At 72.1% G+C, this 115343-nt stretch carries 95 protein-coding genes and 1 tRNA gene; 34 read left to right on the top strand and 62 right to left on the bottom strand.

Features of this window, described 5'->3' with window-relative positions; translation table 11 throughout:
- Positions 1 to 67 precede the first annotated feature (67 nt).
- Together AB0G32_RS09925 and rpsA are read right to left on the bottom strand one after the other, a co-directional pair.
- The gene (locus tag AB0G32_RS09925) at positions 68 to 1684 is read right to left on the bottom strand and encodes a flavin monoamine oxidase family protein (protein WP_361160823.1); all 1617 of its coding nucleotides are present in this window, start codon (positions 1682 to 1684) and stop codon (positions 68 to 70) included.
- 287 nt (positions 1685 to 1971) lie between these two features.
- Complete coding sequence (rpsA, locus tag AB0G32_RS09920; RefSeq protein ID WP_361160821.1) at positions 1972 to 3480, bottom strand: 30S ribosomal protein S1; 1509 nt, start codon at positions 3478 to 3480, stop codon at positions 1972 to 1974.
- Positions 3481 to 3626: 146 nt separating this feature from the next.
- Here rpsA and AB0G32_RS09915 point away from each other — a divergent pair, with 146 nt between their 5' ends.
- Both AB0G32_RS09915 and AB0G32_RS09910 read left to right on the top strand, forming a co-directional pair.
- Positions 3627 to 4667 carry a class I SAM-dependent methyltransferase gene (locus tag AB0G32_RS09915; RefSeq protein WP_361160818.1) on the top strand — a complete coding sequence of 347 codons (1041 nt, stop codon included), beginning with the start codon at positions 3627 to 3629 and terminating at the stop codon, positions 4665 to 4667.
- 4 nt (positions 4668 to 4671) lie between these two features.
- On the top strand, positions 4672 to 7434 hold the full coding sequence (locus AB0G32_RS09910) for an ATP-dependent helicase C-terminal domain-containing protein (protein WP_361160816.1): 2763 nt from the start codon (positions 4672 to 4674) through the stop codon (positions 7432 to 7434).
- A gap of 51 nt (positions 7435 to 7485) precedes the next feature.
- Here the strand turns inward: AB0G32_RS09910 and AB0G32_RS09905 are convergent, their stop codons facing one another.
- From AB0G32_RS09905 to polA, 3 genes are all read right to left on the bottom strand, one after another.
- The gene (locus tag AB0G32_RS09905; protein WP_361160813.1) at positions 7486 to 9282 is read right to left on the bottom strand and encodes a lytic murein transglycosylase; all 1797 of its coding nucleotides are present in this window, start codon (positions 9280 to 9282) and stop codon (positions 7486 to 7488) included.
- A gap of 291 nt (positions 9283 to 9573) precedes the next feature.
- Entirely contained in the window at positions 9574 to 9993 is a 420-nt protein-coding gene (locus tag AB0G32_RS09900; RefSeq protein ID WP_361160811.1) for a hypothetical protein, read from the bottom strand.
- A gap of 298 nt (positions 9994 to 10291) precedes the next feature.
- On the bottom strand, positions 10292 to 13018 hold the full coding sequence (gene polA / locus AB0G32_RS09895) for a DNA polymerase I (protein ID WP_361160808.1): 2727 nt from the start codon (positions 13016 to 13018) through the stop codon (positions 10292 to 10294).
- A gap of 577 nt (positions 13019 to 13595) precedes the next feature.
- Between polA and AB0G32_RS09890 the strand changes: the two genes are divergently transcribed.
- From AB0G32_RS09890 to AB0G32_RS09855, 8 genes are all read left to right on the top strand, one after another.
- A complete protein-coding gene (locus AB0G32_RS09890) occupies positions 13596 to 15875 on the top strand; it encodes an FdhF/YdeP family oxidoreductase (protein WP_361160805.1) in 2280 nt (759 codons plus the stop codon).
- A gap of 71 nt (positions 15876 to 15946) precedes the next feature.
- Positions 15947 to 16435: a hotdog fold thioesterase gene (locus AB0G32_RS09885; RefSeq protein WP_361160802.1), complete on the top strand. Its 489-nt coding sequence runs from the start codon at positions 15947 to 15949 to the stop codon at positions 16433 to 16435.
- 282 nt (positions 16436 to 16717) lie between these two features.
- Complete coding sequence (locus tag AB0G32_RS09880) at positions 16718 to 17329, top strand: Tat pathway signal sequence domain protein (protein ID WP_361160799.1); 612 nt, start codon at positions 16718 to 16720, stop codon at positions 17327 to 17329.
- A 287-nt stretch (positions 17330 to 17616) separates the two neighbouring features.
- Complete coding sequence (locus tag AB0G32_RS09875; RefSeq protein ID WP_361160797.1) at positions 17617 to 18846, top strand: branched-chain amino acid ABC transporter substrate-binding protein; 1230 nt, start codon at positions 17617 to 17619, stop codon at positions 18844 to 18846.
- Positions 18847 to 18957: 111 nt separating this feature from the next.
- The gene (locus AB0G32_RS09870; RefSeq protein ID WP_361160794.1) at positions 18958 to 19890 is read left to right on the top strand and encodes a branched-chain amino acid ABC transporter permease; all 933 of its coding nucleotides are present in this window, start codon (positions 18958 to 18960) and stop codon (positions 19888 to 19890) included.
- A 5-nt stretch (positions 19891 to 19895) separates the two neighbouring features.
- Positions 19896 to 21722, top strand: coding sequence for a branched-chain amino acid ABC transporter permease (locus AB0G32_RS09865; protein ID WP_361160791.1), 1827 nt, complete (start codon positions 19896 to 19898; stop codon positions 21720 to 21722).
- A gap of 5 nt (positions 21723 to 21727) precedes the next feature.
- Entirely contained in the window at positions 21728 to 22591 is an 864-nt protein-coding gene (locus AB0G32_RS09860) for an ABC transporter ATP-binding protein (RefSeq protein WP_361160788.1), read from the top strand.
- Entirely contained in the window at positions 22588 to 23304 is a 717-nt protein-coding gene (locus AB0G32_RS09855; RefSeq protein ID WP_361160785.1) for an ABC transporter ATP-binding protein, read from the top strand. The genes AB0G32_RS09860 and AB0G32_RS09855 overlap by 4 nt, the downstream gene beginning before the upstream one ends.
- A gap of 74 nt (positions 23305 to 23378) precedes the next feature.
- Here the strand turns inward: AB0G32_RS09855 and AB0G32_RS09850 are convergent, their stop codons facing one another.
- Positions 23379 to 24041: a response regulator gene (locus AB0G32_RS09850; RefSeq protein ID WP_361160782.1), complete on the bottom strand. Its 663-nt coding sequence runs from the start codon at positions 24039 to 24041 to the stop codon at positions 23379 to 23381.
- Between the two features lie 103 nt (positions 24042 to 24144).
- Here AB0G32_RS09850 and AB0G32_RS09845 point away from each other — a divergent pair.
- A tRNA-Leu gene (locus AB0G32_RS09845) sits at positions 24145 to 24228 on the top strand.
- Between the two features lie 84 nt (positions 24229 to 24312).
- Positions 24313 to 25101 carry a helix-turn-helix domain-containing protein gene (locus AB0G32_RS09840; RefSeq protein WP_361160779.1) on the top strand — a complete coding sequence of 263 codons (789 nt, stop codon included), beginning with the start codon at positions 24313 to 24315 and terminating at the stop codon, positions 25099 to 25101.
- A 9-nt stretch (positions 25102 to 25110) separates the two neighbouring features.
- Here AB0G32_RS09840 and pyk read toward each other — a convergent pair whose 3' ends face one another.
- Together pyk and AB0G32_RS09830 are read right to left on the bottom strand one after the other, a co-directional pair.
- On the bottom strand, positions 25111 to 26535 hold the full coding sequence (gene pyk, locus AB0G32_RS09835) for a pyruvate kinase (protein ID WP_361160776.1): 1425 nt from the start codon (positions 26533 to 26535) through the stop codon (positions 25111 to 25113).
- A gap of 154 nt (positions 26536 to 26689) precedes the next feature.
- Entirely contained in the window at positions 26690 to 27379 is a 690-nt protein-coding gene (locus tag AB0G32_RS09830) for an SIMPL domain-containing protein (RefSeq protein WP_361160773.1), read from the bottom strand.
- 150 nt (positions 27380 to 27529) lie between these two features.
- Here AB0G32_RS09830 and AB0G32_RS09825 point away from each other — a divergent pair, with 150 nt between their 5' ends.
- A complete protein-coding gene (locus AB0G32_RS09825; RefSeq protein ID WP_361160770.1) occupies positions 27530 to 29335 on the top strand; it encodes a 5'-nucleotidase C-terminal domain-containing protein in 1806 nt (601 codons plus the stop codon).
- A gap of 26 nt (positions 29336 to 29361) precedes the next feature.
- On the opposite strand, the gene AB0G32_RS09820 is transcribed toward AB0G32_RS09825, so the two are convergent.
- From AB0G32_RS09820 to AB0G32_RS09800, 5 genes are all read right to left on the bottom strand, one after another.
- A complete protein-coding gene (locus tag AB0G32_RS09820) occupies positions 29362 to 30768 on the bottom strand; it encodes a SidA/IucD/PvdA family monooxygenase (protein ID WP_361160767.1) in 1407 nt (468 codons plus the stop codon).
- Entirely contained in the window at positions 30765 to 32126 is a 1362-nt protein-coding gene (locus AB0G32_RS09815; RefSeq protein ID WP_361160764.1) for an aminotransferase class V-fold PLP-dependent enzyme, read from the bottom strand. Before AB0G32_RS09815 ends, AB0G32_RS09820 begins: the two co-directional genes overlap by 4 nt.
- A gap of 251 nt (positions 32127 to 32377) precedes the next feature.
- Positions 32378 to 34888 carry an aminopeptidase N gene (gene pepN / locus AB0G32_RS09810; RefSeq protein ID WP_361160761.1) on the bottom strand — a complete coding sequence of 837 codons (2511 nt, stop codon included), beginning with the start codon at positions 34886 to 34888 and terminating at the stop codon, positions 32378 to 32380.
- Between the two features lie 47 nt (positions 34889 to 34935).
- Entirely contained in the window at positions 34936 to 35538 is a 603-nt protein-coding gene (locus AB0G32_RS09805; protein WP_361160758.1) for a response regulator, read from the bottom strand.
- Positions 35539 to 35701: 163 nt separating this feature from the next.
- Positions 35702 to 36052, bottom strand: a complete 351-nt coding sequence (locus AB0G32_RS09800) for a chorismate mutase (protein ID WP_361160755.1) — start codon at positions 36050 to 36052, stop codon at positions 35702 to 35704.
- Between the two features lie 142 nt (positions 36053 to 36194).
- Between AB0G32_RS09800 and AB0G32_RS09795 the strand changes: the two genes are divergently transcribed.
- Positions 36195 to 37091 carry a hypothetical protein gene (locus AB0G32_RS09795; protein WP_361160752.1) on the top strand — a complete coding sequence of 299 codons (897 nt, stop codon included), beginning with the start codon at positions 36195 to 36197 and terminating at the stop codon, positions 37089 to 37091.
- Between the two features lie 69 nt (positions 37092 to 37160).
- Here the strand turns inward: AB0G32_RS09795 and AB0G32_RS09790 are convergent, their stop codons facing one another.
- Both AB0G32_RS09790 and AB0G32_RS09785 read right to left on the bottom strand, forming a co-directional pair.
- Positions 37161 to 38771: a ubiquinol-cytochrome c reductase cytochrome b subunit gene (locus AB0G32_RS09790; protein ID WP_361160749.1), complete on the bottom strand. Its 1611-nt coding sequence runs from the start codon at positions 38769 to 38771 to the stop codon at positions 37161 to 37163.
- 69 nt (positions 38772 to 38840) lie between these two features.
- Entirely contained in the window at positions 38841 to 39560 is a 720-nt protein-coding gene (locus tag AB0G32_RS09785) for a VWA domain-containing protein (RefSeq protein ID WP_361160746.1), read from the bottom strand.
- Positions 39561 to 39696: 136 nt separating this feature from the next.
- Here AB0G32_RS09785 and AB0G32_RS09780 point away from each other — a divergent pair, with 136 nt between their 5' ends.
- Together AB0G32_RS09780 and AB0G32_RS09775 are read left to right on the top strand one after the other, a co-directional pair.
- Positions 39697 to 40662: a rhomboid family intramembrane serine protease gene (locus AB0G32_RS09780; RefSeq protein ID WP_361160743.1), complete on the top strand. Its 966-nt coding sequence runs from the start codon at positions 39697 to 39699 to the stop codon at positions 40660 to 40662.
- Positions 40663 to 40936: 274 nt separating this feature from the next.
- Positions 40937 to 41836, top strand: coding sequence for a chitosanase (locus AB0G32_RS09775; protein ID WP_361160740.1), 900 nt, complete (start codon positions 40937 to 40939; stop codon positions 41834 to 41836).
- A gap of 113 nt (positions 41837 to 41949) precedes the next feature.
- Here the strand turns inward: AB0G32_RS09775 and AB0G32_RS09770 are convergent, their stop codons facing one another.
- From AB0G32_RS09770 to AB0G32_RS09760, 3 genes are all read right to left on the bottom strand, one after another.
- A complete protein-coding gene (locus tag AB0G32_RS09770) occupies positions 41950 to 43413 on the bottom strand; it encodes a glutamate synthase subunit beta (protein ID WP_361160737.1) in 1464 nt (487 codons plus the stop codon).
- A complete protein-coding gene (gene gltB / locus AB0G32_RS09765; RefSeq protein ID WP_361160734.1) occupies positions 43406 to 47917 on the bottom strand; it encodes a glutamate synthase large subunit in 4512 nt (1503 codons plus the stop codon). Before gltB ends, AB0G32_RS09770 begins: the two co-directional genes overlap by 8 nt.
- A gap of 477 nt (positions 47918 to 48394) precedes the next feature.
- The gene (locus AB0G32_RS09760; RefSeq protein ID WP_361160731.1) at positions 48395 to 49126 is read right to left on the bottom strand and encodes a VIT1/CCC1 transporter family protein; all 732 of its coding nucleotides are present in this window, start codon (positions 49124 to 49126) and stop codon (positions 48395 to 48397) included.
- Positions 49127 to 49373: 247 nt separating this feature from the next.
- Here AB0G32_RS09760 and AB0G32_RS09755 point away from each other — a divergent pair, with 247 nt between their 5' ends.
- From AB0G32_RS09755 to AB0G32_RS09730, 6 genes are read left to right on the top strand one after another with little or no spacing between them, the layout of a single operon-like run.
- Positions 49374 to 50420 carry an ADP-ribosylglycohydrolase family protein gene (locus AB0G32_RS09755; protein ID WP_361160729.1) on the top strand — a complete coding sequence of 349 codons (1047 nt, stop codon included), beginning with the start codon at positions 49374 to 49376 and terminating at the stop codon, positions 50418 to 50420.
- Entirely contained in the window at positions 50417 to 51661 is a 1245-nt protein-coding gene (locus AB0G32_RS09750; protein ID WP_361160726.1) for an ADP-ribosylglycohydrolase family protein, read from the top strand. Before AB0G32_RS09755 ends, AB0G32_RS09750 begins: the two co-directional genes overlap by 4 nt.
- On the top strand, positions 51658 to 52821 hold the full coding sequence (locus tag AB0G32_RS09745; RefSeq protein ID WP_361160723.1) for an ADP-ribosylglycohydrolase family protein: 1164 nt from the start codon (positions 51658 to 51660) through the stop codon (positions 52819 to 52821). Before AB0G32_RS09750 ends, AB0G32_RS09745 begins: the two co-directional genes overlap by 4 nt.
- The gene (locus AB0G32_RS09740) at positions 52809 to 54170 is read left to right on the top strand and encodes an ADP-ribosylglycohydrolase family protein (RefSeq protein ID WP_361160720.1); all 1362 of its coding nucleotides are present in this window, start codon (positions 52809 to 52811) and stop codon (positions 54168 to 54170) included. The genes AB0G32_RS09745 and AB0G32_RS09740 overlap by 13 nt, the downstream gene beginning before the upstream one ends.
- Entirely contained in the window at positions 54167 to 55363 is a 1197-nt protein-coding gene (locus AB0G32_RS09735) for a CoA transferase (protein WP_361160717.1), read from the top strand. Before AB0G32_RS09740 ends, AB0G32_RS09735 begins: the two co-directional genes overlap by 4 nt.
- Positions 55360 to 56175: a CoA ester lyase gene (locus AB0G32_RS09730; protein WP_361160714.1), complete on the top strand. Its 816-nt coding sequence runs from the start codon at positions 55360 to 55362 to the stop codon at positions 56173 to 56175. The genes AB0G32_RS09735 and AB0G32_RS09730 overlap by 4 nt, the downstream gene beginning before the upstream one ends.
- A 59-nt stretch (positions 56176 to 56234) precedes the next feature.
- Here the strand turns inward: AB0G32_RS09730 and lgt are convergent, their stop codons facing one another.
- The 11 genes from lgt to hisI all read right to left on the bottom strand — a co-directional run bounded on the left by lgt (position 56235) and on the right by hisI (position 65112).
- The gene (gene lgt / locus AB0G32_RS09725; protein WP_361160711.1) at positions 56235 to 57230 is read right to left on the bottom strand and encodes a prolipoprotein diacylglyceryl transferase; all 996 of its coding nucleotides are present in this window, start codon (positions 57228 to 57230) and stop codon (positions 56235 to 56237) included.
- An 84-nt stretch (positions 57231 to 57314) separates the two neighbouring features.
- Positions 57315 to 58085, bottom strand: coding sequence for a thioredoxin domain-containing protein (locus AB0G32_RS09720; protein ID WP_361160708.1), 771 nt, complete (start codon positions 58083 to 58085; stop codon positions 57315 to 57317).
- A gap of 63 nt (positions 58086 to 58148) precedes the next feature.
- Positions 58149 to 58964 carry a tryptophan synthase subunit alpha gene (gene trpA / locus AB0G32_RS09715; protein ID WP_361160705.1) on the bottom strand — a complete coding sequence of 272 codons (816 nt, stop codon included), beginning with the start codon at positions 58962 to 58964 and terminating at the stop codon, positions 58149 to 58151.
- Complete coding sequence (gene trpB / locus AB0G32_RS09710; protein WP_361160702.1) at positions 58961 to 60244, bottom strand: tryptophan synthase subunit beta; 1284 nt, start codon at positions 60242 to 60244, stop codon at positions 58961 to 58963. Before trpB ends, trpA begins: the two co-directional genes overlap by 4 nt.
- Before the next feature lie 56 nt (positions 60245 to 60300).
- Positions 60301 to 60525, bottom strand: coding sequence for a hypothetical protein (locus AB0G32_RS09705; RefSeq protein WP_361160699.1), 225 nt, complete (start codon positions 60523 to 60525; stop codon positions 60301 to 60303).
- Positions 60526 to 60547: 22 nt separating this feature from the next.
- Positions 60548 to 61357, bottom strand: a complete 810-nt coding sequence (gene trpC / locus AB0G32_RS09700; protein ID WP_361160696.1) for an indole-3-glycerol phosphate synthase TrpC — start codon at positions 61355 to 61357, stop codon at positions 60548 to 60550.
- A gap of 141 nt (positions 61358 to 61498) precedes the next feature.
- The gene (locus AB0G32_RS09695; protein WP_361160693.1) at positions 61499 to 61954 is read right to left on the bottom strand and encodes a DUF2752 domain-containing protein; all 456 of its coding nucleotides are present in this window, start codon (positions 61952 to 61954) and stop codon (positions 61499 to 61501) included.
- 116 nt (positions 61955 to 62070) lie between these two features.
- Positions 62071 to 62328 (bottom strand): HGxxPAAW family protein, encoded by a 258-nt coding sequence (locus AB0G32_RS09690; RefSeq protein ID WP_361160690.1) that lies wholly within the window; start codon positions 62326 to 62328, stop codon positions 62071 to 62073.
- Between the two features lie 199 nt (positions 62329 to 62527).
- Positions 62528 to 63172, bottom strand: a complete 645-nt coding sequence (locus tag AB0G32_RS09685; RefSeq protein ID WP_361160687.1) for a TIGR02234 family membrane protein — start codon at positions 63170 to 63172, stop codon at positions 62528 to 62530.
- Between the two features lie 36 nt (positions 63173 to 63208).
- Complete coding sequence (locus AB0G32_RS09680) at positions 63209 to 64702, bottom strand: anthranilate synthase component I (RefSeq protein WP_361160684.1); 1494 nt, start codon at positions 64700 to 64702, stop codon at positions 63209 to 63211.
- Positions 64703 to 64713: 11 nt separating this feature from the next.
- Positions 64714 to 65112, bottom strand: a complete 399-nt coding sequence (gene hisI, locus AB0G32_RS09675; protein WP_361160681.1) for a phosphoribosyl-AMP cyclohydrolase — start codon at positions 65110 to 65112, stop codon at positions 64714 to 64716.
- A gap of 82 nt (positions 65113 to 65194) precedes the next feature.
- Here hisI and AB0G32_RS09670 point away from each other — a divergent pair, with 82 nt between their 5' ends.
- Entirely contained in the window at positions 65195 to 65830 is a 636-nt protein-coding gene (locus AB0G32_RS09670; protein ID WP_361160678.1) for a TIGR03085 family metal-binding protein, read from the top strand.
- A gap of 100 nt (positions 65831 to 65930) precedes the next feature.
- Here AB0G32_RS09670 and hisF read toward each other — a convergent pair whose 3' ends face one another.
- Genes hisF through hisD form a run of 8 tightly spaced genes read right to left on the bottom strand, consistent with a single transcriptional unit; the run spans position 65931 to position 71649 of the window.
- Complete coding sequence (hisF, locus tag AB0G32_RS09665) at positions 65931 to 66686, bottom strand: imidazole glycerol phosphate synthase subunit HisF (RefSeq protein WP_361160675.1); 756 nt, start codon at positions 66684 to 66686, stop codon at positions 65931 to 65933.
- Positions 66683 to 67096, bottom strand: coding sequence for a RidA family protein (locus AB0G32_RS09660; RefSeq protein WP_361160672.1), 414 nt, complete (start codon positions 67094 to 67096; stop codon positions 66683 to 66685). Before AB0G32_RS09660 ends, hisF begins: the two co-directional genes overlap by 4 nt.
- On the bottom strand, positions 67093 to 67818 hold the full coding sequence (gene priA, locus AB0G32_RS09655) for a bifunctional 1-(5-phosphoribosyl)-5-((5-phosphoribosylamino)methylideneamino)imidazole-4-carboxamide isomerase/phosphoribosylanthranilate isomerase PriA (RefSeq protein ID WP_361160669.1): 726 nt from the start codon (positions 67816 to 67818) through the stop codon (positions 67093 to 67095). The genes AB0G32_RS09660 and priA overlap by 4 nt, the downstream gene beginning before the upstream one ends.
- A gap of 4 nt (positions 67819 to 67822) precedes the next feature.
- Positions 67823 to 68473 (bottom strand): imidazole glycerol phosphate synthase subunit HisH, encoded by a 651-nt coding sequence (gene hisH, locus AB0G32_RS09650; RefSeq protein WP_361160666.1) that lies wholly within the window; start codon positions 68471 to 68473, stop codon positions 67823 to 67825.
- Positions 68464 to 68628 (bottom strand): hypothetical protein, encoded by a 165-nt coding sequence (locus AB0G32_RS09645; RefSeq protein ID WP_361160663.1) that lies wholly within the window; start codon positions 68626 to 68628, stop codon positions 68464 to 68466. Before AB0G32_RS09645 ends, hisH begins: the two co-directional genes overlap by 10 nt.
- Positions 68625 to 69218 carry an imidazoleglycerol-phosphate dehydratase HisB gene (gene hisB / locus AB0G32_RS09640; protein ID WP_215167901.1) on the bottom strand — a complete coding sequence of 198 codons (594 nt, stop codon included), beginning with the start codon at positions 69216 to 69218 and terminating at the stop codon, positions 68625 to 68627. The genes AB0G32_RS09645 and hisB overlap by 4 nt, the downstream gene beginning before the upstream one ends.
- Complete coding sequence (locus AB0G32_RS09635; RefSeq protein ID WP_361160659.1) at positions 69215 to 70327, bottom strand: histidinol-phosphate transaminase; 1113 nt, start codon at positions 70325 to 70327, stop codon at positions 69215 to 69217. Before AB0G32_RS09635 ends, hisB begins: the two co-directional genes overlap by 4 nt.
- Positions 70324 to 71649 carry a histidinol dehydrogenase gene (gene hisD, locus AB0G32_RS09630; RefSeq protein ID WP_361160656.1) on the bottom strand — a complete coding sequence of 442 codons (1326 nt, stop codon included), beginning with the start codon at positions 71647 to 71649 and terminating at the stop codon, positions 70324 to 70326. The genes AB0G32_RS09635 and hisD overlap by 4 nt, the downstream gene beginning before the upstream one ends.
- Before the next feature lie 189 nt (positions 71650 to 71838).
- Between hisD and AB0G32_RS09625 the strand changes: the two genes are divergently transcribed.
- The 4 genes from AB0G32_RS09625 (at position 71839) to ybaK (ending at position 75873) form a co-directional block, all read left to right on the top strand.
- Entirely contained in the window at positions 71839 to 73419 is a 1581-nt protein-coding gene (locus AB0G32_RS09625) for an oxidoreductase (protein WP_361160653.1), read from the top strand.
- A gap of 123 nt (positions 73420 to 73542) precedes the next feature.
- Positions 73543 to 74595, top strand: a complete 1053-nt coding sequence (locus tag AB0G32_RS09620) for a hypothetical protein (RefSeq protein ID WP_361160650.1) — start codon at positions 73543 to 73545, stop codon at positions 74593 to 74595.
- An 11-nt stretch (positions 74596 to 74606) separates the two neighbouring features.
- Positions 74607 to 75347, top strand: coding sequence for an LON peptidase substrate-binding domain-containing protein (locus AB0G32_RS09615; RefSeq protein ID WP_361160647.1), 741 nt, complete (start codon positions 74607 to 74609; stop codon positions 75345 to 75347).
- A gap of 25 nt (positions 75348 to 75372) precedes the next feature.
- Positions 75373 to 75873, top strand: a complete 501-nt coding sequence (ybaK, locus tag AB0G32_RS09610; protein WP_361160644.1) for a Cys-tRNA(Pro) deacylase — start codon at positions 75373 to 75375, stop codon at positions 75871 to 75873.
- Between the two features lie 153 nt (positions 75874 to 76026).
- Here ybaK and AB0G32_RS09605 read toward each other — a convergent pair whose 3' ends face one another.
- The 4 genes from AB0G32_RS09605 to AB0G32_RS09590 form a co-directional block, all read right to left on the bottom strand.
- Positions 76027 to 76677: an AAA family ATPase gene (locus AB0G32_RS09605; protein WP_361160641.1), complete on the bottom strand. Its 651-nt coding sequence runs from the start codon at positions 76675 to 76677 to the stop codon at positions 76027 to 76029.
- 34 nt (positions 76678 to 76711) lie between these two features.
- Positions 76712 to 77533 carry an ABC transporter permease gene (locus AB0G32_RS09600; RefSeq protein ID WP_361161138.1) on the bottom strand — a complete coding sequence of 274 codons (822 nt, stop codon included), beginning with the start codon at positions 77531 to 77533 and terminating at the stop codon, positions 76712 to 76714.
- A 107-nt stretch (positions 77534 to 77640) separates the two neighbouring features.
- Positions 77641 to 78615 (bottom strand): ABC transporter ATP-binding protein, encoded by a 975-nt coding sequence (locus AB0G32_RS09595; protein WP_361160638.1) that lies wholly within the window; start codon positions 78613 to 78615, stop codon positions 77641 to 77643.
- A 120-nt stretch (positions 78616 to 78735) separates the two neighbouring features.
- Entirely contained in the window at positions 78736 to 79956 is a 1221-nt protein-coding gene (locus AB0G32_RS09590) for an NYN domain-containing protein (protein WP_361160636.1), read from the bottom strand.
- Between the two features lie 150 nt (positions 79957 to 80106).
- On the opposite strand from AB0G32_RS09590, the gene AB0G32_RS09585 reads away from it, so the two are divergent.
- The gene (locus tag AB0G32_RS09585; protein ID WP_361160633.1) at positions 80107 to 80349 is read left to right on the top strand and encodes a hypothetical protein; all 243 of its coding nucleotides are present in this window, start codon (positions 80107 to 80109) and stop codon (positions 80347 to 80349) included.
- Positions 80350 to 80431: 82 nt separating this feature from the next.
- Here AB0G32_RS09585 and dnaE read toward each other — a convergent pair whose 3' ends face one another.
- Complete coding sequence (gene dnaE / locus AB0G32_RS09580; RefSeq protein ID WP_361160630.1) at positions 80432 to 83971, bottom strand: DNA polymerase III subunit alpha; 3540 nt, start codon at positions 83969 to 83971, stop codon at positions 80432 to 80434.
- A 235-nt stretch (positions 83972 to 84206) separates the two neighbouring features.
- Here dnaE and AB0G32_RS09575 point away from each other — a divergent pair, with 235 nt between their 5' ends.
- From AB0G32_RS09575 to AB0G32_RS09560, 4 genes are all read left to right on the top strand, one after another.
- Positions 84207 to 85544 carry a DUF2252 domain-containing protein gene (locus AB0G32_RS09575; protein WP_361160627.1) on the top strand — a complete coding sequence of 446 codons (1338 nt, stop codon included), beginning with the start codon at positions 84207 to 84209 and terminating at the stop codon, positions 85542 to 85544.
- A gap of 56 nt (positions 85545 to 85600) precedes the next feature.
- Positions 85601 to 86305: a hypothetical protein gene (locus AB0G32_RS09570; protein WP_361160624.1), complete on the top strand. Its 705-nt coding sequence runs from the start codon at positions 85601 to 85603 to the stop codon at positions 86303 to 86305.
- Between the two features lie 83 nt (positions 86306 to 86388).
- Positions 86389 to 87234: a DsbA family protein gene (locus AB0G32_RS09565; protein ID WP_361160621.1), complete on the top strand. Its 846-nt coding sequence runs from the start codon at positions 86389 to 86391 to the stop codon at positions 87232 to 87234.
- An 84-nt stretch (positions 87235 to 87318) separates the two neighbouring features.
- Positions 87319 to 88968 (top strand): alkaline phosphatase D family protein, encoded by a 1650-nt coding sequence (locus tag AB0G32_RS09560; RefSeq protein WP_361160618.1) that lies wholly within the window; start codon positions 87319 to 87321, stop codon positions 88966 to 88968.
- Here the strand turns inward: AB0G32_RS09560 and AB0G32_RS09555 are convergent.
- Positions 88953 to 89549 (bottom strand): dienelactone hydrolase family protein, encoded by a 597-nt coding sequence (locus AB0G32_RS09555; protein ID WP_361160615.1) that lies wholly within the window; start codon positions 89547 to 89549, stop codon positions 88953 to 88955. The two genes, AB0G32_RS09560 and AB0G32_RS09555, sit on opposite strands and share 16 nt — an antisense overlap.
- A 90-nt stretch (positions 89550 to 89639) precedes the next feature.
- Between AB0G32_RS09555 and AB0G32_RS09550 the strand changes: the two genes are divergently transcribed.
- Positions 89640 to 90764, top strand: a complete 1125-nt coding sequence (locus AB0G32_RS09550) for a mechanosensitive ion channel domain-containing protein (RefSeq protein ID WP_361160613.1) — start codon at positions 89640 to 89642, stop codon at positions 90762 to 90764.
- A 131-nt stretch (positions 90765 to 90895) separates the two neighbouring features.
- On the opposite strand, the gene AB0G32_RS09545 is transcribed toward AB0G32_RS09550, so the two are convergent.
- From AB0G32_RS09545 to AB0G32_RS09525, 5 genes are all read right to left on the bottom strand, one after another.
- Positions 90896 to 92482 (bottom strand): Na+/H+ antiporter, encoded by a 1587-nt coding sequence (locus AB0G32_RS09545; protein WP_361160610.1) that lies wholly within the window; start codon positions 92480 to 92482, stop codon positions 90896 to 90898.
- A 90-nt stretch (positions 92483 to 92572) separates the two neighbouring features.
- On the bottom strand, positions 92573 to 93040 hold the full coding sequence (locus tag AB0G32_RS09540) for a GNAT family N-acetyltransferase (protein ID WP_361160607.1): 468 nt from the start codon (positions 93038 to 93040) through the stop codon (positions 92573 to 92575).
- Positions 93037 to 93981, bottom strand: coding sequence for an RluA family pseudouridine synthase (locus AB0G32_RS09535; RefSeq protein WP_361160604.1), 945 nt, complete (start codon positions 93979 to 93981; stop codon positions 93037 to 93039). The genes AB0G32_RS09540 and AB0G32_RS09535 overlap by 4 nt, the downstream gene beginning before the upstream one ends.
- Positions 93982 to 94023: 42 nt before the next feature.
- Positions 94024 to 94602, bottom strand: a complete 579-nt coding sequence (gene lspA / locus AB0G32_RS09530; RefSeq protein ID WP_361160601.1) for a signal peptidase II — start codon at positions 94600 to 94602, stop codon at positions 94024 to 94026.
- Between the two features lie 49 nt (positions 94603 to 94651).
- The gene (locus tag AB0G32_RS09525) at positions 94652 to 95317 is read right to left on the bottom strand and encodes a TraR/DksA C4-type zinc finger protein (protein ID WP_361160598.1); all 666 of its coding nucleotides are present in this window, start codon (positions 95315 to 95317) and stop codon (positions 94652 to 94654) included.
- A 457-nt stretch (positions 95318 to 95774) separates the two neighbouring features.
- Here AB0G32_RS09525 and ileS point away from each other — a divergent pair, with 457 nt between their 5' ends.
- On the top strand, positions 95775 to 98915 hold the full coding sequence (gene ileS, locus AB0G32_RS09520) for an isoleucine--tRNA ligase (protein ID WP_361160595.1): 3141 nt from the start codon (positions 95775 to 95777) through the stop codon (positions 98913 to 98915).
- Between the two features lie 161 nt (positions 98916 to 99076).
- On the opposite strand, the gene AB0G32_RS09515 is transcribed toward ileS, so the two are convergent.
- The 14 genes from AB0G32_RS09515 to AB0G32_RS09450 all read right to left on the bottom strand — a co-directional run.
- Positions 99077 to 100342, bottom strand: coding sequence for a DivIVA domain-containing protein (locus AB0G32_RS09515; protein ID WP_361160592.1), 1266 nt, complete (start codon positions 100340 to 100342; stop codon positions 99077 to 99079).
- A gap of 55 nt (positions 100343 to 100397) precedes the next feature.
- A complete protein-coding gene (locus AB0G32_RS09510; RefSeq protein WP_007448661.1) occupies positions 100398 to 100682 on the bottom strand; it encodes a YggT family protein in 285 nt (94 codons plus the stop codon).
- A 46-nt stretch (positions 100683 to 100728) separates the two neighbouring features.
- Entirely contained in the window at positions 100729 to 101370 is a 642-nt protein-coding gene (sepF, locus tag AB0G32_RS09505; RefSeq protein WP_361160589.1) for a cell division protein SepF, read from the bottom strand.
- A gap of 129 nt (positions 101371 to 101499) precedes the next feature.
- The gene (locus tag AB0G32_RS09500; protein WP_361160586.1) at positions 101500 to 102219 is read right to left on the bottom strand and encodes a YggS family pyridoxal phosphate-dependent enzyme; all 720 of its coding nucleotides are present in this window, start codon (positions 102217 to 102219) and stop codon (positions 101500 to 101502) included.
- A 6-nt stretch (positions 102220 to 102225) separates the two neighbouring features.
- Positions 102226 to 102963, bottom strand: a complete 738-nt coding sequence (pgeF, locus tag AB0G32_RS09495) for a peptidoglycan editing factor PgeF (protein ID WP_361160583.1) — start codon at positions 102961 to 102963, stop codon at positions 102226 to 102228.
- Entirely contained in the window at positions 102960 to 104162 is a 1203-nt protein-coding gene (ftsZ, locus tag AB0G32_RS09490; RefSeq protein ID WP_361160580.1) for a cell division protein FtsZ, read from the bottom strand. The genes pgeF and ftsZ overlap by 4 nt, the downstream gene beginning before the upstream one ends.
- A 287-nt stretch (positions 104163 to 104449) precedes the next feature.
- Positions 104450 to 105244, bottom strand: coding sequence for an FtsQ-type POTRA domain-containing protein (locus AB0G32_RS09485; protein ID WP_361160578.1), 795 nt, complete (start codon positions 105242 to 105244; stop codon positions 104450 to 104452).
- A gap of 24 nt (positions 105245 to 105268) precedes the next feature.
- Complete coding sequence (gene murG, locus AB0G32_RS09480; protein WP_361160575.1) at positions 105269 to 106366, bottom strand: undecaprenyldiphospho-muramoylpentapeptide beta-N-acetylglucosaminyltransferase; 1098 nt, start codon at positions 106364 to 106366, stop codon at positions 105269 to 105271.
- Between the two features lie 6 nt (positions 106367 to 106372).
- Positions 106373 to 107749, bottom strand: coding sequence for a putative lipid II flippase FtsW (gene ftsW, locus AB0G32_RS09475; protein WP_361160572.1), 1377 nt, complete (start codon positions 107747 to 107749; stop codon positions 106373 to 106375).
- A 74-nt stretch (positions 107750 to 107823) separates the two neighbouring features.
- The gene (murD, locus tag AB0G32_RS09470) at positions 107824 to 109248 is read right to left on the bottom strand and encodes a UDP-N-acetylmuramoyl-L-alanine--D-glutamate ligase (protein ID WP_361160569.1); all 1425 of its coding nucleotides are present in this window, start codon (positions 109246 to 109248) and stop codon (positions 107824 to 107826) included.
- Positions 109233 to 110321, bottom strand: coding sequence for a phospho-N-acetylmuramoyl-pentapeptide-transferase (gene mraY / locus AB0G32_RS09465; protein ID WP_361161135.1), 1089 nt, complete (start codon positions 110319 to 110321; stop codon positions 109233 to 109235). The genes murD and mraY overlap by 16 nt, the downstream gene beginning before the upstream one ends.
- A complete protein-coding gene (murF, locus tag AB0G32_RS09460) occupies positions 110321 to 111742 on the bottom strand; it encodes a UDP-N-acetylmuramoyl-tripeptide--D-alanyl-D-alanine ligase (protein ID WP_361160562.1) in 1422 nt (473 codons plus the stop codon). The genes mraY and murF overlap by 1 nt, the downstream gene beginning before the upstream one ends.
- A 28-nt stretch (positions 111743 to 111770) precedes the next feature.
- Positions 111771 to 113306, bottom strand: a complete 1536-nt coding sequence (locus tag AB0G32_RS09455; RefSeq protein WP_361161132.1) for a UDP-N-acetylmuramoyl-L-alanyl-D-glutamate--2,6-diaminopimelate ligase — start codon at positions 113304 to 113306, stop codon at positions 111771 to 111773.
- A gap of 175 nt (positions 113307 to 113481) precedes the next feature.
- On the bottom strand, positions 113482 to 115343 hold a 1862-nt coding region (locus AB0G32_RS09450; RefSeq protein WP_361160559.1), incomplete at its 5' end, for a penicillin-binding protein 2.

Raw genomic sequence — 115343 nt, 5'->3', positions numbered from 1 at the left:
TCGAACGTCCGCGGGGGTCCGGGCATTCCCGCCCGGACCCCGGGGGACGCAGAACCTCACCGGGTTCTCAGGAAGCGAGCACGCGCGTGTGTAGTTCCGTCACCACCTTGCGGGCGGACGCGATCGCGCCGTGCTGCCAGGCGTCGAGGTAACTGAGGTAGTCACCGGCGAAGTAGACATGTCCCTGGGCCTGGTTGAGGGGTGCGTAGGCGGGGGCGTCGGGACCGCCGGGCATGGAGTGCCAGGCGCCTTCGAGGTACGGGGTGAGCTTCCACTGGTGGGAGAAGGCGGCGGCCAGTTCGGTCCGGTACTTCTCACCGTGGATCCTGACCCCTTGGGCTACGGCGCGCGCCTGGCGTTCGGCGGGGGTGAGCGCCGAGTAGGTCTCGGAGGCGGTGCCGGTGTTGTAGTAGCCGATGAGCAGGCCGCGTTCGCCGAGGTGGCCGTAGGACGGGTACCAGATGTGGGCGAGGTCGAGGTCGGTCTCGGTGATGCCGCCGAATATCTTGAAGTCGGTCTCCCACCAGCGGCTCCGGTACTCCAGGCCGATCTTCGACGCCTGGGAGGGCCGCACGGCCTCCAGGGCGGTCTGTACGGCGGAGCCGAGGTTGTGGGAGGTCTTGGCCAGGAGGTGCGGGGCGAGGGTGGCGACGCAGTAGTCGGCCGTCATGGTGCGCGTTCGGCCGTTGTGCCGGTAGGTCACGACGACGCCGTCGCTGGTGTCGCGGACGTCGGTGACGGGGGCGCCGGTGCGGATCCGGTCGTGGCCGATGGCGCGGGCGAACGCCTTGGGTATCGCGTCCATGCCGCCGACCGGCTGGAACATCAGCATCGCCTGGTCGTAGCCGAACTCGAAGGAGAAGTACCGGCCGACGTTGGAGGCGAAGACATCGCTCAAGGAGGGCACGCCGCCGAGTTGCTCGCCGGGGGTGCCGGTGGCGCCCGGGTCGGCGGTGAAGCCCCGGTGCTCGGTGCCGGTGTACTTGTAGTCGGCGCCGAGGGAGCCGTAGCTCTTGAGGAAGGTCCGCAGCCTCTCCTTGTCGTCGGCGGTGAGGGCGGCGTCCAGGGCGCCGGAGTCGGTGGCCTTGGCGAGCAGTTCGGAGACGTAGCCGTAGACGTCGGCCTTGGCGGTGCGGTACTGGACCGGGGCCGTCATGCCGCTGCTCTCGTTGTAGATGAGCGCGCTGGCGTTGCTGTTGGTGAACACCTCGACGTCGACGCCGAGTTCGCGGCAGTAGTCGAGGGTGACCATCCACTGGGCGAGGCGGCCGGGGCCGCAGTTCATGTACTGGCCCGCGCTGAACTCCGCCGTCTGGCGGTGTCCGGCGAGGTCGACGGTGGTGTCGCCGCCGCGGACGGTGAAGTTGCGGCCGCCGACGCGGTCGCGGGCCTCCAGGACGGTGCAGTCGTAGCCGGCCTTGCCGAGTTCGTAGGCGGTGGTGAGGCCGGCGATGCCGCCGCCGATGACGGCCACCTTGGCGGGCTTGCCGGACCGGCCCTGGAGGTGGAAGTCGCCGCTGCGGGGTGCCTGGAAGGGCGGCTCCTTCTCGGCCGCGTAGGCGGCGGTGGGGGCGAGGCCGAGGGCCCCCATGGTGGCGAACATGGCGCCGGCGCCGCCGGTGACGCCGACGCTGCGCAGAAAGCCGCGGCGGCTGGTTCCCGTTCCCGCTTGAGGTTCTGCCATGCGGCGGATCCCCTTTCCCTTGGGTCCCGTCAAATGTCCCTGGGGATCACCGCCGTACCCGCCGGCGGTGATCTTGGAGTCGGGAGGGATCCTCACAGCGCCGTGTTACACGCCGACACACTTCGCCATCTCGCACGGATTTCCGATTGTTACGGCTGCGAGGGTGTCCGGGCTGCGAGGGCAGGGGCCAGGGCCGGGGACGCGGAAGACCCCGCCCCCTCGCGAAGAGGGAACGGGGTCTTCCGTACAGCTACTACACAGCTACTACCGGTGTACCGGGGTGAGCGTCAGCTCTGGCCGCCGGCCAGCTTCTCGCGCAGCGCGGCCAGCGCCTCGTCCGACGCCAGCGCGCCGGAGTTGTCGCCGCCCTCGGACGAGTACGAGCCGCCGCCACCACCACCGGAGGCGGCCGGAGCCGCACCCGCGACGTCGGTGCCCTCGGCAGCGGCCTTCTCGTCCGCCTCGCGGGACTTGATGACCTGCGCCTGGTGCTGCTCGAAGCGCTGCTGCGCCTCGGCGTACTGGGTCTCCCACGCCTCGCGCTGGGTCTCGTAGCCCTCGAGCCAGTCGTTGGTCTCGGGGTCGAAGCCCTCGGGGTAGATGTAGTTGCCCTGGTCGTCGTAGGACGCGGCCATGCCGTACAGGGTCGGGTCGAACTCGACCGTCGACGGGTCGGCGCCGAAGGCCTCGTTGGCCTGCTTCAGCGAGAGGCTGATGCGACGGCGCTCGAGGTCGATGTCGATGACCTTGACGAAGATCTCGTCGTTGACCTGGACGACCTGCTCCGGGATCTCCACGTGGCGCTCGGCCAGCTCGGAGATGTGGACCAGACCCTCGATGCCCTCGTCCACGCGGACGAACGCACCGAACGGAACCAGCTTCGTGACCTTGCCGGGCACGACCTGGCCGATCTGGTGGGTGCGGGCGAACTGCTGCCACGGGTCTTCCTGGGTCGCCTTCAGCGACAGGGAGACGCGCTCGCGGTCCATGTCCACGTCGAGCACCTCGACGGTGACTTCCTGGCCGACCTCGACAACCTCGGAGGGGTGGTCGATGTGCTTCCAGGACAGCTCGGACACGTGGACCAGACCGTCGACGCCACCCAGGTCCACGAAGGCACCGAAGTTGACGATCGAGGAGACGACGCCGGACCGCACCTGGCCCTTCTGGAGGGTGGTGAGGAAGGTCTGGCGGACCTCGGACTGGGTCTGCTCCAGCCAGGCACGGCGGGACAGGACCACGTTGTTGCGGTTCTTGTCCAGCTCGATGATCTTGGCCTCGAGCTCCTTGCCCACGTAGGGCTGGAGGTCACGGACGCGGCGCATCTCGACCAGGGAGGCCGGGAGGAAGCCACGGAGGCCGATGTCGAGGATGAGACCACCCTTGACGACCTCGATGACGGTACCGGTGACGATCCCGTCCTCTTCCTTGATCTTCTCGATGGTGCCCCAGGCACGCTCGTACTGGGCGCGCTTCTTCGAGAGGATCAGGCGGCCTTCCTTGTCCTCCTTCTGGAGAACAAGGGCTTCGATCTCGTCACCGACGGCGACGACCTCATTGGGGTCGACGTCATGCTTGATCGAGAGCTCGCGGCTCGGGATAACGCCTTCGGTCTTGTAACCGATGTCGAGCAGGACCTCGTCCCGGTCGACCTTCACGATGACGCCGTCGACGATGTCGCCGTCGTTGAAGTACTTGATCGTCTCGTCGATCGCGGCGAGGAAGGCTTCCTCGTTACCGATGTCGTTGACCGCTACCTGCGGGGTGGTGGCGGTGGTCTCGGTGCTGCTCGTCATGTGGGAAAGGGCTCCGGTACGGACATTGAAGTCGTAGGTACTGCTACGCCGGAGCCCGTTTCGCCCTGTAGAAGCCGGACAGCCAAGGAAGCGCCCCACCGGATGACCGGTGATGCGCCTCGACAACCGAGGGGACATACATACAGATGCGAGCGCAGCCTGCTACGTCTGAGGTGCGCAAGCCCGCAGCGCAACTTGTAGCATACGGGGGCAGCCGGGCAGGGTCAATGCGCGAAGCCGCACACCCGGGGCGGATCGCCGCATACCCGGCACAAATCGTGTCTCCCGAGGCCACGCGGGCCCTGCGGCGCCCCCTTGTGACACCCGTGGGACACGGTCGTACGGAGGAGCCGCAGATTAGTACGAGGGAGCCCGTCATCCAAGAGCCCGAAGGTCCCGAACCCGAGGCCACCCGGCGTGCGGCAGGCGTCACCGAGAGCGCCCGCGCCAACCGTGGCTGGTGGGACCGCAACGCGGACGAGTACCAGGTCGAGCACGGCACCTTCCTCGGCGACGACCGCTTCGTGTGGTGTCCCGAGGGACTCGACGAGGTGGAGGCCGAGCTGCTCGGCCCGCCGGAGGAGCTGAAGGGCCGGGACGTCCTGGAGATCGGCGCCGGCGCGGCCCAGTGCGCGCGCTGGCTGGCCGCCCAGGGGGCCCGCCCGGTCGCCCTGGACCTCTCGCACCGCCAGCTCCAGCACGCCCTGCGGATCGGCAGTCCGTTCCCCCTGGTGTGCGCCGACGCGGGCGCGCTGCCGTTCGCCGACGCCTCCTTCGACCTGGCCTGCTCGGCGTACGGGGCGCTGCCCTTCGTCGCCGATCCGCGGCTGGTGCTGTCGGAGGTGCGGCGGGTGCTGCGCCCCGGCGGGCGGTTCGTGTTCTCCGTGACGCATCCGGTCCGCTGGGCCTTTCCGGACGAGCCGGGCCCGGAAGGGCTGAGCGTCGCGTCGTCCTACTTCGACCGCACGCCCTACGTCGAGCAGGACGACGACGGCCGCGCGGTGTACGTCGAGCACCACCGCACGCTCGGCGACCGGGTCCGGGACGTCGTCGCCTCGGGCCTGACCCTGGTCGACCTGGTCGAGCCGGAGTGGCCCGCGTGGAACACCTCCGAGTGGGGCGGCTGGTCCCCGCTGCGCGGGAACCTGATCCCGGGGACGGCGATCTTCGTGTGCGTACGAGACTGAGTGCGTGATCCGTTACGACGCCCTGGACGCCCTTCCCGTACGCGCCGCCCTTCCCGGTCTGGGCGACGCCCTGGCGGCACACGGCACCGCCGTGCTGGTCGCGCCGCCCGGCACCGGCAAGACGACGCTGGTGCCGCTGGTGCTGGCCGGGCTGGTCGGCGCGGGTGCCCCCGCGCGGGTGCTCGTGGCGGAGCCGCGGCGGATCGCGGCCCGCGCGGCGGCCCGGCGGATGGCCTGGCTGCTGGGCGAGAAGCCCGGCGAGAGCGTCGGGTTCACGGTGCGCGGGGAGCGGGTCGTGGGGCGGCACACGCGCGTGGAGGTCGTCACGACGGGGGTGCTGCTCCAGCGGCTCCAGCGCGACCAGGAGCTGACCGGCGTCGACGTGGTGATCCTCGACGAGTGTCATGAGCGGCATCTGGACGCGGACACGGCGGCGGCGTTCCTGTGGGACGTGCGCGAGACGCTCCGCCCCGAGCTGCGGCTGGTGGCCGCGTCGGCGACGACGGACGCGGAGGGCTGGGCGGCGCTGCTGGGCGGGGCGCCGGTGGTCGCGGCGGCGGGTGCCTCGTACGCGGTGCAGACGGTGTGGGCGCCGCCGGCCCGGCCGGTCCGGCCGCCGCACGGGATGCGGGTGGATCCCGCGCTGCTGACGCACGTGGCGTCGGTGGTGCGGCGGGCGCTGGCCGAGCGGGACGGGGACGTGCTGTGCTTCCTGCCCGGCGTGGGCGAGATCGCGCGGGTCGCGGGGCAGCTCGGCGGGCTGGACGGCGTGGACGTCCTCCAGGTGCACGGGCGGGCGCCGGCCGCCGCGCAGGACGCGGTACTGGCGCCCGGGCGGCGGCGCCGGGTGGTGCTGGCGACATCGGTCGCGGAGTCGTCGCTGACGGTCCCCGGCGTGCGGGTGGTCGTCGACTCGGGGCTGGCCCGGGAGCCGCGGGTGGACCACGCGCGCGGGCTGAGCGCGCTGGCCACGGTACGGGCCTCGCAGGCCGCCGCGCGGCAGCGGGCGGGGCGGGCCGGGCGGGAGGCGCCGGGCGCGGTCTACCGGTGCTGGACGGAGGCGGAGCACGGCCGGCTGCCGCGGTTCCCGGCGCCGGAGATCAAGGTGGCCGACCTGACGGCGTTCGCTCTCCAGGCGGCGTGCTGGGGCGATCCGGACGCGTCCGGCCTGGCGCTCCTGGATCCGCCGCCGGGCGGGGCGATGGCGGCGGCGCGGTCGGTACTGACGGCCGTGGGCGCGGTCGACGCCACCGGCCACGCCACCGCGCGGGGCGCCCGGCTGTCCCGGCTGGGGGTGCATCCGCGGCTGGGGCGGGCGCTGTTGGACACGGCGGGTTCCGGTGGGGCGGCCGGGGCTCCGGACGCCGCGGTGGAGGTCGTCGCGCTGCTCAGTGAGGAGGCGCCCCGGGAGTACGGAGACGACCTGGCCGGCGCCGTACGGGCCGCCCGGCACCGGGGTGACGCCTACGGCACACGGTGGCGGGCGGAGACGAGGCGATTGCGGGACGGCACCCGGGAGGCGCCCGGCCGGGCGACGGGCGGGTCCGGCGAGGGGCGGCGCAGGGGCACGGTCGGGGGCGGCGGGACCGAGGGCGCCTCCAGATCCGGCCGGGCGACGGGAGGAGCCGACGAAGGGCGGCGGAGGAACACGGACGGGGACAGCGGGACCGAAGACGCCTCCAGATCCGGCCGGGCGACGGGAGGAGCCGACGAAGGGCGGCGCAGGAACACGGCCGGGGACAGCGGGACCGAGGGCGCTTCCCGGTCCGGTCGGGCGGACGAAGGTGCCGTCGAGCGGGTGGCCGGGCTCGTCGCCGCGCTGGCCTTTCCCGAGCGGGTCGCCAAGGCGGACGGGGGGTCGTATCTCATGGTCTCCGGGACCCGGGCCGAGCTCGCCGAGGGGTCGGCGCTGCGCGGGGCGGCCTGGATCGCCGTCGCCGTGGCCGACCGGCCGGTGGGACGGCGGCACGCGCGCGTGCAGCTCGGTGCGGCCGTCGACGAGGACGTCGCCCGGCGCGCGGCCGGCGCCCTGCTGGCGCGGCGGGACGAGGTGCGCTGGGCCGACGGCGACGTCGTGGCCCGGCGGGTCGAGCGGCTCGGGGCGGTCGAGCTGACGGCGCGTCCGCTGCGCGACCCGGACCCCGGCCTGGTACGGGAGGCCCTGCTGGAAGGGCTGCGGCAGGAAGGGTTCGGGCTGTTGCGCCGGTGGGCGGAGGCGGACGCGCTGCGGCAGCGGCTCGCCTTCCTCCACCGGCACCTGGGCGCGCCGTGGCCCGAGGTGTCCGACCAGGCGCTGCACGCGCGCGTGGCGGAGTGGCTGGAGCCGGAGCTCGGCCGGGCCCGGCGGCGCGCGGACCTCGCGCGGATCGACGCGGGACAGGCGCTGACGCGGCTGCTGCCCTGGGCCACCGGCGAGGCGGCCCGGCTCGACGACCTGGCCCCGGAGCGGATCACCGTCCCCAGCGGGTCCCGGGTCCGGGTCGACTACGGCGATCCGGAGCGGCCGGTGCTGGCGGTGAAGCTCCAGGAGATGTTCGGGCTCCAGCGCACCCCCGAGGTCGCCGGGGTGCCGCTCCTGGTCCACCTGCTCTCCCCCGCGGGCCGCCCGGCGGCGGTCACCGCCGATCTCGCCTCCTTCTGGCGCGACGGTTACCAGGGCGTCCGGGCGGAGCTGCGCGGCCGGTATCCGAAGCATCCGTGGCCCCAGGACCCGGCCGGCGCCGAACCCACCCGGCACACCAACGCCCGGCTCGCCCGGGAGGGCTGAGCCGGGCGTACCCGGGGCACGGGTCGTGCGGGTCGTGCGGGCCTACGGGGATCAGGCGGAGGGGGTGGCGGAGGCGCTCGCGCTCGCCGAGGAGGTCTCGGACGGGCTGGGCGAGGCCGAGGCCGCCGCCTCGACCGTCAGCTCGACGTCGACGGACGCGCCGCCCGCGGTGGTGATGCGCAGCAGGAACTTCCCCTCGGTGTCGTCCGCGTACAGCGTCGGCAGCTTCACCAGGCCCTTGGCGTCGGTCTCCAGGCCCGTCAGGGTGCGCACCGTCTTGCCGTCGGCGTCCTTGAAGTAGGGGCCCTTGTCGTTCTCGGTGGCGTCGGTGGCCGAGGTGATGAGCGCGGCGCTGACGGCGACCTGGTCGGCGACGGCGTCCTTGTAGGTGGCCTTCACCTCCACCTGGTCGGCGAACGTGCCGCCCGCGGCGCAGGTGAACTCGGTGTCGGCGGCAAGGACGACGGTGTCGGCGACGCGCTGGGTGACGGTGGCCGCGTAGTCGGGGCCGGCGACCGAGCGGCCGACGACCGTGGCGCGGACCAGGAAGCCGCCGGTCTTCGCACCGGCCCGCAGCGCGGGCGCGGTGGCCACGCCGGAGCTGTCGGTGAGGACCGTGGCGACCTGCTCGCCGGTGCTGAACTCGGCGTCGGTGTCGCCGATGACGGTGAAGCGGACCCGCACCTTGCCGACGGCCTTGCCCGAGCTGGTCTCCGCGCGGGTGCTGATCCGCTCGGTGAACGCGTCGCCCGCCATCGCGCTGAGCTTGCCGGTGCCGGCGTTCTCCAGGCGGGCCACGGTGTCGGTGGGGGTCTGCGGGGTCTCGCCGGGCGACGGTGTTTCGGAGGCGGGCGGACTGGGCGTCGACTCCTCGGGATCCGGGGACTCGGTGGACGGTGACGTGGTCCCGTCCGAATCCTTAGACGACCCGTTCGAGCCACCCGAACCGGTGCCGGCGCCGGTGCTGGGCGACGTGCTGGGCGACGTGCTGGGCGTGGCCGGGGTGGTGGCGTCGTCGCTGCGGCCGACGGGCAGGGTGCCGGTGCCGTCCGGGACCTCGTAGGTGCCCTTGCGGTAGTACTCCAGCCAGGACAGGACGGTGTTCAGGTACTCCGTCGAGTTGTTGTAGCTGAGGATGGCCGAGTCGAGGTCGTCCTGCTGGGACAGGTCCCAGCTGTTGCGGCACAGGTAGTGGCCGGCGGCGAGGGCGGCGTCGTAGATGTTGTTCGGGTCGGACTTGCCGTCGCCGTTGCCGTCGCGTCCGGCCCACGCCCAGGTGGACGGGATGAACTGCATGGGGCCGACGGCCTGGTCGTACTCGCTGTTGCCGTCGTACGCGCCGTTGTCCGTGTCCTTGATGAGCGCGAAGCCGTTGCCGTCGAGCTCCGGGCCGAGGATCGGGCTGGTGGTGGTGCCGTCGGCGGTCACGGCGCCGCCGCGGGCCTGTCCCGACTCCACCTTGCCGATGGCGGCGAGGAGTTGCCAGGGCAGGTTGCAGCCCGGCTTGGAGGCGCGCAGCGACGCCTCGGCCTTCTTGTAGGCGTCCAGGACGGTGGCGGGGATGCCCGACTCGGCCGAACCCTGGGTGACGGACGTGCCGGTGGTCGACGAGGGCGAGGGGACGGGGCTGTCGAGCGGCGGAAGGTCGGTGTAGTACCGGGAGTTGCCGGTGGCGGTGTCGTCGGCGCCGGAGGCGGACGCGGAGTCGGCGGTGCTCTGTCTGCCGTTGCCGTCGGTGCCGGCCGTGACGTCGGGCGCCTGGGACGCGGACAGGGCCGCGACCGCGACCGCCGCGACGGTGGTGGTCATCGCGCTCTTGCGCAGCCGCCTGCCGAAATGCGCCGCCATAGAGTGAACCCCTCCCATGGACGCCTGGGCGTCCCTCTCCGTCACGTGCTCGCTCTGGTGTGACGGATCGGCCGACGCCGCGGGTTGTACCCCGCGTCGCCGCTGATCATCGCGGAAAACCGTGTGCGCTTGTTCGACCGGTACGGTGACGCTGGCGACCCTACGACAACTTCCTTTGCTCGGGCACCCGTTCGTGCCCGATTTTCCCCGGTTGGCCGCGCCGTGTCGCCCGCCTGGTCCTTGTTCGCCATGCGGAGTCCGGCCACTGTTCATTCCCGGCCGCGCGGCTGGTCATCTTTTCCTACGGCTTTCCCTGCGGCTCTTCCTACGGCGCCGGCGCCTGCGGGGTGCCGAGCCGGCCGGGTGCGCGCCGACCGGGTCGGCGGTCGCGATGAACAGGGTCATCCTGCGGTCGGGACGGGGCCGGGGCAGCAGCGTGAGCGCCAGCGCCAGGTAGCTGCGGGTCAGATCGGCCCAGCGACGCCAGGGGGCCGCCGCTTCGGCGCTGCCCGGCGCGGCGAGGCTCCGGGGGGCGAGTCTGCGCCCCAGGTCGTCGCGTACGTGGCAGACGGCCGAGGTGAGGGTGGCGGGGACCCGGGCGGTACTCGCGCCCAGGGCGAGGGCCGGGACCGGCGGGAGTGGCACGCAGGCCGGCTCGCCGACGCCGGGCCGCGGCGGTGCCGTCCGGTGGTGGAGCATGCGTATACCCATGCCCGCATCCTCACGGGCGCCGGGGGCGGGGGCGTTTTCGCGGGGGCCACCTGAGTGACGGGCGCGGGGGCGGGCGGGGCGGGCAGGGGCGGCGGGCGGGACGAGGCGAAGGCCACTGTCGCCCCGACCCGGCGGGCGGGAACAGGGCCGACGCCGTGGCCGCCCCGAGCCGGCGGGCGGGAGCAGGACGAACGCCGTGGCCGCCCCGACCCGGCAGACAGGAGCAGGACGAACACCGTGGCCGCCCCGTCCTGCCCGGGGCGGGCTCTGTCCGGGAGCAGGGCGTCCGGGGACGGAGCTAGTGCGCCGCCGACTCCCAGTCCGCCCCCGCGCCCACCGAGACGCCCAGGGGGACCCGGAGGGACACCGCGTCGGCCATCTCGCGGCGGATCAGTTCCTCCGCCGTCGCGCGCTCGCCGGGGGCGATCTCCAGCACGATTTCGTCGTGCACCTGGAGCAGCATGCGGGACTTGAGGCCGGCCTCGGTCAGCGCCTTGTCCACGTTGAGCATGGCGATCTTGACGATGTCGGCCGCCGTGCCCTGGATGGGGGCGTTGAGCGCCATGCGCTCGGCGGCCTCGCGGCGCTGCCGGTTGTCGCTGTTGAGGTCGGGCAGGTAGCGGCGACGGCCGAACAGCGTCGCCGTGTAGCCCGTCGCCCGCGCCTCGTCGACGACCCGGCGCAGATAGTCCCGTACGCCGCCGAAGCGGTCGAAGTAGGCGTCCATCAGCATGCGGGCCTCGGCCGCCTCGATGTTCAGCTGCTGGGACAGGCCGAAGGCCGACAGCCCGTACGCCAGTCCGTACGACATCGCCTTGATCTTGCGGCGCATCTCCGCGTCGACCGCGTCCTGGCCGACGGAGAAGACCTGCGCGGCGGCGGTGGTGTGCAGGTCCTCGCCGGAGGTGAACGCCTCGATCAGGCCGGCGTCCTCGGAGAGGTGGGCCATGACGCGCAGCTCGATCTGGCTGTAGTCCGCCGTCATCAGGGACTCGAAGCCCTCGCCGACCACGAAGCCGCGGCGGATCGCCCGGCCCTCGTCGGTGCGCACCGGGATGTTCTGGAGGTTCGGGTCGGTGGAGGAGAGGCGGCCGGTCGCCGCGACCGTCTGGTTGAACGTGGTGTGGATGCGGCCGTCCGTCGCGATGGTCTTGATCAGGCCCTCGACGGTGACGCGCAGCTTGGCCTGCTCGCGGTGCCGGAGCATGATCACCGGCAGTTCGTTGTCCGTCTGCGTCGCGAGCCAGGCCAGGGCGTCGGCGTCCGTGGTGTAACCGGTCTTGGTCTTCTTGGTCTTCGGCAGGTTCAGCTCGCCGAAGAGGACCTCCTGGAGCTGCTTGGGCGAGCCGAGGTTGAACTCCCGGCCGGCCGCCGCGTGCGCCTCCTTCACCGCCTGCTGCACCGCGCCGGCGAACATCTGCTCCATCGCCTGGAGGTGCTCCCGGTCGGCCGCGATGCCGTGCCGCTCCATGCGGGCCAGCAGCGCGGAGGTGGGCAGCTCCATGTCGCGCAGCAGATCCGCCGCGCCGACCTCCTGGAGCCGGCCTCCGAACGCCTCGCCCAGGTCGAGGACGGCCCGGGCCTGGACCATCAGCGCCTCGGCCTCGGCGGCGTCGTCCGCGCCGAACGCCAGCTGGCCGTCGGCCGCCGCGGCCGGGGCCAGCTCGCGGTGCAGGTACTCCAGGGACAGCGCGTCCAGGTCGAAGGAGCGGCGGCCGGGCTTGACCAGATAGGCGGCGAGCGCGGTGTCCATCGAGACGCCCGCGATGTCCCAGCCGTGCTCGGCGAAGACCCGCATCGCGCCCTTGGCGTTGTGGAAGACCTTGGTGCGGTCCGGGTCGGCCAGCCAGGACGTCCAGGCCGTCTCGTCGGCCTCGTCCAGCTGGGACGGGTCGAACCAGGCCGCCTTGCCGTCGGCGGCGGCGAGGGCCACCTCGGCGACCGAGCCGGTGCCCAGCGCCCAGGTGTCGACGGTGGCTACGCCGAGCGGCTCGGTGCCGTGCCCGGTGAGCCAGCCGGCCAGTTCGCCGGTGCCGAGCACCGTGCCGTCCAGCTCCACGCCGTCCGCGACGACCGGGGTGGCCTCGGCCTCCTCGGCGCCCGGGTCGACGGCGTAGAGCCGCTCGCGCAGCGAGGGGTTGCGGATCTCCAGGGTGTCCAGGATCATCGCGACGCCCTTGCGGTCGTAGGCGGCGCGCTCCAGGTCGGTGACGGTCTTCGGCAGCTCGACCTGGCGCTCCAGCTCGGTGAGACGGCGGTTGAGCTTGACCGACTCCAGGTGGTCGCGGAGGTTCTGCCCGGCCTTGCCCTTGACCTCGTCGACGCGCTCGACCAGTTCGGCGAAGGAGCCGAACTGGTTGATCCACTTCGCGGCCGTCTTCTCGCCGACGCCGGGGATGCCGGGGAGGTTGTCGGAGGGGTCGCCGCGCAGGGCGGCGAAGTCGGGATACTGGGCGGGGGTCAGGCCGTACTTCTCGACGACCTTCTCCGGGGTGAAGCGGGTCAGCTCGGAGACGCCCTTGGTGGGGTAGAGCACCGTGGTGTGGTCGCTGACCAGCTGGAAGGAGTCGCGGTCGCCGGTGACGATCAGTACGTCGAAGCCCTCGGCCTCGGCCTGCGTGGCGAGGGTGGCGATGACGTCGTCGGCCTCGAAGCCGGTGACGGCGAACCGCTCCACGCGCATCGCGTCGAGCAGCTCGCCGATCAGCTCGACCTGGCCCTTGAACTCGTCCGGGGTCTTGGAGCGGTTCGCCTTGTACTCGGTGAACTCCTCGCTGCGCCAGGTCTTGCGGGAGACGTCGAACGCCACCGCGAAGTGCGTGGGCGCCTCGTCACGCAGCGTGTTGGCCAGCATCGAGGCGAACCCGTAGATGGCGTTGGTCGGCTGGCCGGTCGCGGTGGTGAAGTTCTCCGCGGGCAGCGCGAAGAACGCGCGGTACGCCAGCGAGTGCCCGTCCATGAGCATCAGGCGTGGGCGGCTGCCGCCGGTGGGGGTCTGGGTCTTCTTCGATGCTGTGTCTGCCACGTCCACGATCCTGCCACGTGCCACTGACAGTCGGCTCCGCGTCGGTGCGGGTGGCGTCCTTATGAGGGGGTCGCTGTTCGGCTGCGGATGCGTCGTGGCTGGGCGCGCAGTTCCCCGCGCCCCTCAGGGCGATGTTCCCGCCGGCGGAACAAGAGGGCGCCGTGCCCGTCGGCGTCCCGCGCGGCCGCCGTCTCACCGCGCGGGCGCGTCGTGGCCGGGCGCGCAGTTCCCCGCGCCCCTCAGGGCGATGTCCTCCCCGGCGGAACAAGAGGGCGCCGTGTCCGTCGGCGTCCCGCGCGGCCGCCGTCCTCACTGCGCGGGCGCGTCGTGGCTGGGCGCGCAGTTCCCCGCGCCCCTCAGGGCGATGTTCCCGCCGGCGGGGACGAGGGGGCGCCGTGCCCGCCGTCTCCCCGCGCGGGTGCGTCGTGGCCGGGCGCGCAGTTCCCCGCGCCCCTTGGGGGCGCGGGGGCGTCGCAAGCATTGTTGCCGTCGCCGTTCCTGACCGGGCCGCGGCGGTGTCGGTGGTGCGTGCGAGGATCGGAGACGTACCTCACACGTGCATGCGAAGGAGCGCGCGATGGCCACCAAGCCGCCCAAGAGTGACCCGGTCCAGGACGCGCCGCGGGTCACCGGGCCGAAGCACGCGGCGGCGGGCGTCCCGGCCATCGGCCACACCCTGCGCATCGCCCAGCGGCAGATGGGCGTGAAGCGCACCGCCCTGACCCTGCTGAGCGTGAACCAGAAGAACGGCTTCGACTGCCCGGGCTGCGCCTGGCCGGAGCCGGAGCACCGGCACACCGCGGAGTTCTGCGAGAACGGCGCGAAGGCGGTGGCCGAGGAGGCCACCCTGCGCCGGGTCACCCCGGAGTTCTTCGCCGCGCACCCGGTCGCCGACCTCGCCGGCCGCAGCGGGTACTGGCTGGGCCAGCAGGGCCGCCTCACCCACCCCATGTACCTCCCGGAGGGCGGCACGCACTACGAGCCGGTCACCTGGGAGCGCGCCTTCGACATCATCGCGGCGGAGATCGGCGGTCTCGGCTCCCCCGACGAGGCCGTTTTCTACACCTCCGGGCGCACCAGCAACGAGGCCGCGTTCCTCTACCAGCTCTTCGCCCGCGAGCTGGGCACCAACAACCTGCCCGACTGCTCCAACATGTGCCACGAGTCGTCCGGCTCGGCGCTCAGCGAGACCATCGGCATCGGCAAGGGCAGCGTCCTGCTGGAGGACCTGTACAAGGCCGACCTGATCGTCGTCGCCGGGCAGAACCCGGGTACGAACCATCCGCGCATGCTGTCCGCCCTGGAGCAGGCCAAGGCCAACGGCGCGCAGATCATCAGCGTCAACCCGCTGCCCGAAGCCGGGCTGGAGCGGTTCAAGAACCCGCAGACGCCGAAGGGGCTCGCCGCCGGCGCCGCGCTCACCGACCTGTTCCTGCAGATCCGCATCGGCGGCGACCAGGCCCTGTTCCGGCTGCTCAACAAGCTGATCATCGAGACGCGGGGCGCCGTCGACGAGGCGTTCGTACGCGAGCACACCCACGGGTACGAGGAGTTCGTCGACGCCGCCCGGGCCGCCGACTGGGACGAGACGCTGGCCGCCACCGGCCTCACCCGCGCGGAGATCGAGGAAGCCCTGGCCATGGTGCTGGCCTCCGAGCGGACCATCGTGTGCTGGGCCATGGGACTCACCCAGCACAAGCACTCCGTGCCCACCATCCGCGAGGTCGTCAACTTCCTCCTGCTGCGCGGCAACATCGGCCGCGAGGGCGCGGGCGTCTGCCCGGTGCGCGGCCACTCCAACGTGCAGGGCGACCGCACTATGGGCATCTTCGAACGCCCGGCGCCCGCCTTCCTGGACGCCCTGGAGAAGGAGTTCGGCTTCGCCCCGCCGCGCGAGCACGGCTTCGACGTGGTCCGGGCCATCCGCGCCCTGCGCGACGGCGCGGCGAAGGTCTTCTTCGCCATGGGCGGCAACTTCGTCGCCGCCTCCCCCGACACCGAGGTCACCGAGGCGGCCATGCGCCGCGCCCGGCTCACCGTGCACGTGTCGACGAAGCTGAACCGCAGCCACGCGGTCACCGGCGCCCGCGCCCTGATCCTGCCGACCCTGGGCCGCACCGAGCGCGACCTCCAGGGCGGCGGCGAGCAGTTCGTGACGGTCGAGGACTCCATGGGCATGGTGCACGCCTCGCGCGGCCGCCTGGAGCCGGCGAGCCGGCACCTGCTGTCCGAACCGGCCATCGTGTGCCGGCTGGCCCGCCGGGTGCTGGGCGCGGACAGCGCCACGCCCTGGGAGGAGTTCGAGAAGGACTACGCCACGGTCCGCGACCGCATCGCCCGGGTGATCCCCGGCTTCGAGGACTTCAACGCCCGCGTGGCCCGCCCCGGCGGCTTCGCCCTGCCGCACGCCCCACGCGACGAGCGGCGTTTCCCGACCGCCACCGGCAAGGCCAACTTCACCGCCGCCGCGGTGGAGTTCCCCGAACTGCCGAAGGGCCGGCTGCTCCTTCAGACACTGCGCTCGCACGACCAGTACAACACCACGATCTACGGCCTCGACGACCGCTACCGGGGGATCAGGAACGGCCGCCGGGTGGTCCTGGTCAACCCCGAGGACGCCCGCGAGCTGGGCGCCCGGGACGGCTCCTACGTGGACCTGGTCGGCGAGTGGAAGGACGGTACGGAGCGCCGGGCGCCCGGTTTCCGCGTCGTGCACTACCCGACCGCCCGGGGCTGCGCGGCGGCGTACTACCCGGAGACCAACGTCCTGGTGCCGCTGGACGCCACCGCGGACACCAGCAACACCCCGGCCAGCAAGTCCGTCATCGTCCGTCTGGAACAATCGGCCACCGGCTGAGCGCCCGCTCAGCCGACGGCGGACAGCCACCGGAAGAACCACCAGGACGTACGAACGAACGGAGCCGGCCCATGGGCGAGCAGCAGCACGTGAAGTTCCCGCAGGAGGTCATCGACGAGTACGCCGCGCTCGGCGTCGACCTGCCCGCCCTGTTCTCCGCCGGGCACCTCGGCACCCGGATGGGCGTCCAGATCCTGGAGGCGTCGGCGGAGAAGGTCGTCGGCACCATGCCGGTGGAGGGCAACACCCAGCCGTACGGGCTGCTGCACGGCGGCGCCTCCGCGGTGCTGGCCGAGACACTGGGCTCGGTCGGCTCGATGCTGCACGGCGGCAGCTCCAAGATCGCCGTCGGCGTCGACCTGAACTGCACCCACCACCGCGGCGCCCGCTCCGGCCTGGTCACCGGCGTGGCCACGCCGCTGCACCGGGGCCGCTCGACGGCGACGTACGAGATCGTGATCAGTGACGAGGAGGGCCGGCGGGTGTGCAGTGCCCGGCTGACCTGCCTGCTGCGCGACGTGACTCCGGGGGACGCCGCCCGGGCGGGCGCGAGCGGCTGACGCCGGGCCCATTGCCCCGGGCTCCCCGGCGCCCTAGCGTCGGGGCATGGGACGGGGCGGAGCTCCCTGGCCGGGGGCGGCGAAGGACACGGGACTCCGCCGCCCGCGCGGACCGACGACGCCCGTACCGACGCCGGAACCCCTACTCGTACCGAGGTCCCTGCCGCCGCCCGTACCGGTGGCGGCACAGGCCGCCCTGACCCTGGCCCTCGTGCTGACGGCCCCCCTGGCAGTCGGCTGCGGGACCGGCGCCGGCCGCCCCGCCGAAGGCCCGTGGGCGCGGTGAGCGGCGCCGGCCCCGTCGAACCGGGCGAGAACACCCGGATCCGGGACACCCCGGCGGCCCGCCGCCCGCTCTCCCCGCGTCTCGAAGCCCTTACGCGCCGCTACGCCGCACACCGCCGCACCGCCCTCGCGACCGCCCTGGCCCTCGCCCTCCTGGCGGTCGGCGGCTACCTGTACGCGACCCGGCCACGGCCGCGGCCCGCTCCCCCGCCGCCCTACCCCTCCCAGACGGTCGACCTCGTCTACCTGAGTCCGGCCGCGCCCGCCGGTAACGCCCCGACCAGCGGCTTCGGCTTCACGCTGGCGCTGACCGTGCGGTCCGGGCCGCCGGTCACGGTGACGCGGGTGACCCAGTCCAACGCCGGTCTGTCGGTGTCGTCGTCCCCCCGGGCACCTTTCCAGACAAAGTCGCATTCCACCCGCAAGATCACCGTCACGTTTCGCGCGACGGAATGCGAGAAAGCACCGCGGAATGCCGGATTCCCTTTCCTGGATGTAACACTGCGTAATGTGCGTGCAATAGAGACCCACAGTTTCATTCTGGGACCGCGCTATGCCCAGCACCTCTCCGAAGCCCTGCGAGACGCCTGCGGCAACGATTCCCCGTAATCACCAAAACACCTCAGACGCCTGTTCACGCCTCGCCGGTCCTGCAAGTTCTCAACATGCGGACCGGGCGAATCGGCCAGAATTCCACCCTTCTTCCCATCCGGCACCGCTCTGCATTACGCGATGTCATAACAAGAGAGTCACAGCCTCCGTCAGACTCTCCTCCACGTTCCCCGCACCCGCCTAGAGTCACGGCCAGTCACCGCGCCATCCGAAAGTCAATTCGGCCCAGCGCTCGACTCGGCCGTCTCCACGGGGAAGCGGCCGTGCCAGGGAAAGGACTGACCGTGCGTCAACGTTCGCTCATCGCCATCACCGCCGCTCTGGCGGCGGGAGCGCTCACCCTCACCGCCTGCGGCTCGCGTGACGACGACGGCGGCTCGGACTCCGGCGGCGACGGCACCACCGTCGTCATCGGCGTCGACGCCCCGCTGACCGGCGACCTGTCCGCGCTGGGCCTGGGCATCAAGAACTCCGTGGACCTCGCCGTCAAGACGGCCAACAAGGACAAGTACGTCGAAGGCGTCACCTTCAAACTCGAGGCGACCGACGACCAGGGCCAGCCCTCCGTCGGCCAGCAGAACGCCTCCAAGTTCGTCGCCGACAAGGACGTCCTCGGCGTCGTCGGCCCGCTGAACTCCTCCGTCGGCGAGTCCATGCAGAAGGTCTTCGACACCGCGAAACTCGTCGAGGTCTCCCCGGCCAACACCGGCCCCTCCCTCACCCAGGGCCCGGACTGGCGCACCAAGAAGGTCCGCACCTACAAGTCGTACTTCCGCACCGCGACCACGGACGCCATCCAGGGCCCGTTCGCCGCGCAGTACGTCTACAACGACGCCAAGAAGAAGAAGGTCTTCGTCATCGACGACAAGAAGACCTACGGCGCCGGCCTGGCCGCCACCTTCACCGAGGAGTTCAAGAAGCTCGGCGGCAAGGTCGTCGGCACCGAACACATCAACCCGGACACCAAGGACTTCTCCTCGGTCGCCACCAAGGTCAAGAACTCCGGCGCCGACGTCGTCTACTACGGCGGCGAATACCCCCAGGCCGGCCCGCTCAGCAAGCAGATCAAGGAAGCCGGCGCGAAGATCCCGCTGGTCGGCGGCGACGGCATCAAGGACGACACCTTCATCAAGCTGGCCGGCGCCAGCAGCGACGGCGACCTCGCCACCTCCGTCGGCGCCCCCGTCGAAACCCTCGACTCCGCCAAGAAGTTCGTCGCCGACTACAAGGCGGCCGGCTACACGGAGGACTACGCGGCCTACGGCGGCTACTCCTACGACTCCGGCTGGGCCATCATCGAGGCCGTCAAGAAGGTCGTCGAGGACAACGACGGCAAGCTCCCCGACGACGCCCGCGCCAAGGTCACCGAGGCCATGCAGAACGTCTCCTTCGACGGTGTGACCGGCAAGGTCTCCTTCGACGAGTTCGGTGACGCCACCAACAAGCAGCTCACCGTCTACTCCGTCGAGAACGGAGCCTTCGACGACGTCAAGTCCGGTACCTACACCGGCTGACCCCACCCGCACCTGCCACGAGCCGCGCGGGGCGCTGTTCCACAAGCGCCCCGCGCGCTCACGCATCCGGCCAACATCCGTCGAACATCCGAACGTCTCGGAGGACATGCGGTGAACGAACTGCCGCAGCAGCTGGTCAACGGCCTGCTACTGGGATCCATGTACGGGCTGGTCGCCATCGGCTACACCATGGTCTACGGCATTGTCCAGCTCATCAACTTCGCCCACGGCGAGATCTTCATGACCGGCGCCTTCGGCGCACTCACGGTCTACGTCTACATCCTGCCCGACGGCACCTCCATGTGGATCGCCCTGCCGCTGATGCTGATCGGCGCCATGATCGTCGCCGTCACCGTCGCCGTCGGAGCGGAACGCTTCGCCTACCGCCCGCTGCGCGGCGCCCCCCGGCTCGCCCCCCTCATCACCGCCATCGGCCTCTCCCTCGCCCTCCAGCAAGCGGTATGGGCCTGGTACCCGGAAGCCAAGTCCGCCCGGACCTTCCCGCAGATCGAGGGCGGCCCCTTCCACATCGGCGACGTCACCATCCAGACCGGCGACATCTTCCTGCTCATCGCCGCCCCGGTCAGCATGGCCCTGCTCGCCTACTTCGTGATGCGCACCCGCACCGGACGCGGCATGCAGGCCACCGCCCAGGACCCGGACACCGCCAAGCTGATGGGCGTCAACACCGACCGGATCATCGTCATCGCCTTCGCCCTCGGCGCGCTCTTCGCCGCCGTAGGAGGCGTCGCCAACGGCCTCAAGTACGGCCAGATCGACTTCAGGATGGGCTTCATCCTCGGCCTCAAGGCGTTCACCGCCGCCGTCCTCGGCGGCATCGGCAACATCTACGGCGCCATGATCGGCGGCGTCGTCCTCGGCGTCGCCGAAACCCTCGCCACCGCCTACATCGCCGACGTCCCCGGCCTGGAGAAATTCGGCAGCCAGTCCTGGGCCGACGTCTGGGCCTTCATCCTCCTCATCCTCGTACTGCTGCTCAGGCCACAGGGCCTGCTCGGCGAACGCGTCGCGGACAGGGCGTGACCCCGATGACCACACAGACCACCACCCCGAAGACCCCGGACACCCCGATCTCGGGCAGCACCACCGGCCTCGTCGGCATCCCGCCGGCCATCGGACGCGCCCTCGCCACCGGCGGCGGCATCCTCACCATCGTCTCCGCCTTCCTGGCCTGGACCTGGACCGACGAATTCCCCGGCGACCTCACCGTCTACGGCTACCCCGGCGGCCTCCAGGTCCTCGTCCTCATCGCCGGCGCCCTCACCGCCCTGCTCGGCGCCGCCTCCTACGGCGTCAAGGGCCTGCGCTGGCTCACCCCGGCCGGCGCCGACACAGCCCTCAAGTTCGCCGCCCTCGCCGCCTTCGCCACCACCTGGTACACCGTCATCGCCATCGCCGCCCAGCTCGGCGGCGTCGTCAACCTCGAACCCGGCGGCTACCTCGCCGCCGCGGTCACCCTCATAGCCTTCCTCGGCGCCCTCGCCCTCCCCTTCGAACGGCCCGCGCCCGACCCCGCCGACCCCGACGACACCGGCTGGGAGAAGTTCCGCTACAACACCGCGCAGAAATGGCAGACCGTCAAAGCGGCCTTCGCCGCCGACGCCCCCCGCCCACTGCGCCCACTGCCCTCCTGGGCCGAGATCCTCGTCATCGTCGCCGTCCTCGCCGTCGCCCTCACCGTCTTCACCTACGGCATCGGCACCGAGTACGACGAACTCTTCGTCGGCTTCCTGATCACCGCCGGATTCGGCTTCGCCGCCCTGCACCGCTCCGGCCTGATCCCCCGGATCTCCGAGATCACCGCCCGGCACCAGAACGTCACCGTCTTCGGCGCCTTCCTCGCCGCCGCCCTCTTCCCCTTCACCCAGACCGACGACCAGTACGCCACCATCGGCGTCTACATCCTCATCTTCGCCACCGTCGCCCTGGGCCTGAACATCGTCGTCGGCCTGGCCGGCCTCCTCGACCTCGGCTACGTCGCCTTCCTCGGCGTCGGCGCCTACGCCGCCTCCCTGGTCTCCGGCTCCCCCACCTCACCCTTCGACGTGCACTTCCCGTTCTGGGCCGCCGTCCTGGTCGGCGCCGCCGCCTCCCTGGTCTTCGGTGTCCTCATCGGCGCCCCCACCCTGCGACTGCGCGGCGACTACCTCGCCATCGTCACCCTCGGCTTCGGCGAGATCTTCCGCATCACCGCCAACAACCTCGACGGCACCTCGGGACCCGACGTCACCAACGGCTCCAACGGCATCGCCGGCATCCCCGACCTCAAGATCCTCGGCTTCGACCTCGGCGCCCAGCACGACATCGCCGGCGTCACCATCGGCCGGTTCGCCAACTACTTCTTCCTGATGCTGATCATCACGGCCGTCGTCGTCCTCGTCTTCCGACGCAGCGGCGACTCCCGCATCGGCCGCGCCTGGGTCGCCATCCGCGAGGACGAGACCGCCGCCCTGGCCATGGGCATCAACGGCTTCCGGGTCAAACTCATCGCCTTCGCCGTCGGCGCCACCCTGGCCGGCCTGGCCGGCACCGTCCAGGCCCACGTGACCTACACCGTCACCCCCGAGCAGTACCTCTTCGCCGGCACCACCCCGCCCAACTCCGCCTTCCTGCTCGCCGCCGTCGTCCTCGGCGGCATGGGCACCATCGGCGGACCCCTGCTCGGCGCCGCACTGCTCTTCCTCATCCCGAACAAGCTCCAGTTCCTCGGCGACTACCAGCTCTTCGCCTTCGGACTCGCGCTCGTCCTGCTGATGCGCTTCCGCCCCGAGGGCCTCATCCCCAACCGCCGCCGGCAGCTCGAATTCCACGAAGAGGCCGAAGCGCCCGCGGCCCTCGGCAAGACAGGGGCCTGACCACCATGACCACCAGCACCGACACCACCGTCGGCCAGACCGTCCTCGACGCCCGCGGCGTCACCATGCGCTTCGGCGGCCTCACCGCCGTACGCGACGTCGACCTCACCGTCCGCAGCGGCGAGATCGTCGGACTCATCGGCCCCAACGGCGCCGGCAAGACCACCTTCTTCAACTGCCTCACCGGCCTCTACATCCCCACCGAGGGCGAAGTCCGCTACAAGGACAAGGTCCTGCCGCCCAAGTCCTTCAAGGTCACCGCCGCCGGCATCGCCCGCACCTTCCAGAACATCCGGCTCTTCGCCAACATGACCGTCCTGGAGAACGTCCTCGTCGGCCGCCACACCCGCACCAAGGAAGGCTTCTGGTCCGCCGTCCTGCGCGGCCCCGGCTTCCACAAGGCCGAAGCCGCCAGCCGGGCCCGCGCCACCGAACTCCTGGAGTTCGTCGGCCTCGCCGCCAAGGCCGACCACCTCGCCCGCAACCTCCCCTACGGCGAACAGCGCAAGCTCGAGATCGCCCGCGCGCTGGCCAGCGAACCCGGCCTGCTCCTCCTCGACGAACCCACGGCCGGCATGAACCCGCAGGAGACCCGCGCCACCGAGGAACTCGTCTTCGCCATCCGCGACCAGGGCATCGCCGTCCTCGTCATCGAGCACGACATGCGGTTCATCTTCAACCTCTGCGACCGCGTCGCCGTCCTGGTCCAGGGCGAGAAACTCGTCGAGGGCGACAGCGCCACCGTCCAGGGCGACGAACGCGTCATCGCCGCCTACCTCGGCGAACCCCTGGAGAACGACCCCGGCGCGGCCGAGGCGGCCGAGGTGGAGGCCGCCGAGGCCCACGCCCCCAAGGAGAACGACCGATGACCGCCCTGCTCGAGGTCGAGGACCTCCGCGTCGCCTACGGCAAGATCGAAGCCGTCAAGGGCATCTCCTTCACCGTCGACGCCGGCGAGGTGGTCACCCTCATCGGCACCAACGGCGCCGGCAAGACCACCACCCTGCGCACCCTGTCCGGGCTGCTCAAACCGGTCGGCGGCCAGATCCGCTTCAACGGCAGATCGCTCAAGAAGACCCCCGCCCACCAGATCGTCTCCCTCGGCCTCGCCCACTCCCCCGAGGGCCGGCACATCTTCCCCCGCATGACCATCGAGGACAACCTGCGCCTCGGCGCGTTCCTGCGCAGCGACCGGGCGGGCATCGACAAGGACATCCAGCGCGCCTACGACCTCTTCCCCATCCTGGGCGAACGGCGCAAGCAGGCCGCGGGCACCCTGTCCGGCGGCGAGCAGCAGATGCTGGCCATGGGCCGCGCCCTGATGTCCCAGCCCAAGCTGCTCATGCTCGACGAGCCCTCCATGGGCCTCTCCCCGATCATGATGCAGAAGATCATGGCGACCATCGCCGAGCTGAAGTCCCAGGGCACGACGATCCTGCTGGTCGAGCAGAACGCCCAGGCGGCACTGTCCCTCGCCGACCACGGCCACGTCATGGAGGTCGGCTCCATCGTGCTGTCCGGCACCGGGCAGGACCTGCTGCACGACGAGTCGGTCCGCAAGGCGTACCTGGGCGAGGACTGACCCGCGGCACGGCACGGCACGGCTGAGGCCCGCGTCCCCCTCCGGGACGCGGGCCTCACTCATACGTCATGGGGTCAGCCCTTGTCCTTGGGCCCCTTCTTCTCCGCGGCGTCGTCGATGACCGCCTGGGCCACCTGCTGCATCGACATCCGCCGGTCCATCGACGTCTTCTGGATCCACCGGAACGCGGCCGGCTCGGTCAGCCCGTACTCGGTCTGGAGCACCGACTTCGCCCGGTCCACCAGCTTGCGCGTCTCCAGCCGCAGGGAGAGGTCGGCGACCTCCTTCTCCAGCGCCTTCAGCTCCGTGAACCGCGAGACGGCCATCTCGATCGCCGGTACGACGTCGCTCTTGCTGAAGGGCTTCACGAGGTACGCCATCGCACCGGCGTCCCGGGCCCGCTCCACCAGGTCGCGCTGCGAGAACGCGGTCAGCATCAGCACCGGGGCGATGCTCTCGCCGGCGATCTTCTCGGCCGCGGAGATGCCGTCCAGCTTGGGCATCTTCACATCGAGGATCACCAGGTCGGGGCGGTGCTCGCGGGCCAGCTCGACGGCCTGCTCACCGTCCCCGGCCTCACCGACGACGGAGTACCCCTCCTCCTCCAGCATCTCTTTGAGATCCAGCCGGATGAGCGCCTCGTCCTCGGCGATGACGACACGGGTCGTCAGCGGGGGGACGTGCGACTTGTCGTCATCGGTCACGTCAGCGGGCTGGGGCGACTCGGGGGCGGTCACGTGGGCGCTCCTTGTTCCGGGGCAGGTGGTGCTGCTGTCCAAGAGCCTACCTAGCTGCGGGGAGCGACGTTGAGCCGGTACACTTCCGTCCAGGTCACGGCCTGCCCGGTTGGAGGAATCTGGTCAGACTCGCGGTGCTCAAACCACCGTGCCTTCGGGCATGTGGGTTCGAATCCCACACCGGGCACTCACAAGAAAGCGGAAGATCACGTTCGCGTGATCTTCCGCTTTTCTGTACTCGACTCCACTTCCCGTGACACACCGTGGTCACATGAACTTCCACGGTGTTGAAGTGCGGCAGAAGGCCCTCACGATGCTCCGCAATGGTGTCGCGAACGCTGCCGTCGCACGGGAACTGCATGTTCCGCTGGGCACGGTCGGCTACTGGAAGCACCTGGACCGCGCCAAGCGGGGCGAATGCCCGGGCAGGCACGATCCCGCCTGCCCACGGTGCGACGGGCGGGACCTGGACGAGCCGGCCTACAGCTATCTACTCGCCCTGTATCTCGGCGACGGACACATCAGCCGTTACTCCGCGCACCGAGTGCCGAACCTCATGATCGCCTGTACAGACTCATGGCCCGGCCTCATGGACGACTGCGAGCGAGCGATGCGCGCGGTGTTTCCGGACAACTCCGTCTGCCGTGTGAGCAGGACCGGCTGCCACAACGTGAAGGTCTACTCGAAGCACCTGCACTGCCTCTTCCCACAGCACGGCCCGGGAAAGAAGCACGAGCGCAAGATCGCGCTGGAACCCTGGCAGCGGACGATCGTCGACGCCCACCCCTGGGAGTTCGTCCGCGGGCTCATCCACTCCGACGGCTGCCGCATCACCAACTGGACGACTCGCCTCGTCGGCGGCGAGCGCAAGCGCTACGAATACCCCCGGTACTTCTTCACCAACGTGTCCGACGACATCCGCCGTCTCTGTACCGACACCCTCGACAAACTCGGCGTCGAGTGGACCCGCTGCACCCGCCACGGGAACCCGTACAACATCTCAGTCGCCCGCAAAGCCTCCGTAGCCCTCATGGATCTGTACGTGGGGCCGAAGTACTGACCCGGCGTTCTAGTCCTCGCCGATCCGGTGCACCCGGACCATGTTGGTCGTGCCCGACACCCCGGGCGGGGAGCCCGCCGTGATGATGACCACGTCGCCCTGCGCGCAGCGGCCGTAGCGGAGCAGCAGTTCGTCGACCTGGGCGACCATCGCGTCGGTGGAGTCGACGTGCGGGCCGAGGAAGGTTTCCACGCCCCAGGTGAGGTTGAGTTGGGAGCGGGTGGCCGGTTCGGGGGTGAAGGCCAGCAGGGGGATGGGTGAGCGGTAGCGGGACAGGCGGCGGGCCGTGTCGCCGGACTGGGTGAAGGCGACCAGGAAGCGGGCGCCGAGGAAGTCGCCGATCTCGGCTGCCGCGCGGGCCACCGCGCCGCCCTGGGTGCGGGGCTTGGTGTGGTCGGTGAGCGGGGGGAGGCCGCCGGCGAGGAGGTCTTCCTCGGCCGCTTCCACGATGCGGGACATGGTGCGGACGGTCTCGACGGGGTGTTTGCCGACGCTGGTCTCGCCGGAGAGCATCACCGCGTCCGTGCCGTCGAGGACCGCGTTGGCGACGTCGGACGCCTCGGCGCGGGTGGGCCGGGAGTTGTCGATCATCGAGTCGAGCATCTGGGTGGCGACGATGACCGGTTTGGCGTTGCGCTTGGCGAGTGCGACGGCGCGTTTCTGGACGATCGGGACCTGTTCGAGCGGCATTTCGACGCCGAGGTCGCCGCGGGCCACCATGATGCCGTCGAACGCGGCGACGATGCCGTCGAGGTCTTCCACCGCCTGGGGTTTCTCGACCTTGGCGATGACGGGGAGGCGGCGGCCCTCCTCGTCCATGATGCGGTGGACGTCGCGGATGTCGCGGCCGCTGCGGACGAAGGAGAGGGCGATGACGTCGAAGCCGGTGCGCAGCGCCCAGCGCAGGTCGTCCTCGTCCTTCTTGGCGAGGGCGGGGACGGAGACGGCGACGCCGGGGAGGTTGAGGCCCTTGTGGTCGGAGACCATGCCGCCTTCGACGACGCGGGTGTGGACGCGGGGTCCGTCGACGGCGGTGACCTGGAGGCAGACTTTGCCGTCGTCGACGAGGATGCGTTCGCCGGGGGTGACGTCGGCGGCGAGGCCGGCGTAGGTGGTGCCGCAGCCGGTGCGGTCGCCCTGGGCGCCGTCCTCGACGGTGATGGTGAAGGTGTCGTCGCGTTCGAGGAGTACGGGTCCTTCGGTGAAGGTGCCGAGGCGGATCTTCGGGCCCTGGAGGTCGGCGAGGAGGCCGACGCTGCGGCCGGTCTCGTCGGATGCCTTGCGGACCCGCCGGTAGCGCTCCTCGTGTTCGGCGTGGCCGCCGTGGCTGAGGTTGCAGCGGGCGATGTCCATGCCGGCCTCGACCAGTGCCTTGATCTGGTCGTAGGAGTCGGTGGCGGGTCCCAGGGTGCAGACGATTTTTGCTCGGCGCATGTTTCGAGCTTATGACTTACTGGCGGGTAGCGAATTGGCTGTGTATGACTGTGCAACGGCCGCTGGGTGAAGCCTTTTTGACAAGTGTTGAATTGTGCGGCGGGCCGCTCCGATGAGCATTCGGACAAGCATTCTTACGTTTATCGGTGTGCGTTCAGAGGGTGGGCGGGCGCATGGTGAAGCGGGCGTCGACGGCGGCGTGCAGGTGCTGGCGCTGGGGTTCGAGGTCAAGGGGCGCTGCCTCGGCCTCCGCGGCGGCGGCGGACATGCGGCGCATCCGGCCCGAGGCGAACCCGGCGGCCCGGACCTCCTCGGTGCCGTGGTCGGTGAGTTCGAGGAGGGCGTCGAGGGTGGTGCCGAGCGCTTCGGCGTACTCGCGGGCGCGCTGTACGGCTTCACGCACCGCCTGTTCGCGGGCGCGGCGGTGGGCCGGGGAGTCGGGGCGCAGGGTCCACCAGGGGCCGTCGACGCGGGTGAGGTCGAGGTCGGCGAGGCGGGTGGCGAGTTCGCCGAGGGCGGTGAAGTCGGTGAGTTCGGCGGTGAGGTGGACGGTGCCGTGGTAGGTGCGGACGCGTTCGCCGCGGCCGTGCCGGGTGAGTTCGGGGGTGAGCGAGAAGGCGCCGGTCTCCAGGCGGGCGACCGAGTCGCCGTAGGACTTGACGAGGTCGAGGGCGGTGGTGTTGCGGCGGGTGAGGTCGTCGAGGGCGGTGCGGCGGTCGCGGCCGCGGGCGTTGACGGTGATGCCGATGCGGGCGAGTTCGGGTTCGACGTCGAGGCGGGCTTCGCCGCGGACCGAGATGAGCGGGACGTCGGGGGTGCCGTGCGGTGCGGGCGGCGTGGTCATACGTCCCACTCTGTCACCGCTGTCGGCCGGCCTGCCCCTGTGAGTCACCGGATCGAAACCTGCGGGGTCTGTTGCCGGTCGCCTTGAGCGGCCACAATCTACGCGCGTTGTCCACGTGGATCGTGGCACCCGTCGTCTAGGAGAGTCAGCATGCCGTTGAACCGCCGTAAGTTCCTGAAGAGGTCCGCCGTGACGGGGGCGGGGGTGGCGCTGACCGGTGCGGCGACGGCGCCCGCGGCCGAGGCGGCGCCCGCGGGCCGTGGCGGCCGGAAGCCGAAGCGGTACTCGCTGACCGTGCTGGGCACGACCGACCTGCACGGGCACGTCTTCAACTGGGACTACTTCAAGGACGCCGAGTACACGGACTCGGCGGGCAACGCGCAGGGGCTGGCGCGGATCTCGACGCTGGTGAACCAGGTGCGCGAGGAGAAGGGCCGGGAGAACACCCTGCTGCTGGACGCGGGTGACACGATCCAGGGCACGCCGCTGACGTATTACTACGCGAAGGTGGACCCGATCACCGCCGCGGGCGGTCCGGTGCATCCGATGGCGCAGGCGATGAACGCGATCGGTTATGACGCGGTGGCGCTGGGCAATCACGAGTTCAATTACGGCATCGAGACGCTGCGCAAGTTCGAGGAGCAGTGCGATTTCCCGCTGCTGGGTGCGAACGCGGTGGACGCGAAGACGCTGAAGCCGGCTTTTCCGCCGTATTTCATGAAGACGTTCCGGGTGAAGGGCGCGCCGCCGGTGAAGGTGGCGGTGCTGGGGCTGACCAACCCGGGGATCGCGATCTGGGACAAGGCGTATGTGCAGGGCAAGCTGGCGTTCCCGGGGCTTGAGGAGCAGGCGGCGAAGTGGGTGCCGAAGCTGCGGTCGATGGGTGCGGACGTGGTGGTGATCTCGGCGCACTCGGGAGCTTCGGGTACGTCGTCGTACGGTGATCAGCTGCCGTACGTGGAGAACGCGGCGGCGAACATCGCCAGGCAGGTGCCCGGTGTGGACGCGATCCTGGTCGGGCACGCGCATGTGGAGATCGCGGAGCAGCGGGTGGTCAACGAGGAGACCGGCAAGGAGGTCGTGCTGTCGGAGCCGCTGTGCTACGCGGAGCGGCTGAGCCTGTTCGACTTCGAGCTGGCGTACGAGAAGGGCCGTTGGCGGGTGGAGTCCGTCAAGGCGTCGCTGCGGGACTCCGGCACGGTGGCCGACGACCCGCGGATCACGCGGTTGCTGAAGGACGAGCACGCGCTGGTGGTGGAGTACGTCAACCAGGTGGTGGGGACGGCGACCGAGACGCTGACGACGGTGGACGCGCGGTACAAGGACGCGCCGATCATCGATCTGATCACCAAGGTGCAGGAGGACGTGGTCAAGGCGGCGCTGGCGGGGACGGCGTACGCGGCGCTGCCGGTGATCGCGCAGGCGTCGCCGTTCTCGCGGACGTCCGAGATCCCGGCGGGCGAGGTGACGATCCGGGACCTGTCGAGTCTGTATGTGTACGACAACACGCTGGTGGCGAAGGTGCTGACGGGTGCTCAGGTGCGGGCGTACCTGGAGTACTCGGCGGAGTACTACACGCGGACGGCGGCCGGTGCGGCGGTCGATGTGGAGGCGCTGACCAACGCGGGCGGGCGGCCGGACTACAACTACGACTACGTCTCCGGGCTGGTGTACGAGATCGATGTCGCGCAGCCGGCGGGTTCGCGGATCAAGAACCTGACGTATGGCGGGGCGGCGCTGGACGACGCGCAGCAGTTCGTGCTGGCGGTGAACAACTACCGGGCCAACGGCGGTGGCGCGTTCCCGCATGTGGCGTCGGCCGAGGAGGTGTGGTCGGAGTCGACCGAGATCCGTACCCGGATCGCCGAGTGGGTGACGGCGAAGGGTGTGCTGGATCCGGCGGACTTCGCGTCGGTGGACTGGCGGCTGACGCGGGACGGGACGCCGGTGTTCTAGGTCTGGCGGGCGGAGACGCCGGGGCCTCAGATCCGGTCCGTGAGCGGGGTGAGCCGGCTCGCCTCGCGGGCGGACGGGATCTGGGGCCGTCGCTGTTCCAGGCCGAAGGTGGTGAAGGCGGTGCGGCGGGGCAGCGGGTAGGGCTCGGTGCCGGTGAGGGTGTTGAGGATGGTGGCGCTGCGCCAGGCGGCGAGGCCGAGGTCGGGGGCGCCGACGCCGTGGGTGTGGGTCTCGGCGTGCTGGACGTAGAGGTGGCAGCCGGTGGTGGTGACGGTGGGGTCGAGCAGGAGGCGGAAGCGTTCGTCGACGCGGGGGCGGTTGGCGTTGTCGCGGCGCAGGTAGGGGTCGAGGCCGGCGAGGAGCCGGTCGAGGGGGCGTTCGCGGTAGCCGGTGGCGAGGACGACGGCGTCGGTGGTGAGGCGGGAGCGGGTGTTCTGCTCGGGGTGTTCGAGGTGGAGTTCGACCTTGGTGGTGGCGACCCGGCCCGCGGTGCGGACGTGGACGCCGGGGGTGAGGACCGCGTCGGGCCAGCCGCCGTGCAGGGAGCGGTGGTAGAGCTCGTCGTGGAGGGCGGCGAGGGTGTTGGCGTCGACCGCTTTGTGGAGTTGCCACTGGGCGGGGACGAGGCGGTCGCGGACGTTCTCGGGCAGGGCGTGGAAGTAGTGGGTGTAGTCGGGGGTGAAGTGCTCCAGGCCGAGTTTTGAGTACTCCATGGGGGCGAGGGCCTCGGTGCGGCCGAGCCAGTGCAGGCGTTCGCGGCCGGCCGGGCGGTTCCGGAGCAGGTCGAGGAAGATCTCGGCGCCGGACTGGCCGGTGCCGACGACGGTGACGTGGCCGGCGGCGAGCAGGTCGGTGCGGTGGTCGAGGTAGTCGGCGGCGTGGATGACGGGGACGCCGGGGGTGTCCACCAGGGGTTTGAGCGGGTCGGGGACGTAGGGCTCGGTGCCGATGCCGACGACGAGGTTCTTGGTGTGGGTGCGGCCGACGGCCTGGGCTTCGCCGTCGGGGCCGAGGTGGGTGTAGTCGACCTCGAAGCAGCGGTGTTCGGGGTTGAAGCGGACGGCGTCGACCTGGTGGCCGAAGTGGAGGGCGGGGAGGTTTTCGCAGACCCAGCGGCAGTAGGCGTCGTACTCGGTGCGCTGGATGTGGAAGCGCTCGGCGAAGTAGAAGGGGTAGAGCCGTTCGCGTGCCTTGAGGTAGTTGAGGAAGCTCCAGTCGCTGGTGGGGTCGGCGAGGGTGACGAGGTCGGCGAGGAAGGGGACCTGGAGGCGGGCGCCGTCGATGAGCAGGCCGGGGTGCCAGTGGAAGGCGGGGCGCTGGTCGTAGAAGACGGTGTCGAGGCCGGTGAGGGGGTGGGCGAGGGCGGCCAGGGAGAGGTTGAAGGGGCCGATGCCGATGCCGACGAGGTCGTGCGGCGGTGGGGTGGTGCTCATCGGGGGGTGTGTCCTTCCACGAGGGCGAGCAGGGCCGTGAGGTCTTCGGGGCGGGTGCGGGGGTTGAGGAGGGTGGCCTTGAGCCAGAGCCGGCCGTCGGGGCGGGCGCGGCCGAGGACGGCGCGGCCTTCGGTGAGCAGGGTGCGGCGGACGGCGGCGACGGTGGGGTCGGGGGCGCCGGTGGGGCGGAAGAGGACGGTGCTGAGGGTGGGCGGTGCCCACAGGTCGAGGGCGGGGTGGTCCGCGACGAGGCGGGCGAGGTCCTGGGCGCGGGCGCAGACGGTGTCGACGAGGGCGCCGAGGCCGGTGCGGCCGAGGGTTCTGAGGGTGACGGCGATCTTGAGGATGTCGGGGCGGCGGGTGGTGCGCGGGGAGCGGCCGAGGAGGTCGGGCAGGCCGGCGTCGGTGTCGTCGTCGGCGTTGAGGTAGTCGGCGCGTTGGTCCAGGGCGGTGCGGTCGGCGGGGTCGCGGATGGTGAGGAGGCCGGCGGCGATCGGCTGCCAGCCGAGTTTGTGCAGGTCGAGGGCGATGGTGTGGGCCCGGTCGAGGCCGCTGAGCCGGGCCCGGTGGCGGTCGCTGAAGAGCAGGCCGCCGCCGTAGGCGGCGTCGATGTGGAGGCGGGCGCCGTGTCGGGCGCAGACGTCGGCGATCTCGGGGAGGGGGTCGATGAGGCCGGCGTCGGTGGTGCCGGCGGTGGCGGCTACGACTGCGGGGCCGGGGAGCCCGGCGAGGGCGTGGTCCAGGGCGGCGGGGTCGAGGGTGCCGGTGGGGGCGGGGACGCGGACGGGGTCGGGCAGGCCGAGGAGCCAGGCGGCGCGGGGCAGCGAGTGGTGGGCGTTGGTGCCGTGCACGAGGCGGGTGCCGGGGCCCTGGGCTTCGCGGGCGAGGAGCAGGGCGAGCTGGTTGGACTCGGTGGCGCCGGTGGTGACGAGGGCGTCGGCGTGGTCCGTCTCGCGGGCGAGTGCGCGGGTGACTTCGGCTTCCAGGACGGAGGCGGCGGGGGCCTGGTCCCAGGAGTCGAGGGAGGGGTTGAGGACGCTCGCGGCGAGGTCGGCGGCGCAGGCGACGGCCAGTGGCGGGACATGCAGGTGGGCGGCGCACAGCGGGTCGGCGGGGTCGGCGGAGCCCGCGGCGAGGGCGGTGACGAGGGTGCGCAGGGCGCCGGGGTCGCCGTGTTCGGGCAGTACGTCGCCGAGGGCGGCGCGGATCCGGGCGGCGACGGCGTTCGGACCGCCGGCGGGGAGCGGGCCGCCGCGCGCCCGGGTGCCGGCGTGCAGGGCGTCGAGGACCTCGTCGAGCAGCGGCCGCAGGGCGTGCGGGCCGGCGGGTCCCGAGGCGAGGGGCGGCGGGGTGCGCATGGGTTCCTCCCGGGCGCGGGAAGGGGGTCGCGTCCGGGAGGTTCAACGAGCGGTACCCGAATGGGGGCACTGCCGTACGGGGAAAACGTGTCGGGGTCGGTGTATGGTGCGGGGCCCTCCGGGGGGGTGCGCGGGTTTTTCCCGGTGCGGGCAGTGGGGGGGCTGGTCGCGCCCTGCGGCGTAGCCGCATATCGATACAGCCCCGCGCCCCTTGAGGGACGCGCGGCCTACGTACGCGAGCAACCACGAGGTCACCCCCGGTGGGCCTCCCGTACCCGCAGCGTCCGCTTCAGGTCGTCCAGTTCGTCAACGAGCCGGCGGCGCAGGGACGGGACCGGGTCGGCGTCGCGCAGGCAGTCCTCGCCGAGGCGGAGGGTGTCGGCGTCCACGGCGTGCGCGGGGAAGGCGAAGCGGCCGGCGGCGGCCGCGATGGCGGGGCCGCGGCGGGCGGCGACGGCGACCGCGTCGGGGAAGTAGCGCGGCACGTACTCGCCCACCAGGTCGGCCTGTTCGGGCTGCCAGAAGCCCTGGGCGGTGGCGGTGAACAGGTAGTTGGAGAGGTCGTCGGAGGCGAACATGGCGTCCCAGGCGCGGGCCTTGGCGGCGGCGTCGGGCAGCGCGGCGCGGCAGCGGGCGGCGCCCTCCTGGCCGGTGGCGCTGGGGTCGCGGTCGAGTTCGGCGGCGATGGTGGCCTCGTCGGTGGCGCCGAGCACGGCGAGCCGGGTGAGGATGCGCCAGCGCAGTTCGGGGTCGAGTTCGGGACCGCCGGGGACGGTGCCGTCGGCCAGCCAGGCGGCGATGGTGTCGGGGTGGGCGGCGGTGGCGATCCGGTGCCGTACGGCGATCAGCCGGCGTCCGGGGTGGTCGCCGTCCTCGGTGCGGCGGATCAGGTCGCGGCACAGGTCGGTGAGGGTGGCCAGGGCGGCGGGCCGCCGGTCCGGGGTGAGGCAGCGGTCGGCGATGTGACCGTGGGCGAAGGCGAGCACGCCCTGGAGCAGGGCGAGGTCGGTCTCGTACGGCAGGTGGGTGCGGGCCGCGTCCAGGTAGGCGGCGGGGTCGAGTTCGCCGTCGCGGACGGCGTCGCGCAGGGCGTTCCAGACGACGGTCCGGGTGAGCGGGTCGGGCAGGCCGGAGAGCCGGTCCCGGACGGTGGCGAAGGACTCGGGGTCGAAGCGGACCTTGGTGTAGGTGAGGTCGCCGTCGTTGAGCAGGAGCAGGGCGGGGCGTTTGCCGAGGGTGTGCGGTTCGCGCTGCGGGATGTCGAGTTCGAGGCGGGTGCGCGGGGCGAGCCGGTGCGCGTCGGTGAGGTCGGGGTCGTAGAGGCCGACGGCGACGCGGTGCGGGCGGCTGCCGGTGTGGTCGACGGTGAGGGTGCAGGTGCCGCCGGGGCCGGGGGTGAGGCGGGGGGTGAGGGTGTCGACGCCGGTGGTGCGCAGCCAGGCGTCGGCCCAGGCGGGCACGTCACGGTCGGTGGCGGCGGCGAGGGAGTCGATGAAGTCGGCGAGCGAGGCGTTGGCGAACCGGTGCCGGGCGAAGTGGATGTTGATGCCGGCCAGGAAGTCCTTCTCGCCGAGCCAGGTGACGAGCTGGCGCAGGGCGGAGGCGCCCTTGGCGTAGGAGATGCCGTCGAAGTTGAGCAGGGCGGAGGCGGTGTCGGGGACGTCCTCGGGAGCCACCGGGTGGGTGGAGGGGCGCTGGTCGGCGTCGTAGCCCCAGGGCTTGCGGGTGACGCCGAACTCGGTCCAGGGGCCGGCGAAGCGGGTGGCCTCGGCGGTGGTCTGGTAGCCCATGTACTCGGCGAAGGACTCGTTCAGCCAGATGTCGTCCCACCAGCGCAGGGTGACGAGGTCGCCGAACCACATGTGGGCCATCTCGTGGGCGATGACCATGGCGCGGGTCTGGCGTTCGGTGTCGGTGACGGCGGAGCGGTAGACGAACTCGTCGCGGAAGGTGACCAGGCCCGGGTTCTCCATCGCGCCGGCGTTGAACTCGGGGACGAACGCCTGGTCGTAGGAGTCGAAGGGGTAGGGCTCGTCGAACTTCTCGTGGTAGCGGTCGAAGCAGGCGCGGGTGATGTCGAGGATCTCGTCGGCGTCGGCGTCCAGGTGGGGGGCGAGGGAGCGGCGGCAGTGGATGCCGAAGGGCAGACCGCGGTGTTCGGTGCTGACCGAGTGCCAGGGGCCGGCCGCGACCGCGACCAGGTAGGTGGAGATCGGCGGGGTGGTGGCGGCACTCCAGCGGCCGTCGTCGGTCAGTTCGGTGACGCCGTTGGCGAGGACGGTCCAGCCTTCCGGGGCGCGCACGGTGAGGTCGAAGCGGGCCTTGAGGTCGGGCTGGTCGAAGGCGGCGAAGACGCGCTGCACGTCGTCCATGAAGAGCTGGGTGTAGAGGTAGGTCTCGCCGTCGGCGGGGTCGGTGAAGCGGTGCATGCCCTCGCCGGTGCGGGAGTAGGACATGGCGGCGTCGACGCGGAGTTCGTGCTCGCCGGGGGTGAGGTTCTTCAGCGGGAGGCGGTTGTCGTCGAGGGTGCCCGGGTCGAGGGGGTGTCCGTCGAGGGTGACGCTGCGCAGCTGGGCGGGCCTGACCTCGACGAAGGTGTCCTTGGCGGCCTTCTTGCCGCGGACGGTGAAGCGGATGGTGGTGAGGGAGTCGAAGGTCTCGTCCCCACCGGTCAGATCGAGGGCGATCGTGTAGTGGTGGACGTCGAGGAGCTTGGCACGGGTCTGCGCTTCGTCGCGCGTCAGTACGGACATGGACGCCATGCTGCCCGATGGGGGTCGGAGGGCACAGCGGCGGTACGGTACGCGCCCTATGTCCGGTCTTTTTGCAGGCTCCCGCACTCCTCCTCGCGTGCTTCGCGGGGCCGGGGCGGTGGGGCGGGGGCGGCCGGGTGGGGGCGGCCGGGACGGGCGGGACCGCCCCCGGGGTGCTCCCCGGCGTGTTCCCGGAGGCGGGCGCGCAGGTCGCTCAGTTCGCGTTCGAGGGCGACCTGGCGCCGGTGGGTGTCGTAGAGGTGGCGGACCTTGGTGCGCAGTGTCCAGGGGTCCACCGGTTTGAGGACCAGGTCGGCGACGCCCAGCCGGAAGGCGGTGGCGCTCAGCTCGGGGTCGAAGCCGAAGCCGGTGAGCAGGACCACCGGGATGCGCTGGGTCTGTTCCACCCGGCGCATGTAACGGACCACGTCGAGGCCGTCGACGCCGGGCATCCGTACGTCGAGCAGGAGCAGGCCGATCCGGCCGCGCAGCACCTGCTTGAGCGCCTCGTCGCCGCTGGTGGCCCGCTGGAGCCGGTAGCCGAGCGGGGCCAGGGCGCTCTCCAGGGCGTACAGCGTGTCCACGTGGTCGTCGACGATGAGTATTCCGGGGTCCGGGAGCGCTCCGGCGCCCGGCGGGGGTGCGGCATCCGACGGCATGGCCCGACGTCCCTTCCTCGGGCACGTCCGGTGGCGTGCGAGGAGCCGGCGGCGGGTGTCCGTCGCCCGGCGAGGGGGTGCACAGCGCAGCATGCCCCGTGCAAGCCCGTGTGTCACTCCCCCGGGTACGACCTCGGCCGGGAACCACTGCGTTCCGCCGGGATCAGTCGGGTGCGGGGGCGGAGCCGTGGCCGGCGTGCTCCGCGATGCGTTCGTGGTGGTGGATGACCTCGGCGATGATGAAGTTCAGGAACTTCTCGGCGAAGGCCGGGTCGAGTTTGGCGCTTTCGGCCAGGGTCCGCAGCCGGGCGATCTGTTCGGCCTCGCGGGCCGGGTCGGCGGGCGGCAGCTGGTGGCGGGCCTTGAGGTGGCCGACCTGCTGGGTGCATTTGAAACGTTCGGCGAGCATGTGGACGACGGCCGCGTCGATGTTGTCGATGCTGTCGCGCAGCCGGACGAGTTCCTCGCGGACGGCGGGGTCGGCTCCACTGTTACCGGTGTTGCTGGTGGTCATGACGGGTCAGCCTACGGGTCGGGACACGGCCGGCGCCGGACCGTCTCAGGACCCGAAAGGGGGCGGCGCGGCCGGAGCGGGGCGGGGCCGGGCGCCGCGCCGTACAGTGGAGGAGGGTTCTCGGCGTCTTGGGGGTGCGGACGTGGCGGACGACGGGCCGGTCGAGCGCGGCTTCCCGCACCTGGAGACGGTGCGGGCCGCGATCACCGCGCTGTACCGGCGGCTGTCGTACGACACCGTCCAGACCTTCGCGGCCAGTGTGGCGCCGGCCGACGTGGCGTTCTGCGACACGGACGACCTGTATCTGGGGGCGCAGCGGGTCGCCCACGAGCTGGTGCGGCACTACCGACTGCCGGACGCGCGGCTGATCGTCTCCTTCCGGGCGATGTCCCACGCGGCCAATGTCGAACTGGCCGCCGGGCCCGAGTACTTCGTCGAGCTGAACGACCGCTTCCGCGCGCACCGGCGGGACATCGGGGCGGCCTTGGCGCACGAGGTGACGCATGTCTACCTGCACCGGCTGGGGCTGTCGTTCCGGGGCACGCGGGACAACGAGATCCTGACCGACACGGTGACGGCGTATCTGGGCGCGGGGTGGCTGCTCCTCGACGCGTTCCGCCAGGACGCGGCGTCCTCGCAGAAGCTGGGCTATCTGACGCCGGAGGAGTTCGGGTACGTGCTGGCCAAGCGGGCGGTGGTGTTCGGGGAGGACCCGTCGGTGTGGTTCACCAGTGCGCAGGCGTACGAGGCGTACGCGGCGGGGCGGGAGCGGGCTCGCCGGGACGAGCGGCAGCCGCCGCTGACGGCGGCGGGCTGGGCGGGGCGGCGGCGGTACGCGCGGGACCGGCGGCAGGCGCGGGACCAGCCGGCCGGGGGCGCGGACACCGGCCTGCCGTACGCGTTCTCGCCGGACGGGCCGGGGCCGCTGCGGGTGTCGTTCCCGTGCCCGACCTGTCATCAGCGGATTCGGGTGCCGGTGCGGGGGCGGGTCCGGGCGCGGTGCGGGTTGTGCAAGACGGTTCTCGAATGCGATACGTGAGCTGAAGCGCCCAAAGGGGCGTGGGGAACCGCGCGATCAGCCACAACGCACCCGCGACGTCGTCAGAGGTCAATGCCCCCCTCTGCTCAGCTCCCGGTACTCCTCCTCCGTGGGCTTCGCCACGTACGTCCCCGGGCCGTACATCGCACGGGCCAGCCGCGCCCGCAGCCGGTGCGCGGCGGGTATCCGGCGCGCCACCCCGTTGCCGTCCACTCGGGCCCCCGCCTGGTACGGCGGAGCCTGTTCGTGCTGGGTGAGGACGAACCGCTGGGCCCGCGTCAGCGGTTCGTGCACCTCGATGTACTCGCCGTGCGGCAGGCGCCGGATGATGCCCGACTCGCGGCCGTGCAGCACCTTGTCGCGGTCGCGGCGCTGGAGGCCGAGGCAGACGCGGCGGGTGATGACGAAGGCGAGGACCGGGGCGGCGAAGAAGGCGATCCGGACGAACCAGGTGATGGCGTTGATGGACAGGTGGAACCGGGTGGCCCACAGGTCGTTGCCGCCGCCGACCAGCAGGACCGCGTACTGGGTCAGCCAGGCGACGCCCAGTCCGGTGCGGGTGGGGACGTTGCGCGGCCGGTCCAGCACGTGGTGTTCGCGTTGGTCGCCGGTGATCCACGCCTCGACGAAGGGGTAGCCGCCGATCGCGGCGAGGAGCAGCGGGAAGAGCATGAAGGGGATGAAGACGCCCAGTTGGAGGGTGTGGCCCCAGGCGTTGATCTCCCAGCCGGGCATCACCCGGATCAGGCCCTCGGAGAAGCCGAGGTACCAGTCGGGCTGGGCGCCGGTGGTGACCAGGTCGGCGCGGTAGGGGCCGAAGGCCCAGACCGGGTTGATCGTGGCGATCGCGCCCATGACGGACAGGGCGCCGAAGACCAGGAAGAAGAAGCCGCCCGCCTTGGCCATGTACACCGGGAGGAACGGCATGCCGGTGACCGACTGCTCGGTGTGGCCGGGGCCGGGGTACTGCGTGTGCTTGTGGTAGAAGACCAGCGCCAGGTGGGCGACGACCAGGGCGAGGATGATGCCGGGCAGCACCAGGACGTGGATCGGGTAGAGCCGGGAGATGATGTCGTCGCCGGGGAACTCGCCGCCGAAGAGGAAGAAGGCGAGATACGTCCCCACCAGCGGGATGGACAGGATGGCGCCCTGGGCGAAGCGCAGGCCGGTGCCGGAGAGCAGGTCGTCGGGGAGCGAGTAGCCGGTCAGGCCGGTGATCAGGGCCAGCATCAGCATGGTCCAGCCGAGGACCCAGTTCAGTTCGCGCGGCTTGCGGAAGGCGCCGGTGAAGAACACCCGCATCATGTGCACCAGCAGTCCGGCGCAGAACACCAGGGCCGCCCAGTGGTGGATCTGCCGGATCAGCAGTCCGCCGCGGACGTCGAAGCTGATGTCCAGGGTGGACTCGTAGGCGCGGGTCATGATGACGCCGTTGAGCGGTTCGTAGGAGCCGTGGTAGACGATCTCGACGCTGCTGGGCTCGAAGAACAGGGTGAGGTAGACGCCGGTGAGGACGAGGACCAGGAAGCTGTAGAGGCAGACCTCGCCGAGCATGAAGGACCAGTGGTCCGGAAAGACCTTGCGCATGTAGGTCTTGCCCAGCGCGTAGATGCCGAGGCGGCCGTCGGCCCAGTCGGCCACCCGCTCGCCCCGCCCCGGTTCGCTGCGTCGTGCGCCCATGCCACGCCCCCCTCGGCCGACCCCAGGGTGCCATGAGCACGTCGGTGCGCAACAGGGCCCGGGGCGGGGCTAGTTGATGATGCCCTTGGCCCGCGCGTCCACCAGCCACTTGGGGAACTCGCCGACCAGGCGGTCGTACAGGTCGGCGTCGGAGACCGTGCGCGGGTCCGGTCCGGCGTGGAAGAAGCCGGCGTTGTCGACGACCCGCTTGTGCGGGACGGGCAGTTCGTCCAGCCTGCGCAGGTAGTCGAACTGCTTGCTGCCCCGATCGCCGAAGCCGACGAACTGCCAGAACAGCGGCAGCCGGGCGGCCTTGCACAGATAGCGCTCGGCGGCGAGGCGGTTGACCGGGCCGCCGTCGGTCTGGAAGACGACCAGGGCGGGGGCGGTGCAGCCGCTGTCCAGGTAGTGGTCGATGACGGCGTCCATGGCCAGGTGGTAGGCGGTCTTGCCCATGTGGCCCAGGCCCGCCACGATCCGGTCGATCCGGCCCTGGTGGTCGGCGAGCGCGATGTCGGTGACGGCGTCGACGTCCGTGGAGAAGAACACCACCGGCACCGTGCCGTCGTCGTCGAGGTGGGCGGACAGCGACAGCACCCGGTCGGCGAGCGCCTGCACGCTGCCGTCCTTGTAGTACGGCTTCATCGAGCCGGAGTAGTCGATGACGAGGTAGACCGCGGCCCGCTCCCCGTCCAGCCCGTGCTTGCGCAGCGAGACACCGGCGCTCTTGTACAGGCCGACCAGGGCGGGCGCGCGCTCCTCGACCTTGCTGAGACTGATCGCGGCCATCCGGACTCCCCCTTGTGCGACGCCACCCCGGCTGCCGAGGTTACGGCACTGATCGACCCTGCTCTCAGCCAGTCCACAGCAGTTCGCTATTTTGTTCGCCGCCGCCCGTTCCCCACCGTCTCAGAGGAGCCGGCTCTTGGAGCCCGAGCCCGTCGTCACGACCTGCTACCGCCATCCGGCGCTGGAGTGCCAGGTCCGCTGCACCCGCTGCGAGCGGTACATCTGCCCGGACTGCATGCGTGCGGCGTCCGTCGGTCACCAGTGCCCGATGGGGGTACCTCCCGGTTCGAGCGAAGCCGAGAACTGGGGGAGCGTGAAGGAGGGGGCCCGGTCGGTCCGGCGGGCCCGCACCGTCGTCGGCGGCCGGGTCACGACGACGCCGGTGGTGACGTACGCGCTGATCGCGCTCAACGTGCCGGCCTACGTCGCCGAGGTGGTCCGCCCGGAGATCGTGGACCGCTTCTCGATGGTGACCGCGCGGCTGATCGGGCCGGACGGCGGTCACTACGTCTACCAGGAGACCTACCCGCGGGGCTTCCACGCCGAGGGTGTGGTGGCCGGCGAGTGGGAGCGGGTGCTGACCGGGGGCTTCCTGCATCTCCAGCCGGGCGAGGGCACGTTCGGGCTGCTGCACATCGTGATGAACATGGCCGCGCTGTGGCAGCTGGGCCGGGTGGTGGAGCCGATGCTCGGCCGGGTCCGGTACCTGGTGCTGTATCTGCTGGCGGTGCTCGGCGGCTCGGTGTGCGTGCTGCTGCTGGCCGACCCCGGGCAGGCGTCGGTGGGTGCCTCGGGCGGCGTCTTCGGGCTGGGCGCGGCGTACTACGTGCTGGCCCGCCGGGTCGGTGCCGACCTGGGGCCGGTCAACCGGTTCATGGCCTATCTGCTGCTGTGGCTGCTGATCTCGGCCGGCCTCACCTCCTGGCAGGGCCACCTCGGCGGCCTGCTGACGGGCGGTCTGGTGGCGGCGGCGTTCGCCTGGGCGCCCCGCGACGGGCGCCGGGCGCTGGTACAGGCGGGCGCGTGCGCCGCGCTGCTGGTGCTGCTGGCGGTGGCCGCGCTGGCCCGGCAGGCGGCGCTGACCGGCGGCGGTGCGGTGTGAGGCGGCTCCAGACGATCTCCCGGGCACCCGCCCCGACCGGCGGAGGTGCCGCCCACCGGGCGCCTCTCATCGCCCGGCCGGCAGCGACCCGCACGACCGCCCCGACCGCCCCGACCGCGCCGACCGCGCCGACCGCCAAGAACGCCGCACCCCGGACACTCCCCGCCGCCGGACCGGCAGCGACCCGCACGACCGCCCCGACCGACGTACCCGCCGCGCTTCCCGCCGCCCGGCCGGCAACGACCCGCATCGCCCCGACCGACGGAGGTGCCGTATGAGGCGTGGTGTGCTGGTCTTCGCGGCGGTGCCGGTGGTGGCCACGGCGGCGGTCTTCCTCTTCTCGCCGTCGGACTCCGGCGACGCCCCGTCCGGTCCGCCCGCCGCCACCGCCCGGTCCGCCCGCGAGGAGGCCAAGGACCGGGCCGAGCGGGAGCGCGAGCAGGACGACGCGGTGCTGGCCGACCTGCCGGCCGGGCTGGCCGCCCCGGACAAGAAGGAGCTGGCGCAGCGGCTGGTGGCGAGCGCCGACAACTCGACGCTGGACTGGCGCAGCCTGTACGGCAGCATCGAGGACCTCGGCGACGGGCAGGGCTACACCGCGGGCATCGCCGGTTTCTGCACCGGCACCCACGATCTGCGCACCCTGGTCGAGCGGTACACCGCCGACCGCCCGGACAACGGCCTGGCCCGCTATCTGCCGGCCCTGCGGAAGGTGGACGGCACGGACTCGCACGAGGGTCTGGACCCGGGGTTCACGGCCGCCTGGCAGGCGGAGGCCGAGGTTCCGGCGTTCCGGAAGGCGCAGGAGAAGGAGCGCGACCGGGTCTACTTCGAGCCGGCCGTGCGGCTGGCCAAGCTGGACGGGCTGACCACGCTGGGCCAGTTCGTGTACTACGACGCGATCATCTTCCATGGCCCGGACACCGGGGCGGACGGCTTCTACGGGCTGCGCGAACGGGCCATGAAGCGGGCGAAGACCCCTGCGGCGGGCGGTGACGAGAAGGAGTTCCTCGACGCCTTCCTCGATGTGCGCCGCGCGGCGCTGCGGGCCGGCCGGGACGGCGACACCAGCCGGGTGGACACCGCGCAGCGGCGGTTCCTTCAGGCCGGGAACCTGGCGCTGGACCCGCCCCTCACCTGGCAGGTCTACGGGGACACCTACCAGGTGCCCTGAGCACCGCACGTGCGGCGGCGCCCGCCCCATGTCCGGTCGGGGACGGGGGCGGGCGCCGTCTGTGTTCCGTACGCCTTTGTACGGGACAGTTCTGGCGGGACCGGCGCGCGGCGTCAGACCAGCAGCGCGCGGTCGGTCGGCCGGATCGGGGCCGGCAGTTCGCTGGCGCCGGTCAGGAAGCGGTCGACGCCCTTGGCGGCCGAGCGGCCCTCGGCGATCGCCCAGACGATGAGCGACTGGCCGCGGCCCGCGTCACCGGCGACGAACACGCCGGGGACGTTGGTCTGGAAGTCGGCGTCGCGGGCGATGTTGCCGCGCGGGTCCAGCTCCAGGCCGAACTGGTCGACCATGCCGTTGGCCCGGTCGGTGCCGGTGAAGCCCATGGCGAGGGTGACCAGCTGGGCCGGGATCTTGCGCTCGGTGCCCGGCTTCGGGGTGAGCTTGCCGTCGACGAACTCGACCTCGACCAGGTGCAGCCACTGGACGTTGCCGTCCTCGTCGCCCTCGAAGTGGGTGGTGTTGACGGAGTAGACCCGCTCCCCGCCCTCCTCGTGCGCCGAGGTGACCTTGTACAGCATCGGGAAGGTCGGCCACGGCTGGCGTACCGCGTCCCGCTCGTCACCGGGCCGGGGCATGATCTCCAGCTGGGTGACGGAGGCGGCGCCCTGACGGTGCGCGGTGCCCACGCAGTCGGCGCCGGTGTCGCCGCCGCCGATGACGACGACGTGCTTGCCCTCGGCCGAGATCGGGGAGGTGACGTAGTCGCCCTCCTGGACCTTGTTCGACAGCGGCAGGTACTCCATCGCCTGGTAGACGCCCTTGAGTTCGCGGCCGGGGACCGGCAGGTCGCGGGCGGTGGTGGCGCCCACGGCCAGCACGACGGCGTCGTAGCGCTTCTTCAGGTCGCCGGCCTTTATGTCGTGGCCGATCTCGACGCCGGTGCGGAACCGGGTGCCCTCCGCGCGCATCTGCTCGATACGGCGGTTGATGTGCCGCTTCTCCATCTTGAACTCGGGGATGCCGTACCGCAGCAGGCCGCCGACGCGGTCGGCGCGCTCGAAGACGGCGACGGTGTGGCCGGCCCGGGTGAGCTGCTGGGCGGCGGCCAGTCCGGCCGGGCCCGAGCCGATCACCGCGACGGTCTTGCCGGACAGCCGCTCGGGGATCTGCGGCCGCACGTCACCGGTGTCCCACGCCTTGTCGATGATGGAGACCTCGACGTTCTTGATGGTGACCGGCGGCTGGTTGATGCCCAGCACACACGCCGACTCGCACGGGGCCGGGCACAGCCGGCCGGTGAACTCCGGGAAGTTGTTGGTGGCGTGCAGCCGCTCGGAGGCGGCGGACCAGTCCTCGCGGTAGGCGTAGTCGTTCCACTCGGGGATCAGGTTCCCGAGCGGGCAGCCGTTGTGGCAGAACGGGATGCCGCAGTCCATGCAGCGGCTGGCCTGCTTGCTGATGATCGGCAGCAGGGAGCCGGGCACGTAGACCTCTTTGAAGTCCTTGACGCGCTCGTCGACCGGGCGGGACTCGGCGACCTCGCGGCCGTGGTTCAGGAAGCCCTTGGGGTCAGCCATTGATCGCCGCCTCCATCATCTTCTCGGTGATCTCGGATTCGGAGAGACCGTCTCGCTCGGCGGCGTCCTTGGCGGCGAGCACTGCCTTGTACGTGCTGGGGATGATCTTGCTGAAGCGTTCGGCGGACGCGGACCAGTCGGCGAGCAGCTTGCCGGCCACCGTGGAGCCGGTCTCCTCGGCGTGCCGGCGCACCACGTCGTGCAGCCATTCCCGGTCGGTGTCGTCCAGCGCCTCGATCGCGCCGACGTTGCCGGCGTTGACGTTGTCCCGGTCCAGGTCGATGACGTAGGCGGTGCCGCCGGACATGCCGGCCGCGAAGTTGCGTCCGGTCTCGCCGAGGACGACCGCCTGGCCGCCGGTCATGTACTCGCAGCCGTGGTCGCCGACGCCCTCGGAGACGACCAGCGCGCCGGAGTTGCGGACGCAGAAGCGTTCGCCGGTCCTGCCGCGCACGAACATCTCGCCGCCGGTGGCGCCGTAGCCGATGGTGTTGCCGGCGATGACGCTGTACTCGGCGAGGTGGTCGGCGCCGCGGTCCGGGCGGACGATGATCCGGCCGCCGGACAGGCCCTTGCCGACGTAGTCGTTGGCGTCGCCCTCCAGGCGGAGCGTGACGCCGCGCGGCACGAAGGCGCCGAAGGACTGGCCGGCCGAGCCGGTGAAGGTGATGTCGATGGTGTCGTCGGGCAGGCCCGCGCCGCCGAACTTCCGGGTCACCTCGTGGCCGAGCATGGTGCCGACCGTGCGGTTGATGTTGCGGATGGCGACCTGGGCGCGGACCGGGGCCGCGTCGGCTGCGCCGGTGGCGGACAGCGCGTCGGCGGCGAGCTTGATCAGCTCGTTGTCGAGCGCCTTCGCCAGGCCGTGGTCCTGCTCGGTGATCCGGTGGCGGACCGCGCCCGCGGGCAGCTCGGGCACGTGGAACAGCGGGGCCAGGTCCAGGCCCTGGGCCTTCCAGTGGCTTATGGCGCGGGTGACGTCGAGGGCCTCGGCGTGCCCGACGGCCTCCTCGATGGAGCGGAAGCCCAGCTCGGCGAGGATCTCGCGGACCTCTTCGGCGATGAACTTGAAGAAGTTGACGATGTACTCGGCCTTGCCGGAGAACCGCTCGCGCAGCACCGGGTTCTGGGTGGCGATGCCGACCGGGCAGGTGTCCAGGTGGCAGACGCGCATCATGACGCAGCCGGAGACGACCAGCGGCGCGGTGGCGAAGCCGAACTCCTCGGCGCCGAGCAGGGCGGCGATGACCACGTCCCGGCCGGTCTTGAGCTGGCCGTCGGTCTGCACGACGATCCGGTCGCGCAGGCCGTTGAGCAGCAGCGTCTGCTGGGTCTCGGCGAGGCCGAGCTCCCAGGGGCCGCCCGCGTGCTTCAGGGAGGTGAGGGGGGAGGCACCCGTGCCGCCGTCGTGGCCGGAGATGAGCACCACGTCCGCGTGCGCCTTGGAGACGCCCGCGGCAACCGTGCCGACGCCGACCTCGGAGACCAGCTTGACGTGAATGCGCGCCTGGGGGTTGGCGTTCTTCAGGTCGTGGATCAGCTGGGCGAGGTCCTCGATGGAGTAGATGTCGTGGTGCGGCGGCGGCGAGATCAGGCCCACGCCCGGCGTCGAGTGCCGGGTCTTGGCGACCCACGGGTAGACCTTGTGGCCGGGCAGCTGGCCGCCCTCGCCGGGCTTGGCGCCCTGGGCCATCTTGATCTGGATGTCGTCGGCGTTGACCAGGTACTCGCTGGTCACGCCGAAGCGGCCGGAGGCGACCTGCTTGATGCTGGACCGGCGGGCCGGGTCGTACAGGCGCTCCGGGTCCTCGCCGCCCTCACCGGTGTTGGACTTGCCGCCCAGCTGGTTCATGGCGATGGCGAGGGTCTCGTGCGCCTCCTTGGAGATGGAGCCGTACGACATGGCGCCGGTGGAGAACCGCTTGACGATCTCGCTGACCGGCTCGACCTCGTCGACGGAGATCGAGGGGCGGTCGGACTTGAGGCCGAAGAGCCCGCGGAGCGTCATCAGCCGCTCGGACTGCTCGTTCACCCGGTCCGTGTACTTCTTGAAGATGTCGTACTTGCCGGAGCGCGTCGAGTGCTGGAGCCGGAAGACCGTCTCCGGGTCGAACAGGTGCGGCTCGCCCTCGCGGCGCCACTGGTACTCGCCGCCGATGTCGAGGGCGCGGTGGGCCGGCGCGATGCCGGAGGCGGGGTACGCCTTGGCGTGCCGGGCGGCGACCTCCCGCGCGATGACGTCGATGCCGACGCCGCCGATCTTGGTGGCGGTGCCGTTGAAGTACTTGGTCACGAACGCCTGGTCCAGGCCGACGGCCTCGAAGACCTGGGCGCCGCGGTAGGAGGCGACGGTGGAGATGCCCATCTTGGACATGACCTTCAGGACGCCCTTGCCGAGGGCGTAGATCAGGTTCCGGATGGCCTGCTCGGGCTCCATGCCCGGCAGGAAGGTGCCCGCGCGGACCAGGTCCTCGACGGACTCCATGGCCAGGTACGGGTTGACCGCGGCGGCGCCGAAGCCGATCAGCAGGGCGACGTGGTGCACCTCGCGGACGTCGCCGGCCTCGATCAGCAGGCCCACCTGGGTGCGCTGCTTGGTGCGGATGAGGTGGTGGTGGACGGCCGCGGTGAGCAGCAGCGACGGGATCGGCGCGTGCTCGGCGTCGGAGTGCCGGTCGGAGAGCACGATGAGGCGGGCGCCGTTGTCGATGGCGGCGTCGGCCTCGGCGCAGATCTCCTCGATCCGGGCGGCCAGCGCGTCGCCGCCGCCGGAGACCCGGAACAGGCCGGAGAGGGTCGCGGCCTTCATGCCCGGCATGTCGCCGTCGGCGTTGATGTGGATGAGCTTGGCCAGCTCGTCGTTGTCGATCACCGGGAAGGGCAGCACGACGGTGCGGCAGGACGCGGCGGTCGGCTCGAGCAGGTTGCCCTGCGGGCCGAGCGCGGAGCGCAGCGAGGTGACCAGTTCCTCGCGGATGGCGTCCAGCGGCGGGTTGGTGACCTGCGCGAAGAGCTGGGTGAAGTAGTCGAAGAGCAGCCGGGGGCGGTCGGAGAGCGCGGCGATCGGCGAGTCGGTGCCCATCGAGCCGATCGGCTCGGCGCCGGCCTTGGCCATCGGCGCGAGGATGACCCGCAGCTCTTCCTCGGTGTAGCCGAAGGTCTGCTGGCGGCGGGTGACCGAGGCGTGGGTGTGCACGATGTGCTCGCGCTCGGGCAGGTCGCCCAGCTCGATCTCGCCGGCTTCCAGCCAGTCGGCGTACGGGTTCTCGGCGGCCAGGCCCGCCTTGATCTCGTCGTCCTCGATGATGCGGTGCTCGGCGGTGTCCACCAGGAACATCCGGCCGGGCTGGAGGCGGCCCTTGCGGACCACCTTGGCGGGGTCGATGTCGAGGACGCCGACCTCGGAGCCGAGCACGACCAGGCCGTCGTCGGTGACCCAGTAGCGGCCGGGGCGCAGGCCGTTGCGGTCGAGGACCGCGCCGACCTGGGTGCCGTCGGTGAAGGTGACGCAGGCCGGGCCGTCCCAGGGCTCCATCATCGTGGAGTGGTACTGGTAGAAGGCGCGCCGGGCCGGGTCCATCGAGTCGTGGTTCTCCCACGCCTCGGGGATCATCATCAGCACGGAGTGCGGCAGCGACCGGCCGCCCAGGTGCAGCAGCTCCAGGACCTCGTCGAAGGAGGCGGAGTCGGAGGCGTCGGGCGTACAGACCGGGAAGAGCCGCTCCAGGTCCGCGGAGGACCCGAACCGGTCGGAGGCGAGCTGGGACTCGCGGGCCACCATCCAGTTGCGGTTGCCCTTGACCGTGTTGATCTCGCCGTTGTGCGCGACGAACCGGTACGGGTGGGCCAGCGGCCAGGACGGGAAGGTGTTGGTGGAGAACCGGGAGTGCACGAGCGCGATCGCGGAGGCGAACCGGCGGTCGGACAGGTCCGGGAAGAACGGCTCCAGCTGGCCGGTGGTCAGCATGCCCTTGTAGACGATGGTCCGGGCGGACAGCGACGGGAAGTAGACGCCGATCTCGCGCTCGGCGCGCTTGCGCAGCGCGAAGGCACGGCGGTCCAGGGCGATGCCCTCGGAGGCTCCGTCGGTGACGAAGATCTGCCGGAAGACCGGCATGGTCGAGCGGGCGGTGGCGCCGAGCAGCTGCGGGGCGACCGGCACCTCGCGCCAGCCGAGGACGGTCAGGCCCTCCTCGGCGGCGATCGTCTCGATCCGTGCGACGGCGTCGTCGGTGCCGTGCTCCGGCAGGAAGGCGATACCGACGGCGTAGTGACCGGCCTCGGGGAGGTCGAATCCGGCCACCTCGCGGAAGAAGGCGTCCGGCACCTGGGAGAGGATGCCTGCCCCGTCACCGGAGTCGGGCTCGGAGCCGGTGGCACCCCGGTGCTCCAGGTTGCGCAGCACGGTGAGGGCCTGGTCGACCAGCGTATGGGACGCCTCGCCGGTGAGAGTGGCGACGAAGCCGACGCCGCAGGCGTCGTGCTCGTTGCGGGGGTCGTACATACCCTGCGCAGCAGGGCGAGCATCCATGAAGGACCAGTTCTGGCCATTCGCGGAGTGCTGGGACGGCTGGCGCGGCGTACGCATCGGCTCTCCCGTCGTCGTCAGTGGCAAAGTGCGAAATGTGCCGAGGGACGACGTTGGCCCTCTGCGTGCTCAAGATGAGCGCAAAATTTCGTGCAGGTTACATGATGGAACGGTTCTCGGAAACCGGATATTCCGTTCCAACATGCGGACGCCAGGGGGTGCGTGGCGGGGGTACCGGGACCCGTTGGCGAAGGCTGTGGGGGTCCGGCCGGGACAGATCGATGTCCGTGGGACCAAGGGGCGGAACGGGCTTCGTCACCCGTTCCGCGGATGTGCCGCGGGCACCTTTGCCCGCAGCGCTTACGGCTCATGCCCGGTGGTCATGCTCTCGAAACCAGTGAGCAACGTGTAAACGACTACTTATGCGGCCCAACGCATAAGTCCGGAGCCGGGCTATCCTACGACCGTTCCGAACAAACTGCCCAGGGCGTACGTCACACCCGCCGCCGCGCCACCCAGGAGCAGCTGCCGCAGTCCGCTGAACCACCAGCTCCGCGCGGTCACCTTGGCCACCACGGCGCCGCTCAGGAACAGTCCCGCCAGCGCCAGCAGCACGGCCGGCCACAGCGCGGTGGCGCCGAGCAGGTAGGGCAGCACGGGAAGCAGCGCCCCCAGTGCGAACGAACCGAACGACGACACCGCCGCGACCAGCGGGGACGGCAGGTCGGAGGGGTCGATGCCGAGTTCCTCCCGGGCGTGTATCTCCAGCGCCTGCTCGGGGTCGCGGGACAGCTGCCGGGCCACCTCGCGGGCGAGGGCGGGATCGACGCCGCGCCCCTCGTAGAGGGCGGCGAGCTCGGCCTCCTCGTCCGCCGGGTGCTTGCGCAGTTCGCGCCGCTCGACGTCCAGCTCGGCCTCGACCAGCTCGCGCTGGGAGGCCACCGAGGTGTACTCGCCGGCCGCCATGGAGAAGGCGCCGGCGGCCAGCCCCGCGAGGCCGCTGATCACGACGGTGTGCTGGCCGGCGGTACCGCCGGCCACCCCGGTCATCAGCGCGAGGTTGGAGACCAGACCGTCCATCGCGCCGAAGACGGCGGGTCTGAGCCAGCCGCCGTTGACGTCCCGGTGGGTGTGGTTGTCGCGGTGCGCCTCATGCAGGGTCGCTTGGGTTTCGATGATGGCCACGAGGCCCCCCTCCAGCTTCTTTAGACTTCGTCCACTTCTCGACAACCACCAATCTACGCCCGGCATTCCCCGGCCGCCAGCAAGGAAAGGCTGGGCTAACCTGCGGTTTTACCGCTGGACGCTCATCCGTGCCATAGCCCGCACATATGTCGACCGGGTGATGGTGAGGCTCAGGAGGCTGCGGGGCGGCGCGCACCGGGGACAGTTCCGCAAAGTCCCGAAGGGGCTGTGAGGAAGGAGCGGTCGCGTGGCAGCACGCCGGGAACGGGCGCGGGGCGCACTGCTCGGCCTGGCCGTCGGCGACGCCCTCGGGGCGCCGGCCGAGAACCTGAAGCCCTCCCAGATCCGGGCCCGCTGGGGCCGCGTCACCGGGTACGTCGCCGAACACCCGGCCGGCACCGACGACACGGAGTACGCGATCTTCTCCGGGCTGCTGCTCGCCCGGCACGGGTCGGCGCTCACGCCCGCGCACGTGGAGGCGGCCTGGCACGAGTGGATCGCCGACCGCGACGAGGGCCCGTTCCGGGGCGCCGGGTTCAGCGAACGCGGCACCCTGGAGAACCTGCGCCGGGGACTGGCCGCCCCCATCTCCGCCCAGCACCGGCACGCCTGGAGCGACGGGCTGGCGATGCGGGCCGCGCCCTACGGGGTGTTCGCGGCCGGCCGCCCCGCCGAGGCGGCCCGGCTGGTGGCGGTCGACGGCTCGGTCAGCCATGACGGCGAGGGCATCTACGGCGGCCAGGCGGTGGCCGCCGGGGTGGCGGCGGCGATGGCCGGGGCGCCGACCGTCGCGGTGGTGGCCGCGGCACTGGCCGTGGTCCCCGACGACTCCTGGACGGCGCGCTCGCTGCGCCGGGCGGTCACGGCGGCCCACCGCGGCGAACGCGCCGTCCGCCGCGCGGTGGTCGTCGGCGGCTACCCCTGGACCGACCTGGCCCCGGAGGCGGTCGCCCTCGCCTTCGGCGCGTACGCGGCGGCCGACGGGGACTTCGCGCAGGCCGTGCTGACGGCCGTCAACATGGGGCGCGACGCCGACACCACGGCGGCGGTCGCGGGCGCGCTGGCCGGGGCGGCGCGGGGCATCGACGCGATCCCGGCCGAGTGGGCGGCCGCGATCGGCCCGGCGCACGGCAGCTGCCTCCCGGCGATGGCCGGCCACCATGTCCTGGAGGTGGCGGACCTGCTGACAACGGCGGCACAGCGGACACCGGAAGCGCCGAAGACGCCAAAAACGCCAGCCGCGCCGAAGACGCCGGACGCGCCGCACGCCCGCTCCCCCCGGGTCCCGTCATGACCCGGCGCCGCACCCCGCCCGAGCCCCCCGGCACCACCGCCTACGCCGCCGCCCCGCCCGACGTCACGGCACCGCCCCCGACCGCCGGCCGCGGGCAGCACCGTACGGAGACCGCCCCCCGCCGGGTGGAGGGCCTGCTGCTCGGCCTGGCCGCCGGGGACGCCGCCGGCTGGCCCGCCGCCCGGCACCGGGCCGCCCGGATGCCGGAGTGGACCCGGCGCCTCACCCGGGAACTGGACACCTTCGCCGAGCAGAACGCCACCACCACCCTCCCCGTCCCCATCGCCCTCAACCAGCCCCCGGAGCCGCTGCGCCTCGGCCCCTCCGACGACGCCGAGTGGGCGGCGTTCGCGGCCGAGGCGGTGCTGCGGGCCGGCGACGCGAGCACCCTCGGCGACCTGAGCCGGGACCGCCGCATCCGCACCGCCATCGATCTGACCTGGAGCGCGGTGGCCGCCGAGGTCGCCGCCGCGGCGGACCGCGCGCCCGAGGTCGAGTCGGCGGTGCTGCCGCTGCGGGCCCGGATCTCGGTGCGGGCCGGCCTCGGCAACCTCGCCGCGGGGCTGCGCCCGCCCGCCACCGGCCACGACAACCCGCACTACTTCGACGACGCCGCCTGCGTCCGGGCCTGTGCGCTCGCCACCGCCCACCCCGGTGAGCCCCGGCGCGCCGCCGCGCTCGCCGAGTTCGACGCCCGCTACACCCAGGACGGCGACGGCGTGCACGGCGCCCGGGCGATGGCGGCGGCCCTCGCCTGCGCCCTCGCCGGCGCGGACGTGCACGCGTGTGTGACGGCCGCGCTGGCCGAGCTGCCCGCGGCGACCGAGATCGGCCGCAACACCCGGCAGGCCCTGGCCCTGGCGGCGGACGCCGGGAGCACCTTCGCCCTGGTCCCGCTCCTGGAGCACCAGATCGTCGACCACGTCTACAGCTACGGCATCGCCGCCGCCGAGACGGTCCCGGTCGCGCTCGCCCTGGCCACCGCCGCGCGCGGCCGGATCGCCGAGGCGGTGCCGGCGGCGGCCTGTCTGTCCCGGGTCGCGGACTCCGCCCCGGCCCTGGCCGGCGCCCTGACCGGCGCCCTCGGCGGCGGTACGGCGATCCCCGCGGCCTGGCGGGACACCTGCCGCACCCTGCCCGGCTGCGTCCTGCCCCGCCTCACCGGCACGGACCTGGTGGAACTCGCCGGCCGCCTGGCAGCGGCGCGACCGGCCCGACCGGAAGGACCGCACACCGCATGACCCCCAGCACGGAAGACACGCTGGCCGAACGGATCACCGGCGCGCTGGTCGGCGCGGCCGTCGGCGACGCGCTCGGCGGCCCCGTCGAGGGCTACTCCCCCGAGCAGATCGTCGAACGGCACGGCGGCCGGGTGCACGGCATCGTCGGCCCCTGGCACGGCGACGCCTGGCGCACCGCCCGCCCCCTCGCCCCGTACCACAAGGGCGACGGGCACGTCACCGACGACACCCTGATGACCCACGCGCTGATCAGGGTGTACGCGACCGTCCGCGACCACCTCGACGCCTACGCGATCGCCGAGCACCTGGTCCCGGACCTGATCACCACCCCGCGCTGGATCCCGGAGCTGGCGGCCGAGGCACTCCCCCTCCAGCGGATCTTCCTGGCCGAGAAGTGGCTCGTGACCAGGCTGCACTACGGCCACGCCGACCCGCGCGAGGCCGGGGTCGGCAACGTCGTCAACTGCGGCGCGGCGATGTACGCGGCCCCGGTCGGCCTGGTCAACGCGGCCCACCCGGCGGGCGCCTACGCCGAGGCCCTGGACCTCGCGGGCGCGCACCAGTCGTCGTACGGCCGGGAGGCGGCCGGTGTCCTGGCGGCGGCGGTCGCGGCGGCCTGCGCGCCGGGCGCCACCCCTCGGTCGGTGGTGGACACCTGTCTGTCGCTGGCCAAGGACGGCACCCGCGAGGCGATCGAGAAGGTCTGCGAAGCCGCCGCCCGGCACTCCGACTTCGAGTCGGCCCTCGCCCCGCTCCGGGCGGCGGTCACCCCCTACGACACCGTCGGCCCGGACTACCGCTCCCCCTCCCTCGGCGCCCGCCGCCCGTCCCGGCTGCACGCCATCGAGGAACTCCCCGTCGCCCTGGGCATGGTGCTGGTGGCCGGCGGCGACTTCCGGCACGCGGTGCTCGGCGCGGTCAACTACGGCCGGGACTGCGACTCCATCGCCACCATGGCCGGCGCGATCACCGGCGCGCTGGGCTCCCCCGTACCGGACGAGTGGGCGAAGACGGTCGCGGAGGCGAGCCGGCTGGACCTGTGGGCGCCGGCCGCCACGCTGACCGAGGTGACCCGGGAGGTGTTCGCCCGGGACGTCCAGCGGCGCCGGGCGCACGAGCGGGCGTTCGCCGGGATCGGAGCAGCCCGGTGCTCCGCCTGACCTGGGCGCAGCCCGAGGACCTGATCGGTCACGAACTGCGCCAGGCCGCCCAGGACGGCCGGGACGCGTCGGCGGTCGCCGGGCGCTGGCGGGCGGCCGGCGGCTGCGACGCCCCGGCCCGCGCGGGCGCCTCCCCCGAGCCGGCCACCCGCTACCTGCGGCTGCTGGCGGAGGAACTGCTGGACGAACTGGCCGAGCTGCCCTGCCCGTCGGCCGAGCACGAGCCGACGGACCTGGCCGGCATCAGGGCCCGCTGTCCGCACTGGCCCGCCCCCGCGGCGGCGACCGACCCGGACCCGGTCCGCCTGGAGGCCGCCTGGCTCGGCCGGGCGGCCGGCTGCCTGCTCGGCAAACCGGTGGAGAAACTCCCCCTGGAGGCCATCCGCCGGCTCGCCCGCGCCACCGGCAACTGGCCGCCGACCGGGTACTTCACCGCCCGCGGCGTCCCCGCCGACCTGCTCGCCGCACACCCCTGGAACCGCCGCTCGGCCGCCACCTCCCTCGCCGAGAACATCGACGGCATGCCCGAGGACGACGACCTCAACTACCCGCTCCTCAACCTGCTGCTGATGCGGCGGCACGGCCGTGCCTTCACCACCGCCGACGTGGCCCGCGTCTGGCTGGACGAGCTTCCGGCGGGCCGCACCTTCACCGCCGAACGCGTCGCCTACCGCAACCTGCTGGCCGGCCTGGAACCGCCGGACACCGCCCGGTACCGCAACCCGTTCCGGGAGTGGATCGGCGCCCTGATCCGCGCCGATCTGCACGGCTGGACCAACCCCGGCGACCCGGCCGCCGCCGCCGAACAGGCGCACCGCGACGCGGTCCTCACCCACACCGCCAACGGTGTCTACGCGGCCATGTTCGCGGCGGCCGTCATCGCCACCGCCGCCACCGGCGGCCACGACGTGCACGCCTGTCTCGCCAGCGGGCTGACGGTCGTACCGCCCGCCTCCCGGCTGGCGACGGCCGTCCGCGAGGCCATGGAACTGGCCGCCGCCCACGCCGACTTCGACACGGTGGTGGACCATCTGCACGCCCGGCACGCGGCCGGCCATCACTGGGTGCACGCCGTCCCCAACACCGCTCTGATCGCCGCCGCCCTCACCCACGCCGACGGCGACTTCGCCGGGTCGGTCGGCCGGGCCGTCGCCGGCGGCTGGGACACCGACTCGGACGGGGCCACCGCCGGCAGCGTCGCCGCCCTGCTCGCCGGCGACCCCGCCGCCCTCCCCCAGCACCTCACCGCGCCGCTCAAGAACCGGCTCGCCAGCTCCGTCGCCGACTTCGACGGCACCGGCTTCGACGCCCTCGCCCACCTCACCCACCGGGAGGCCACCCGCCCATGACCCCCGCCCCCGCGCCCCTCACCGGTCTGCGCGTCCTGGACCTCGCCACCCTCTTCGCCGGCCCGCTCGCCGCGACCATGCTCGGCGACTTCGGCGCCGAGGTGATCAAGGTCGAGCACCCGGACCGGCCCGACCCGTCCCGCGGCCACGGCCCGTCGAAGGACGGCGTCGGCCTGTGGTGGAAGCTGCTCGGCCGCAACAAGCGCACCATCACCCTGGACCTGTCCAAGCCCGGCGGCCGCGACACCCTGCTGCGCCTCGCCGCCGGCGCGGACGTCGTGATCGAGAACTTCCGCCCCGGCACCCTGGAGCGCTGGGGCCTGGGCTGGGCGGAGCTGGCCGAGGTCAATCCCCGGCTGGTCCTCACCCGGGTCACCGGCTTCGGCCAGTTCGGGCCCTACGCCCACCGCCCCGGCTTCGGCACCCTCGCCGAGGCGATGAGCGGCTTCGCCGCGATGACCGGCGAGGCGGACGCGCCGCCGACCCTGCCGCCGTTCGGCCTGGCCGACTCGATCGCCGCGCTGGCCACGGCGTACGCGGTGATGACCGCGCTGGCCGCCCGGGACCGTACCGGCGAGGGCCAGGTCGTCGACATGGCGATCATCGAGCCGATCCTTACCGTGCTCGGCCCGCAGCCGCTCTGGTACGACCAGCTCGGCCACGTCCAGCCGCGCACCGGCAACCGGTCCGCGAACAACGCCCCGCGCAACACCTACCGCACCGCCGACGGCAGCTGGGTCGCCGTCTCCACCTCCGCCCAGTCGGTGGCCGAGCGGGTGATGCGCCTGGTGGGCCGCCCCGAGCTGATCGACGAACCGTGGTTCGCGACCGGCGCCGGCCGGGCCCACCACGCCGACCTGCTGGACCAGGCGGTCGGCGACTGGATCGCCGGCCGCCCGCGCGCCGAGGTGCTCGCCGCCTTCGAGGCGGCCGAGGCGGCGATCGCCCCGGTCCAGGACGTCCGGGACGTGCTGGCCGACCCGCAGTACCAGGCGCTGGACAGCGTGACCACGGTCGACGATCCGGAGCTGGGGCCGCTGCGGATGCAGAACGTCCTGTTCCGGCTGTCCGCCACGCCCGGCGCGATCCGCTGGGCGGGCCGGCCGCACGGCGCGGACACCGACGAGGTGCTCAGCGAGCTGGGCCTGACCCCGGGCGACCTGAAACTCCTGCGCGAGGCGGGCGCCGTATGACCCCGCCCCCGCTGACCTGGCTGTACGCCCCCGGCGACCGGCCGGACGTGGTGGCGAAGGCGCTGACCTGCGGCGCCGACGTGGTGATCGTGGACCTGGAGGACGCGGTCGCCCCGGACCGCAAGGAGTACGCCCGCGCCGCCACCGCCGAACTGCTCAGCGCCCCGCCGCCGGTGCCGGTGCACGTCCGCGTCAACGCCCTGGACAGCGGGTGGGCGGCGGCCGACCTGGCCGCGGTGGCCGCGCTGCCCGGTCTGTCCGGACTGCGGCTGCCCAAGGCGACCGCGCCGCGGCAGGTGGTCCGGGTGGCGCGGGCGGCGGCCGGGGTGCCGCTGTACCCGCTGCTGGAGTCGGCCCTCGGGGTGGAGCGGGCGTACCTGATCGCCGCCGCCCACCCCGCCGTGCGCGGCATCGCCCTCGGTGAGGCCGACCTCCGCGCCGACCTGGGCGTGAGCGGCGGCACCGGCCTCGACTTCTGCCGCTCCCGGGTGGTCGTCGCGGCCCGGGCGGCGGGGCTGGCGCCGCCCTGCCAGTCCGTCCACCCCGACACCCGGGACCTGGCCGGACTGGCCGCGTCCTGTGCCCACGGGCGGTCCCTGGGGTTCCTGGGCCGGGCCGCCATCCACCCCCGTCAGCTGCCGGTCATCGAGCGGGCCTATCTGCCCAGCACGGCGGAGCTGGACGCGGCGGAGGCGGTGCTGAAGGCGGCGGCGGTGGAACAGGGCGCCCTGGCGCTGCCGGACGGGCGGTTCGTCGACGCGGCGGTGGTCGCGGCGGCGCAGCGGACGCTGTCGCTGTCCCGGCGGCCGTAGCGCACACGAGGGCGCCCGGGGCGATATCGCCCCGGGCGCCCTCGTCGACGTGGCGGCGGTCAGCTCTTCTTCGCCGAACCGGCCCCGTCGGTCACGTCCTGCCGGGTGTCGTGGTCCTTCTGCCCGTCCTGCCCGTCCTGCCCGTCCTGCCCGTCCCGCTGGTCCTTCGCGTCCTTCTCGTCCGCGTCCGAAGCGTCCTCGGCGGTCTTCGGGTCGCCCGTGCCGTCCTCGTCGCCCGGCGCGCCCGGCTCGACCACGGCCTCCCGGCCGGGCCGCTTCCTCGCCGACACCACGATGTACGCGACCGCCAGCAGGAACACGAACAGCGCGGTCCAGTTGTTCAGCCTGAGGCCCAGGATGTGGTGGGCGTCGTCGACGCGCATGTACTCGATCCAGAACCGGCCCACGCAGTACGCGGCGACGTACAGCGCGAAGGCCCGGCCGTGCCCGAGCTTGAAGCGGCGGTCGGCCCAGATGACGAGCAGCGCCACGCCGACGCACCACAGCGACTCGTACAGGAACGTCGGGTGGTAGTAGCCCGGGATGCGGCCGTCCGCCGTGGACGTGATGTGCAGCGCCCAGGGCAGGTCGGTCTCGCGCCCGTACAGCTCCTGGTTGAACCAGTTGCCCCAGCGGCCGATGGCCTGCGCCAGCACGATGCCGGGGGCGACGGCGTCGGCCCAGGCGGGCAGCGGGATGCCGCGGCGGCGGCAGCCGATCCAGGCACCCAGCGCGCCCAGCGCGATGGCGCCCCAGATGCCGAGGCCGCCCTCCCAGATCTTGAAGGCGTCCACCCAGTCCCGGCCCTCGCTGAAATACAGCTCGTAGTCGGTGATCACGTGGTAGAGCCGGCCGCCGACCAGGCCGAAGGGGACGGCCCAGACCGCGATGTCGGCCACCGTGCCGGACTGTCCGCCGCGGGCCACCCAGCGCTTGTTGCCGAGCCAGACGGCGACGAAGACGCCGATGATGATGCAGAACGCGTAGCCGCGCAGCGGAATCGGGCCGAGGTGCAGCACCCCGCGCGACGGGCTGGGAATGAAGGCAAGTTCCATGACAGGGCCGACGCTACCGTGCCGGACCGGGCCCGCGCCGGGCGGCCCGGCTACGGGTCCATAACAGGCGCCGGCGAGATGCCCCTACTTGTTCTCGTCCTGCACCATCTTCTTCAGCTTCGCCGGGGTCATCGACTGGTCCGCGTAGATGTTCTTGTCGCCGAACAGCACGGTGGGCGTGCCGGTGAAGCCGCCGTTCCGGAAGGCGGCGGCCGACTTGTCGACCCAGCCGTCGTGCGTGCCGTCCGTGACGCACTCGCGGAAGGCCGGCGTGTCGAGGCCGTCGACCTTGCCGGCCAGCTCGATCAGCTTGTCGGTCTTGGCGAACGCGTCGTCGGTCTCCCGGGGCTGGTTGTCGTAGAGCACGTCGTGGTACGCGGGGAACTTCCCGGCGTCCTGGGCGCAGGCGGCGGCGTTGGCGGCGGTGCGGGAGCCGGTGCCGCCCATGTTGCCGTCGATGATGGTGGCCAGGTGGTAGTCGACCTTGAGCCGGCCGGCGGCGGTCAGCTCATGGATCACCGAGCGGTACGCCTGTTCGAAACTGTTGCAGGCGGGGCAGCGGAAGTCCTCCCAGACGGTGAGCGTGGACTTGGCGCTCTCCTTGCCGACCGGGATCGCGAGGCTGTCCTTGCCCTGGGCGCCCGAGGGCACCACGACCGGGCCCGACGCCTCGTCGTCGTCCTTTCCGGCCTGGGCCGCTACGACGCCGATCGCGGCGGCGACGCCCAGGACCCCGACGACGGCCGCGGCCACGACCAGCACGCGCCGGCGCTTGTCGGCGCCCTTCTGCTTCTCGCGCTCGACCGCCAGCCGCTCGCGGGCGGTGCGCTTTCCCTCACGGTTCTTCTCACTCACACCCCGCAGAACGAACCGGGGCGGCGCACCGCGCCGCCCCGGCCCCAGGTCCACCCGTTCGAGTTACGCGTGCCCGCGCACGCCCTGCGCGAGGTCGCCGGCGAGGGCGCGCACGCCTGCGAGGCCGGCCGCGTGGTCGGGGGCGTCCAGCATCCGCTTGACGAAGGCGGAGCCGACGATCACGCCGTCGGCGAACCGGGCCACCTCGGCGGCCTGCGCGGCGTTGGAGACGCCCAGGCCGACACAGACCGGGGTGCCGGTGGTGGCGCGGGTGCGCCGGACCAGGTCCGCGGCCTGCGCGCCGACCGACTCGCGGGTGCCGGTGACGCCCATCAGGGAGGCGGCGTAGACGAAGCCGGTACCGGCCTCGGTGATCTCGGCGAGCCGCTCGTCCCTGCTGCTGGGCGCGACCACGAAGACGGTGGCGAGCCCGTGCTTGCGGGCGTGCTCCTGCCACAGCGCCGACTCCTGGACCGGCAGGTCGGGCAGGATGCACCCGGCGCCGCCCGCCTCGGCCAGCTCGGCGGTGAACCGCTCGACGCCGTAGCGGTCGACCGGGTTCCAGTACGTCATGACGAGGATCGGCTTGCCGGTGGCCCGGTACGCCTCGCGGACCGTGCGCAGTACGTCGGCGATCCTGACGCCGCCGCGCAGGGCGATGTCGTCGGCGGTCTGGATGACCGGGCCGTCCAGCACCGGGTCGCTGTGCGGCAGGCCGACCTCGACCACGTCGGCGCCGCCGTCGATGACGGCCTTGACCGCCTCGATGCCGCCGGCCACGGTCGGGAATCCGGCCGGGAGGTAGGCGATGAGGGCGGCCCGGCCCTCGGCCCTGGCGGCGGCGAGGGTGTCGTCCAGCAGGTGCAGGTTGCCGCTCACTTGGCGTCCCCCTCGATCTCGGCGGTGCCGGAAGCGTCCTTCGCGACCTCGGCGTCGGTGTCGTAGAGCCCGAAGTAGCGGGCGGCGGTGTCCATGTCCTTGTCGCCGCGGCCGGACAGGTTGACGACGATCAGCCCGTCCGGGCCGAGCTCCCGGCCGACCTCCAGGGCACCGGCCAGGGCGTGCGCGGACTCGATGGCCGGGATGATGCCCTCGGTGCGCGACAGCAGGCGCAGCGCCCGCATGGCGGCGTCGTCGGTGACCGCGCGGTACTCGGCGCGGCCGGAGTCCTTGAGGTAGCTGTGCTCGGGGCCGATGCCGGGGTAGTCCAGGCCGGCGGAGATGGAGTACGGCTCGGTGATCTGGCCCTCGTCGTCCTGGAGGACGTAGGAGCGGGAGCCGTGCAGGATGCCGGGCTCGCCGGCGGAGAGGGTGGCCGCGTGCTCGCCGGTCTCGATGCCGTGTCCGGCGGGCTCGCAGCCGATCAGGCGGACGCCGGTGTCGGGGATGAAGGCGTGGAACAGGCCGATGGCGTTGGAGCCGCCGCCGACGCAGGCGATCGCGGCGTCGGGCAGCCGGCCGGCCTGGTCCAGGAGCTGGCGGCGGGCCTCGACGCCGATCACCCGGTGGAAGTCGCGGACCATCGCCGGGAAGGGGTGCGGCCCCGCGACCGTGCCGAAGAGGTAGTGGGTGCGGTCGACGTTGGCGACCCAGTCGCGGAACGCCTCGTTGATGGCGTCCTTCAGGGTGCGGCTGCCCGACTTCACGGCGATGACCTCGGCGCCGAGCATGCGCATCCGGGCCACGTTGAGCGCCTGGCGCCGGGTGTCGATCTCGCCCATGTAGATGGTGCAGTCGAGACCGAAGAGCGCGCAGGCGGTGGCGGTCGCGACACCGTGCTGGCCGGCGCCGGTCTCCGCGATGACCCGGGTCTTGCCCATCCGCTTGGTGAGCAGGGCCTGGCCCAGCACGTTGTTGATCTTGTGGGAGCCGGTGTGGTTCAGGTCCTCGCGCTTGAGGAAGACGCGGGCGCCGCCCGCGTGCTCCGCGAAGCGGGGCACTTCGGTTAGGGACGACGGGCGGCCCGTGTAGTGGACGAGGAGGTCGTCCAGCTCGCGGGCGAACTCGGGGTCGTGCTTGGCCTTGTCGTACTCGACGGCGACCTCGTCGACGGCGGCGACGAGGGCCTCCGGGATGAACTTGCCGCCGAACGCGCCGAAGTAGCCTTCGGCGCTCGGGACCTGACCCTCGGGGTCGGGGATGAAGAAGTTGCTGGGCATGCGGAAACCTCACGGTGAGTGTTCGAAAGACACGATTCGCCGTGGGGGCGGGGTGGTCAGGCGCGTGCGGGCCCGTCGGGGCTGGTCGCGCAGTTCCCCGCGCCCCTTCGGGGGCGCCGCGGCCATCGCATGCCGTTCACCTGACCCGGCTCGTCGCCGATCACGTAGCGCACCCGGCGGCCGTGGACGCGCCGCGCGGGGGCGCGGCAGCCGCGGGGCCGGCAGCCGCGCGCGAGGCGGGCGTACGGGTCCCGGGGGGCCAGGGCGATCGAGAGGGTCATCGGAAACCAGCCTACCGGGAGGTCAGCCGCGGCCGTGCCGGATGGCCGGGTGTTCGCCGGCCGCCACCAGGTCGGCCACCGCGGTCTTCGGGTCGCGGCCGGTGACCAGGGATTCGCCGACCAGGACGGCGTCGGCGCCCTCGTTGGCGTAGGCGATCAGGTCGTGCGGGCCGCGGACGCCGGACTCGGCGACCTTGATCAGGCCCTCCGGGATCTCGGGGGCGACCCGTTCGAAGGTGCCGCGGTCGACCTTGAGGGTCTTCAGGTTGCGCGCGTTGACCCCGATGACCTTGGCGCCGGCCTCGACCGCGCGGTCCACCTCGTCCTCGTCGTGGACCTCGACCAGCGGGGTGAGACCGATGGACTCGGCGCGCTCGATCAGCGACTCCAGGGCCGGCTGGTCCAGGGCGGCGACGATCAGCAGCGCGAGGTCGGCGCCGTACGCGCGGGCCTCCCACAGCTGGTAGGAGGTGACGATGAAGTCCTTGCGCAGCACCGGGATGTCCACCCGGGCCCGGACCGCCTCCAGGTCGGCCAGCGAGCCGCCGAAGCGGCGCTGCTCGGTGAGGACCGAGATGACGGCGGCGCCGCCCGCCTCGTAGTCGGCGGCGAGGGCGGCGGGGTCGGCGATGGCGGCCAGCGCGCCCTTGGACGGGCTGGAGCGCTTGACCTCGCAGATGACCTTGACACCGTCGCCCTTGAGCGCGGCGGCGCCGTCCTTGGCGGCGGGGGCCTTGGCGGCGCGCTCCTTGAGCTCGTCGAGGCTGACCCGAGCCTGCCGCTCCGCGAGGTCGGCACGGACTCCGTCGATGATCTCGTCGAGCACACTCACGCGAGCGGTCCCCTTCCAGTTCCGGGCGGTTCGGTTCTCGGTACGGCTTCGCTTCGATGGTATCCGCAGGAGGGCGGCGGTCTCGCATCCGGTTGACGCCGCGCTGCCCACCGGGCCGGTCCCGTGGTGGTCAAGTGGTGCTCAGGGGTGCAGCCAGCCGCCGAACGGCAGGTTCCGGACCAGGGTGAAGACCAGCAGCGATCCGCCCAGCGTCCACAGGTGGACGGGGCCCAGGTCGAGGCGCGCGGGGCGGCCGCGGACCGCGCGGACCACCCAGACGGTCCACAGGGCGGCCAGGGCCAGATAGCCGACCACCGCCAGGGCGTTGGCCTGGAGCGCCGCCGGCAGGTCGCCGTGGATGAACGCGTGGGCACTGCGCAGGCCGCCGCAGCCGGGGCAGTAGACGCCGGTGAAGCGCAGCAGCGGGCAGACCGGGTAGTGGCCGGGTTCGTTGGGGTCGACGGTCCCGACGTAGCCGAAGGCCGCGGCGACGGCGGCGAGCGCGGCGGCCGGCGCGGCCAGCCGGGCGGCCCGGGCGGTGCCGCGGGCGGGCGGCTGCGGCAGGTCGTGCGGCGGGTCCCGGCGGTCGGCGTCCATGTCCCGCATTGTGCCCCCTGGGCGGGCGTGCGGGGCGGTCCCGGGACGTGCGTGAGGGGCGGCTCCGGCACTCGGGTGCCGGCCGCCCCTCGGCCGTGTGGTGCGCGCGGGCCCGGTCAGGCCTTGATGCCGGCCGGCTGCCGCTGCCCCGGCTCGGTGGTCTTGTGCACCGGGTGGGTGTCCTTCGGCTGGCCCATGCCCATCATGCGCATGATCCCGCCGACGACGGCGCCGAGGAGGGTGATCACCATGCCGACCCAGAAGCCCACCGGCTGGGCCATCACCATGAAGACGCCCGCGACGCAGAACCCGATGAAGGCGATGATGACACCGGTCCAGGCGGCCGGGGTGTGGCCGTGGCTGCTGTCCGACATTGCTGGCTCCTCGTTGCTGTGTACGTGTCGCTGCTGTGTACGTGCTTGAGCTGGACGCTCCCGCTCATTCTCCCGCACGCGCGCGTGCGGTGTGCGGTGGGGTGCGCAACGCGGGTGGGACGCGCGGGTCCGCGGGGCCGGGTGCGGCGGGGCACGAGTGCCCACGCGCGCGCGGCGGTAATCGCGCCCGCGCGGCGGCTCAGGCGCCGGTCGGGTCCTCGCCGCGGTCCAGGGCCTTCCAGAGTTCCTCGGGGCGGTCCGGGTCCGCCGCCCTGGCGGGGCGGCGCGGGCGGGGGGCGCCGGAGCGTTCGTAGCGGCCGGACATGGCGGGCCACTGGCGGCCGTAGCGCAGCGCGAGCAGTCCGGCCAGCAGGAGCAGCACACCGCCCGCCGCCGCGACGTAGGGCCAGGCGGTGTGGCCGAGGGCGTGCACGGTGGCCGAGGTGGCGCCGGCCGCCTGCGCGGCCTGGTCGTCGAGGGCGGCGCTGTCCGAGGCGCCGGTCACGGCGGCGACGATGGTGCCCACGCCGCACAGCGCGAGCAGCGCGGCGACCGCGTACCGGCCGGCGCGGCGGACGGCGAACACGGCGACCAGCGCGGCCAGGCCCACTATGGCGAGCGCCGCGGGCACGCCCGTGACGTCGCTGCCCTGGGCGGTCAGCGGGAAGTCGCCGCCGGCCACCGTCGCGGTGCCGTGGGACCACTCCTGGCGGGTGGCCAGCAGGGCGACGGCCGCGCCCAGCGCGCCGCTCAGCAGCGCGAGGGCGAGGCTGTGGCGGCCGGACCGGGCGGGCCCGGCGGCTTCGGTACGGGGGGAAGGAACAGCAGCAGTCACGTACTCCACTATCGCCTGAACCCCGGGCAATCGGTCACCCGGGGTTCACGTGAGCCTCGTCCCTTCCGCGAGCCGGCCCGCGGTGTGCACCGCGCGGAGCACCGCCGCCGCCTTGTTGCGGCACTCGGTGTCCTCAGCGACCGGGTCGGAGTCGGCGACGATCCCGGCGCCCGCCTGGACGTAGGCGGTGCCGTCGCGCAGCAGGGCGGTGCGGATGGCGATGGCGGTGTCGGAGTCGCCGGCGAAGTCGAGGTAGCCGACGCAGCCGCCGTACAGGCCGCGCCGGGCGGGTTCGAGTTCGTCGATGATCTGGAGGGCGCGCGGCTTGGGGGCGCCGGAGAGGGTGCCGGCCGGGAAGCAGGCGGTGAGCACGTCGAAGGCGGTGCGGCCGGCGGCGACCTGTCCGGTGACCGTGGAGACGATGTGCATGACGTGCGAGTAGCGCTCCACCGACATGAAGTCGACGACCTCGACGGAGCCCGGTTCGCAGACCCGGCCCAGGTCGTTGCGGCCGAGGTCGACGAGCATGAGATGCTCGGCGCGCTCCTTGGGGTCGGCGAGCAGCTCGTCGGCGAGGGCCTGGTCCTCCTGCGGGGTGGCGCCGCGGTGCCGGGTGCCGGCGATGGGGTGCAGCAGCGCGCGGCCGTCCTCGACCTTGACCAGTGCCTCCGGGGACGAGCCGACCACGTCGAAGCCGTCGAAGCGGAACAGGTACATGTACGGGGAGGGGTTGGTGGCCCGCAGCACCCGGTAGACGTCCAGGGCGCTCGCGGTGCACGGCGTCTCGAAGCGCTGGGAGGGGACGACCTGGAAAGCCTCCCCGGCCCGGATGCGCTCCTTGATGTCCTCGACCGCCCGCTGGAAGTCGGGGCCGCCCCAGCGGGCGGTGTACTCGGGCAGCTCGGAGGGCGGCAGCGCGGCGGGCGGCTGGGCCACCGGGCGGGACAGGTCGGCCTCCATCGCGTCCAGCCGGGCGACCGCGTCGGCGTACGCCTCGTCGACGCCGGTGGCCAGGTCGTTGTGGTTGATCGCGTTGGCGATCAGTACGACCGTGCCCTCCCAGTGGTCCATCACGGCGAGGTCGCTGGTCAGCAGCATGGTCAGCTCGGGGAGCCGAAGGTCGTCGCGCTCCCCCGGGCCGACCTTCTCCAGGCGGCGGACGATGTCGTAGCCGAGGTAGCCGACCATGCCGCCGGTGAACGGCGGCAGGCCGTCCTGGCGGGGGGTGTGCAGGGTCTCGACGGTGGCGCGCAGCGCGGCGAGCGGGTCGCCCTCGACCGGGACGCCGACCGGCGGGGTGCCGATCCAGTGGGTGCGGCCGTCCCGCTCGGTCAGGGTGGCGGCGCTGCGCACGCCGACGAAGGAGTACCGGGACCAGGACCGTCCGTTCTCCGCCGACTCCAGCAGGAAGGTGCCGGGGCGTTCGGCGGCGAGCTTGCGGTACAGCGCGACCGGGGTGTCGCCGTCGGCGAGGAGCTTGCGGGTGACCGGGATGACCCGTCGGTCGGCGGCCAGCTTGCGGAACGTGTCGAGGTCCATGGCGGCAGACCTTACTGATCTCCGGCCGGGGTGCCGGGATCGGTGTCCTTCAGGAGCACGTCGGCGTCGAAGCAGGTGCGGGCACCGGTGTGGCAGGCGGCGCCGACCTGGTCGACCTTGACCAGCACGGTGTCGGCGTCGCAGTCCAGGGCGACCGACTTCACCCACTGGACGTGCCCGGAGGTGTCGCCCTTGACCCAGTACTCGCGCCGGCTGCGCGACCAGTAGGTGCACCGGCCGGTGGTCAGTGTGCGGTGCAGCGCCTCGTCGTCCATCCAGCCGAGCATCAGCACCTCACCGGTGTCGTACTGCTGGGCGATGGCGGGCAGCAGACCGTCGGAACCGCGCTTGAGGCGGGCGGCGAGTTCCGGGTCGAGTGCGCTGGGCGGGACGGGGGGCGTGCTGGTCATGCCGACCATTGTGCCGCGTACCGAACGGACCGCCCGGCGCCGTCCACTGTGCGGACCCGGGGCGGAGCCGTAGGCTGGCCCCATGTCGACTTTCGCCAAGCGTGAACGCCTTCTGCTGGCCGACCTGTTGGAGACGGCGGGCCCGGACGCCGCCACCCTGTGCGAGGGCTGGCGCACCCGTGATCTCGCCGCGCACCTGGTGGTGCGCGAGCGGCGGCCGGACGCCGTGGGCGGTGCGGTGATCAAGCCGCTGGCGTCCCGGCTGGAGCGGGTGATGGAGGAGTACGCCGCGAAGCCCTACGAGGAGCTGCTCCAGCTCCTGCGCACCGGCCCGCCGCGCTTCTCGCCGTTCGCCGTCAAGCAGCTCGACGAGGCGGCGAACACGGTGGAGTTCTACGTCCACACCGAGGACGTCCGCCGCGCGCAGCCCGACTGGACGCCGCGGGAGCTGGACCCGGTCTTCCAGGACGCCCTGTGGTCCCGGCTGGAGCGCACCGCCCGGCTGCTGGGCCGCGGTGTGCCGACCGGGCTGGTGCTGCGCCGCCCGGACGGGCAGACGGCGGTCGCGCACCGGGGTACGCCGGTGGTGACGGTCACCGGCGAGCCGTCCGAGTTGCTGCTGTTCGCCTTCGGGCGGCAGAGCGCGGCGACGGTGGAGCTGGAGGGCGAGAAGGACGCGATCGCCCGCGTGCACGAGACCAAGAGGCTCGGCCTCTGACACCTCCGTGCGCGGTTCCCCGCGCCCTGGAAGGACGTGCGGTGAACGCGCCTCCAGGGGCGCGGGGAACCGCGCGACCGGCCACGACGCACCCGCACCGCTACCGAACCGCGTGCCCCGCCTCCCGCAGCGTCTCCTTCACCTCGCCGATCCGCAGATCGCCGAAGTGGAACACGGACGCGGCCAGCACCGCGTCCGCCCCGGCCGCGACGGCCGGCGGGAAGTCGGCCAGCCGGCCCGCCCCGCCGGAGGCGATGACCGGCACGGTGACGTGCTCCCGCACCGCCGCGATCATCTCCAGGTCGTACCCGTCCTTCGTGCCGTCCGCGTCCATGCTGTTCAGCAGGATCTCCCCGGCGCCCAGCTCGGCCGCCCGGTGCGCCCACTCGACGGCGTCGATGCCGGTGCCCTTGCGGCCGCCGTGGGTGGTGACCTCGAAGGTGCCGGCCGCGGTGCGGCGGGCGTCCACGGACAGCACCAGCACCTGCCGGCCGAACCGCTCGGCGATCTCCCGGATCAGCTCGGGCCGGGCGATGGCGGCGGTGTTGACTCCGACCTTGTCGGCACCGGCCCGCAGCAGCTTGTCGACGTCCTCGGCGGTGCGCACGCCGCCGCCGACGGTGAGCGGGATGAACACCTGCTCGGCGGTGCGCCGCACCACGTCGTAGGTCGTCTCCCGGTTGCCCGAGGACGCGGTGATGTCCAGGAAGGTCAGCTCGTCGGCGCCCTCGGCGTCGTAGACCTTGGCCATCTCGACCGGGTCGCCCGCGTCGCGCAGGTTCTGGAAGTTGACGCCCTTGACGACCCGGCCGTTGTCCACGTCCAGGCAGGGGATGACTCGGACCGCCAGGGTCATGACTGAAGTTCCTCCGGTGTGCCTCTGAATGCTTCCACTTCCACCGACACCAGGACCCGGGAGTCGATGAAGCCCTGCACGACCAGCAGGGTCGTGACCGGGCGTACCGCGTCGAAGAGCTCCTTGTGGGCCCGGCCCACCGCGTCGACGTCCCGGGCGTGCGCGAGGTAGACGCGGGTGCGGATCACGGACTCGACGCCCAGCCCGTAGGCGGCGATCGCCTCCAGGGCGCTGGTGAAGGCGACCTTGGCCTGTTCGTAGGGGTCGCCCTCGCCGTAGACCACGTCGCCCTTGAACGCGGTGGTGCCCGCGACCAGCACGCGGTCGCCCGCCGCGACGGCGCGTGAGAAACCGAAGGACTCTTCCCAGACGCTTCCGCTCTGCACACGCCGTACGGCTTCGGATGTCATAGCGACACAGCCTCCAGGGCCTCTTCCAGGGTGAACGCCTTCGCGTACAGGGCCTTCCCGACGATGGCGCCCTCGACACCGAGCGGGACCAGGGAGGCGAGCGCGCGCAGGTCGGCCAGGGACGACACACCGCCGGACGCGACCACCGGCCGGTCGGTGGCGGCGCAGACGTTCTTCAGCAGCTCCAGGTTGGGGCCCTGCAGGGTGCCGTCCTTGGCGATGTCGGTGACGACGTACCGGGCGCAGCCCTCCTGGTCGAGGCGGGCCAGCGTCTCGTAGAGGTCGCCGCCGTCGCGGGTCCAGCCCCGGCCGCGCAGGGTGGTGCCGCGGACGTCGAGACCGACGGCGATCTGGTCGCCGTGCTCGGCGATGACCTTGGCGACCCACTCGGGGGTCTCCAGCGCGGCGGTGCCCAGGTTGACGCGCTTGCAGCCGGTGGCGAGGGCGGCGGCGAGGGTGTCGTCGTCGCGGATGCCGCCGGACAGCTCGACCTTGATGTCCATGGCCGCGGCGACCTCGGCGATCAGCGCCCGGTTGTCGCCGGTGCCGAAGGCGGCGTCCAGGTCGACCAGGTGCAGCCACTCGGCGCCGGAGTTCTGCCAGGCGAGAGCGGCCTCCAGCGGGGAGCCGTAGGACGTCTCGGTGCCGGACTCGCCGTGCACGAGGCGGACGGCCTGGCCGTCGCGGACGTCGACGGCGGGGAGGAGTTCGAGCTTGGCCATGTCGCTACAGGGTTCCGATCCAGTTGGTGAGGAGCTGGGCGCCGGCGTCGCCGGACTTCTCGGGGTGGAACTGGGTGGCCCACAGCGCGCCGTTCTCCACGGCGGCCACGAACGGCTTGCCGTGCGTGGACCAGGTGACCTTGGGGGCGGTCAGCGCGGGGTTGTGCACCTCGAGGGTCCAGTCGTGGACGGCGTAGGAGTGCACGAAGTAGAAGCGGGCGGCCGCGTCCAGGCCGGCGAAGAGCCGGGAGCCCTCGGGGGCCTCGACGGTGTTCCAGCCCATGTGCGGGACGACGTCGGCCTGGAGCGGGCCGACCGTGCCGGGCCACTCGTCCAGGCCCTCCGCCTCGACGCCGTGCTCGATGCCGCGGGCGAAGAGGATCTGCATGCCGACGCAGATGCCCAGCACGGGGCGGCCGCCGGCCAGCCGCCGGTCGACGATCCAGTCGCCGCGCGCCGCCTTGAGGCCCTGCATGCAGGCGGCGAACGCGCCGACGCCGGGGACCAGCAGACCGTCGGCGTTCATCGCGGTGTCGAAGTCACGGGTGATCTCGACGTCGGCGCCGGCGCGGGCGAGGGCGCGCTCGGCCGACCGCACGTTGCCGAAGCCGTAGTCGAAGACCACGACCTTTTTCACGGGGGCGCTCAATTCCACACCTCCAGTCGCAGGATGCCCGCGAGCAGGCACATCGCGGCGCCGATGGAGAGCAGCACGATCAGGCTCTTGGGCATCTGCTGCTTGGCGAACGAGATGATCCCGCCGATCAGGAAGAGGCCGACGATGATCAGTACGGTCGAGGTGCCGTTCACAGCGCGCCCTTCGTGGAGGGCAGGATGCCGGCCGCGCGCGGGTCGCGCTCCGAGGCGTAGCGCAGGGCGCGGGCGAGCGCCTTGAACTGGCACTCCACGATGTGGTGCGCGTTGCGTCCGTAGGGCACGTGGACGTGCAGGGCGACCTGGGCCTGGGCGACGAAGGACTCCAGGATGTGCCGGGTCATGGTGACGTCGTACTCGCCGATCATCGGCGCCATGGTCTCGGGCTCGGTGTGCACCAGGTAGGGGCGGCCGGAGAGGTCGACGGTGACCTGGGCGAGGGACTCGTCCAGCGGCACGGTGCAGTTGCCGAACCGGTAGATCCCCACCTTGTCGCCGAGCGCCTGCTTGAAGGCGGCGCCCAGCGCGAGGGCGGTGTCCTCGATGGTGTGGTGCGAGTCGATGTGCAGGTCGCCCTCGGTCTTCACGGTCAGGTCGAACAGACCGTGCCGGCCGAGCTGGTCGAGCATGTGGTCGTAGAAGCCGACGCCGGTGGCGATGTCGGTCTTGCCGGTGCCGTCGAGGTCGATCTCGACCAGGACCGAGGTCTCCTTGGTCACGCGTTCCACGCGTCCTACGCGGCTCATGCCGTCTGCTCCTTCTTGAGTTCACGTACCGCGTCGAGGAACGCGTCGTTCTCGGCCGGGGTCCCGGCGGTGACCCGCAGCCACCCCGGTACGCCGTTGTCCCGGACCAGGACGCCCCGGTCGAGGATCTGCCGCCAGACCGCGTGGGCGTCGTCGAAGCGTCCGAACTGGACGAAGTTCGCGTCCGATTCGGTCACCTCGTAGCCGATGGCGAGCAGTTCGGAAACCAGCCGGTCCCGTTCGGTCTTGAGCTGCTCGACGTACTTCAGCAGCGTGCCGGTGTGCTCCAGGGCGGCCAGCGCGGTCGCCTGGGTGACGGCGGAGAGGTGGTACGGCAGCCGGACCAGCTGGACGGCGTCGACCACGGCCGGGTCGGCGGCGAGGTAGCCGAGGCGCAGTCCGGCCGCGCCGAACGCCTTGGACATGGTCCGCGAGACCACCAGGTGCGGGCGGCCGTCGAGCAGCGACAGCAGCGAGTCGCCGTGGCTGAACTCGATGTACGCCTCATCCAGGACCACCATGGACGGCTGCGCCGCCTGCGCCGCGTCGTACAGGGCGCGGACCGTCTCCGGGGGGACGGCGGTACCGGTGGGGTTGTTGGGGGTGGTGATGAAGACGACGTCGGGCCGGTGCTCGGCGATGGCCCGTTCGGCCGCCGCCAGGTCGATGGTGAAGTCGGCGTTGCGGGGACCGGAGATCCAGCCGGTGCCGGTGCCGCGCGCGATCAGGCCGTGCATCGAGTACGACGGCTCGAAGCCGATGGCGGTGCGGCCGGGGCCGCCGAAGGTCTGCAGCAGCTGCTGGATGACCTCGTTGGAGCCGTTGGCCGCCCAGACGTTCGCGACGCCGACGCGGTGGCCGGTGGTGTCGGTGAGGTACTCGGCGAGCCGCGTGCGCAGCTCGACCGCGTCCCGGTCGGGGTAGCGGTTGAGGTGCCGGGCGGCCTCGCGGACCCGCTCGGTGATGCGGTCGACCAGCTCCTCGGGGAGCGGGTACGGGTTCTCGTTGGTGTTCAGCCGTACCGGGACGTCCAGCTGGGGCGCGCCGTAGGGGGACTTGCCGCGCAGCTCGTCCCGTACGGGGAGATCGTCGATGCGGATGTCGCTCACTTGCCCTCGGGAACCTTCCAGTCGAACCTCGCCTTGATCGCCGCGCCGTGCGCGGGCAGGTCCTCCGCCTCCGCCAGCGTCACCACGTGGTGGGCGACCTCGGCCAGCGCGTCGCGCGTGTAGTCGACGATGTGGATGCCGCGCAGGAAGGACTGCACGGACAGGCCGGAGGAGTGGCAGGCGCAGCCGCCGGTGGGCAGGACGTGGTTGGACCCGGCGGCGTAGTCGCCGAGCGAGACGGGCGCCCAGGGGCCGATGAAGACCGCGCCCGCGTTGCGTACCCGGCCGGCCACCTCGGTGGCGTCGGCGGTCTGGATCTCCAGGTGCTCGGCGCCGTAGGCGTCGACGACCTTCAGGCCCGCGGCGATGTCGTCGACCAGGACGATCGCGGACTGCTCGCCCTTGAGGGCGGGCACGATCCGGTCCTCGACGTGCTTGGTGGCGGCGACCTGCGGCTGGAGCTCCCGCTCCACCGCGTCGGCCAGTTCGGCGGAGTCGGTGACCAGGACGGCGGCGGCCAGCGGGTCGTGCTCGGCCTGGCTGATCAGGTCGGCGGCGACGTGCACCGGGTCGGCGCCGGCGTCGGCGAGGACGGCGATCTCGGTGGGCCCGGCCTCGGCGTCGATGCCGATCTTCCCGGTGAAGTAGCGCTTGGCGGCGGCCACCCAGATGTTGCCGGGGCCGGTCACCATGTTCGCGGGCGGGCAGGACTCGGTGCCGTACGCGAACATCGCGACGGCGGTGGCGCCGCCGGCCGCGTACACCTCGTCGACGCCGAGCAGGGCACAGGCGGCGAGGATGGTGGGGTGCGGCAGCCCGCCGAATTCGGCCTGGGCGGGGGAAGCGAGCGCGATCGACGGGACGCCGGCCTCCTGGGCGGGCACCACGTTCATGATCACCGAGGACGGGTAGACCGAACGCCCGCCGGGCGCGTACAGCCCCACCCGGTCGACCGGGACCCACTTCTCGGTGACCGTGCCGCCGGGCACCACCTGGGTGGTGTGCGCGGTGCGGCGCTGCGCGCGGTGGACCAGGCGGGCGCGGCGGATGGACTCCTCCAGGGCCGCGCGCACGGCGGGGTCCAGCTCGTCGAGGGCCTGCTCCAGGGCCGCCGCGGGCACCCGCACCCGCTCCAGCCGCACGCCGTCGAACCGCTCGGCGAAGTCGATCAGCGCCGCGTCACCCCGATGATGCACGTCCTCGCAGATGGGCCGCACCTTGTCCAGGGCGGCCGCGACGTCGAAGTCGGCACGGGGCAGCAGGTCGCGCAGGGCGGAACCCTCGGGGAGGGCGTCGCCGCGCAGATCGATTCGGGAGATCACGCGACCAATTCTCGCAGACCCGCGTCGGCACCGGTTCGCGCATTCCACTCACTGATACGGGGCCGGGATGACCGAGCGTGAGATTCTCAACTTCGTCGTCACCAAGAGTGTTCGGCACCTCACTCTGCGGGCATGAACGGTTGTACGGCGGTAACAACCCGTCATCAGCAGGGGAGGAAGTGAAACGTCGTGACCGAAGTGGCAGAACTCCGCGCCGCGGAGCTGCCCGACGACCTGACCGCGGCCGAGGCCGGCATGTGGCAGGCGTTCCGCAACGGCACCATGTACGACCTGAGCAGCGGCGACGCGGCCGAGGACGACCCGCACGGCACGCTGCCCTGGGGCCCCGAGCGCACCGTGCGGGCCCGTGTCGTGTGCTGGCTGCTGCTGGACGGGCCGCCCGCGCTGGCCGGCCGGGTCTCCGCGCTGAAGCTGGCCGGCGTGCGGATCAGCGGCGCGATGGACCTCGCGGGCGGCACCGTGGTGTCCTTCGTCGAGCTGCGCCGCTGCCGGTTCGAGCGGGAGGTCCTGCTGCCGGAGACGCGCTTCTCGACGCTGCGGCTGGTGGACTGCGCGGTGCCCCGGCTGGAGGCGGCCCGGCTGCAGACCGAGGGCGACCTGCATCTGCCGCGCTGCCGGTTCTCCGGCGGGGTGCGGCTGACCGACGCCCAGATAGGCACCGACCTGCTGCTCAACCAGGCGGTGGTGCACCAGGACCGCAGCGGCCGGTCCATCGCCGGGGACGGTCTGACCGTCGGCCAGGACCTCCAGGCGGACATGCTGGAGTCGCACGGCGAGCTGCGGCTGCGCAGCGCCCAGATCGGCGTCTCGCTGAGCCTGCGCGGCGCCCGCCTGTTCAACCCGCGGGCCCGGTTCGCGCTGAACGCCCCGCAGCTGACCGTGGAACGCTCGCTGTACCTGACCCCGGGCAGCCTCGGCAATCCGCTGTTCATGGGCACCACCCCGGCGGAGGGGACGCGGATCCAGCGGTTCGAGTGCCGGGGCGGCATCCGGCTGGACGACGGACGGTTCGGTGACGCGGTCGACTTCGAGCAGGCCCACGTCGTCCTCAGCGAGGACGACCAGGAGCTGTCGCTGCGCCGGGTGCAGGCGTCCGAGCTGCGCTTCCTCGGGGAGCGGCCGGCGCTGGGCCGGGTGGTGCTGTCGGGCGCCCGGGTGGTCAACCTGATCGACCGGGCGGACAGCTGGCCCGGCCCCGGCCGGCTGCACATGAGCGGCTTCACCTACGAGAACCTGGTGCCGCGCGGCCCGTTCCCGCTGGCCGAGCGGCTGGCCTGGGTGACCGCCGCGACCGCCGAGTACAACCCGGAGCCGTACGAGCTGCTCGCGGCCGTGCTCAAGGCCGGCGGCGAGGAGGAGGAGGCACGCGAGGTGCTGCTCGCCAAGCAGCGCCGGCGCCGCGAGGGCCTGCCGGTCGGCACCAAGCTGTGGGGCTACGCCCAGGACTGGACCGTCGGCTACGGCTACCGCCCGGGGCGGGCGGCGGTGTGGCTGGCGGTGCTGTGGGCGGCCGGCTCACTGGCGTTCTCGTACGCCGAGCTGGCGCCGCTCAAGGGCGGTGAGCATCCGGCCTGGAACCCCGCGCTCTTCGCGCTGGACCTGCTGGTGCCCGTCATCGACCTGGGCCAGGTGAACTACTGGCGGCTGACCGGCGGCTGGCAGTGGCTGGCGGCGGTGCTGATCCTGCTGGGCTGGGTGCTGGCCACGACGGTGGCGGCGGGCGCGACCCGGACACTGCGCCGGAACTGACGCCCCCGATGCGCCGCCGCAATGCGAGAAACCTTCACCTTTTACCGTGCCTTTGCCACCGTCCGTACAACTTTCCGCAGGTTCGGTGAACCCTCTGGCGCGGCCCCGACCTGCGGACTTTCAATGGTCGACACCATGGCCCGTCTACGCGCGTTCCTCCGCACGACTCGGCTGCGAGGCACTCTCCCCCGCCCGCCCGCCGGGTCCTTCGACGGCTGCTTCGACGACTGCTCGGACGACGACGTACTCCTCGACGCGCCCGACCACCGGCTGGCCCCCGCGCTGGTCGCCGCCGCGCACGGCGCGCACGAACCCGCCGCCGCGCTGCTGGCCGACACCCGTGCCCGGGAGCGCTGGGAGCACCGCGACCGGTACACGTCCCGGCTGGCCGCCTTCGCCCGCTCGCGCCCCGAGTGGCTGCGGGCCTGGCACGCCGCCGACCCCGAGGACCCGGACGGCCGGCTGGTCACGGTGCGGCTGGCCCTCGACCGGTGCTGGGAGTCCCCGGACCGCGCGGAGACGCTGCGGCAGATCACCCCGATGGTCACGGAAGCCGCCGCGAACAGCGGCCGGGACCCGGTGCCCTGGCGGATCGCGCTGGACTCGGCCCGGGGGCGGCGCGCCGGGCACGCCGAGTTCGAGCGGCTGTGGGCCGAGGCGGTACGCCGCGACCCGCACCACTACGGCTGCCATCTCGCGGCGCTGCGGTACCTGGCCGCCGCCTCGCCCGGCGCCCACCGCGAGTGCCTGGACTTCGCCGAGACGGCCGCCCGGGACGCCCCCGAGGGCTCCGCGCTGCGGGCGCTGCCGCTGCGGGCGGCCTTCCGGTGCCTGACCCGGGGCGGCGCGGGCGCGGTGGACCGGGCGCGCCTGCACACGGCCGCCGATCTGGCCCTCGCGCTGTCGGCGGCCCAGCCGGCGGCCGACCCCTGGCCGGCCGAGCTGCGCAACCTCCTCGCCTACGTCCTGGTCCGACTGGAGCGCCGGCCGGAGGCCCTGGAGCAACTGCGGCTGACCGGCCCGTACGCCACCTCCTTCCCGTGGGACCGGGAGGCGGACGACCCGCTCGGCCGGTTCCTCCAGGTGCGCGACGGCGTCCGCGCGGCGGTGGCCGCCGAGGTCCCGGTGCGGGGCTGCGGCGGGCGCGGTTCCCCCGCCGGTCGCGGCGCGCATTAGGCTTCCGTGTCGTGACCACCGTCCGGCTTCCGCTCTTCCCCCTGAACTCGGTGCTGTTCCCGGGGCTGGTGCTTCCGCTCAACGTGTTCGAGGAGCGCTATCGCGCCATGATGCGCGAGCTGCTGAAGACCCCCGACGAGGAGCCGCGCCGGTTCGCCGTCGTGGCGATCCGGGACGGCCACGAGGTGGCGCCGAGCCTGCCGGGGCTGCCCGATCCGACGGCGGTGCCCGAGCGCGGGGCCGCCGCGGGGTTCGGCCCCGATCCCGTCAAGGCGCTGCACAAGGTCGGCTGCGTGGCGGACGCCGCGACGATCCGGGAGCGGCCCGGCGGCACCTTCGAGGTGCTGGCGACCGGCACCACCCGGGTGCGGCTGCTCTCCGTGGACACCTCGGGGCCGTTCCTGACCGCCGAGCTGGAGCACCTCGACGAGGAGCCCGGCGACGAGGCGGGCGCGCTGGCCGAGGGGGTGCTGCGGGCGTTCCGCCAGTACCAGAAGCGGCTGGCCGGGGCGCGCGAGCGGTCCCTGACCACCGGCGCCGACCTGCCGGACGAGCCCGGCGTGGTGTCCTACCTGGTGGCCGCCGCGATGATGCTGGACACGCCGACCAAGCAGCGGCTGCTCCAGGCGCCGGACACCGCGTCCCGGCTGCGCGACGAGCTGAAACTGCTGCGCACCGAGACGGCCGTCATCCGTACCCTGCCGTCACTGCCCGCGGCGGAGCTGACGCGCGGCCCGACCAGTCTCAACTGACGGTATCGACGAGGAACTGCCGACGATGGCGAAGAAGGCGAAGAAGCAGCAGCCGGGGGGAACGCCGGCGACGGTGGCCCTGACGGCGGCGGACGTGCCGTACACGGTGCACTCCTACGACCACGACCCCGCCCATCCGTCCTACGGCGAGGAGGCGGCCGAGGCGATGGGGGTCCCGCCGGAGCGGGTGTTCAAGACGCTGGTGGCGGACGTCGACGGGGCGCTGACCGTCGCGGTGGTCCCGGTCGCGGGCAAGCTGGACCTGAAGGCGCTGGCCGCGGCGGTGGGCGGCAAGCGCTCCGCGATGGCCGACCCGGCCCTCGCGGAGCGCACCACGGGCTATGTCCGGGGCGGCATCTCCCCGCTCGGCCAGCGCAAGCGGCTGCGCACCGTGCTGGACGACTCGGCCACCGCCCACCCCACGATCTGCGTCTCGGCGGGCCGCCGCGGCCTGGAGATCGAACTCGCCCCCGCCGATCTGACCCGCCTCACCGACGCGGTGCTGGCCCCGATCGGCCGCGCCTGACCCCTCGACGAGAGCCCCCTGCTGCGTTAAGCAGAGGGGGCATGTCGAAGAGGACCCGCAAACGCAGGTGGCGCGTCAGGAAGCGCCGGGCGAACCATGGCCGCCGCCCGGCTTGAGAACCCAACCACGACGCACCCGCACCCGGAAACGACGCTAGGGGACTTCGTACGGCTCCGGATCCCGCGGCCCGAACAACGCCGTGAGCCCCAGGTGCACCAGCAGCCCGGCCAGCGGCCAGGCCAGCAGCGCCCCCTTGGCCCCGAGCTTCAGCGGCGCCGAGAACGTCTCCCCCTTGCCCGCCTCCCGGGCGTGCGCGAGCACGTCCTGGGTCGGCCCGAGCCACACCCCGACCCGCCACGCCAGCAGCGCGCCCAGCAGTCCGCCGACGCCGAGCGCCACGACCAGCGGTACGCCGCCCCGCCGCCGCAGCAGGAACACGACCAGCGCGCTGACCAGGCCGAAGGCCAGCGCCAGCAGCGTGAACGTGCCGTCCACCCCGGCCGCCTGCTCGCCCTCGGAGTCCTTGAGGTAGACCACCCAGCTCTTGTCCACCACGTCGCCGACCAGCGGCACGCTCGGCGCCAGCCACCACCACAGCACGCCGAGCAGCGCCCCGGACACCGCCACCACCACCGTGATCACAGCGGCCTGCCGTACCTCGGCCTTCAGGCCCGGTCCGTCCGGTTCGACCGGGGCGCCGTACCCGGGGTGCGTCAGGTGCGCGCCGGCCGGCGCCGGCTGTCCCTGGTGCGACGCGGACGAGTGTTCGTGGGGTGGCGGCGGAGGAGTCAGCGGTGCGGTCACCCTGCCATCGTGCCAGGCCCGGCTGTGCGCCGCGTCACCGGACGGCCGCCCGGCGGTACGCCCAGGTGGCGATGGCCAGCGAGACCACTCCGACCGCCCCGCACACCGCGAGGTCGGCGAGCACCAGGGCCCAGTCCGGATGCGCCGCGAACGTCCGTGCGAACGCTTCGACGCCGTACGTGGACGGCAGCAGGTCCCGGGCGAACCGCACCGCCTGCGGCAGCCGGTCGGCGGGCAGCACCCCGAGCAGCAGGGCCGCCGACATGCCGAGCTGGCCGAGGAGCGTGGCCAGTTCCGGCCGGGGCGCGAGCAGGCCCAGGGCCGCGCCCAGCCCGGCCAGCGCGGCACCGGCCAGCGGGATCACCGCGATCAGTACCCACAGGTGGGTGAGCGGCAGGCCGAACAGCAGGCAGCCGAACACGGCCGTGACCACGGTCCCCGGCACGGTGAAGGAGGCGTACGCGCCCGCCGCGCCGAGCACCACCGCGGCCGGCGGCACCGGGAGGGTGGCGTAGTGGTCGAGGCCGCCGCTGCCGCGCAGCTGGCCGAAGTACTGGGCCAGCAGGTTGAGCGCGACGAACGCCACCACCAGCACCGCCGAGCCGGCCACCACGGCCTGCGCCTCGTCGCCGCCGTCCACCACCCCGCGCATCAGGATCATGATGCCGACGGACTGGAAGGTGGCCACGAACAGCAGTGGGATGCGTGCGACCCGGGCCCGCGACAGCTGCGCCCGGTAGACGGCCGCCAGGGCGGGCCACAGCCGCGCCCGCGGGCCCAGCTCGGCCGCGGGCCCGGTCGTCTCGTCGGCGGCCAGCAGACCGCCCGGCAGGGCATCGGCGGGTACGACACTCACGTCGCGCTGCTCCTCTTCGCTCCGGCGGGCGTCCTGTTCGGTGGGTACGGACCCGGCGGCCGGTGTGCTCAACGCCGCCGGCTCCCGCACCCCGGTCGTCCTGGTGTTCACGCCCTCACCAGCCCCTGCCGGGCGGCGCCGCCCAGCGCCAGGTACACGTCCTCCAGGCTGGGCGTGGCCAGCGTGAAGTCGTCCAGCGCGGCGAAGGCGGCACCGCCGGTGACGGTGGCGACGACCGCGCGGGCCTCCTCGGGCGCCAGGCGCAGCGTCCAGCGGCGGCCCGACTCGGTGATGCGGTCGCGCAGCGCGGCCACCTCGGGCACGTGCAGCGGCGCGGCGTCGCGCCACACCAGGTCGACCCGGACCTCGCCGGCCACCTGCTCCTTCAGGCCGGCCGGTGAGTCGCAGGCGATGACCCGGCCGCGGTCCAGCACCGCCACCCGGTCCAGCACCGTCTCGGCCTCGATGACGTTGTGGGTGACCAGCAGCACGGTGGTGCCGTGCTCGGCGCGGCGCCGGTCGACGGCGGCCCAGACGGCCCGGCGGGCCACCGGGTCCATGCCGGTGGTCGGTTCGTCCAGGACCAGCAGCGGCCGCTCCCCGACCAGCGCGGTGGCGAAGCAGGCGAGGCGCCGCTGGCCGCCGGAGAGTTTCTTGAGCGGGCGGCCGGCGATCGGTGTGAGACCGAGTTCGTCGAGGACGTCGTCCCGCTCGGCCCGCGCCCGCCGTACCTCCAGGCCGCGCAGCCGGGCGGTGGTCTCGGCGGCGAGCGAGACCGTCAGCTCGTCCAGGGCGGTGGACTCCTGCCCGAGGTAGGCGAGGATGCGCGCGGCCCGCTCCGGGTGCCGGACGATGTCGTGGCCGAGGATGCGCACGGTGCCGGAGTCGGGCCGCATCAGCCCGGTCAGCTGCCGTACCAGGGTGGACTTGCCGGCTCCGTTCGGCCCGAGCAGGCCGAAGATCTCGCCGCGCGCGATGTCCAGCGTCACGTCGTCGGTGGCCCGGACCTCGGGGGTGGCCGGGGTGCCGCGCCGGCCGCGCAGCGCCGGATAGGTCTTGGTCAGCCCCCGCACCACGCACACGGCATCGCCACCGGGTCGAAGTGCCTGTGCCGCGCGCGTACTCACAAGGGACGAGACTAAGGGGTCCGCACCCCCGGGCCACGCCCGGGTCGGCCCACAGGGCCCGGTCCGACCGGGCTGTCACTCTCCCGCGGGGCTGTGCTCCACCGCCGTACGCACCCCGATCTCACGCCAGAAACCGGCCCGGATCGCGTACCGGTCGTGCTCGTCGATCTGGTCGTCCTTGTGCGCCAGCAGCCCGAAGCGGGCCGCGTAGCGCAGCAGCTCGCCGTCGACCCGGTGCGGGACCCGGGGGTACATGCCGGACAGCTTCTGGAGGTGGGCGGCCTGGTCGCCGAGGCGCTCCACCCACCGGCGGGCGAACACCTGTCCGACCTCGTAGGGGTCGCCGCCGACCGTGGTGATGTCCTCCTCGCGGTCGGCCCAGCGCTGTTCGGCGGTGGTGAGCTGGGCCAGCGTCGGCATGGAGGCGGCCTCGGGCGGCTCGGCGGCCGGCCGGTCGACCCAGCCCTTGTCGGAGGACCAGCGCAGGGTGGCGTTGGCGGGCGGCTGGGCGGGCCCCGGGCCGGGGGCACGCAGGGCGGCCAGGTCCTTGGGGGTGGGGACGCCCCTGGCGGCGGGGCCGCGGTCCTCGGTGCCGTTGCGGGCGGCGGTGCCGGGCGGGGCGGGGTGCGGGCGCTCCTCGGCGGGCCGCTCGGCCGCGGCGGCCAGCGCCGACTCGGGCAGCGGCGCGGAGAGGATCGCGGCGATCTCCGGGCGGGGCACCGGCGGCGGCGCGCACACCCCGGTCAGTTCCTTGGGGCGGACCGCCTTGGTGATCCAGGCGCGGTCCAGGACCCGGCGCTCGTCGGCCTCGGCGACCAGGTCCTCGGACTGGTTGTAGTCGCCGTCGGCGGCCTGCACGGCCCACAGGTGGACGGCTACGCCGTGCTCCTTGGCGGCCATCATGCCGGGCAGCAGGTCGCCGTCGCCGGTGACCAGGACCACGTCGGAACAGGCGCGGTTGCGGGCCAGTTCGGTCAGTTCGGCGTGCATGGCGGCGTCCACGCCCTTCTGCGCCCAGCGGCCGTCGCTGCGGGTCAGCGCGCCGAGCCGGACGGTGACCCGGGGCATCACGCGCAGCCTGCGGTGCTCGGGCTGCGGGACGCGGTCCGGGGCGCCGTCGAACCAGTAGATGCGCAGCAGGGGCTGTTCGGTGTCGGCCTGGGCGCGTTCGCGCAGTCCCTGGATGAGGGCGGCGTGATCGACGGTGATGCGGGAACGGGAGGGTTCCCCGGCGAGGAGACTGGCGGCGGCCCCCAGCAGATACCCGGCGTCCACCAGGACGATGCAGCGGTCCACGCTTTCCACCCTCTTTCCGGGAGGTTTGCTTCGGGCTTGCTTCGAGTCTGCCCGACCGCGCGGGGGTTAACGGTCGGAACTCGATCTTCGGCGTGGCGTTTGCGGCTCGGGACCCCCGATGAACCCTGTCACGGACGGTAATTGTCCAACATGCGTTCTTTATCGGCCTATGTGAATCTGGTCGCGGCCCTGGCCCCTAAATTCCCCGATGGAGGCACCGTCATGGCCAAGAACAAGAACAACCGTGACCGTAAGCAGCAGTCCCCGTCCGAGCGTACGCAGCAGGCGGACCGGCCCGCCGCGCAGTCCCGGGACGAGCAGCTCGCCCCGCCGCTGGCGAACACCGACTCCGCGGTCCGCGGCAAGCGGCAGAAGCGCTTCGGTCACAACTGACGTACGCGCGGCGCTGAATAAGCACCGAGGGGCGCATCCGATGCGGGATGCGCCCCTCGTGCCGTTGCCGTACGGCGCTGGTTCAGCCCGCCAGGCAGGACGGGCCCAGCAGTACCTTCAGGTCGCCGAAGAGCGCCGGGTCGGGCTTGACCCGGTGCCGGTCCAGGCGCAGCACGGTGGTCCTGGTCGGTCCCTGGAGCTTGATCCGGACCTCGCTGTCGCCCCTGTGGTGGGTGAGGATCTCGCCCAGGCGGCTGACCATCGGCGGGGTGACCCTGGTCGCCGGGATGGTGAGCACCACGGGCGCGTTGGTGCCCGCGTTGGACAGGTCGGGGACCTGGAGCTCCATCGCCACCAGCCGGGGCACATCCTCGCGCTTGTCGAGCCGGCCCTTGACGAACACCACGGCGTCCTCGACCAGTTGGGTCGACACGAGCTGGTAGGTCGCCGGGAAGAACATGCACTCCAGGGAACCGGCGAGGTCCTCCACGGTGGCGATCGCCCAGGCGTTGCCCTGCTTGGTCATCTTGCGCTGGAGGCCGGAGATGATGCCGCCGATGGTGACCACCGCGCCGTCCCCGAAGTCGCCGCCGGTGAGCTGGGAGATGCCCGCGTCGGCCTTGTCGGACAGCACGTGCTCCAGGCCGAAGAGCGGGTGGTCGGAGACGTAGAGGCCGAGCATCTCGCGCTCCTGGGCGAGCAGGTAGGTCTTGTCCCACTCGTCGGTGGAGAACTCCACGTCCAGGCCGAAGCCGGGCTCGTCGGTCTGCTCGTCGCCCATGCCGCCGAACAGGTCGAACTGGCCCTCGGCCTCCTTGCGCTTGACCGCGACCACGTTGTCGATCATCGGTTCGTACTGCGCGGTCAGGCCCTTGCGGGTGTGGCCCATCTCGTCGAAGGCGCCGGCCTTGATCAGCGACTCCGTGGTCCGCTTGTTGCAGACCACCGCCTCGACCTTGTCCAGGTAGTCCGGGAAGGAGGCGTACTTGCCCTTCGCCTTGCGGCTGCGGATGATCGACTCGACCACGTTGGTGCCCACGTTGCGCACCGCGGAGAGGCCGAAGAGGATCACGTCGTCGCCCTGGGCGGCGAAGTTGGACATCGACTCGTTGACGTTGGGCGGCAGCACCTTGATGCCCATGCGCCGGCACTCGTTGAGGTAGACCGCAGACTTGTCCTTGTCGTCCTTGACCGAGGTGAGCAGCGCGGCCATGTACTCGGCCGGGTAGTTGGCCTTCAGGTAGCCGGTCCAGTACGAGACCAGGCCGTACGCGGCCGAGTGCGCCTTGTTGAAGGCGTAGCCGGCGAACGGGACCAGCACGTCCCACAGGGCCTGGATCGCCTCGTCGCTGTAGCCGTTCTTGCGGGCGCCGGCCTGGAAGAGGACGAAGTTCTTGGCCAGTTCGTCGGGCTTCTTCTTGCCCATCACGCGGCGCAGGATGTCGGCCTCGCCCAGCGAGTACCCGGCGATGATCTGCGCGGCCTTCTGCACCTGCTCCTGGTAGACGATCAGGCCGTAGGTGACGGACAGGACCTCCTGGAGGGGCTCCTCCAGCTCCTTGTGGATCGGAGTGATCTCCTGGAGGCCGTTCTTGCGCAGCGCGTAGTTGGTGTGCGAGTCCATTCCCATCGGGCCCGGCCGGTACAGGGCGGAGACGGCGGAGATGTCCTCGAAGTTGTCGGGCTTCATCAGCCGCAGCAGCGAGCGCATCGGGCCGCCGTCGAACTGGAAGACGCCGAGGGTGTCGCCGCGCTGGAGCAGTTCGAAGGTCGTGGGGTCGTCCAGCGGCAGGGAGAGCAGGTCGAGGTCGACGCCCTTGTTGGACTTCACCATCTTGACGGCGTCGTCCATGATCGTCAGGTTGCGCAGGCCGAGGAAGTCCATCTTCAGCAGGCCGAGCGACTCGCACTGCGGGTAGTCCCACTGCGTGATGGTCACGCCGTCGGTGTGCCGCACCCAGATCGGGGCGTGGTCGACGATCGGCTCGCTGGACATGATCACACCGGCCGCGTGCACGCCCATCTGCCGGACCAGGCCCTCGACGCCCTTGGCGGTGTCGATGACCTTCTTGACGTCCGGCTCGTTCTCGTACATCGAGCGGATCTCGCCGGCCTCGCTGTACCGGGGGTGGCTGGGATCCGTGATGCCGTTCAGGTCGATGCCCTTGCCGAGCACGTCGGCGGGCATCGCCTTGGTGAGCCGGTCGCCCATCGCGTACGGGTAGCCCAGCACCCGCGCGGAGTCCTTGATGGCGTTCTTCGCCTTGATCTTGCCGTAGGTGCCGATCATGGCGACCTTGTCGGCGCCGTACTTCTCCGTCACGTACCTGATCACCTCGACGCGCCGACGCTCGTCGAAGTCGATGTCGACGTCGGGCATGGAGACGCGCTCGGGGTTGAGGAACCGCTCGAAGATCAGGCCGTGCGGGATCGGGTCGAGGTCGGTGATGCCCATCGCGTACGCCACGATCGAGCCGGCCGCGGATCCGCGGCCGGGGCCGACCGCGATGCCCTGGTTCTTCGCCCACATGATGAAGTCGGCGACGACCAGGAAGTAGCCCGGGAACCCCATCTGGATGATGACGTCCATCTCGTACTCGGCCTGCTTCTGCCGGTCCTCGGGGACGCCGCCGGGGAAGCGGCGCTCCATGCCGCGCCGGACCTCCTCCTGGAACCAGGTGACCTCGGTGAAGCCGTCCGGGATGTCGAACTTGGGCATCAGGTCGCGCTTTTCGAACATGCCCGTGGTGTCGACCATCTCGGCGACCAGCAGCGTGTTGGCGCAGCCCTGCTGCCAGGCGTCCGAGGAGTCGATGGCGTACATCTCCTCGGTGGACTTCAGGTAGTAGCCGGTGCCGTCGAACTTGAAGCGGTCGGGGTCGGAGAGGTTCTTGCCGGTCTGGATGCACAGCAGCGCGTCGTGGGCGATCGCCTCGTGCGCGTACGTGTAGTGCGAGTCGTTGGTGACCAGCGGCGGGATGCCGAGCTTCTTGCCGATCTCCAGCAGGCCGTCGCGGACCCGGTGCTCGATGTCGATGCCGTGGTCCATCAGCTCCAGGAAGTACCGGTCCTTGCCGAAGATGTCCTGGTAGTCGGCGGCGGCCTTGAGCGCCTCGTCGTACTGGCCGAGGCGCAGCCGGGTCTGGAGCTCGCCGGAGGGGCAGCCGGTGGAGGCGACGATCCCCTCGGACCACTGGGCGATGGTCTCCTTGTCCATCCGGGGCCACTTCTGGAGCCAGCCCTCGGCGTAGGCGTCGGAGGAGAGCTTGAAGAGGTTGTGCAGGCCGGTGCTGTTCACCGCCCACATCGTCTTGTGCGTGTATCCGCCGGAACCGGAGACGTCGTCCCGCTTCTGGTGCGGCTGGCCCCACTGGATCTTGCGCTTGTTGCGCCGCGACTCGGGCGCCACGTACGCCTCGATGCCGATGATCGGGGTGACGCCGGCCTTCTGCGCCGTGTGGAAGAAGTCGTACGCCCCGTGCAGGTTGCCGTGGTCGGACATGGCCACGTGTGTCATGCCCATGTTGTTGCAGGCCTCGAACATGTCCTTCAGCCGCGCGGCACCGTCCAGCAGCGAGTACTGGGTGTGGACGTGCAGGTGCGTGAACGGCGGCTTGGACACGTTCGGCCTCCTGGGGGAGCTCAGGGTGACGGGCGGGTGACGGGCTCCGGGCAGTCCGGGGAGTCAGCGTCGAAGTCTATGCCTCGGGACTGACACTCCGGGGCCCCGTCCGCGTACCTTCGGGCGAGGCGTCGCGCGGGCACTCCCACGCGCCGCCGCACGTTGGTCCGGACGGAAGATCCGATCCGGACAGCACGCCAGATCACGCACCGTCTGCACCAGGAGGCACCCCGCGATGTCGGTCCCGCAGCTCAGCGACGAGCACCGCGACGAGGAGATCCTCGCCGTCTTCGCCACCGCCTTCGGCGACCTCCTGGCCGCCGACCCGGCCGCGTTCCGGGTGAAGTTCCGCAAGATGGCGGCCTCGGCCTTCGCCTTCTACCGGGGCACCGCCGCGCTGTTCTACCGAGACCTGGACGCCGCCGACCACGAGGGCAGCGACCGCGGCCCGTACCTGGACGAGCGCACCAGCCGGGTGTGGATCCACGGCGACCTGCACGCGGAGAACTTCGGCACGTACATGGACTCCACCGGCCGGCTGATCTTCAACGTCAACGACTTCGACGAGGCGTACGTCGGCCCCTTCACCTGGGACCTGAAGCGCTTCGCGGCGTCCATCGCGCTGATCGGGTACGCCAAGGCGCTCAGCGACGAGCAGATCACCGAGCTGGTGACGGTGTACGCGACCGCCTACCGCGAGCGGATCCGCGCCCTGGCCACCGGCGCCAAGCGCGACGAGGTGCCGCCGTTCACCCTGGACACCGCCCAGGGACCGCTGCTCGACGCGTTGCGCGACGCCCGCTCGCTGACCCGGTTCGCGCTGCTGGACTCGATGACGGAGATCCGGGACTTCGAGCGCCGCTTCGCGCCCGGCGGCGGCAGCGTCGAGCTGGACGCGGCCACCCGCTACAAGGTGCTGGCCGCCTTCGACGGCTATCTGGAGACCCTCCCGGAGTCGTCCCTGACCCGCCCGGACTCCTACCGGGTCAAGGACGTGGTCGGCCGCCGGGGCATCGGCATCGGCTCGGCCGGGCTGCCGTCGTACAACATCCTGCTCGAGGGCAACAGCGACGCCCTGGAGAACGACGTGGTCATCTACATCAAGCAGGCCCAGACCCCGGCCGTCTCCCGGCACATCACCGACCAGGCGATCCGCGACTACTTCCAGCACGAGGGGCACCGCACGGTGATCTCCCAGCGCGCCCTCCAGGCGCACGCCGACCCGTGGCTGGGCTGGACCGAGCTGGACGGCGCGGGGCAGCTGGTCGCCGAGATCTCGCCGTACGCGGTCGACCTGGACTGGAGCGACATCGACGACCCGGAGGAGATCGCCGAGGTCGTCGCGGACCTCGGCCGGGCCACCGCCGCGATGCACGCGGCGGCCGACGACCAGTCCGGCGAGTCCCTGGTGCCGTTCTCCACCGAGCGGGCCATCGACGCGGCGATCGCCGCCGACGAGGACGGCTTCGCGCCCCTGCTGGTCGACTTCGCGCACGCCTACGGGGCACGCGCGCGCGGCGACCACCAGATCTTCGTCGACCTGTTCCGCAACGGCCGGATCCCCGGCCTGTGACTCACAGCCACCCTTTAGGGTTCCTTTACCGGAGCCCGTGACACACTCTCTACGCCATGGACATATCCGGAACCCCGCTCAGAGCCGTTCGCGCGGCGCTGTTCACGGCACTCGTCGTGACCCTCAGCACCGCGTCGCACGTGCTGCTGTCCGGGGTCCCGCTGCCGCTGCCCACGGTGGCCCTGGTCGGGGCCGGGGTGTTCCTCATCGCGTACGCCCTGGCAGGGCGGGAGCGCTCCTACGGGCGGATCGCCGCCCTGCTGATCCCGCTCGAACTGGCCGCCGACACGGTCTTCACCACCGGCCAGCACGTCTGCTACGGCCCGGCGGGCGGCCCCGTCGCGGGTCCGCTGCGCTCGGTCGGCCTCGACGTGCTGTGCGGCGACGGCACCGCGCTGCGCGCCGACGCGGCCAACCCGCTGACCCAGGTGACCGGGGCCGGCACCGACCGGCTCGCGGCCCTGCTCGCGCACGCCGCCCCCGGCACCTCCTGGCTGCTGCTGGCCGCGCACATCGGCGTCGGCCTGCTCGCCGCCGGGTGGCTGCGGCACGGCGAGCGCGCGCTGGCCCAGCTGCTGCGGGCGGCCACCGCCACCACGTTCCGGCCGCTGCTGCTGGCCTTCGCGGCGGTCGCCGTCCGCCCGGTTCCGGCCCCGCGCCGGCCGGCGCCCCCGGTCCGCCGCACCGCCACCGCCCGCGACCGCGTCCTCGCCCACTCCCTGGGACGACGCGGACCGCCGCGCCCGGCCGTCTTCGCCTGACCGCGATCCCGGCCGAGCACCGGCAGTCCCCCTTACCCAGCCCCGCACACACGCGTGTGCGCCTCCCACGGAGTCACCCCACCATGAGCAAGCGAAACAGCCAGCAGCAGAAGACGGCCGCCCGTGAGCGGCTGCGCCAGGAGCGCGAGCGCCAGGCCAAGCGCGACAAGGCCAAGCGGCAGATCATCGTCGCCTGCTCCATAGTCGGCGTCCTCGCGATAGCCGGCGGCATCGGCTACGCCGTCGTGCAGGCCAACCAGCCCTCGCACTGGGAGACGGTGGCCGACGAGACGAAGATCGTCGCCCCGGCCAACACCACGGGCAAGAACGGCACCACCGTCGTCATCGGCGAGGACAGCGCCAAGAAGACCCTGAAGGTCTACGAGGACCCGCGCTGCCCCGTCTGCGCCGCGTTCGAGCAGGCGGCCGGCTCGACCCTGGAGAAGGACGTCGAGGACGGCAAGTACAAGGTCCAGTACATCGGCGGCACCTTCCTCGACGGCGACACCGAGGAGGACGGCAAGCTGGAGGTCGGCTCGAACGGCGAGGGCTCCAAGAACGCGCTGAGCGCGATGGGCGCCGCGCTGAACGTGAGCCCGGAGGCGTTCCTGAAGTACAAGTCGGCCCTCTACTCGACCAAGTACCACCCCGAGGAGACCGACGACAAGTTCAAGGACGACAGCTACCTGATCAAGGTCGCCGACACCATTCCGGCGCTGAAGGACAACACCAAGTTCCAGAACGCCGTGAAGAAGGGCACCTACGACGCCTGGGCGCTGGCCATGTCCAACACCTTCAACACGAACAAGGACGGGGTCACCGGCACCCCGAGCTTCGTGATGGACGGCAAGCAGCTCCAGACCTCCGACGGCAACGCGCCGATGACCGCCGAGGACTTCACCTCGGTGGTCGGGGCCGCCCTGAAGTGACCCCGGCGACGTGACGCCGAAGAGCGGGTGAACTTTCGCGGTTCACCCGCCCTTGGGGCCTACCGGTCAGTAGCCTGACCGCCCGTGACCAGCCGATTCAGCACCGCACCGAACGCGCCGAGCCGCCGTACGGTCGTCAGGGCAGCCGCCGGCGGCGCCGTCCTGGCCGCCCCGCTCGCCGCCGCCCGGCCCGCCGGGGCCGCCGACGCCGCCCCCGCCTTCCTGCACGGCGTCGCCTCCGGCGACCCCCTGCCCGACGGGATCCTGCTGTGGACCAGGGTGACACCCGTCCCCGAAGCCGTACCGGGCTCCGGGACCGGCCCGGACACCCCGGTCGGCTGGACCGTCGCCACCGACCGGGCGCTGACGGACGTCGTCGCCCGGGGTTCCGTCACCGCGCGCGCCGCCGCCGACCACACCGTCAAGGCCGACGTCCGCGGCCTGGCCCCGGCCACCGACTACTTCTTCGGCTTCACCGCCGGCGGCACCGACTCCCCCGTCGGCCGCACCCGCACCGCGCCCGCCGCCGACGCGGCCGTGCCCGGCCTGCGGTTCGGCGTGGTCTCCTGTGCCAACTGGGAGGCCGGGCACTTCTCCGCCTACCGCCACCTCGCGGCCCGCGGCGACCTGGACGCCTGGCTGCACCTGGGCGACTACATCTACGAGTACGGCACCGGCGAGTACGGCACCCGGGGCACCGTCGTACGCCCCACCGCGCCCGCGCACGAGATCCGCACCCTCGCCGACTACCGCGTCCGGCACGCCCTGCACAAGACCGACCCCGACCTCAGGGCGCTGCACGCGACGGCGCCGGTGGTCGCGATCTGGGACGACCACGAGTTCGCCAACGACACCTGGTCCGGCGGCGCGGAGAACCACACCGAGGCCACCGAGGGCGCCTGGTCCGCGCGGCAGGCCGCCGCCAAGCAGGCGTACTTCGAGTGGATGCCGGTCCGCCCGGCGCTGGCCGGCACCACCTACCGCCGGCTGCGCTTCGGCAAACTCGCCGACCTGTCCCTGCTCGACCTGCGCAGCTACCGCTCCCAGCAGGCCGCGCTCGGCACCGGCGACGTCGACGACCCCGGGCGCACGCTGACCGGCCGGGCCCAGCTCGACTGGCTCAAGGCCGGGCTGACCGCCTCCGACACCACCTGGCGGCTGGTCGGCAACTCGGTGATGATCTCGCCGTTCGCGATCGGCGCGCTCTCCGCCGAGCTGCTGAGGCCGCTGGCCGAGCTGCTCGGGCTGCCGAAGGAGGGCCTCGCCCTCAACCCCGACCAGTGGGACGGCTACACCGACGACCGCCGCGAACTCCTCGCCCACCTGCGCGCGCACGCCGTCCGCAACACCGTCTTCCTGACCGGCGACATCCACATGGCCTGGGCCAACGACGTGCCGGTCGACGCCGGGACCTACCCGCTGTCCGCCTCCGCGGCCACCGAGTTCGTCGTCACCTCGGTGACCTCCGACAACCTCGACGACCTGGTGAACGTCTCCGAGGGCACGGTCTGCGCGCTCGCCGAACCGCTGATCCGGGCGGCCAACCGGCACGTCCACTGGGTCGACACCGACCGGCACGGCTACGGGGTGCTGGACATCACCGCCGAGCGGGCGCAGATGGACTACTACGTGCTCTCCGACCGCACCGACCCGGCCGCCACCGCCGCCTGGGCCCGCTCGTACCGCACCCGCAGCGGCACCCAGCGGGTCGAGCGCGGCTACGACCCGGTCTGAGCGCCGTCCTGCTGGAGCGAGCCGAGGAAGCCGAGCGCCGTCCGCCAGGTGGCCTCGGCGGCCTCCGCGTCGTAGTCGGGCAGGTCCGGGTCGGTGTAGAGGTGGCCGGCTCCCGCGTACCGGTAGACCTCCACATCGGCGCCGGCCCGGCCCATCTGGAGGTACCAGGCGCTGAGCCAGTCGTCGGTCTCGAACGGGTCGGGCTCGGCGACGTGCAACTGCACCGGCAGGTCGTCCACCGCGGCGTTGGGCGCGATGTCCGAGGTGCCGTGCAGGAGCAGCAGGCCGCGCGCCCGGTGGTCGCCGAGGGCCAGGGTCTGCGCGACGGACGCGCCGAGCGAGAACCCGGCGTACACCAGGCCCCGCTCCGAGTACGGGGCGGCGGCCAGCACGGCGCGCTTCAGCAGTTCCTCCCTGCCGATGCCGTCGTTGTGCTCCATCCCCTCCTCCACCGTGTCGAACGTGCGTCCCTCGAAGAGGTCGGGCGTCCACACCTGGTGACCGGCGCCGCGCAGCCGGTCGGCGGCCTGCCGCACCGCGGGCCGAAGACCGAAGGTCGAGTGAAAGAGCACGATGTTCATGGGCCCATCGTGCCAGCAGGGTCTGACATCTCACACATGCCGGCCAGGGGCCACATGTTCAGGTCCGCCGCTGCCGGTTACGTTCCTGGGATGGAGACCATACTCCGCCCGCTGATCGTGGTCGGCGGCTCGGTGCTGTTGACGCTGGTCATCGGCTGGGCCACCGACCGACTGCTGCGCAAGGCCGACGACCGGCACCACGAGACGCCCCTGTGGGGGCTGCTGCGCCGCGCCCGCATCCCCTACCAGCTGCTGCTCTGCGCGGCGCTGCTGAGAGGGTCGTACGTCGAGGCCCGGGTCTTCCCCGCACACCGGGCGCTGATCGGGCACATCCTCACCCTGGTGCTGATCGGCTCGGCCGCCTGGCTGGTGGTGCGGATCGCCGGGGCGATCGTGGAGACGTCGTACTCCAGCTACGCCCAGGCCCGCGCCCAGCGCGACCCGGCCCGGGTGCGGCGGGTGCGCACCCAGGTGTCGCTGATCATGCGGGTGGTGGCCGCGGTGGTCGGCGTGGTGGCGGTGGCGTCGATGCTGCTGACGTTCAAGGAGATGCGCACGGCCGGCGCCTCGCTGCTGGCCTCGGCCGGAGTGCTCGGCATCGTGGCCGGCATCGCCGCGCAGTCCACGCTGAGCAACATGTTCGCCGGGTTCCAGATCGCGTTCGGCGACATGGTGCGGATCGGCGACACGGTGGTGGTGGACGGCGAGTGGGGCACGGTCGAGGAGATCACGCTGACCTTCCTGACCGTGCGCACCTGGGACGAGCGGCGCATCACCATGCCGGTGTCGTACTTCACGTCCAAGCCGTTCGAGAACTGGTCCCGCGGCACCCCGCAGATGACCGGCACCGTCTTCTGGTACCTGGACCACACCGCCCCGGTGGACGCGATGCGCGAGAAGCTCCGCGACATCCTGCGCCAGTGCCCGGCCTGGGACGGCCGCGCCTACAACCTGACCGTCACCGACACCACCCCCAACACCATGCAGGTGCGGGCGCTGGTGACGGCGAAGGACGCGGACGACATCTGGACGGTACGGGTGGAGGTGCGCGAGCAGATGATCCGCTGGCTGGCCGACCGGCACCCGTACGCCCTGCCCCGGGTCAACACGGCCGACGCGGCCCCGCCGCCCGGCCGGGACATCCTGCGCAAGCCCTCCGCCGACGGAGCGGCGCGCCGCCTCCCCCACCAGCCCACCCGGGGCGCACCCCACTGACAACGGGCGGCCGGGCAACGCCCCAAGGGGCGCGGGGCCGTATCGACATGCGGCTCCGCCGCGTGGGCGCGACCAGCCCCCGCGCACCCGCACCGGACAACCACGCCCAAGCCCCCCCCAGCCGCCCCCTCCTAACGCAGACTCCGCACATCCAGATGCCGCAGCACCCGGTCGACGATCTCCGGATCGGCGCCCGGTTCGCTGCGCGCGGCCAGCACCTCGTGCCGGGCGGCGCTCAGCATCTCGCCCTGGATGCGGCGCACCCGCTTGATCCGCCGCGCCCGCTGCTGCTGCGCCTCGCGCCGTTCCTCGTCGCCGATCTCGGGGCTGATCCGTATCCCGATGTCGAAGGCGCGGCGCAGCATCTGCTCGGTCAGCTCCTCGGGGAGTTCCTCGACCGTCTCGATCTCCCGCAGCCGCTGCCGGGCCGCCTTGGCCGCGCGCCGGGCGAGGTTGCGCTCGAACTCCTTCTCCTGCTCGGTGTCGGCCCGCACCCCGAGCCGTCCGACCAGCCAGGGCAGGGTCAGCCCCTGGAGCAGCAGGGTCACCAGGATCACCCCGAACGCGATGAAGATGAGCTCCTCGCGGTGCGGGAAGGGCGCCCCGTCGTCCGTCTCCAGCGGGATCGCGAGCGCCAGCGCCACCGAGGCCACTCCGCGCATCCCGGCCCACCACATGACGACGGTCTCCCTGAGGCTCATCGGGATGTCCTCGTCGCGGTCCCGCTGCGCGTGCAGCCGCTTGGTCAGCCAGGTGGCCGGCAGCAGCCACACCAGCCGGACCAGGATCACCACCCCCACCACGGCCCCCGCCCAGCCCAGCAGCTCCGCCCAGTGCCCGGACGCGGTCCGCACCGCGTTGTGCAGTTCGAGCCCGATCAGCCCGAAGGCGACCCCGGTGACCAGGGTGTCCACCACGTCCCAGACGGTGTGCCCGGCCAGCCGGGTCAGCACGTCGTCGGCGTCGGAGGCGTACTCGGCGAGGAACATCGCGGTGGTCAGCACGGCCAGCACCCCGGAGCCGTGCAGTTCCTCGGCCAGCACGTAGGAGGCGTACGGCACCAGCAGCGTCAGCCCGATCTGGAGGGTGGCGTCGCCCAGCAGGTCGAGCAGTCTGTAGGCGCCCCAGCCCAGCGCCAGGCCGACGGCGACGGCGACCACGGCGGACAGCACCAGGTCGAGCCCGGCCGACCAGGGCGAGAAGGTGCCGCCGACGGCCGCGGCGATGGCCACGTGGTACAGCACGATCGCCGTGACGTCGTTGAACAGCCCCTCGCCCTCCAGGATGGACACCAGCCGGCGGGGCAGCCCGAGCTGCCCGGCGACGGCGGTGGCGGCGACCGGGTCGGGCGGCGCGACCAGCGCCCCGAGCGCGAAGGCGGCGGCGAGGCCGAGGCCCGGCACGATCGTGTGGGCGACGGCCGCCACGCAGGTCATGGTGACGAAGACCAGCGCGACGGCCAGCAGGAAGATGGGCCGCTTGTTGGCCGCGAACTGCCGCCAGGAGGTGCGCCGCACCGCCGCGTACAGCAGCGGCGGCAGCAGGGCGGGCAGGATGAGGTCGGGCGGGATGTCGACGTTGGGCACGAAGTCGAGCAGCGCCAGCACGATGCCGAGCACCGTCATCAGCACCGGCGCCGGCAGCCCGAACCGGTCCCCGACCGGGACGCTCAGCAGGGCCCCGAGCAACAGCACGAACAACAGGGCCAACTGATCCACGGTCAGCGCTCCGGTGGGGTCTCGGCGATCACTGGGCAGGCTTCCACCCTGCCACTTCGCCTGCCCCACCGGCCCCCGGGAAACCTCAGGTCACAGAACGCGTCGCATCGCGCGGTGCGGTATCCCCGCGTCCGGGAACTCCGGTCCGTACGCCTCGTAGCCGAGCCGCTGGTAGAAACCGAGGGCGTGGGTCTGCGCGTGCAGGTCCACCGCGGTGAGCCCGCGCGCCCGCGCCGCGTCCTCGATCGCCCGCACCAGCGCGGCCCCGACGCCCAGCCCGCGGGCCGCCCGGGTCACCGCGAGCCGCCCCAGCGAGCCCACGCCCGCGTCCCCGTTGGTCCGGCCGGCCGCCGCCGCGCCGTGCAGCAGCCGCCCGGTGCCGAGCGGCACCCCGTCCGCGCGGACCGCCAGGACGTGCACGGCCACGGCGTCGTGGGCGTCGTACTCGAGGTCCTCGTCGACCCCCTGCTCGGCGACGAAGACCTCCTTGCGCACCGCGAAGCACGCCTCCCGGTCGGCCAGGTCCTCGGCGACGCGTATCTCATGCACCGGGCTCATGCGTAGGTCTCCTCCCGGACCCGGTCCAGCGCCTGCTGGAGGTCGTCCGGGTAGTCGCTGGCGAACTCCGCCCAGTCGCCGGTGCCGGGGTGCTCGAAGCCGAGCCGGACGGCGTGCAGCCACTGCCGGGTCAGCCCCAGCCGCTTGCCGAGGGTGGGGTCGGCGCCGTAGGTCAGGTCGCCGACGCAGGGGTGGCGGTGGGCCGCCATGTGGACGCGGATCTGGTGGGTGCGGCCGGTTTCCAGCTTCACGTCGAGCAGGGAGGCCGCGCGGAACGCCTCGATCAGGTCGTAGTGGGTCACGCTCGGCTTGCCCTCGGCGGTGACCGCCCACTTGTAGTCGTGCTGCGGGTGGCGGCCGATGGGGGCGTCGATGGTGCCGCTGGTCGGGTCGGGGTGGCCCTGCACCAGCGTGTGGTAGCGCTTGTCGACCGTGCGCTCCTTGAACTGGCGCTTGAGCGAGGTGTACGCGCGCTCCGACTTGGCGACCGCCATCAGCCCCGAGGTGCCGACGTCGAGGCGGTGCACGATGCCCTGCCGCTCGGCGGCGCCGGAGGTGGAGATCCGGTACCCGGCGGCGGCCAGGCCACCGATCACGGTCGGGCCGGACCAGCCGGGCGACGGGTGGGCGGCCACCCCGACCGGCTTGACGATCACGACCACGTCCTCGTCGTCGTACACGATCTCCATGCCCTCGACCGGCTCGGCGACCACCTGGACCGGCGCCGGCGCCTGCGGCATCTCGACCTCCAGCCAGGCGCCGCCGTGCACCCGCTCGGACTTCCCGACCACCGCGCCGTCGACCGCCACCTTCCCCGCCGCCGCCAGCTCGGCGGCCTTGGTACGGGAGAAGCCGAACATGCGGGAGATGGCGGCGTCGACGCGCTCGCCCTCCAGGCCGTCGGGCACGGGCAGGGTACGGATCTCGGGAAGCGTGCTCACCCGGTCGAGTATGCCGGACGGCACCGACACCGCCGTACGCGCTCAGTCCCGGTGGACGGTTCCGTCCGGGTCCAGGCCCCGGAAGGACAGCAGCACGATCAGGATGCCGCCGCACACGATCGCCGAGTCGGCGAGGTTGAAGACGGCGAAGTGCTTGGGGGCGATGAAGTCCACCACCGCGCCCTCGAAGACGCCGGGCGCGCGGAAGATCCGGTCGGTGAGGTTGCCGAGCGCGCCGCCGAGCAGCAGGCCGAGCGCGATCGCCCAGGGCAGGCTGTAGAGCTTGCGGGCGAGCCGGGCGATCACGACGATCACCGCCGCCGCGATCACCGTGAAGATCACCGTGAACGCCTCGCCGAAGCCGAAGGCGGCCCCCGCGTTGCGGATCGCCTCGAACCGCAGCCAGTCCCCGACGATCTCGATCGGCTCGTGGTGCTCCAGCTTCGCCACCACGAGCATCTTGCTGACCAGGTCCAGGGCGTACGCGCAGACGGCCACCGCGAACAGCACGGCGATCCGGCGCCTGCCCCGGGGCCGCTCGGCACCGGCGGCCTCCTGCTGCCCGTCCGCCGCCGCGTCCGGGGTGTCCGGCGTACCGATGATGCGCTCCGCCTCTGCCACGTGAGTCCCTCGACCTAGTTTCCGACTGAGCACGAGGGTACGGCACCGCTCAGCGGCGCTCCTGCTTCTGCTTGCACTCCACGCACAGGGTGGCCCGGGGGAACGCCTGCATCCGGGCCTTGCCGATCGGCTCGCCGCAGTTCTCGCACAGTCCGTAGGTGCCCGCGTCCAGCCGTTCCAGCGCGTGCGCGGTCTGGGTGAGCATCTCGCGCGCGTTGGCCGCCAGCGCCAGCTCGTGCTCGCGCGTGATGTTCTTGGTGCCGGTGTCCGCCTCGTCCTGCCCGGCGCCGTCCCCGGAGTCCCGCATCAGGCCCTGCAACGCCCGTTCGGAGGCGTCCAGCTCGGCGCGGAGCCGGGTCTCCTCGGACTGGAGCTCCCCGCGCGCCGCCTCGACCTCCTCCGGGGTCCACGGGTCCTCGCCGGGGCGTACCGCGAGGTCCCCGGGTTCCACCACGCCGCCCCGCGCCTTCGGTACGGCCGTCTTGGCCGCCGTGGCCGTGCCAGGAGTCTTCTTCGCAACCACCGTCGTGGCTCCCGTCTGCTCCGCGGCCTCGGCCGCACCCGCCTTCTTGGCCGTGCCCTTCTTGGCCGTGCCCTTCTCGGCCGTGCTCTTCCCGGCGGCGGTCTGCTTCGCGGCCGCCTTCCGCGGAGCGGTCCGCTCGCCCGGCGTCTTGCCCGCCGCGGTCTTTCCCGCCGCGGTCTTCTTCGCCACCATGCCGCGGCCCCTTCACAAACGGTGATCACGCACGCGAATCGTGCTGGGACGATAAATCGACTTCCGCTCCGCGGCAACGGGGCGCACCGCCCCGCGCGACCGACCTGCATCCGTTGTGCCCAGCTCCCCGCCAGGTATGCCGGTGCCGGAAACCGGTGGGCCGCTGTCCGCCGGGCGCCGTACACTGGGCGGAGCGAAAAGCGTGGATGGGGACGAGTAGCGGCGTGAGCGGCCCAGAGCGACCCGGGGACGGTGGGAGCCCGGGGGCGAGCGCGACGTGAAGATCACCCCGGAGCCGCCGGAAGAAAGCCCCCGAGGGGCCAGTAGAACCGGCCGCGACCCCAATGAGGGGGCTCACCGGCGCACAGGGCGCACGGGAGCCAAGGAGGGTGGTACCGCGGGGGCCCAGCGCTCTCGTCCCTCCGACGGAAGCAGCACGTCCGCCGGAGGAAGTCCGTTGACTACGCAGCCGCAGTACCGCCAGGTACCCGCCCAGGTCGACCTGCCCGCACTCGAACACGCGGTGCTCGATTTCTGGCACGAGCAGAAGATCTTCGCCAAGAGCCTGGAGCAGTCCGAGGGCCGCCCCGAATGGGTGTTCTACGAGGGTCCGCCCACCGCCAACGGCATGCCCGGCGCCCACCACATCGAGGCCCGCGTCTTCAAGGACGTCTTCCCGCGCTTTCGCACCATGCGCGGCTACCACGTGGCCCGCAAGGCCGGCTGGGACTGCCACGGCCTGCCGGTGGAGCTGGCGGTCGAGAAGGAGCTGGGCTTCAGCGGCAAGCCGGACATCGAGGCGTACGGCATCGCGGAGTTCAACGCCAGGTGCCGCGAGTCGGTGACCCGCCACACGGACGCCTTCACCGAGCTGACCACCCGCATGGGCTACTGGGTCGACCTGGACGACGCGTACCGCACGATGGACCCGGAGTACGTCGAGTCCGTCTGGTGGTCGCTGAAGGAGATCTTCAACAAGGGCCTGCTGGTCCAGGACCACCGGGTCGCCCCCTGGTGCCCGCGCTGCGGCACCGGCCTGTCCGACCACGAGCTGGCCCAGGGCTACGAGACGGTCGTCGACCCGTCGGTCTACGTCCGCTTCCCGCTGACCTCCGGCCCGCTGGCCGGCGAGGCGGCGCTGCTGGTGTGGACGACCACGCCGTGGACGCTGGTCTCGAACACGGCGGTCGCCGCCCATCCCGAGGTCACCTACGTCGTCGCGACGAACGGCGCGGAGAAGGTGGTCGTCGCCGCTCCCCTCGTGGCGAAGTCCCTCGGCGAGGGCTGGGAGACCACCGGCCAGACCTTCACCGGCGCCGAGATGGAACGCTGGACCTACCGGCGGCCCTTCGAGCTGGTCGAGTTCACCGAGCCGGCCCACTTCGTGGTCAACGCCGACTACGTCACCACCGAGGACGGCACCGGTCTGGTCCACCAGTCCCCCGCCTTCGGTGAGGACGACTTCAAGGTCTGCCGCTCCTACGGCCTGCCGGTGGTCAACCCGGTCCGCCCCGACGGCACCTTCGAGGAGGGCCTCGACCTCGTCGGCGGCGTCTTCTTCAAGAAGGCCGACGAACAGCTCACCGAGGACCTCTCCGCCCGCGGCCTGCTCTTCAGGCACACCCCGTACGAGCACAGCTACCCGCACTGCTGGCGCTGCCACACCGCGCTGCTCTACTACGCGCAGCCCTCCTGGTACATCCGCACCACGCAGATCAAGGACCGGCTCCTCGAGGAGAACGAGAAGACCAACTGGTTCCCGGACTCCGTCAAGCACGGCCGCTACGGCGACTGGCTCGACAACAACATCGACTGGGCCCTGTCCCGCAACCGCTACTGGGGCACCCCGCTGCCGATCTGGCGCTGCGCGGACGACCACCTCACGGTCGCCGGCTCCCGCGCGGAGCTGACCGAGCTGTCCGGCACCGACCAGTCGGCCCTGGACCCGCACCGCCCCTACATCGACGACGTCACCTTCCCGTGCCCCCGGTGCGCGAAGCCGGCCACCCGCGTGCCGGAGGTCATCGACGCCTGGTACGACTCGGGTTCGATGCCGTTCGCGCAGTGGGGCTACCCGTACAAGAACAAGGAACTGTTCGAGTCCCGCTACCCGGCGCAGTTCATCTCCGAGGCCATCGACCAGACCCGCGGCTGGTTCTACACGCTGATGGCCGTCGGCACCCTGGTCTTCGACAGGTCCTCCTACGAGAACGTGGTCTGCCTCGGCCACATCCTCGCCGAGGACGGCCGCAAGATGTCCAAGCACCTGGGCAACATCCTCCAGCCGATCCCGCTGATGGACCAGCACGGTGCCGACGCGGTCCGCTGGTTCATGGCGGCCGGCGGCTCCCCCTGGGCGGCCCGCCGGGTCGGCCACGGCACCATCCAGGAGGTCGTCCGCAAGACGCTCCTCACCTACTGGAACACGGTCGCCTTCCAGGCCCTGTACGCCCGCACCACCGGCTGGGCGCCGAGCGAGGCCGACCCGGCCCCCGCCGACCGGCCTGTCCTCGACCGCTGGCTCCTGTCCGAACTGCACGCCCTCACCGACCAGGTCACCGGGGCCCTGGAGGGCTACGACACCCAGCGCGCCGGCAAGCTGCTGTCCGCGTTCGTCGACGACCTGTCCAACTGGTACGTGCGCCGCTCCCGGCGCCGCTTCTGGCAGGGCGACAAGGCGGCGCTGCGCACCCTGCACGAGGTCGTCGAGACGGTCACCAAGCTGATGGCCCCGCTGACCCCGTTCATCACCGAGCGGGTCTGGCAGGACATGATCGTGCCGGTCACCCCGGGCGCCCCGGAGTCGGTCCACCTGTCCTCCTGGCCCGAGGCCGACCTGACCGCCATCGACCCGGAGCTGTCCCGGCAAATGGTCCTGGTCCGCCGCCTGGTCGAACTGGGCCGCGCCACCCGCGCGGAGTCCGGCGTCAAGACCCGCCAGCCGCTGCGCCGCGCGCTGATCGCGGCGACCGGCTTCGAGGCGCTCTCCCCCGAACTGCGCACGCAGATCACCGAGGAACTGAACGTCGAGTCGCTCGCCTCGCTGTCCGAGGTCGGCGGCAGCCTGGTCGACACCACCGCCAAGGCCAACTTCCGGGCGCTCGGCAAGCGGTTCGGCAAGCGCGTCCAGGACGTCGCCAAGGCGGTCGCGAACGCGGACGCCGCCGCCCTCTCCCTCGCCCTGCGCGAGGGCACGGCGTCGGTGGCGGTCGACGGCGAGACGGTCACCCTCGCGCCCGACGAGGTGATCATCACGGAGACGCCGCGCGAGGGCTGGTCGGTCGCCTCCGACTCCGGCGCCACGGTCGCCCTGGACCTGGAGATCACCGAGGAGCTGCGCCGCGCGGGCCTGGCCCGGGACGCGATCCGCCTGATCCAGGAGGCCCGCAAGAACAGCGGCCTGGACGTCGCCGACCGCATCGCCCTGCGCTGGACGGCCACCGACCCGGCCACCGCCGCCGCCCTGGCCGACCACGCGAGCCTGATCGCCGACGAGGTCCTGGCCACGGACTTCGCCGAGGGCGCGGCGGACGACACCTACGGCAACGCCTTCACGGACGAGGGCCTGACCCTGACCTTCCACCTCCGCAAGGCATAACCGACACGGGCATAACCGACACGGACTGCGGCCCGGCACCCCGTCCAGGGGTGCCGGGCCGCACCCGATACACCGGAAGCAAAAAGGCGGGCCCCGGGCAAAAACCCGGGACCCGCCCTGAACGCCGCCGACTAGAACGCCGTACTACCGTTCAGCACCGCTCAGTTGTCGTCCTCGTCAATGAGGAACCCGCGCATCGGCGACGGCGCCTGCCCCATCGGCGAAGGCCCCTGCGGCCGCACCGGAGCCATCGGCTGAGTCATCGCCGGCGACATCTGCTGCTGCCCGCCGTACGACGGCCCGGACGGCCCGCCCGGCCCACCACCCATCGACTGGTTGCCACCGTAGGACGGCGCACTCGCACCGGCCGGAGCCATCGAGGGCGCCGGGGACGGCGGCAGCGAGGCCGCCGCGGGCGTCCGGGGCGGCGCCAGCGAGTCGTCGGCCTGGGTCTCCAGCTGACGCAGCTGCGACTCCAGGTAGGACTTCAGCCGCGTGCGGTACTCGCGCTCGAAGCCGCGCAGGTCCTCGACCTTGCGCTCCAGCGTGGCGCGGGCGGACTCCAGCGAGCCCATCGCGACGCGGTGCTTCTCCTGCGCGTCCCGCTCCAGGGCGTCGGCCTTGGCCCGGGCGTCCCGCTCCAGACCCTCGGCCCGCGAACGCGCCTCACCGACGATCTTGTTGGCCTCGGACCGGGCCTCGGCGATCGCCTGGTCGGCGGTCTGCTGGGCCAGCGACAGCACGCGCGCGGCGCTGTCGCCACCGGGACCACCCTGACCGGGCATGCCGGGACCACCGTGACCCTGCGGGCCACCCATGGGACCGCCCATCGGGCCGGGACCCATCTGTCCCTGCATCGGACCAGGGCCCTGGCCGGGACCCTGACCCATCGGCCCCGGACCCTGGCCCATCGGGCCGGGACCCTGCGGGCCGCCCTGTCCGCCGGGACCGGCGGGCAGCTGCGGGGCACCGCTCGGCAGCTGGGGCGGACCACCCATGGGGCCACCCATCTGCTGCTGCGGCGGGCCCGATATGCCGGCGGGCACCGGAGCACCCGGACCGCGCATGCCCTGCTGCGGCATCCCACCCTGCTGAGGCATGCCGCCCTGCTGGGGCATCCCGCCCTGCTGGGGGTGGCCGCCCTGCTGCGGCATCCCGCCCTGCTGCGGCATCCCGCCCTGCTGGGGGTGGCCGCCCTGCTGCTGATCCTGCTGCTCGGGGGGCTTGCGCATGTTCTGCTGGTTCTGCGCGGCCGCGCGCGTGGCCGCGGCCAGCTTGGCGCGCAGGTCCTCGTTCTCGCGGAGCAGACGGGTCAGTTCGGCTTCGACCTCGTCGAGGAAGGCATCGACCTCGTCCTCGTCATAGCCTTCTCGGAGGCGGACGGTCGTGAACTGCTTGTTCCGCACGTCCTCGGGGGTCAACGGCATCTCTTCACCTCAACGTAGTCGTCGGCATTCGGCAAGCCCGTATCTCTCTCATCGCTCACAGCCGGCTCACGATCGAGATCAGGATGTAGACGATGATCATCAGTACGAAGAAGGACAGGTCGAGCGCCACGCCCCCGAGACGCAGCGGCGGAATGAACCGCCGCAGAAGCTTCAACGGTGGATCGGTGACAGTGTAGGTGGCCTCCAGTACGACCACCATCGCCTTGCCGGGTTGCCACGAGCGGGCGAACTGGAAGACATAGTCCATGACCAACCGGAAGATCAGCACGATGAGGAAGCACATCAGCGCGATGTAGACAACATCCAGGACCACGCTCATGACCCTTGCTTCCCTCTCCCCTGACCAACTTAACCGGTGCTACGTCTCAGCTCTGGTTGAAGAACCCGCCCTCTGCGATGCGGGCCTTGTCCTCCGCCGTGACATCGACGTTAGCAGGAGACAGCAGGAACACCTTCTGCGTCACCCGCTCGATACTGCCGTGAAGACCAAACACCAGGCCAGCGGCAAAGTCGACAAGTCGCTTCGCGTCCGTGTCATCCATCTCGGTCAGATTCATGATCACCGGAGTGCCCTCGCGGAAGTGTTCCCCGATGGTACGGGCCTCGTTGTAGGTCCGTGGGTGAAGCGTGGTGATCCGGTAGGGCTCTCGTTCGGACACGACCTTGGGCATGATGACCGGTGCGCTCTTTTCCAGGCTCGCGCGTTCTTGTGTGATGGATGCCACGGGCGCGATCCGGGCGGGTCGCCCGGATTCCGCGCCTAGCGAAGTGGCGCGGGCCACCGGCTCGCGCGGCGCGGGCGGTTGTACGACTCGTACCTCTTCGTCCCTTTGTGACCGATGTGAACCATGCGGCTGATGTACCGGTTCATGTCGTCGATGATCCCGTTCGGGCTCCGGGTCGAGTTCGGGTTCGAAGTCGTCGTCGGGGTCGAAGCCCCGGCCGTCGTACCCATCGTCCTCCACGAGGCCGAGGTAGACCGCCATCTTGCGCATCGCGCCGGCCATGCTCTGAGTCCTCCGCTCTGTGGTGGATCGGCTGACGACTGGCAAATGCCCGCGATCCACGAGGTCGTTACGTCCGCCTTTCGACGGTAATGACCATATTTTCTGCTGTGGTCCGACTTCTTGGCGACGTTACCCGAGCCTGGGGCGGACGCCGAGTACCGCGGTGCCGACGCGCACATGTGTCGCTCCGGCGGCCACCGCCTGTTCGAGGTCCGCACTCATCCCTGCCGACACCATGTTCGCAGCCGGATGGGCCCGGCGCAGGTCCGTCGACAAATCCATGAGCCGCTCGAACGCGGCCGCTTGGCGCCCGGCGTACTCCCCGGTCAGCGGCGCCACCGTCATCAGTCCGTCGAGCCGCAGCCCCGCCGCCCCGGCGACCAGGTCGGCCAACTCCTCGATTCCGCCGGGGGCCACGCCGCCCCGCTCGCCCCGTCCGTTCGCCCCCGCGTCGAGGGCGACCTGGACGAGACAGCCGAGCTCGCGCCCGGCCCGGACCGCCTCCTTGGACAGGGCGGTGACGAGCCGTGCGCGGTCGACGGACTGCACGAGACCGGCGTAACCGACCACGGATCGTACCTTGTTGGTCTGCAACTGACCGACGAAGTGCCAGGTGAGCGGCAGATCCGCGCACTCGGCGGCCTTGGGCGCCGCGTCCTGGTCGCGGTTCTCGGCGACGTGCCGCACGCCCAGCTCCGCCAGGGTGCGCACATCGCTCGCCGGATAGGTCTTGGTGACCACGATCAGGGTCACTTCCTCGCGGGCCCGGCCGGCGGCGGCGCACGCGGCGGCGATGCGCTCCTCCACCTTCGCGAGGTTCGCGGCGAGTTCGTCCTTACGCTCCGTCATGCCCCATCAGTCCAGCCAGACATAGCCCGCGAGCCGCCCGGTGGTGCGGTCGCGGCGGTACGAGAAGTGGTCCTTCGACTCCAGCGTGCACACCGGCGAATGCGCCCGGTCGCGCACCCCGAGCCGTTCGAGCTGCGCGTGCACTCCGGCGGCCACGTCGACCGCCGGTGTGCCCCAGCTCGTGACGGCGTGCGCCGCCGGCTCGACGGCGGCCACCTCGGCGCGCATCGCCTCCGGCACCTCGTAGCACCGGCCGCACACCGCGGGCCCGGTGCGGGCGGTGATCCGGGCCGGGTCGGCGCCGAGTCCGGTCATGGCGCGTACGGCGGCGGGGACCACCCCGGCGGTCATGCCGGGCCGGCCCGCGTGGGCGGCGGCCACGACCCCGGCGACCGGGTCGGCCAGCAGGACCGGCACGCAGTCGGCGGTGAGGACGGCGAGGGCGAGCCCGCGTGCGGCGGTGACCAGCGCGTCGGTCTCCGGCACCGGTCCGTCGCCCCAGGGCGCGTCGACCACCTGGACGCCGGCGCCGTGCACCTGGTTCATCCAGACCACCCGGTCCGCGGTCAGTCCGAGGGACTTGGCCGCGAGTTCCCGGTTGGTCCGTACGGCGTCGGGGTCGTCGCCGACCGCGCCGCCGAGGTTGAGCTCCTCGTACGGAACGGCGCTCACCCCGCCCCACCGGTCGGTGAAGGCGAAGTGCGCGCCGCTCACTGTGCTCGTCGCCGAGCGTTGTCCTATCACTTCAAGAAGTCCGGCACGTCCAGCTCTTCGGCCGCGCTGTCCGAGTAGGTCCGGGACGGCGGGACCGGCGGCGGGGTGACCGGCGGCAGGTCGCTCACCGGCTCCGGCGCGGGCGCCGGCTCCTCCTTCGGCTTGACGCTGCCGAGCGAGCCGAAGGACGGGCGGCTCTCCGCCTGCCGGGCCGGCGGGGCGGGCTGCTCCTCGCGCTTGGCCGCGGCCGAGCCGAGGACGGTGTCCCGCTTGGCGGGCGGCTGGCCGCCGTCGAAGCCGGCCGCGATGACCGTGACCCGGACCTCGTCGCCGAGCGCGTCGTCGATGACCGCGCCGAAGATGATGTTGGCCTCGGGGTGGGCGGCCTCACTGACCAGCTGGGCGGCCTCGTTGATCTCGAACAGGCCGAGGTCGGAGCCGCCGGAGATGGAGAGCAGCACACCCCGGGCGCCGTCGATGGACGCCTCGAGGAGCGGCGAGGAGATCGCCATCTCGGCGGCGGCCACCGCGCGGTCGTCGCCGCGGGCCGAGCCGATGCCCATCAGCGCCGAACCGGCCTCGGACATGACCGACTTCACGTCGGCGAAGTCCAGGTTGATCAGGCCGGGGGTGGTGATGAGGTCGGTGATGCCCTGCACACCGGAGAGCAGGACCTGGTCGGCCGACTTGAAGGCGTCGAGGACCGAGACCTGGCGGTCCGAGATGGACAGCAGCCGGTCGTTGGGGATGACGATGAGGGTGTCGACCTCTTCACGCAGTTCGGCGATGCCGTCCTCGGCCTGGTTGGCCCGGCGCCGTCCCTCGAAGGTGAACGGGCGGGTGACCACGCCGATGGTGAGGGCGCCGAGCGAGCGGGCGATGTTCGCCACCACGGGCGCGCCACCGGTGCCGGTGCCGCCGCCCTCGCCGGCCGTCACGAAGACCATGTCGGCCCCCTTGAGGACCTCCTCGATCTCCTCGCGGTGGTCCTCGGCGGCCTTGCGGCCGACGGCCGGGTTGGCTCCGGCGCCGAGTCCGCGGGTGAGTTCCCGGCCGACGTCGAGCTTGACGTCGGCGTCGCTCATCAACAGGGCTTGCGCGTCGGTGTTGATGGCGATGAACTCGACGCCCTTGAGACCGACCTCGATCATCCGGTTGATGGCATTGACACCACCGCCGCCGACACCGATGACTTTGATGACTGCGAGGTAGTTCTGCGGTGCTGCCACGTCGAAGGCCTCTCGCCTCGAGTTACGTGTCGTCGGGTCGATGGAGCACTGCTGCCCCGTGACCCGCCGACTGATGCCGAATGGGACGGTCCGTAGCGCCGACCCGAACCCTAACGCTGAAGTTTAGGGTTACCAGTGTGTCTGTTCCCTGGAGTCTTCTGAACAGGACACTAAGTCGACAAGTGGCGCGCGTTCAACGAACACGCCGAACCTCCCGTTTTTCTTTTCACCCTATGTGATCAGCCGTAGCGCTGCCCAACCAGGGTGCTGGCCTGCGCCGATGTCCGTCAACTCCCTGATGAGGCCGGTGCGGTGGGAACACTTACGTCGAAGTGCCGCGCATCGGGCGCGGCTTTCATCAGCGCGGTGAGCGCGCGTGCCTTGTCAGCGCCCTTTTCGCCACTTCCCCAGGCGACGGTCCGGGCCCCGCTCAACTCCAGCGAGATGTCGTCGAAGGAACGCACCTTGACCAGGCGGGTGTCGCGGGCGACCGCGGCCGGCACCCGGCCGGCCACCCGGACCGCCTCCCGGACCAGCCGGTCCTCGCCGAAACGGCGCAGGCTCGCGGCCGACGAACCCGAGTGGGACACCGCCAATTCCAGCAGCGGAACGCCCTTGGGGGCCCGGGAAATCGTGGCGAAACGGACGCCCGCGTCGTCCACTTCCACGTACTTGTCGCCGTTTTGCACCAAGAGAATCGCAGTGCGTTCGGTCACTTTCAGGTCGATTCCGTCGGGCCAGGAACGAGTGACCTCAATCGCGTCAATTCGGGGCAATTTCTTCTTCAGTCCTGCTTCGATCGCCTCGATGTCGACAGAAATGAGCGGCTCCCCGACCGGGGCGTCGGCGGCCTCGCGCACCTGCGCGGGGGTGAGGACCCGCGTCCCGGAGACCGAGACACTTCTCACCCGCAACCAGTCGGAGCCGTACAGCAGCCAGCCGACCGCCCCGCCCAGGACCACCAGGAGGACGGCCGTGATGACGATCGTACGAACGGTGGGGCGGCGGAAGCGCCGGGGGCGGGGCGGGCCGGACGACTCCCGCCGGCGTTCGCCGCGTTCGGCGGTGGTCGGTCCGGCCACGCTTCCTGCCCTCCGTCGGATCGGCTAGCGCTGCGCGCGGGCGGCGCTGATCGCCTCGTACACCATGCCGACGAGCAGGTCGTCGGCGTCCCGGCGGCCGAACTCGGCGGCGGCGCGGGACATCTCGTACAGCCGGTGCGGGTCGGCCAGCACCGGCAGCACGTTCTGCTGGACCCACTCCGGGGTGAGTTCCGCGTCGTCGACCAGCAGGCCGCCGCCGGCCTTGACCACCGGCTGGGCGTTGAGCCGCTGTTCGCCGTTGCCGATGGGCAGCGGGACGTAGGCGGCCGGGAGTCCGACGGCGGAAAGTTCGGCGACGGTCATCGCGCCCGCGCGGCAGAGCATCATGTCGGCCGCGGCGTACGCGAGGTCCATCCGGTCCACATAACTTACCGGGATGTACGGGGGCATCCCCGGCATCTGGTGCACTTGCGGCAGTTCGTTCTTCGGGCCGACCGCGTGCAGGATCTGGATGCCGGCCTGCTGGAGCCAGGGCGCGACCTGCTGGACCACCTCGTTGAGCCGCCGGGCGCCCTGCGAGCCGCCGGAGACGAGCAGGGTCGGCAGGTTGGGGTCGAGCCCGAACGCGGCGCGGGCCTCGGGGCGGGCGGCGGCCCGGTCCAGGGTGGCCACCGCGCGGCGCAGCGGGATGCCGATGTACCGGGAGTTGCGCAGCTTGCTGTCCGGGGTGGAGACGGCGACCTGGCGGGCGTACCGGGAGCCGATCTTGTTGGCCAGGCCGGGGCGGGCGTTGGCCTCGTGCACGACGATCGGCACGCCGAGGCGCTTGGCGGCCAGGTAGCCGGGCAGGGCGACGTAGCCGCCGAAGCCGACCACGGCGTCCGCGCGGGTGCGCTCCAGGATCTGCTCGGTCGCCTTGATGGTGCCGCGCAGCCGGCCCGGGACGGTGATCAGCTCGGGGGTGGGCTTGCGCGGCAGCGGTACGGCCGGGATCAGCGCCAGTTCGTACCCCCGCTCGGGTACGAGACGGGTCTCCAGGCCGCGCTCCGTGCCCAGGGCCGTGATGCCCACGGTCGGGTCCTGCCTGCGCAGGGCGTCCGCGAGGGCGAGCGCGGGCTCGATGTGGCCCGCGGTTCCTCCGCCGGCGAGTACGACATGCACCGAAATTCACCGCTCTCCGGACGAGCGCGCCGCCGAGGCACGCCGTCGCATCGTGTTCCAACTCCGGGGCCGCCGCTTGGACCCGGTGCCCCCGGTCCCCCGCTTTCTACCAAAGCGAGGTTGCCGCATCGCAAGCGCCGCCCGCGCAGCGGGCTCGTCGCGTGCGAAGGCGATCAGCAGCCCGATGGCGAACATGGTCGGCAGCAGGGCGGAACCCCCGTAGGAGAACAGCGGGAGCGGAACGCCGGCGATCGGCAGCAGTCCGAGGACCGCACCGATGTTGATCACGGCCTGGGCCGTGATCCAGGTGGTCACGCCTCCCGCGGCATACCTGACGAAGGGGTCCTCCGTACGTCCGGCCACGCGGATACCCGCATAGCCTAGAGCCGCGAAGAGGGCGAGGACGGACAGCGTCCCCGCCAGGCCCAGTTCCTCACCGGTGACGGCGAAGATGAAGTCGGTGTGCGCTTCGGGGAGTTGGCCCCATTTCTCCACGCTGGCGCCCAGTCCGGAACCGAACAGGCCGCCGGAGGCCAGCGCGTAGATGCCGTGCACCGCCTGCCAGCAGGAGTCGCCCGGTCCCGGGTCGGTGGCGCCGATGCAGGCCAGCCGGGCCATCCGGTTGGGGTTGGTCTTGATCAGGATCACACCGAGCACCGCGGCGACGGACAGCACCCCGGCGAACATCCGGGTGGGCGCCCCGGCCAGCCACAGCAGTCCGAACACGATGGCGGTCAGGATGATCGCGGTGCCCATGTCGCCGCCGAGCATGATCAGCCCGAGCAGCAGGAAGGCGACCGGCACCAAGGGCACCATCAGGTGCTTCCACTGGGTCAGCAGCCGCTTGTCCTGTTTGCGGGCGAGCAGGTCGGCGCCCCACAGCACCAGGGCGAGCTTTCCGAACTCGCTGGGCTGGAGCTGGAAGGGGCCGCCCACCGAGATCCAGTTCTGGTTGCCGTTGACCGACATCCCTATCCCCGGCACCTGCACCAGCGCCATCAGGAAGACCGCGCCGGCCAGGATCGGATAGGCCAGCGCGCGGTGCAGCCTGACCGGCATCCGCATGGCGGCGAGCAGCAGCACGGTGCCGATCACCGCCGCCAGGAACTGTTTGCGGAAGAAGTACGAGCCCGGCAGCGAGAGCTGGAGCGCGGTGATCTGGGAGGCCGAGTAGACCATCACCAGGCCGAGCACGGTGATCAGCGCGCTGCCGCCGGCGATCAGGTAATAGGCGGTCAGCGGCCGGTCCCAGGCCCGCTGGAGGCGGGTGAACAGACGCCGCAGCGGGTTCTCCGGGGTCGTCGTCCGCCGCGGCGCGGGCCGTTTGACGGCCCGCTGCACGGGCGGCCGTCCGCCGGTACGGCTACCGGGACTACCGGGCATCGCAGCCTCCGCTGTACGTCGGCCTGAACCGTCCCACGTGTCCCTCCCGTGGTCGCCCGGCGCGGCGGGCCGGGTCAGGCGCCGAGTTCGCGAACGGCCTGTGCGAACGCGTCACCGCGCTTGTTGTAGTTGACGAACATGTCCATCGAGGCGCAGGCCGGGGCGAGCAGCACCGTGTCGCCGGGCCGGGCCAGCCGCCGTGCCTCCTGGACGGCCGCGAGCATCGCCCCAGTGTCGGTCCGGTCGAGGTCGACGACCGGCACCTGGGGGGCGTGTCGCGCGAGAGCTTCCCGGATCAGCGCGCGGTCGGCGCCGATCAGCACGACGCCGCGCAGCCGCCGCGCCGCGCCGGTGACCAGTTCGTCGAAGGTGGCGCCCTTGGCAAGCCCGCCGGCGATCCACACGATCGACTCGTACGCCGCCAAGGACGCCTCGGCGGCATGGGTGTTGGTGGCCTTGGAGTCGTCCACGTACGCCACCTCGTCCAGGTCGGCGACGTGCGCGATGCGGTGCGCGTCCGGGGTGAAGGCGCGCAGCCCGTCCCGGACGGCCGCCGCGGGCACCCCGTAGGCGCGGGCGAGGGCGGCGGCGGCCAGCGCGTTGGCGATGTTGTGCGGGGCCGGCGGGTTGACGTCGGCGACCTCGGCCAGTTCCTGGGCGTTCCGCTGCCGGTTCTCGACGAAGGCACGGTCGACCAGGATGCCGTCCACGACGCCGAGTTGGGAAGGCGCCGGGGCGCCGAGGGTGAAGCCGACCGCCCGGCAGCCCTCCTCGACGTCGGCCTCCCGGACCAAATCCTCGGTGGACGGCTTGTCGGTGGCGTCCACGTTGTAGACACACGCGACTTGGTTGCCCGCGTAAACACGGCCCTTGTCGGCGGCGTACGCCTCCATCGAGCCGTGCCAGTCGAGGTGGTCGGGGGCGAGGTTGAGCACGGCGGCCGAGTGGGCGCGCAGCGAGGGCGCCCAGTGCAGCTGGTAGCTGGACAGCTCCACCGCGAGGACGTCGTACTCCTCGTCGCCGGTGACCGCGTCCAGGAGCGAGACGCCGATGTTGCCGACGGCGGCGGTGCGCAGGCCCGCCGCCGTCAGGATGGAGGCGAGCATCTGGACGGTGGTGGTCTTGCCGTTGGTGCCGGTGACGGCGAGCCAGGGGGCGGCGTTCGGGCCGCGCAGCCGCCAGGCGAGTTCGACGTCGCCCCAGACCGGGACGCCGGCTGCCGCGGCCGCCGTGAACAGCGGCTTGGTCGGCTTCCAGCCGGGGGCGGTGACGATCAGGTCGGTGGACTCGGGCAGGGAATCGCCGTCACCGAGGCGCACGGTGATGCCGAGCGCCTCCAGGTCGGCCGCCTGCGCCCGCGCGCGCTCGTCCGCGCCGTCGTTGACGACGGTGACGCGCGCGCCGAGGCCGTGCAGCACCTTGGCCGCGGGGACTCCGGAGACGCCGAGTCCGGCGACGGTGACGTGCTGTCCCTGCCAGTGGGTCACTTCGTTGCCCATCCCGCGTAGAAGAGGCCCAGTCCGACCATCACACAGATGCCCTGGATGATCCAGAAGCGGACCACGACAAGTACTTCGGACCAGCCCTTGAGTTCGAAGTGGTGCTGGAGCGGTGCCATCCGGAAGACCCGCTTGCCGGTCATCTTGAACGAGCCGACCTGGATGACCACCGACATGGTGATCAGGACGAACAGGCCGCCGAGGATGGCCATCAGCAGTTCGGTGCGGGAGCAGATCGCGAGCCCCGCGAGCACACCGCCGAGCGCGAGCGAACCGGTGTCGCCCATGAAGATCTTGGCCGGCGAGGTGTTCCACCACAGGAAGCCCAGGCAGGCGCCCATCAGCGCGGAGGCCACCACCGCCAGGTCGAGCGGGTCGCGTACTTCGTAGCAGGCGCCCGGGTTGGTCAGCGTGGTGGCGTTGGCGCAGGACTCCTGGAACTGCCAGACGCCGATGAACGTGTAGGCGCCGAAGACCAGGACGGAGGCGCCGGTGGCCAGACCGTCCAGACCGTCGGTGAGGTTCACGCCGTTGGACATCGCCAGGATCATGAACAGTGCCCAGACCACGAACAGCACCGGGCCGATGGTCCAGCCGAAGTCGCTGATGAACGACAGCTTGGTGGAGGCCGGGGTGTTGCCGCGGCTGTCCGCGAACTGGAGCGCGAGTACCGCGAAGGCGATGCCGACGATCAGCTGGCCGGCCATCTTCGCCTTGGCCCGCAGCCCCAGCGACCGCCGCTTGACGATCTTGATGTAGTCGTCCAGGAAGCCGACCAGGCCCATGCCGACCATCAGGCCGAGCACCAGCAGCCCGGAGAAGGTCGGCGCCGCGTCCGCCTTCGGGTCCAGGTAGCTGGTGATCACCTTGGCCAGGAAGTAGGCGGCGACCGTCGCGAAGATGAAGGCGATGCCGCCCATGGTCGGCGTACCGCGCTTGCTGGCGTGCTCGCGCGGGCCGTCGTCCCGGATGTACTGGCCGTAGCCCTTGCGGGCGAGGAGCTTGATCAGCAGCGGCGTGCCGACCAGCGTGAGGAACAGGCCGATGACTCCCGCGAACAGGATCTGCTTCATCATCGGGCAGCGACCTCACCCTCGGTGCCGGTCTCCAGCAGCGCCGCGGCGACTGCCTCCAGACCCACCGAACGGGACGCCTTCACGAGCACGACGTCCCCCGGGCGCAGCTCGCTGCGCAACAGGTCGATCGCCGCCTGTGCGTCGGACACGTGCACCGACTCCTCACCCCACGAACCCTCGTTGTATGCGCCCAGTTGCAGCCATTGGGCTTCCCTGCCCCCGACCGCGACGAGCTTGCTGACGTTGAGCCGGACGGCGAGCCGTCCGACCGCGTCGTGCTCGGCGAGCGCCTCGTCCCCGAGCTCGGCCATCTCGCCGAGCACCGCCCACGTCCTTCCGCCCTTTGCCCGTGAGGCTCCGCCCATGGCGACCAACGCACGCAGCGCGGCCTTCATGGACTCGGGGTTCGCGTTGTAGGCGTCGTTGACGACCGTCACGCCGTCCGGGCGCTCGGTGACCTCCATCCGCCAGCGGGAGAGGGAGCCCGCCTCGGAGAGCGCGGTGGCGATCTCGTCAGCGGACATGCCCAACTCGTGGGCGACGGCGGCCGCGGCGAGCGCGTTCGACACGTGGTGCTCACCGTACAGGCGCATGGTCACATCGCTTGCACCGGAGGGTGTGTGAAGCCTGAACGCGGGTTGTCCGGTGTCCGTGAGTCGCACGTTCTCGGCACGTACGTCCGCTTCGCCGGACTCTCCGAAAAGGATCACCTTCGCCTTCGTTCGGGAGGCCATGGCCCGTACGTAGGGATCGTCCGCGTTGAGGACGGCGGTGCCGTCTTCCGGAAGGGCCTCCACGAGTTCGCCCTTGGCCTGCGCGATCTGTTCCCGGCCGCCGAACTCGCCGATGTGCGCGGAGCCGACGTTGAGGACGACTCCTATCCGCGGCGGGGTGAGTCCGGTCAGGTAACGGATGTGCCCGATGCCGCGGGCGCCCATCTCCAGGACCAGGAAACGGGTCTCCTCGGTGGCGGTCAGCGCGGTCAGCGGCAGCCCGATCTCGTTGTTGTGCGAGCCCGGTGTGAACACCGTCGGCGCCTTGCGCCGCAGCACCTGCGCGATGAGGTCCTTGGTGCTGGTCTTGCCGGCCGAGCCGGTGAGCGCCACCAGGGTGGCTCCCAGGCGGCGTACGACGTGCCGGGCGAGGGCGCCGAGGGCGGCGGTGACGTCGGCCACGACGATCGCGGGCACGCCGACGGGCCGGGAGCCGAGCACGGCCACCGCTCCCGCCTCGACGACCGCCGGTCCGAAGTCGTGGCCGTCCACGCGTTCGCCGACGAAGGCGACGAACAGGCTGCCGGGTCCCGCCTCGCGGGAGTCCCGGACGACCGGTCCGGTGACCTCGGCCGACGGGTCCGGTATGTCGTGCATCTGCCCGCCGACGACTTCTGCGATCTCGGCGAGAGAGAGGGCGATCACAAGTTCATCCCCTGGATCATGCGGGATTTCATCCCTGGGTCTTCTGGACGGCCTGCTTCTGGATGGCTTCGCGCAGCACCTGGCGGTCGTCGAAGGGACGCACCACCCCGGCGATGTCCTGTCCCTGCTCGTGGCCCTTGCCCGCGACCAGCACCGTGTCGCCGGGCTCGGCCCGGGCGACGGCGGCGGCGACGGCGGCGGCCCGGTCCTCGAAGACCTGCACCTCGCCGCGCTCGTGGGCGGGCACCGAGGCGGCGCCCTGGAGCATGGTGGCGAGGATCGCGAGGGGGTCCTCGGAGCGGGGGTTGTCGGAGGTCAGTACGGCGGTGTCGGCGTGCCGGGCGACGGCCGCGCCCATCGGCATCCGCTTGGTGGTGTCCCGGTCGCCGCCGCAGCCGAGGACGACGTGCAGCCGGCCCTCGGTGACCTTGCGCAGCGCCTTGAGGACCGACTCGACCGCGTCGGTCTTGTGCGCGTAGTCGACGACGGCCAGGTACGGCTGCCCGGCGTCCACCCGCTCCAGGCGGCCCGGCACGCCCGGCACCGCGGCCACCCCGTCGGCCGCGGCCTGCGGGTCGAGTCCGGCGACGGCCAGCGCGACGATCGCGGCGAGGGTGTTGGCCACGTTGAACGGGCCGGCCAGCGGCGAGCGGGCGGTGACCCGCTCCCCCTTGGGTCCGACGACCGTGAACGCCGAGTCCAGCGGACCGACCTCGACGTCCTCGGCCCGCCAGTCGGCGTCGGGGTGCCCCTCGGCCGAGTAGGTGACGACCGGGACGGTGGCCTCGCGGGCCAGCCGGCGGCCGTACTCGTCGTCGGCGTTGACCACGCCGAGCCGGCTGCGCGCCGGGGTGAACAGCTGCGCCTTGGCCTGGAAGTAGTCCTCCATGCCGGAGTGGAACTCCATGTGCTCCGGGCTGAGGTTGGTGAAGACGGCGACGTCGAAGACGCAGCCGTCGACCCGGCCGAGCACCAGGGCGTGGCTGGAGACCTCCATGGCGACCGCCTCGGTGCCGCGCTCGCGCATCACCGCGAACAGCGCCTGGAGGTCGGTGGCCTCGGGGGTGGTCCGCTCGGACTTGATGCGCTCGTCGCCGATGCGCATCTCCACCGTGCCGATCAGGCCGGTGGACTTCGCGGTGCGCAGACCGCCCTCCACCAGGTAGGCGGTGGTGGTCTTGCCCGAGGTGCCGGTGATGCCGATCTGGAGCAGGTCGCGGCCGGGGTGGCCGTAGATCGTCGCCGCCAGTTCGCCCATCTCCCCGCGCGGGTCGTCGGCCACCAGCACCGGCAGTCCGGTGGCGGCGGCGCGCTCGGCGCCGGACGGGTCGGTCAGCACGGCGGCGGCGCCGAGGCCGGCGGCCTGGGTGACGAAGTCGGCGCCGTGGGCGCGGGCGCCGGGCAGGGCGGCGTACAGGTCTCCGGGGCGGACGGCGCGCGAGTCGTGGGTGATGCCCGTGACGGCGGCGTCACCCAGGGAGGCGGTGGCACCCAGCTGGCCGGCGAGCTCCGCGAGGGGGGTGGCGGAGACCCGCACCGGCCGGGGCGGTCCCGGGTAGGTCACGGGGTGGCCCTTCTGGGTGGTTTGGGACTGATCAGGCTGTGGCACGGCGGTGAGCGTACCGGGCGCACCCGCTTGCCCGCGAAGTGAGGGGCGGGGGCCGTTCTGGTTCCCGGGATCGGGGGTGATCGTTGTCACGGGGTGGTTCCTGGTGGCTCGGACTTGCGTCGGAAACGGGTCAGGGTTTGAAGGTGACCGGCAGGTTCGCGGGGTCGGTCCCGGTGGGCGGGACCTGGAGTGACTTCAGGGCGAACTCCATGACCTGCTTGTAGACGGGGCCGCAGATCTGGCCGCCGAAGTAGCTGCCCTTGGTGGCGTTCTGGATGGCGCAGTAGACGGTGACCCGGGGTTCGTCCGCGGGTGCGAATCCGGCGAAGGACGAGGTGTAGCCCTTGTACTGACCGGTGGCCGGATCCACTCGGTTGGCCGTACCGGTCTTGCCTGCCACCCGGTAGCCGGGGATGCGGGCCTTGGTGCCGGTGCCCTCCTCGTCGTCGACGACCGACTCCAGCATCTGCGACAGGGTCTTGGCGGTCTTCTCGCTGATCACGCGGGTCTTCTTGGGCTTCGCGGCGGGCGTGTAGCCGCCCTCGGCGTCCTTGGTCCCCTGCACCAGGGTGGGTTCGACGCGTACCCCGCCGTTGGCGATCGTCGAGTAGACGGAGGCCGCCTGGAGCGCGTTGATGGAGACGCCCTGGCCGAAAGGGATCGTGTACTGCTGCGAGGTGGACCACTGGCCGGGGGCGGCGAGGATGCCCTTGGTCTCGCCGGGGAAGCCGAGGCCGCTGTAGCTGCCGAGGCCGAACTTGCGCAGGTAGGAGTAGAGGACCTGGTTGGCCTCCTTCTGCGTCTTGCCGAGTTCGCCGGTGGCCAGGATGGTGCCGATGTTGCTGGACTTGGCGAGTACGCCGTTGAGCGTGAGGTACCAGGTGGGGTGATCGATGTCGTCCTTGAACAGCCGGTCGCCGCGGTGCAGCCGGTTGGGGACGGTGACGTGGGTGCCGGCGGTGGCGGCTTCTTCCTCCAGCACGGCGGCCATCGACATGACCTTGGCGGTGGAGCCGGGCTCGAAGGCGTCCTGGAGGGCGCCGTTGCCGAGCGCGTCCGGGTCGGCGTGGGCCAGGTCGCCGGGGTCAAAGCCGGGTGAGTTGGCCATGGCCAGGATCTCGCCGGTCCGGGTGTCCTGGACGATGACGTAGCCGCCGTCGGCCCCGGACTCCTCGACCTGCTCGCTGATGGCGTCCTGCGCGGCCCACTGGATGTCGCGGTCTATGGTCAGCTCCACGTCGCTGCCGGGCACCGCGGGGGTCTCGTTGGTGCCGACGGTGGGGACCTGGTGGCCGCCGGACTGGGCGTAGCGGATCTCGCCGTCCTGGCCGGCCAGCGTCTTGTCGAGCTGGCGTTCGAGACCGCCGCTGCCCTCGCCCTCGGAGTTGACCCAGCCGATCACCCCGGCGGCGAGGTCGCCGTTGGGGTAGACCCGCTTGCTGCTGGGGTCGGCGAAGACGCCGGCCAGGACGTTGACGGTGGACTCGTCCGTCTCCGCCTTCTTGGACAGGGCGGACTTCAGATCCTGGATCTGGTTCCACTCCTGCGGGGTGCGGGCGCGGGCCAGCCGGACGTAGCGCGACTGCTTGTTGGCCGGGCGCAGGGTCTGGGCCAGCTCGTCCTGGTCCTCGCCGAGGATCGGGGCGAGCAGCGCCGCGGCCTGCTCGGGGCCGTCGTCGATTTTCAGCTGCGCACGCGTGAACATCGTGGGGTCGGCGGTGATGTCGTAGGCGTCCACGGTGGTCGCCAGGGCCACGCCGTTGCGATCGGTGATGCCGCCGCGCGCGGCGGTCAGGGTGTGCACGACGTACCGGTTCTGCTCGGCCTTGGCGGTGTACGTGCCGGCGTCGACGGCCTGCACCTGGAGCAGGCGTACGACGAAGGCGATCAGCACCAGGGCCAGCGCGAAGCCGACCAGCCGCAGCCGGGGGCGGGGGCTGCCCAGCCGGATGGTCCGCGGGGCGGCGCCGCGGGGCGCACCCGGGCGCCGCG

This window comes from Streptomyces sp. NPDC023723 (assembly GCF_040639815.1).
Lineage (GTDB): Bacteria > Actinomycetota > Actinomycetes > Streptomycetales > Streptomycetaceae > Streptomyces.
Note: the sequence above shows the minus strand (reverse complement) of the source record. Positions and strands in the feature narration are given on the sequence as shown.

What these genes read in the sequence shown, in the direction of transcription:
- mraY (WP_361161135.1), bottom strand. Translation starts at nt 110,321, where the DNA reads ATGAAGCAGATCCTGTTCGCGGGAGTCATCGGCCTGTTCCTCACGCTG.
- pepN (WP_361160761.1), bottom strand. Translation starts at nt 34,888, where the DNA reads ATGGCGTCCATGTCCGTACTGACGCGCGACGAAGCGCAGACCCGTGCC.
- AB0G32_RS09745 (WP_361160723.1), top strand. Translation starts at nt 51,658, where the DNA reads ATGACCCCCAGCACGGAAGACACGCTGGCCGAACGGATCACCGGCGCG.
- AB0G32_RS09690 (WP_361160690.1), bottom strand. Translation starts at nt 62,328, where the DNA reads ATGTCGGACAGCAGCCACGGCCACACCCCGGCCGCCTGGACCGGTGTC.
- ftsW (WP_361160572.1), bottom strand. Translation starts at nt 107,749, where the DNA reads ATGCCCGGTAGTCCCGGTAGCCGTACCGGCGGACGGCCGCCCGTGCAG.
- AB0G32_RS09750 (WP_361160726.1), top strand. Translation starts at nt 50,417, where the DNA reads ATGACCCGGCGCCGCACCCCGCCCGAGCCCCCCGGCACCACCGCCTAC.
- AB0G32_RS09555 (WP_361160615.1), bottom strand. Translation starts at nt 89,549, where the DNA reads ATGAACATCGTGCTCTTTCACTCGACCTTCGGTCTTCGGCCCGCGGTG.
- AB0G32_RS09925 (WP_361160823.1), bottom strand. Translation starts at nt 1,684, where the DNA reads ATGGCAGAACCTCAAGCGGGAACGGGAACCAGCCGCCGCGGCTTTCTG.
- AB0G32_RS09500 (WP_361160586.1), bottom strand. Translation starts at nt 102,219, where the DNA reads ATGACGGAGCGTAAGGACGAACTCGCCGCGAACCTCGCGAAGGTGGAG.
- sepF (WP_361160589.1), bottom strand. Translation starts at nt 101,370, where the DNA reads ATGGCCGGCGCGATGCGCAAGATGGCGGTCTACCTCGGCCTCGTGGAG.
- AB0G32_RS09785 (WP_361160746.1), bottom strand. Translation starts at nt 39,560, where the DNA reads ATGGCCGCGATCAGTCTCAGCAAGGTCGAGGAGCGCGCGCCCGCCCTG.
- pyk (WP_361160776.1), bottom strand. Translation starts at nt 26,535, where the DNA reads ATGCGCCGAGCAAAAATCGTCTGCACCCTGGGACCCGCCACCGACTCC.
- AB0G32_RS09805 (WP_361160758.1), bottom strand. Translation starts at nt 35,538, where the DNA reads ATGCCGTCGGATGCCGCACCCCCGCCGGGCGCCGGAGCGCTCCCGGAC.
- AB0G32_RS09825 (WP_361160770.1), top strand. Translation starts at nt 27,530, where the DNA reads ATGCCGTTGAACCGCCGTAAGTTCCTGAAGAGGTCCGCCGTGACGGGG.
- hisB (WP_215167901.1), bottom strand. Translation starts at nt 69,218, where the DNA reads ATGAGCCGCGTAGGACGCGTGGAACGCGTGACCAAGGAGACCTCGGTC.
- AB0G32_RS09905 (WP_361160813.1), bottom strand. Translation starts at nt 9,282, where the DNA reads ATGGCGGCGCATTTCGGCAGGCGGCTGCGCAAGAGCGCGATGACCACC.
- murD (WP_361160569.1), bottom strand. Translation starts at nt 109,248, where the DNA reads ATGGGCAACGAAGTGACCCACTGGCAGGGACAGCACGTCACCGTCGCC.
- AB0G32_RS09515 (WP_361160592.1), bottom strand. Translation starts at nt 100,342, where the DNA reads ATGCCGTTGACCCCCGAGGACGTGCGGAACAAGCAGTTCACGACCGTC.
- rpsA (WP_361160821.1), bottom strand. Translation starts at nt 3,480, where the DNA reads ATGACGAGCAGCACCGAGACCACCGCCACCACCCCGCAGGTAGCGGTC.
- AB0G32_RS09705 (WP_361160699.1), bottom strand. Translation starts at nt 60,525, where the DNA reads ATGACCCTCTCGATCGCCCTGGCCCCCCGGGACCCGTACGCCCGCCTC.
- lgt (WP_361160711.1), bottom strand. Translation starts at nt 57,230, where the DNA reads ATGGAACTTGCCTTCATTCCCAGCCCGTCGCGCGGGGTGCTGCACCTC.
- AB0G32_RS09550 (WP_361160613.1), top strand. Translation starts at nt 89,640, where the DNA reads ATGGAGACCATACTCCGCCCGCTGATCGTGGTCGGCGGCTCGGTGCTG.
- AB0G32_RS09735 (WP_361160717.1), top strand. Translation starts at nt 54,167, where the DNA reads ATGACCCCCGCCCCCGCGCCCCTCACCGGTCTGCGCGTCCTGGACCTC.
- AB0G32_RS09695 (WP_361160693.1), bottom strand. Translation starts at nt 61,954, where the DNA reads ATGGACGCCGACCGCCGGGACCCGCCGCACGACCTGCCGCAGCCGCCC.
- AB0G32_RS09815 (WP_361160764.1), bottom strand. Translation starts at nt 32,126, where the DNA reads ATGCGCACCCCGCCGCCCCTCGCCTCGGGACCCGCCGGCCCGCACGCC.
- gltB (WP_361160734.1), bottom strand. Translation starts at nt 47,917, where the DNA reads ATGTACGACCCCCGCAACGAGCACGACGCCTGCGGCGTCGGCTTCGTC.
- AB0G32_RS09820 (WP_361160767.1), bottom strand. Translation starts at nt 30,768, where the DNA reads ATGAGCACCACCCCACCGCCGCACGACCTCGTCGGCATCGGCATCGGC.
- AB0G32_RS09915 (WP_361160818.1), top strand. Translation starts at nt 3,627, where the DNA reads ATGCGAGCGCAGCCTGCTACGTCTGAGGTGCGCAAGCCCGCAGCGCAA.
- AB0G32_RS09885 (WP_361160802.1), top strand. Translation starts at nt 15,947, where the DNA reads ATGGGCGAGCAGCAGCACGTGAAGTTCCCGCAGGAGGTCATCGACGAG.
- AB0G32_RS09900 (WP_361160811.1), bottom strand. Translation starts at nt 9,993, where the DNA reads ATGGGTATACGCATGCTCCACCACCGGACGGCACCGCCGCGGCCCGGC.
- AB0G32_RS09730 (WP_361160714.1), top strand. Translation starts at nt 55,360, where the DNA reads ATGACCCCGCCCCCGCTGACCTGGCTGTACGCCCCCGGCGACCGGCCG.
- AB0G32_RS09855 (WP_361160785.1), top strand. Translation starts at nt 22,588, where the DNA reads ATGACCGCCCTGCTCGAGGTCGAGGACCTCCGCGTCGCCTACGGCAAG.
- hisF (WP_361160675.1), bottom strand. Translation starts at nt 66,686, where the DNA reads ATGACCCTGGCGGTCCGAGTCATCCCCTGCCTGGACGTGGACAACGGC.
- AB0G32_RS09525 (WP_361160598.1), bottom strand. Translation starts at nt 95,317, where the DNA reads ATGGTGGCGAAGAAGACCGCGGCGGGAAAGACCGCGGCGGGCAAGACG.
- AB0G32_RS09840 (WP_361160779.1), top strand. Translation starts at nt 24,313, where the DNA reads ATGAACTTCCACGGTGTTGAAGTGCGGCAGAAGGCCCTCACGATGCTC.
- AB0G32_RS09790 (WP_361160749.1), bottom strand. Translation starts at nt 38,771, where the DNA reads ATGGGCGCACGACGCAGCGAACCGGGGCGGGGCGAGCGGGTGGCCGAC.
- AB0G32_RS09865 (WP_361160791.1), top strand. Translation starts at nt 19,896, where the DNA reads ATGACCACACAGACCACCACCCCGAAGACCCCGGACACCCCGATCTCG.
- AB0G32_RS09570 (WP_361160624.1), top strand. Translation starts at nt 85,601, where the DNA reads ATGGACATATCCGGAACCCCGCTCAGAGCCGTTCGCGCGGCGCTGTTC.
- trpB (WP_361160702.1), bottom strand. Translation starts at nt 60,244, where the DNA reads ATGCCCAGCAACTTCTTCATCCCCGACCCCGAGGGTCAGGTCCCGAGC.
- priA (WP_361160669.1), bottom strand. Translation starts at nt 67,818, where the DNA reads ATGGCCAAGCTCGAACTCCTCCCCGCCGTCGACGTCCGCGACGGCCAG.
- AB0G32_RS09860 (WP_361160788.1), top strand. Translation starts at nt 21,728, where the DNA reads ATGACCACCAGCACCGACACCACCGTCGGCCAGACCGTCCTCGACGCC.
- AB0G32_RS09565 (WP_361160621.1), top strand. Translation starts at nt 86,389, where the DNA reads ATGAGCAAGCGAAACAGCCAGCAGCAGAAGACGGCCGCCCGTGAGCGG.
- AB0G32_RS09680 (WP_361160684.1), bottom strand. Translation starts at nt 64,702, where the DNA reads ATGGACCTCGACACGTTCCGCAAGCTGGCCGCCGACCGACGGGTCATC.
- AB0G32_RS09890 (WP_361160805.1), top strand. Translation starts at nt 13,596, where the DNA reads ATGGCCACCAAGCCGCCCAAGAGTGACCCGGTCCAGGACGCGCCGCGG.
- AB0G32_RS09660 (WP_361160672.1), bottom strand. Translation starts at nt 67,096, where the DNA reads ATGACATCCGAAGCCGTACGGCGTGTGCAGAGCGGAAGCGTCTGGGAA.
- AB0G32_RS09670 (WP_361160678.1), top strand. Translation starts at nt 65,195, where the DNA reads ATGTCGACTTTCGCCAAGCGTGAACGCCTTCTGCTGGCCGACCTGTTG.
- ybaK (WP_361160644.1), top strand. Translation starts at nt 75,373, where the DNA reads ATGGCGAAGAAGGCGAAGAAGCAGCAGCCGGGGGGAACGCCGGCGACG.
- AB0G32_RS09585 (WP_361160633.1), top strand. Translation starts at nt 80,107, where the DNA reads ATGCGTTCTTTATCGGCCTATGTGAATCTGGTCGCGGCCCTGGCCCCT.
- AB0G32_RS09800 (WP_361160755.1), bottom strand. Translation starts at nt 36,052, where the DNA reads ATGACCACCAGCAACACCGGTAACAGTGGAGCCGACCCCGCCGTCCGC.
- AB0G32_RS09830 (WP_361160773.1), bottom strand. Translation starts at nt 27,379, where the DNA reads ATGACCACGCCGCCCGCACCGCACGGCACCCCCGACGTCCCGCTCATC.
- AB0G32_RS09510 (WP_007448661.1), bottom strand. Translation starts at nt 100,682, where the DNA reads ATGAGCGTGGTCCTGGATGTTGTCTACATCGCGCTGATGTGCTTCCTC.
- hisI (WP_361160681.1), bottom strand. Translation starts at nt 65,112, where the DNA reads ATGACCAGCACGCCCCCCGTCCCGCCCAGCGCACTCGACCCGGAACTC.
- AB0G32_RS09775 (WP_361160740.1), top strand. Translation starts at nt 40,937, where the DNA reads ATGAGGCGTGGTGTGCTGGTCTTCGCGGCGGTGCCGGTGGTGGCCACG.
- AB0G32_RS09575 (WP_361160627.1), top strand. Translation starts at nt 84,207, where the DNA reads ATGTCGGTCCCGCAGCTCAGCGACGAGCACCGCGACGAGGAGATCCTC.
- AB0G32_RS09770 (WP_361160737.1), bottom strand. Translation starts at nt 43,413, where the DNA reads ATGGCTGACCCCAAGGGCTTCCTGAACCACGGCCGCGAGGTCGCCGAG.
- AB0G32_RS09620 (WP_361160650.1), top strand. Translation starts at nt 73,543, where the DNA reads ATGGTCGACACCATGGCCCGTCTACGCGCGTTCCTCCGCACGACTCGG.
- AB0G32_RS09540 (WP_361160607.1), bottom strand. Translation starts at nt 93,040, where the DNA reads ATGAGCCCGGTGCATGAGATACGCGTCGCCGAGGACCTGGCCGACCGG.